This is a genomic window from Arthrobacter sp. GmRoot5-12, from assembly GCF_059739365.1.
In genome coordinates, this window is record NZ_AP046056.1 from 1,872,662 (window position 1) to 1,986,597 (window position 113,936).

At 65.1% G+C, this 113,936-nt stretch carries 109 protein-coding genes, 3 tRNA genes and 1 pseudogene (2 of these 113 running past the window's edge); 61 read left to right on the top strand and 52 right to left on the bottom strand.

What is annotated here, in order from left to right:
* The 3 genes from AC6JAM_RS08530 to AC6JAM_RS08540 all read left to right on the top strand — a co-directional run.
* On the top strand, positions 1-665 hold the 3' portion of the coding sequence (locus AC6JAM_RS08530; RefSeq protein ID WP_026265944.1) for a D-arabinono-1,4-lactone oxidase. It extends 586 nt beyond the left edge of the window; 665 of the gene's 1,251 nt are visible here — the last part of the coding sequence; its start codon lies off the left edge, out of view; it ends in the stop codon at positions 663-665.
* A gap of 22 nt (positions 666-687) precedes the next feature.
* Positions 688-1,032 carry a hypothetical protein gene (locus AC6JAM_RS08535; protein ID WP_018770404.1) on the top strand — a complete coding sequence of 115 codons (345 nt, stop codon included), beginning with the start codon at positions 688-690 and terminating at the stop codon, positions 1,030-1,032.
* Positions 1,033-1,149: 117 nt separating this feature from the next.
* A complete protein-coding gene (locus AC6JAM_RS08540; protein WP_497934485.1) occupies positions 1,150-2,310 on the top strand; it encodes a baeRF2 domain-containing protein in 1,161 nt (386 codons plus the stop codon).
* Positions 2,311-2,429: 119 nt separating this feature from the next.
* Here AC6JAM_RS08540 and AC6JAM_RS08545 read toward each other — a convergent pair whose 3' ends face one another.
* Complete coding sequence (locus AC6JAM_RS08545) at positions 2,430-2,969, bottom strand: MarR family winged helix-turn-helix transcriptional regulator (RefSeq protein ID WP_018770406.1); 540 nt, start codon at positions 2,967-2,969, stop codon at positions 2,430-2,432.
* A gap of 274 nt (positions 2,970-3,243) precedes the next feature.
* Here AC6JAM_RS08545 and AC6JAM_RS08550 point away from each other — a divergent pair, with 274 nt between their 5' ends.
* The 3 genes from AC6JAM_RS08550 to AC6JAM_RS08560 are packed head-to-tail and all read left to right on the top strand — an operon-like array spanning position 3,244 to position 5,230.
* Positions 3,244-4,140: a hypothetical protein gene (locus AC6JAM_RS08550; RefSeq protein WP_497934486.1), complete on the top strand. Its 897-nt coding sequence runs from the start codon at positions 3,244-3,246 to the stop codon at positions 4,138-4,140.
* Entirely contained in the window at positions 4,140-4,571 is a 432-nt protein-coding gene (locus AC6JAM_RS08555; RefSeq protein ID WP_026265945.1) for a phage holin family protein, read from the top strand. The genes AC6JAM_RS08550 and AC6JAM_RS08555 overlap by 1 nt, the downstream gene beginning before the upstream one ends.
* Entirely contained in the window at positions 4,568-5,230 is a 663-nt protein-coding gene (locus AC6JAM_RS08560; RefSeq protein ID WP_497934488.1) for a DUF3618 domain-containing protein, read from the top strand. Before AC6JAM_RS08555 ends, AC6JAM_RS08560 begins: the two co-directional genes overlap by 4 nt.
* Before the next feature lie 84 nt (positions 5,231-5,314).
* Here the strand turns inward: AC6JAM_RS08560 and AC6JAM_RS08565 are convergent, their stop codons facing one another.
* Positions 5,315-6,148, bottom strand: coding sequence for a LysR family substrate-binding domain-containing protein (locus AC6JAM_RS08565; protein ID WP_018769914.1), 834 nt, complete (start codon positions 6,146-6,148; stop codon positions 5,315-5,317).
* Between AC6JAM_RS08565 and AC6JAM_RS08570 the strand changes: the two genes are divergently transcribed.
* Entirely contained in the window at positions 6,111-6,515 is a 405-nt protein-coding gene (locus AC6JAM_RS08570) for a DUF5997 family protein (RefSeq protein WP_026265869.1), read from the top strand. The two genes, AC6JAM_RS08565 and AC6JAM_RS08570, sit on opposite strands and share 38 nt — an antisense overlap.
* Before the next feature lie 3 nt (positions 6,516-6,518).
* On the opposite strand, the gene AC6JAM_RS08575 is transcribed toward AC6JAM_RS08570, so the two are convergent.
* Positions 6,519-6,899, bottom strand: coding sequence for a VOC family protein (locus AC6JAM_RS08575; RefSeq protein WP_056392303.1), 381 nt, complete (start codon positions 6,897-6,899; stop codon positions 6,519-6,521).
* 215 nt (positions 6,900-7,114) lie between these two features.
* Between AC6JAM_RS08575 and AC6JAM_RS08580 the strand changes: the two genes are divergently transcribed.
* Both AC6JAM_RS08580 and AC6JAM_RS08585 read left to right on the top strand, forming a co-directional pair.
* Complete coding sequence (locus AC6JAM_RS08580; RefSeq protein WP_497934489.1) at positions 7,115-7,771, top strand: hypothetical protein; 657 nt, start codon at positions 7,115-7,117, stop codon at positions 7,769-7,771.
* Positions 7,772-7,830: 59 nt separating this feature from the next.
* Entirely contained in the window at positions 7,831-8,439 is a 609-nt protein-coding gene (locus AC6JAM_RS08585; protein ID WP_018769909.1) for a DUF6919 domain-containing protein, read from the top strand.
* Positions 8,440-8,477: 38 nt separating this feature from the next.
* Here the strand turns inward: AC6JAM_RS08585 and AC6JAM_RS08590 are convergent, their stop codons facing one another.
* Together AC6JAM_RS08590 and AC6JAM_RS08595 are read right to left on the bottom strand one after the other, a co-directional pair.
* Positions 8,478-8,960: a pyridoxamine 5'-phosphate oxidase family protein gene (locus tag AC6JAM_RS08590; protein ID WP_018769908.1), complete on the bottom strand. Its 483-nt coding sequence runs from the start codon at positions 8,958-8,960 to the stop codon at positions 8,478-8,480.
* A 66-nt stretch (positions 8,961-9,026) separates the two neighbouring features.
* The gene (locus tag AC6JAM_RS08595) at positions 9,027-10,418 is read right to left on the bottom strand and encodes a flavin monoamine oxidase family protein (RefSeq protein ID WP_488315372.1); all 1,392 of its coding nucleotides are present in this window, start codon (positions 10,416-10,418) and stop codon (positions 9,027-9,029) included.
* Positions 10,419-10,553: 135 nt separating this feature from the next.
* On the opposite strand from AC6JAM_RS08595, the gene AC6JAM_RS08600 reads away from it, so the two are divergent.
* Entirely contained in the window at positions 10,554-11,267 is a 714-nt protein-coding gene (locus tag AC6JAM_RS08600) for a TetR/AcrR family transcriptional regulator (protein WP_497934491.1), read from the top strand.
* Between the two features lie 30 nt (positions 11,268-11,297).
* Here AC6JAM_RS08600 and AC6JAM_RS08605 read toward each other — a convergent pair whose 3' ends face one another.
* Complete coding sequence (locus AC6JAM_RS08605; protein ID WP_043425038.1) at positions 11,298-12,227, bottom strand: NADP-dependent oxidoreductase; 930 nt, start codon at positions 12,225-12,227, stop codon at positions 11,298-11,300.
* Positions 12,228-12,381: 154 nt separating this feature from the next.
* Between AC6JAM_RS08605 and AC6JAM_RS08610 the strand changes: the two genes are divergently transcribed.
* Together AC6JAM_RS08610 and AC6JAM_RS08615 are read left to right on the top strand one after the other, a co-directional pair.
* The gene (locus AC6JAM_RS08610) at positions 12,382-13,509 is read left to right on the top strand and encodes an L-talarate/galactarate dehydratase (RefSeq protein ID WP_018769904.1); all 1,128 of its coding nucleotides are present in this window, start codon (positions 12,382-12,384) and stop codon (positions 13,507-13,509) included.
* Between the two features lie 9 nt (positions 13,510-13,518).
* Positions 13,519-14,253, top strand: coding sequence for a FadR/GntR family transcriptional regulator (locus tag AC6JAM_RS08615; protein ID WP_497934492.1), 735 nt, complete (start codon positions 13,519-13,521; stop codon positions 14,251-14,253).
* Between the two features lie 126 nt (positions 14,254-14,379).
* On the opposite strand, the gene AC6JAM_RS08620 is transcribed toward AC6JAM_RS08615, so the two are convergent.
* Positions 14,380-14,462: transfer RNA gene (locus AC6JAM_RS08620), tRNA-Leu, on the bottom strand.
* Positions 14,463-14,857: 395 nt separating this feature from the next.
* On the opposite strand from AC6JAM_RS08620, the gene AC6JAM_RS08625 reads away from it, so the two are divergent.
* From AC6JAM_RS08625 to pknB, 7 genes are read left to right on the top strand one after another with little or no spacing between them, the layout of a single operon-like run.
* Entirely contained in the window at positions 14,858-15,601 is a 744-nt protein-coding gene (locus AC6JAM_RS08625) for an FHA domain-containing protein (protein WP_018769902.1), read from the top strand.
* Entirely contained in the window at positions 15,598-16,077 is a 480-nt protein-coding gene (locus tag AC6JAM_RS08630) for an FHA domain-containing protein FhaB/FipA (RefSeq protein WP_018769901.1), read from the top strand. The genes AC6JAM_RS08625 and AC6JAM_RS08630 overlap by 4 nt, the downstream gene beginning before the upstream one ends.
* Positions 16,078-16,079: 2 nt before the next feature.
* Positions 16,080-17,810, top strand: coding sequence for a PP2C family protein-serine/threonine phosphatase (locus AC6JAM_RS08635; protein WP_497935944.1), 1,731 nt, complete (start codon positions 16,080-16,082; stop codon positions 17,808-17,810).
* Complete coding sequence (locus tag AC6JAM_RS08640; RefSeq protein ID WP_056392309.1) at positions 17,807-19,195, top strand: FtsW/RodA/SpoVE family cell cycle protein; 1,389 nt, start codon at positions 17,807-17,809, stop codon at positions 19,193-19,195. The genes AC6JAM_RS08635 and AC6JAM_RS08640 overlap by 4 nt, the downstream gene beginning before the upstream one ends.
* Positions 19,192-20,652: a peptidoglycan D,D-transpeptidase FtsI family protein gene (locus AC6JAM_RS08645; protein WP_056392311.1), complete on the top strand. Its 1,461-nt coding sequence runs from the start codon at positions 19,192-19,194 to the stop codon at positions 20,650-20,652. The genes AC6JAM_RS08640 and AC6JAM_RS08645 overlap by 4 nt, the downstream gene beginning before the upstream one ends.
* Positions 20,649-22,376, top strand: coding sequence for a protein kinase domain-containing protein (locus tag AC6JAM_RS08650; RefSeq protein ID WP_056392312.1), 1,728 nt, complete (start codon positions 20,649-20,651; stop codon positions 22,374-22,376). The genes AC6JAM_RS08645 and AC6JAM_RS08650 overlap by 4 nt, the downstream gene beginning before the upstream one ends.
* A gap of 15 nt (positions 22,377-22,391) precedes the next feature.
* Complete coding sequence (gene pknB / locus AC6JAM_RS08655) at positions 22,392-24,386, top strand: Stk1 family PASTA domain-containing Ser/Thr kinase (protein WP_497934494.1); 1,995 nt, start codon at positions 22,392-22,394, stop codon at positions 24,384-24,386.
* A gap of 42 nt (positions 24,387-24,428) precedes the next feature.
* Here pknB and AC6JAM_RS08660 read toward each other — a convergent pair whose 3' ends face one another.
* From AC6JAM_RS08660 to AC6JAM_RS08670, 3 genes are read right to left on the bottom strand one after another with little or no spacing between them, the layout of a single operon-like run.
* Entirely contained in the window at positions 24,429-25,070 is a 642-nt protein-coding gene (locus tag AC6JAM_RS08660) for an aminodeoxychorismate/anthranilate synthase component II (RefSeq protein ID WP_018769895.1), read from the bottom strand.
* Positions 25,067-25,237 (bottom strand): hypothetical protein, encoded by a 171-nt coding sequence (locus AC6JAM_RS08665; protein ID WP_018769894.1) that lies wholly within the window; start codon positions 25,235-25,237, stop codon positions 25,067-25,069. Before AC6JAM_RS08665 ends, AC6JAM_RS08660 begins: the two co-directional genes overlap by 4 nt.
* Positions 25,238-25,239: 2 nt before the next feature.
* Positions 25,240-26,034: a class E sortase gene (locus tag AC6JAM_RS08670; protein WP_018769893.1), complete on the bottom strand. Its 795-nt coding sequence runs from the start codon at positions 26,032-26,034 to the stop codon at positions 25,240-25,242.
* Positions 26,035-26,207: 173 nt separating this feature from the next.
* Here AC6JAM_RS08670 and AC6JAM_RS08675 point away from each other — a divergent pair, with 173 nt between their 5' ends.
* Entirely contained in the window at positions 26,208-26,459 is a 252-nt protein-coding gene (locus tag AC6JAM_RS08675) for a cell division protein CrgA (protein WP_018769892.1), read from the top strand.
* Positions 26,460-26,493: 34 nt separating this feature from the next.
* Positions 26,494-27,099 (top strand): DNA-3-methyladenine glycosylase I, encoded by a 606-nt coding sequence (locus AC6JAM_RS08680; RefSeq protein WP_497934495.1) that lies wholly within the window; start codon positions 26,494-26,496, stop codon positions 27,097-27,099.
* Positions 27,100-27,338: 239 nt separating this feature from the next.
* Here the strand turns inward: AC6JAM_RS08680 and AC6JAM_RS08685 are convergent, their stop codons facing one another.
* From AC6JAM_RS08685 to AC6JAM_RS08695, 3 genes are all read right to left on the bottom strand, one after another.
* A complete protein-coding gene (locus tag AC6JAM_RS08685) occupies positions 27,339-27,806 on the bottom strand; it encodes a carboxymuconolactone decarboxylase family protein (protein ID WP_018769890.1) in 468 nt (155 codons plus the stop codon).
* A gap of 540 nt (positions 27,807-28,346) precedes the next feature.
* Positions 28,347-29,225, bottom strand: coding sequence for a rhomboid family intramembrane serine protease (locus AC6JAM_RS08690; protein ID WP_026265864.1), 879 nt, complete (start codon positions 29,223-29,225; stop codon positions 28,347-28,349).
* Positions 29,226-29,234: 9 nt separating this feature from the next.
* The gene (locus tag AC6JAM_RS08695) at positions 29,235-29,780 is read right to left on the bottom strand and encodes a peptidylprolyl isomerase (RefSeq protein WP_018769888.1); all 546 of its coding nucleotides are present in this window, start codon (positions 29,778-29,780) and stop codon (positions 29,235-29,237) included.
* 155 nt (positions 29,781-29,935) lie between these two features.
* Between AC6JAM_RS08695 and AC6JAM_RS08700 the strand changes: the two genes are divergently transcribed.
* Entirely contained in the window at positions 29,936-30,898 is a 963-nt protein-coding gene (locus AC6JAM_RS08700; protein WP_018769887.1) for a hypothetical protein, read from the top strand.
* A 169-nt stretch (positions 30,899-31,067) separates the two neighbouring features.
* Positions 31,068-31,943 (top strand): glycosyltransferase family 2 protein, encoded by an 876-nt coding sequence (locus AC6JAM_RS08705; protein ID WP_026265863.1) that lies wholly within the window; start codon positions 31,068-31,070, stop codon positions 31,941-31,943.
* A gap of 1 nt (position 31,944) precedes the next feature.
* Here the strand turns inward: AC6JAM_RS08705 and AC6JAM_RS08710 are convergent, their stop codons facing one another.
* The 12 genes from AC6JAM_RS08710 to dnaA all read right to left on the bottom strand — a co-directional run bounded on the left by AC6JAM_RS08710 (position 31,945) and on the right by dnaA (position 45,187).
* Positions 31,945-32,871 (bottom strand): DMT family transporter, encoded by a 927-nt coding sequence (locus AC6JAM_RS08710; protein WP_018769885.1) that lies wholly within the window; start codon positions 32,869-32,871, stop codon positions 31,945-31,947.
* A gap of 82 nt (positions 32,872-32,953) precedes the next feature.
* Positions 32,954-33,029, bottom strand: a tRNA-Ala gene (locus AC6JAM_RS08715).
* A 59-nt stretch (positions 33,030-33,088) separates the two neighbouring features.
* Positions 33,089-33,205 carry a DLW-39 family protein gene (locus tag AC6JAM_RS08720; protein WP_018769884.1) on the bottom strand — a complete coding sequence of 39 codons (117 nt, stop codon included), beginning with the start codon at positions 33,203-33,205 and terminating at the stop codon, positions 33,089-33,091.
* A gap of 71 nt (positions 33,206-33,276) precedes the next feature.
* Positions 33,277-33,350, bottom strand: a tRNA-Ile gene (locus AC6JAM_RS08725).
* A 97-nt stretch (positions 33,351-33,447) separates the two neighbouring features.
* On the bottom strand, positions 33,448-34,119 hold the full coding sequence (locus AC6JAM_RS08730) for a DUF3566 domain-containing protein (RefSeq protein WP_026265862.1): 672 nt from the start codon (positions 34,117-34,119) through the stop codon (positions 33,448-33,450).
* Positions 34,112-36,790: a DNA gyrase subunit A gene (gyrA, locus tag AC6JAM_RS08735; protein WP_018769882.1), complete on the bottom strand. Its 2,679-nt coding sequence runs from the start codon at positions 36,788-36,790 to the stop codon at positions 34,112-34,114. Before gyrA ends, AC6JAM_RS08730 begins: the two co-directional genes overlap by 8 nt.
* Positions 36,791-36,845: 55 nt before the next feature.
* The gene (gene gyrB, locus AC6JAM_RS08740) at positions 36,846-38,930 is read right to left on the bottom strand and encodes a DNA topoisomerase (ATP-hydrolyzing) subunit B (protein ID WP_026265861.1); all 2,085 of its coding nucleotides are present in this window, start codon (positions 38,928-38,930) and stop codon (positions 36,846-36,848) included.
* A gap of 378 nt (positions 38,931-39,308) precedes the next feature.
* Positions 39,309-39,863: a DciA family protein gene (locus AC6JAM_RS08745; protein ID WP_018769880.1), complete on the bottom strand. Its 555-nt coding sequence runs from the start codon at positions 39,861-39,863 to the stop codon at positions 39,309-39,311.
* Positions 39,853-41,058: a DNA replication/repair protein RecF gene (gene recF / locus AC6JAM_RS08750; RefSeq protein ID WP_478222625.1), complete on the bottom strand. Its 1,206-nt coding sequence runs from the start codon at positions 41,056-41,058 to the stop codon at positions 39,853-39,855. Before recF ends, AC6JAM_RS08745 begins: the two co-directional genes overlap by 11 nt.
* Positions 41,059-41,103: 45 nt before the next feature.
* Positions 41,104-41,988: a phosphogluconate dehydrogenase (NAD(+)-dependent, decarboxylating) gene (gene gnd, locus AC6JAM_RS08755; RefSeq protein WP_018769878.1), complete on the bottom strand. Its 885-nt coding sequence runs from the start codon at positions 41,986-41,988 to the stop codon at positions 41,104-41,106.
* Between the two features lie 114 nt (positions 41,989-42,102).
* A complete protein-coding gene (gene dnaN / locus AC6JAM_RS08760; protein ID WP_018769877.1) occupies positions 42,103-43,227 on the bottom strand; it encodes a DNA polymerase III subunit beta in 1,125 nt (374 codons plus the stop codon).
* A 538-nt stretch (positions 43,228-43,765) separates the two neighbouring features.
* On the bottom strand, positions 43,766-45,187 hold the full coding sequence (gene dnaA, locus AC6JAM_RS08765; RefSeq protein ID WP_018769876.1) for a chromosomal replication initiator protein DnaA: 1,422 nt from the start codon (positions 45,185-45,187) through the stop codon (positions 43,766-43,768).
* A 468-nt stretch (positions 45,188-45,655) separates the two neighbouring features.
* Here dnaA and rpmH point away from each other — a divergent pair, with 468 nt between their 5' ends.
* From rpmH to AC6JAM_RS08805, 8 genes are all read left to right on the top strand, one after another.
* Positions 45,656-45,793 (top strand): 50S ribosomal protein L34, encoded by a 138-nt coding sequence (gene rpmH, locus AC6JAM_RS08770; RefSeq protein ID WP_003800212.1) that lies wholly within the window; start codon positions 45,656-45,658, stop codon positions 45,791-45,793.
* 40 nt (positions 45,794-45,833) lie between these two features.
* Positions 45,834-46,244, top strand: a complete 411-nt coding sequence (rnpA, locus tag AC6JAM_RS08775) for a ribonuclease P protein component (protein ID WP_081620205.1) — start codon at positions 45,834-45,836, stop codon at positions 46,242-46,244.
* Positions 46,237-46,629: a membrane protein insertion efficiency factor YidD gene (gene yidD, locus AC6JAM_RS08780; RefSeq protein WP_018769875.1), complete on the top strand. Its 393-nt coding sequence runs from the start codon at positions 46,237-46,239 to the stop codon at positions 46,627-46,629. The genes rnpA and yidD overlap by 8 nt, the downstream gene beginning before the upstream one ends.
* Positions 46,630-46,644: 15 nt before the next feature.
* Positions 46,645-47,616, top strand: a complete 972-nt coding sequence (gene yidC / locus AC6JAM_RS08785; RefSeq protein WP_018769874.1) for a membrane protein insertase YidC — start codon at positions 46,645-46,647, stop codon at positions 47,614-47,616.
* Positions 47,616-48,179, top strand: coding sequence for a Jag family protein (locus tag AC6JAM_RS08790; RefSeq protein ID WP_018769873.1), 564 nt, complete (start codon positions 47,616-47,618; stop codon positions 48,177-48,179). The genes yidC and AC6JAM_RS08790 overlap by 1 nt, the downstream gene beginning before the upstream one ends.
* 20 nt (positions 48,180-48,199) lie before the next feature.
* Complete coding sequence (gene rsmG, locus AC6JAM_RS08795; RefSeq protein ID WP_018769872.1) at positions 48,200-48,850, top strand: 16S rRNA (guanine(527)-N(7))-methyltransferase RsmG; 651 nt, start codon at positions 48,200-48,202, stop codon at positions 48,848-48,850.
* A gap of 89 nt (positions 48,851-48,939) precedes the next feature.
* On the top strand, positions 48,940-50,022 hold the full coding sequence (locus AC6JAM_RS08800; protein WP_269208639.1) for a ParA family protein: 1,083 nt from the start codon (positions 48,940-48,942) through the stop codon (positions 50,020-50,022).
* Positions 50,023-50,088: 66 nt separating this feature from the next.
* On the top strand, positions 50,089-51,393 hold the full coding sequence (locus AC6JAM_RS08805; RefSeq protein WP_223993177.1) for a ParB/RepB/Spo0J family partition protein: 1,305 nt from the start codon (positions 50,089-50,091) through the stop codon (positions 51,391-51,393).
* Positions 51,394-55,345: 3,952 nt separating this feature from the next.
* Here the strand turns inward: AC6JAM_RS08805 and trxA are convergent.
* The 5 genes from trxA to AC6JAM_RS08830 form a co-directional block, all read right to left on the bottom strand.
* Positions 55,346-55,672 carry a thioredoxin gene (gene trxA / locus AC6JAM_RS08810; RefSeq protein ID WP_018769869.1) on the bottom strand — a complete coding sequence of 109 codons (327 nt, stop codon included), beginning with the start codon at positions 55,670-55,672 and terminating at the stop codon, positions 55,346-55,348.
* A gap of 37 nt (positions 55,673-55,709) precedes the next feature.
* The gene (gene trxB, locus AC6JAM_RS08815; protein ID WP_497934496.1) at positions 55,710-56,666 is read right to left on the bottom strand and encodes a thioredoxin-disulfide reductase; all 957 of its coding nucleotides are present in this window, start codon (positions 56,664-56,666) and stop codon (positions 55,710-55,712) included.
* A gap of 223 nt (positions 56,667-56,889) precedes the next feature.
* Positions 56,890-58,539 carry a discoidin domain-containing protein gene (locus AC6JAM_RS08820; protein ID WP_497934497.1) on the bottom strand — a complete coding sequence of 550 codons (1,650 nt, stop codon included), beginning with the start codon at positions 58,537-58,539 and terminating at the stop codon, positions 56,890-56,892.
* A 162-nt stretch (positions 58,540-58,701) separates the two neighbouring features.
* A complete protein-coding gene (gene murJ / locus AC6JAM_RS08825; RefSeq protein WP_223993162.1) occupies positions 58,702-60,843 on the bottom strand; it encodes a murein biosynthesis integral membrane protein MurJ in 2,142 nt (713 codons plus the stop codon).
* A gap of 60 nt (positions 60,844-60,903) precedes the next feature.
* A complete protein-coding gene (locus tag AC6JAM_RS08830) occupies positions 60,904-61,404 on the bottom strand; it encodes an NUDIX hydrolase (RefSeq protein ID WP_018769865.1) in 501 nt (166 codons plus the stop codon).
* Positions 61,405-61,611: 207 nt separating this feature from the next.
* On the opposite strand from AC6JAM_RS08830, the gene AC6JAM_RS08835 reads away from it, so the two are divergent.
* The 15 genes and pseudogenes from AC6JAM_RS08835 (at position 61,612) to AC6JAM_RS08905 (ending at position 79,769) form a co-directional block, all read left to right on the top strand.
* On the top strand, positions 61,612-63,120 hold the full coding sequence (locus tag AC6JAM_RS08835) for a CCA tRNA nucleotidyltransferase (RefSeq protein ID WP_056392343.1): 1,509 nt from the start codon (positions 61,612-61,614) through the stop codon (positions 63,118-63,120).
* On the top strand, positions 63,117-63,701 hold the full coding sequence (locus AC6JAM_RS08840; protein WP_018769863.1) for a histidine phosphatase family protein: 585 nt from the start codon (positions 63,117-63,119) through the stop codon (positions 63,699-63,701). Before AC6JAM_RS08835 ends, AC6JAM_RS08840 begins: the two co-directional genes overlap by 4 nt.
* Positions 63,702-63,856: 155 nt before the next feature.
* Entirely contained in the window at positions 63,857-63,991 is a 135-nt protein-coding gene (locus AC6JAM_RS08845) for a hypothetical protein (RefSeq protein WP_018769862.1), read from the top strand.
* A 361-nt stretch (positions 63,992-64,352) separates the two neighbouring features.
* The gene (locus tag AC6JAM_RS08850; protein ID WP_261377430.1) at positions 64,353-64,484 is read left to right on the top strand and encodes a hypothetical protein; all 132 of its coding nucleotides are present in this window, start codon (positions 64,353-64,355) and stop codon (positions 64,482-64,484) included.
* 50 nt (positions 64,485-64,534) lie between these two features.
* Positions 64,535-65,989, top strand: coding sequence for a glycosyltransferase family 87 protein (locus tag AC6JAM_RS08855; protein WP_223993161.1), 1,455 nt, complete (start codon positions 64,535-64,537; stop codon positions 65,987-65,989).
* On the top strand, positions 65,982-67,424 hold the full coding sequence (locus AC6JAM_RS08860; RefSeq protein ID WP_018769858.1) for a phytoene desaturase family protein: 1,443 nt from the start codon (positions 65,982-65,984) through the stop codon (positions 67,422-67,424). The genes AC6JAM_RS08855 and AC6JAM_RS08860 overlap by 8 nt, the downstream gene beginning before the upstream one ends.
* Before the next feature lie 66 nt (positions 67,425-67,490).
* Positions 67,491-69,479, top strand: coding sequence for a penicillin-binding transpeptidase domain-containing protein (locus tag AC6JAM_RS08865; protein ID WP_497934499.1), 1,989 nt, complete (start codon positions 67,491-67,493; stop codon positions 69,477-69,479).
* A gap of 43 nt (positions 69,480-69,522) precedes the next feature.
* A pseudogene (locus AC6JAM_RS08870) lies at positions 69,523-71,206 on the top strand (ATP-binding cassette domain-containing protein).
* Positions 71,207-71,258: 52 nt separating this feature from the next.
* Positions 71,259-72,032 carry a DeoR/GlpR family DNA-binding transcription regulator gene (locus AC6JAM_RS08875; protein ID WP_018769855.1) on the top strand — a complete coding sequence of 258 codons (774 nt, stop codon included), beginning with the start codon at positions 71,259-71,261 and terminating at the stop codon, positions 72,030-72,032.
* Positions 72,029-73,258, top strand: a complete 1,230-nt coding sequence (locus AC6JAM_RS08880) for an MFS transporter (RefSeq protein ID WP_377204489.1) — start codon at positions 72,029-72,031, stop codon at positions 73,256-73,258. Before AC6JAM_RS08875 ends, AC6JAM_RS08880 begins: the two co-directional genes overlap by 4 nt.
* 21 nt (positions 73,259-73,279) lie before the next feature.
* Positions 73,280-74,776, top strand: coding sequence for a bifunctional phosphatase PAP2/diacylglycerol kinase family protein (locus tag AC6JAM_RS08885; protein ID WP_223993159.1), 1,497 nt, complete (start codon positions 73,280-73,282; stop codon positions 74,774-74,776).
* Between the two features lie 149 nt (positions 74,777-74,925).
* Entirely contained in the window at positions 74,926-75,849 is a 924-nt protein-coding gene (locus AC6JAM_RS08890) for an ABC transporter ATP-binding protein (RefSeq protein ID WP_018769852.1), read from the top strand.
* On the top strand, positions 75,849-76,742 hold the full coding sequence (locus AC6JAM_RS08895; RefSeq protein ID WP_497934500.1) for an ABC transporter permease: 894 nt from the start codon (positions 75,849-75,851) through the stop codon (positions 76,740-76,742). Before AC6JAM_RS08890 ends, AC6JAM_RS08895 begins: the two co-directional genes overlap by 1 nt.
* Positions 76,743-77,017: 275 nt before the next feature.
* Entirely contained in the window at positions 77,018-78,424 is a 1,407-nt protein-coding gene (locus tag AC6JAM_RS08900) for an amino acid permease (RefSeq protein ID WP_497935945.1), read from the top strand.
* 22 nt (positions 78,425-78,446) lie between these two features.
* Entirely contained in the window at positions 78,447-79,769 is a 1,323-nt protein-coding gene (locus AC6JAM_RS08905) for a M18 family aminopeptidase (protein ID WP_056392357.1), read from the top strand.
* Here AC6JAM_RS08905 and AC6JAM_RS08910 read toward each other — a convergent pair.
* Together AC6JAM_RS08910 and AC6JAM_RS08915 are read right to left on the bottom strand one after the other, a co-directional pair.
* Positions 79,766-80,425: a NeuD/PglB/VioB family sugar acetyltransferase gene (locus tag AC6JAM_RS08910; RefSeq protein ID WP_497934501.1), complete on the bottom strand. Its 660-nt coding sequence runs from the start codon at positions 80,423-80,425 to the stop codon at positions 79,766-79,768. The two genes, AC6JAM_RS08905 and AC6JAM_RS08910, sit on opposite strands and share 4 nt — an antisense overlap.
* 188 nt (positions 80,426-80,613) lie before the next feature.
* A complete protein-coding gene (locus AC6JAM_RS08915; RefSeq protein WP_497934502.1) occupies positions 80,614-83,337 on the bottom strand; it encodes a helix-turn-helix transcriptional regulator in 2,724 nt (907 codons plus the stop codon).
* 594 nt (positions 83,338-83,931) lie between these two features.
* On the opposite strand from AC6JAM_RS08915, the gene AC6JAM_RS08920 reads away from it, so the two are divergent.
* Positions 83,932-84,747: a glycosyltransferase family 2 protein gene (locus tag AC6JAM_RS08920; RefSeq protein WP_018769846.1), complete on the top strand. Its 816-nt coding sequence runs from the start codon at positions 83,932-83,934 to the stop codon at positions 84,745-84,747.
* 28 nt (positions 84,748-84,775) lie between these two features.
* Positions 84,776-85,747 carry a glycosyltransferase family 2 protein gene (locus AC6JAM_RS08925; protein WP_018769845.1) on the top strand — a complete coding sequence of 324 codons (972 nt, stop codon included), beginning with the start codon at positions 84,776-84,778 and terminating at the stop codon, positions 85,745-85,747.
* Positions 85,748-85,907: 160 nt separating this feature from the next.
* Here AC6JAM_RS08925 and AC6JAM_RS08930 read toward each other — a convergent pair whose 3' ends face one another.
* The 8 genes from AC6JAM_RS08930 to AC6JAM_RS08965 form a co-directional block, all read right to left on the bottom strand.
* Positions 85,908-86,966, bottom strand: a complete 1,059-nt coding sequence (locus AC6JAM_RS08930; RefSeq protein WP_497934503.1) for a metallophosphoesterase family protein — start codon at positions 86,964-86,966, stop codon at positions 85,908-85,910.
* The gene (locus tag AC6JAM_RS08935; protein ID WP_018769843.1) at positions 86,963-87,205 is read right to left on the bottom strand and encodes a hypothetical protein; all 243 of its coding nucleotides are present in this window, start codon (positions 87,203-87,205) and stop codon (positions 86,963-86,965) included. The genes AC6JAM_RS08930 and AC6JAM_RS08935 overlap by 4 nt, the downstream gene beginning before the upstream one ends.
* Positions 87,202-87,543: a hypothetical protein gene (locus AC6JAM_RS08940; protein WP_018769842.1), complete on the bottom strand. Its 342-nt coding sequence runs from the start codon at positions 87,541-87,543 to the stop codon at positions 87,202-87,204. The genes AC6JAM_RS08935 and AC6JAM_RS08940 overlap by 4 nt, the downstream gene beginning before the upstream one ends.
* Positions 87,540-89,321: a hypothetical protein gene (locus AC6JAM_RS08945; protein WP_018769841.1), complete on the bottom strand. Its 1,782-nt coding sequence runs from the start codon at positions 89,319-89,321 to the stop codon at positions 87,540-87,542. The genes AC6JAM_RS08940 and AC6JAM_RS08945 overlap by 4 nt, the downstream gene beginning before the upstream one ends.
* Complete coding sequence (locus AC6JAM_RS08950; protein WP_018769840.1) at positions 89,318-90,607, bottom strand: lipopolysaccharide biosynthesis protein; 1,290 nt, start codon at positions 90,605-90,607, stop codon at positions 89,318-89,320. The genes AC6JAM_RS08945 and AC6JAM_RS08950 overlap by 4 nt, the downstream gene beginning before the upstream one ends.
* Positions 90,597-91,415, bottom strand: coding sequence for a glycosyltransferase family 2 protein (locus tag AC6JAM_RS08955; protein WP_018769839.1), 819 nt, complete (start codon positions 91,413-91,415; stop codon positions 90,597-90,599). Before AC6JAM_RS08955 ends, AC6JAM_RS08950 begins: the two co-directional genes overlap by 11 nt.
* Before the next feature lie 11 nt (positions 91,416-91,426).
* Complete coding sequence (locus AC6JAM_RS08960) at positions 91,427-92,521, bottom strand: hypothetical protein (RefSeq protein ID WP_018769838.1); 1,095 nt, start codon at positions 92,519-92,521, stop codon at positions 91,427-91,429.
* Positions 92,522-92,794: 273 nt separating this feature from the next.
* Positions 92,795-93,541 carry a glycoside hydrolase family 16 protein gene (locus tag AC6JAM_RS08965; RefSeq protein ID WP_026265856.1) on the bottom strand — a complete coding sequence of 249 codons (747 nt, stop codon included), beginning with the start codon at positions 93,539-93,541 and terminating at the stop codon, positions 92,795-92,797.
* 266 nt (positions 93,542-93,807) lie between these two features.
* Here AC6JAM_RS08965 and rpsF point away from each other — a divergent pair, with 266 nt between their 5' ends.
* The 7 genes from rpsF (at position 93,808) to AC6JAM_RS09000 (ending at position 98,825) form a co-directional block, all read left to right on the top strand.
* Positions 93,808-94,113, top strand: coding sequence for a 30S ribosomal protein S6 (gene rpsF, locus AC6JAM_RS08970; protein ID WP_013602900.1), 306 nt, complete (start codon positions 93,808-93,810; stop codon positions 94,111-94,113).
* A gap of 74 nt (positions 94,114-94,187) precedes the next feature.
* Positions 94,188-94,763: a single-stranded DNA-binding protein gene (locus AC6JAM_RS08975; protein WP_018769835.1), complete on the top strand. Its 576-nt coding sequence runs from the start codon at positions 94,188-94,190 to the stop codon at positions 94,761-94,763.
* 126 nt (positions 94,764-94,889) lie between these two features.
* Positions 94,890-95,129, top strand: a complete 240-nt coding sequence (gene rpsR / locus AC6JAM_RS08980) for a 30S ribosomal protein S18 (RefSeq protein ID WP_003800144.1) — start codon at positions 94,890-94,892, stop codon at positions 95,127-95,129.
* 17 nt (positions 95,130-95,146) lie between these two features.
* The gene (gene rplI / locus AC6JAM_RS08985; protein WP_018769834.1) at positions 95,147-95,599 is read left to right on the top strand and encodes a 50S ribosomal protein L9; all 453 of its coding nucleotides are present in this window, start codon (positions 95,147-95,149) and stop codon (positions 95,597-95,599) included.
* Between the two features lie 79 nt (positions 95,600-95,678).
* Positions 95,679-96,527 (top strand): PhzF family phenazine biosynthesis protein, encoded by an 849-nt coding sequence (locus AC6JAM_RS08990; protein ID WP_134164864.1) that lies wholly within the window; start codon positions 95,679-95,681, stop codon positions 96,525-96,527.
* A 107-nt stretch (positions 96,528-96,634) separates the two neighbouring features.
* Positions 96,635-97,261: an FMN reductase gene (locus tag AC6JAM_RS08995; RefSeq protein WP_018769832.1), complete on the top strand. Its 627-nt coding sequence runs from the start codon at positions 96,635-96,637 to the stop codon at positions 97,259-97,261.
* Positions 97,262-97,523: 262 nt separating this feature from the next.
* Positions 97,524-98,825 carry a hypothetical protein gene (locus AC6JAM_RS09000; RefSeq protein ID WP_018769831.1) on the top strand — a complete coding sequence of 434 codons (1,302 nt, stop codon included), beginning with the start codon at positions 97,524-97,526 and terminating at the stop codon, positions 98,823-98,825.
* 118 nt (positions 98,826-98,943) lie between these two features.
* Here AC6JAM_RS09000 and AC6JAM_RS09005 read toward each other — a convergent pair whose 3' ends face one another.
* Positions 98,944-99,510, bottom strand: a complete 567-nt coding sequence (locus AC6JAM_RS09005; RefSeq protein ID WP_018769830.1) for a hypothetical protein — start codon at positions 99,508-99,510, stop codon at positions 98,944-98,946.
* 14 nt (positions 99,511-99,524) lie between these two features.
* Positions 99,525-99,830: a hypothetical protein gene (locus tag AC6JAM_RS09010; protein ID WP_056392372.1), complete on the bottom strand. Its 306-nt coding sequence runs from the start codon at positions 99,828-99,830 to the stop codon at positions 99,525-99,527.
* A gap of 642 nt (positions 99,831-100,472) precedes the next feature.
* Between AC6JAM_RS09010 and dnaB the strand changes: the two genes are divergently transcribed.
* Positions 100,473-101,855: a replicative DNA helicase gene (gene dnaB, locus AC6JAM_RS09015; RefSeq protein ID WP_134164865.1), complete on the top strand. Its 1,383-nt coding sequence runs from the start codon at positions 100,473-100,475 to the stop codon at positions 101,853-101,855.
* Here dnaB and AC6JAM_RS09020 read toward each other — a convergent pair.
* Positions 101,852-102,862: an acyl-CoA thioesterase gene (locus AC6JAM_RS09020; RefSeq protein ID WP_056392374.1), complete on the bottom strand. Its 1,011-nt coding sequence runs from the start codon at positions 102,860-102,862 to the stop codon at positions 101,852-101,854. The genes dnaB and AC6JAM_RS09020 overlap by 4 nt on opposite strands.
* A gap of 142 nt (positions 102,863-103,004) precedes the next feature.
* Entirely contained in the window at positions 103,005-103,439 is a 435-nt protein-coding gene (locus AC6JAM_RS09025) for a DoxX family protein (RefSeq protein ID WP_026265854.1), read from the bottom strand.
* Positions 103,440-103,548: 109 nt separating this feature from the next.
* On the opposite strand from AC6JAM_RS09025, the gene AC6JAM_RS09030 reads away from it, so the two are divergent.
* The 3 genes from AC6JAM_RS09030 (at position 103,549) to AC6JAM_RS09040 (ending at position 106,020) form a co-directional block, all read left to right on the top strand.
* Positions 103,549-104,907: an MATE family efflux transporter gene (locus tag AC6JAM_RS09030; protein ID WP_497934504.1), complete on the top strand. Its 1,359-nt coding sequence runs from the start codon at positions 103,549-103,551 to the stop codon at positions 104,905-104,907.
* Positions 104,908-104,952: 45 nt separating this feature from the next.
* Positions 104,953-105,543 carry a hypothetical protein gene (locus AC6JAM_RS09035; RefSeq protein WP_018769824.1) on the top strand — a complete coding sequence of 197 codons (591 nt, stop codon included), beginning with the start codon at positions 104,953-104,955 and terminating at the stop codon, positions 105,541-105,543.
* Between the two features lie 99 nt (positions 105,544-105,642).
* Positions 105,643-106,020 carry a hypothetical protein gene (locus AC6JAM_RS09040; protein WP_018769823.1) on the top strand — a complete coding sequence of 126 codons (378 nt, stop codon included), beginning with the start codon at positions 105,643-105,645 and terminating at the stop codon, positions 106,018-106,020.
* A 39-nt stretch (positions 106,021-106,059) separates the two neighbouring features.
* Here the strand turns inward: AC6JAM_RS09040 and AC6JAM_RS09045 are convergent, their stop codons facing one another.
* Complete coding sequence (locus AC6JAM_RS09045) at positions 106,060-106,605, bottom strand: CGNR zinc finger domain-containing protein (RefSeq protein WP_018769822.1); 546 nt, start codon at positions 106,603-106,605, stop codon at positions 106,060-106,062.
* A 71-nt stretch (positions 106,606-106,676) separates the two neighbouring features.
* On the opposite strand from AC6JAM_RS09045, the gene AC6JAM_RS09050 reads away from it, so the two are divergent.
* Positions 106,677-107,723 carry an EamA family transporter gene (locus AC6JAM_RS09050; RefSeq protein WP_497934505.1) on the top strand — a complete coding sequence of 349 codons (1,047 nt, stop codon included), beginning with the start codon at positions 106,677-106,679 and terminating at the stop codon, positions 107,721-107,723.
* A 102-nt stretch (positions 107,724-107,825) separates the two neighbouring features.
* On the opposite strand, the gene AC6JAM_RS09055 is transcribed toward AC6JAM_RS09050, so the two are convergent.
* Positions 107,826-108,089 carry a WXG100 family type VII secretion target gene (locus AC6JAM_RS09055; RefSeq protein ID WP_018769820.1) on the bottom strand — a complete coding sequence of 88 codons (264 nt, stop codon included), beginning with the start codon at positions 108,087-108,089 and terminating at the stop codon, positions 107,826-107,828.
* Positions 108,090-108,299: 210 nt separating this feature from the next.
* Between AC6JAM_RS09055 and AC6JAM_RS09060 the strand changes: the two genes are divergently transcribed.
* A complete protein-coding gene (locus AC6JAM_RS09060; protein WP_018769819.1) occupies positions 108,300-108,572 on the top strand; it encodes a DUF2277 domain-containing protein in 273 nt (90 codons plus the stop codon).
* A 10-nt stretch (positions 108,573-108,582) separates the two neighbouring features.
* Here the strand turns inward: AC6JAM_RS09060 and AC6JAM_RS09065 are convergent, their stop codons facing one another.
* The 6 genes from AC6JAM_RS09065 to AC6JAM_RS09090 all read right to left on the bottom strand — a co-directional run.
* The gene (locus tag AC6JAM_RS09065; RefSeq protein ID WP_497934506.1) at positions 108,583-110,883 is read right to left on the bottom strand and encodes a heavy metal translocating P-type ATPase; all 2,301 of its coding nucleotides are present in this window, start codon (positions 110,881-110,883) and stop codon (positions 108,583-108,585) included.
* A gap of 26 nt (positions 110,884-110,909) precedes the next feature.
* On the bottom strand, positions 110,910-111,149 hold the full coding sequence (locus AC6JAM_RS09070; RefSeq protein ID WP_056392387.1) for a heavy-metal-associated domain-containing protein: 240 nt from the start codon (positions 111,147-111,149) through the stop codon (positions 110,910-110,912).
* Positions 111,150-111,203: 54 nt separating this feature from the next.
* On the bottom strand, positions 111,204-111,587 hold the full coding sequence (locus AC6JAM_RS09075; protein ID WP_018769816.1) for a metal-sensitive transcriptional regulator: 384 nt from the start codon (positions 111,585-111,587) through the stop codon (positions 111,204-111,206).
* Positions 111,588-111,885: 298 nt separating this feature from the next.
* Positions 111,886-112,398 (bottom strand): universal stress protein, encoded by a 513-nt coding sequence (locus AC6JAM_RS09080; RefSeq protein ID WP_026265853.1) that lies wholly within the window; start codon positions 112,396-112,398, stop codon positions 111,886-111,888.
* Between the two features lie 79 nt (positions 112,399-112,477).
* Entirely contained in the window at positions 112,478-113,263 is a 786-nt protein-coding gene (locus tag AC6JAM_RS09085) for a class F sortase (RefSeq protein ID WP_497934507.1), read from the bottom strand.
* Positions 113,264-113,365: 102 nt separating this feature from the next.
* A protein-coding gene (locus AC6JAM_RS09090; RefSeq protein ID WP_497934508.1) for a hypothetical protein crosses the window boundary here: on the bottom strand, positions 113,366-113,936 show its 3' portion. It continues 137 nt past the right edge of the window; the window shows 571 of its 708 coding nt (coding positions 138-708); its start codon lies beyond the right edge, outside the window — the gene reads right to left on this strand; it ends in the stop codon at positions 113,366-113,368.

Sequence of the window (113,936 nt, forward strand, 5' to 3'; positions counted from 1 at the left end):
TCGTCTCCAGCGCCTACAGCGTGAGCCTGTTTACGGACTACGCCGGCGACCGGATCAACCAGGTCTGGCTCAAAGCACTCGACGGGGAGCAACCACCCGCCAACCTGTTTGGTGCCACCGCCGCCCTCCGTCCCCGGCACCCGCTGCCGGACATGTCCGCCGAGAATTGCACTGCACAGCTGGACGAACCCGGGCCTTGGCTGGACCGGCTGCCGCACTTCCGGCACGAGTTCACTCCCAGCAACGGGGACGAACTGCAAAGCGAATTCATCCTTCCCCTGGAGCACGCCCCCGCCGCCCTCCAGGCAGTCCGCGGGCTGGCCGGCCAACTTGCACCCCTGCTCTTCGTCTCGGAGATCCGCACCGGAGCCGCCGACGAGTTCTGGCTCAGCCCTTTCTACCGCCAGCAGAGCGTTGCCCTGCACTTCACCTGGAAACCGCTGCAGCCGGAGGTGGAAGCCTTCCTCCCACTCCTGGAAGACGCCCTCCGGCCCTTCGGGGCGCGCCCGCACTGGGGCAAACTGTTCACCGCGGACGCCCATGACTGGGAAAAGCTGTACCCGCGCTTCGCCGACTTCCGTTCCTTTGCCGCCGGGCACGACCCGGAGGGCAAGTTCCGGAACGGACTCCTGGACAGCATCCTCGGCGTCCCGGCCCGCCGGTAGGCACCGCCGGTACGCTTGAGGGATGACCTTCCGCGCCGCCGTCGTTACTGCCGCCTCCCTGTCCACCGCCCTGTTGCTGCTGACCGGATGTGGCGGGGTGGAGGAGGCTGCGGGCAATGCCGCCAGCGATGCCGCATCCAAAGTTGCCTCCGCCGCCGCACAGGAAGTCAACCGGCAAATCTGCGCGGTGGTGCAGGACGGCCTGGTCAGCGTGGAGGACCGACAGGCGCTGGCCGGGCTCGTCTCGGCGGCACGCACGGCAGGGGTACCGGCGGAAATTACGACGCCGTTGGGCCAGATCGCCGAAGCCGGAGACCAGGTGCCGGCAGACTCAGTCCGGGCCTTGAAGGACGCCTGCCAGGCCTGACGGACGGGCTGACTGTCGGGGGGCCGGAAGACCCTTCAGCCGCCTCTTCCCCGGTGCTAGCGTGAAGTGACGAACCAATAAGCCTGTGACACCACGTCACGCGCGAAGGAGATCGTCATGGCAGAACGCGGCAATACCACCCACGGTTCCGGCCTGAAGGCATACGCGGACCTGTACCGCCTGCCCGGCCCCTGGTGCACAGCCTACGTGGATGCCGGAACCGGAACAGTGGACAGCCTGGAAGCCGGCGACGTCCGGGCCGGAAACACCCGCGCCCAGCTCGAGGCCCAGGGAGCAACGTCCGCTGACATCGACGCCATGGAACAGGCCCTCACGCCCGCAACGGGGATGCCCTCCCCCGTGTCCAGGTTCGTGCTGGTCCACGGCGGGAAAGCCGAACTCAACGAGGTGCTCCCGGGCCGGCTGGTCTTGCCGGAGAGGATGGTCGTCGAGCCCGTCCCGGACCTGCTCCCGCTGCTGAAACACCAGCCCGAAGAGTTTCCGTACGTTGTGGCCGAGGTCAGCCGCGAACATGGGGAAATCCGGTTGTACCGTGCCGGGGCGGGGGCCCCTGCCAGCGTCCGGGAGGTGGAGGGCGAGTCCGAACACATTCACAAATTCCATGGCGGCGGCTGGTCGGAGCTGCGGTTCCAGCACCACACCGAGGACGTGTGGCGCCGGAACGCCGACGAAGTGGCGGGCGAAATAGACAGGGTGGCCAGTGCGGGCGGCGCCCGGCTGATTGTTCTCGCCGGCGATATCCGCGCCCGCGGGCTGGTCAGGGAAAACCTCTCCGAGGCCGGCAGGGCACTGTTGTCGGAGGTCGGTTCCCACACGCACACTGCCGGGGCGGACAGCGCCAACCTGGAGGACCAGGTCAGCCAGCGGGTGGCGGAGGTCTGGGCTGAAGAACAGCAGGCGGTCATGGACAGGCTGGCGGTCCAGGAGGGCCAGGCAAATCCGGAAGCGGCCCACGGGGCGGGAGCTGTGGTCCACGCGCTCCAGCAGGGACAGGTTGAGGTCCTGATCCTTGATGACGCCGCCCTCTCCCGGCGGACCATGCTGGCCTTGGATGCCGAACCGTGGATCGCCACGGCCAAAGAGGAAGCCCTGGCGGCAGGAATACTTGGCGAAGTTCCGGCCCCTGCCGCCCTGTTGCGGGCAGCTGCCCTGACTGACGCCCGCGTTCTCCTGGTCCCTGGACCTGTCCTGCCGGAGGGCGTGGATGTGGCGGCACTGCTCCGCTGGTCCCCGGGCCCGGGCGTCCCGTCGTCGTAATCGGCCTATGCAGCCCACCTGGTGCAAGGGGGACTGCTGGAGGAGGAACGGGAAGCCGAAGGTTGGACAAAAACAGTGGCCGGTCCGAAAGGTCCGGCCACTGCTTTTTAGACTTCCCGTCAATTCTGGCGGGGCTGGTCCCATCCCCGCAGGCCGCCTGCACGCCCGGCCTGCGGCCGGTGACCGTGCGCGGCCCGGTGTTCGGGAGGGGCAAACGGAACCACGCCGGTGTCGTGGCTGAGCGGTGCGGCGCGGACAAACTTTGTCAGCTCCTCGCGGAGCGCCTTCCATGCGATGTCCGGATCGTCAGGATAGGCCTTGACCTCTGCCTCCCGCGCCGCTTCAACGGCGGCAACACCGGCATCGGTGAGTTCCACTTTCAGCTGCCTTCGGTCTGTGGCATGGCGCATCCTGGTGATGAGTCCTGTGGATTCAAGCCGGGTCAGGACCCGGCCCAACGTCTGGCTTTGGACCCTGATCGCGTCGGCAAGCTGTTCCTGGTTCAGTGGGCCCCCCATCAGGCCTTCCAATGCAATAACAGCGGCACGGGTGAGGCCAAGGGGGGCCAGTGCATCGTCCTGCCGCCGCTGGATCAGCCGTGCCGCCAGAGTGATCAGGCGGTAGCTGCTCCGGGCGTCCGGATCGAGATTGCTGGTCATCGGCCGCAGCCTTCCTGTAGGTGGCGAAAGTGCTGGTCACCATGCGTCGCTACACCCCTACAATAAGCATGCTTAGCAACACATTCGCAAGTAGGCTTACTAACCGCCCACCTTCACACCCTTGCATAGGCGCAGCCATTGGAAGCTGAACACCACTACCCCTTGCAATCGAAATGGGAAGTGTGCTTAGTATCTAATTAGTAACCTTGCTTACTAAGTTGCCAGCACTGCTGGTTCTTGTTCGCCAGCTAACCCTTTCTGAAAGAGAGCGATGATGACAGAGAACCAATGGCCCCAGACACCACATACCCCCGCCGCCCCCGGTGTTGCCGATCCGTACGGCGCAATGGAAACAGCGCCCCAGCATGACTCCTACACGGGGGTTTCAACCGATTCCTCCAAGTCGCAGGCAGCCAAGGAAGAGGCTTCCAACGTTGCTGGTGAAGCCGCATCAGCCGCCCAGAATGTAGCGGAGACCGCCAAGGGCGAGGCCGCGAATGTGGCCCACGAGGCCAAGCTCAATGCCCAGGACCTGCTCCACCAGGCCAAGTCGGGCCTGACCACCCAGGCCGGCACGCAGCAGCAGAAGGCCGCCGAGGGCATCCGCAACATTTCCAGCCAGCTGCACAGCATGGCCAGCGCCCCGGACCAGCAGGGCATGGCCAGCGACCTTGTCCGGCAGGCAGCCGAGCGGACCTCCTCCATCGCGTCCTGGCTGGAGAACCGGGAACCCGGTGACCTCCTGACCGAGGTCCAGCGGTTCGCCCGCAACAATCCCGGCACGTTCCTGCTCCTCGCCGCCGGCGCCGGTGTCCTTGCCGGACGCCTCACCCGCGGCCTCACCGCAGGCGCCCCCGACTCGCAGGGGCAGGTCCAGGCTCCGGGCCAGCACCGCGGGGCGCAGACACCCCCGGCAGTGCAGTCACCGGTAGCGCCGCTGCGGCAGGAGACCGTGTACGCCGCGGGTAACGATGACCTCTTCAATGAGCCCACCGTCACAGGCGCAACCCCGGTATCCACCAGCACGCTTCCCTCGGGTACCGCGGAGGAAACCCCGCTCCGGTTCGACGACGACCCCTACCGGGCCGAAAACGGCGTGTACACCGGTGACGAGGCGTTCGGCACCGAGGGAACCTCCGGGACTGGCCGCCGCGGCACGGGTGGCCTGTAATGAGTAGCCAGATTCCGGAAATGCCGCCGAGTGCGGCGCATGTGAAAGCGGACAACGCGTCCCTGGGCGAGCTGCTGGGCGACGTAACCCGGGACCTGTCCACCCTGATGCGCCAGGAAGTGGAACTGGCCAAGGCCGAACTCAAACAATCCACCTCCCGCGCAGGGAAAGGCGCCGGCATGCTCGCCGGCGCCGGCGTCGGCGGACACTTCGTCCTGCTCTTCCTCTCCCTGGCCCTGATGTGGGCCCTGGGCGCCATCATGCCCCTGGGCTGGTCCGCACTGATCGTCGCCGTCATCTGGGCCATCATCGCCGCCGTCCTGGCCTCCATCGGCCGCAAGGAACTCAAGCAGATCAAAGGCCTGCCCCAAACCGGGGAAACCCTCTCAGAAATTCCCCCAACCCTAAAACCAGGTGAGGTAAACCGATGAGCGAAAACCCTGACGTCATCCGCGCAGACATAGAAGCCACCCGGGCACGCCTGGGCACCAACGTGGACGCCGTGGCAGACAAGGTCACCCCGTCCAACATCGTCCACCGCCAAACCGACAAGGTCAAAGACGCCGTCACCGGCGTCAAGGAGAAAATCATGGGCGCCGCAGACAACGCCACCACCAGGGTCCACGACACCACCGCCACCGGCGCCGGGCACACCACCAACGCCATGCACACCGCCGGCGACAGCCTCCACCAGGCAGGCGACACCGTCTCAGCCAAACTCAGCGACGCCGGCCACGCCGTCTCCGCCGCCCCGGACCAGGTCAAAGCCAAAACCGCCGGCAACCCCCTCGCCGCCGGCCTGATCGCCTTCGGCGCCGGACTCCTGGTCTCCTCGCTGATCCCGGCAAGCCAGAAGGAACGCGAAGCCGCGGACCAGCTCAAAACCGCAGCCCAGCCCCTGGCAACCCAGGTCACCGACGCCGCCAAAACCATGGCCCAGGACCTCAAGGAACCAGCCCAGGAAGCCATGGAAAACGTCAAAGCCACCGCCACCGACGCCGCCCAAAACGTCAAACTCGAAGGCCAACAAGCCGCCACCGACGTCAAAGACCGCGCCACCGACGCCAAAGACCACGTCCAAAACACGTAACCCGCGTGGGTATCCACGTACCAAAGCAAAGCCGGCTCCGCATCCCGCGGGCCGGCTTTGTCGTTGCCGGGCCTGGACTCCTGCCTAGCGCTTGCCCTTCTTTCGGGACCCTTTCCCCCGGCCCTTGTCCGGGTTGGGGGCGTATCTCTGGGCTACCTTGGGCGCCTTTTTGGCGCCGGTGCCGCGGCGGTCCGGCTTCGGATCCTTCTTGACCTTGACCGGCTGGGCCGAGGGCTGGCGTGAGCTTTGGGCAGTGCGTCCGCGCACGATGCCGATGAACTCCTCCAGCACCTCATCCGTGGCCTCCGTCGGCCAGGCCAGCGCGATCTCAGTTCCGTCCGCGCCGGTGAGCCTGCGCGCCACCGTGTCCTTGACGTTGAAGTGGCGGGCCACCGACATGGGGAGGACCACCAGGCCGGCGCCAGCGGCAACCACCTGGAGCGCGGCCTCCGGTCCGCCCAGGGCAGCAACATCGAGGAATGACTCCTGCGCCAGGTCGGCCAGGGCCACTTCCTCGAACACTGAAATCTCGTGCCCCTTCGGCGCCACCACCACCGGCTGTTCCTCGTAGAGCGGTATGACGCTGAGCCCTTCCCGCTCGATGGGAAGGCGGACAAAACCCATGTCCGCCGCGCCGTCCCGCAGCTTCCCAAGCTGCGCGCCGTCGTCGACCATGAATGCCTCAAGGGGAATATGCGGCATCCGCTCTTCCCAGCGGCGGATCCATTTGCCCGGCGTCACGCCGGCCACGTATGCGATGCGCAGCACCCGGGGTGCCGCCTGGTCGGCCGGCCCGTCAGGGGCGGATTGGGCATCAGGCGAGGGGGTATTGTCGGAGGGCACGTCTTCACAGTACCCGCCGCCCGGATACCCTTGAAGCATGACCTCTGCAAACTCCCAGTCCATGAAGCCGGCCACCGTTGCCAAGAAACTTGGCATCTACCTCCCGGCCACGCCGCAGGAGTTCCAGGATTCAACCATCACCCGCGAGGAGTTCGCCGAACTGCAGGCCAACCCGCCGGAATGGCTCGCCGAGCTCCGCCGCAACGGCCCGCACCCCCGCCCCGTGGTGGCACAGAAGCTGAACGTGTCCATCAGCGGCCTAACCCGCGGCGGCGTGGAGGAAGCACTGACGACGGCGGAAATCACCGCGCTGCTGCAGGCTCCGCCGCAGTGGCTGGTCACCGAACGTGCCACCCACGCGGCTGTCCGCGCCGAGGCCCAGCGGGTCAAGGAAGAGGCCGCGAAGAAGCAGGCGAAGAAGGACCGCACCCAGGCCCGGTAGCCCTCAGTCCTGGTGGATCTGGATGTAGTTTCCGCAGCCGTCGTCGAACACCGCACTGGTCCCGAACGGATCAGTGGTGGGCGGGGTCTTGAAGCTGACTCCGGCGGCCACCAGCCTGTCGTATTCCGCCTGCACATCGGGAACCCCGAAGACTATTGCGGGTAGGCCCGCCTCGCGCACGGCGTTCATGTAGTTCGCGCCGATTGGGTTGTCGCTGGGCTCGAGGAGGAGTCCTACTGAACTGTCGTCCGCTCCCGGGTCTTTGATGATGTAGAGGTTGTACTCCGGCATGGCCATGAGCGTGTCGAAGCCGAGCGTTCCCGTATAGAAGGCATGGGCGGCGGCGGGGTCCTGGACGTGGATGCTGCACATTTTGAGTCGCATGCCTTCACCGTACCGCTCAGCTCCTGACGGTTTGCAGTGCCTTGGACCAGGAAATGACCTGATCAAGCAGCGGCTGCAGCGCCTCTTCCGCCCCTTCTGACGGTGTGAGGTTGTGGCACGCCTTCTCCGCCATTGACGCTGCGCCCGGGAGACGGTGCAATGGAAGGACCAGCCCGGCCTCTTCCGGCCCGGGGGCTGGGCGCTGGAGGTGCAGGATGTCAGTTGTGGCGGAGTCTCTGATGCAGGGGCTGCTTCAAGGTGCGTGGGCGGTCCTGCTGTGCGGTCCCGTGCTGGTGGCCAGCGTGGCCGCCACGGTCTTTGTTGTCCGACGCCGGGCTTTGGCTTCCGGAGGCAGCGCACCAGCCGGCAACGCACTGGCCGGCAACGCAGCGGAGGCTCCGGATCAGCTGTTTTGGGACCTGTTCCTGGGTGCCTGTGTCGCCCTTCCCGCGTTGATTATCCCCGCCCTGGTCTCGCCGTGGGCTGGACTGCTGTTGGCAGGGGCAGCTGCCGCTGCCGGCATCGCCGCCGACCGTGGCAGCCCCCGGTTCCTGGCCTGGCGCACCGCCCGCCGGGAAGGGCGGCGGCAGCGTTCGGCCCACCAGGCCGCCAGCGCGCATCACGACGAGCTCATGGTCCGGTGGCGGCGCTACGAACTTGATCCGGCGTACAGCATCGACTACCCGGCACTGACTGACGTGCGGCTGCCCGAAACGTCGGCACTGATCAAGGCGATGCGGACGGCGGACCAGTTGCGGACGGCCGCGCACAAGGGTTACCCGGACGCCGTCGGAAAGCTGGCTGCGTCATTGGCAGCGGCGGAACGGGCGGCGGGAATCCCGGCGGCGCTGCCTGCGGAGCAGGCCACCTGAGGTTAACTGCTGTGTCGCCGGCGGTGGATCAGCGGAGAGCCCGGCGGTAGCATCCCAGGATGAAGCCTGAGGAACTGCCTGTCCACGATCAGTATGGCCGCCTGCTGGAGGACCGCGGAGTCTGGCGGCAGGCCACCACACTGGAAGCGGCCGGCGAACTGACTGCCCGGTGGCTGGAGGGCGGGAGTTCTTACCAGCCTGGACACTTTGCGCCGGGCTCCGACGACGAGACCAAACCCATCGCCACAGACTTGGCAGAGCTGAACCGTCACGGGTTGTTCACCAAGGAATCCCAGCCCGGCATCCGTAACGGGGCCGCGGCCCAACGGGAGTACGTCACCGGATTCTGCAGCGCCGCCACCGCCGGTGAACTGCTGGCGCTGTCCACCCGCACCGAACTGGTGACCGTGGCACATGCACCGGGCGAGGCAAGCAGTGCAGCCATCCCGGTAACCCTTGCCGGATCGGAAGTCACCACCGTGCTCGGCTCCAGCGAGAACCCCGTTGAGGAGGAACAGATCCGGGACTGGGCAGAGGAAACCAATGATGCCCTGGCCCTGCTCCTGGCCGACTCCTGGTACGTGGAAATCCTGGATCCGGTCTGGGGAAGGAACGGCGTACTGTTTCCGGCGGTCTTGCAGGCACTGAAAGGGGCGGAGCAGCCCTAGCCGCTCCGCCCCGTTCGCTTACCCGGCGCTCCCGGGAACTACAGCTCCACGGTGCCGCTTTCACCGACACTCATCCGGCTGTTGGTGACCTTTGCCTTCACCCACTGCAGCACCGTGGCGGCCGTGCCGCCGGGGCTGGTCCAGTACTCGGCAGAATCCGAATCGACGCGCAGCAGGCACACCTCGGGGGTATCCGGGCCATCAGGGAACCAGGCTTCAACCGCCTGGTTCCACAGTTCACGGATTTTTGCCCGGTCTGTGACCACTTCGGCGGTCCCGGCCACGGAAACCCATTCGGTCTTCCTGCCAAAGGCGACGTTCACGCGCGGATCAGCCCGGACATGCGCAACCTGGGAAGTGCCAAGGCCGGTGAAGAACCACATGTCGCCGTCGTCCTTTACCTCCTGGACGGCCAGCGGCCGGCTGACGAGGGCGCCTTCTTCGTTGATGGTGGTGACCATCCCGATCCTGGAATCGTTGATGATCTCAGTAACCTTGCTGATGCTCTGGGCGTCAGTCATGCCTCACCTCGTTCGTCGAAAGTCGGGGACGCTCCCCGCCGCCAGCCTATTAGTAAGCATGCTTATTTACCAGCCGGCGGCCACCGGCACCTTTGCCACCTCGGCGATGCGTGCAGCGGTAATCCGGCCCATGCGGACCGCGCCGTCCACGTGCTGGTAGCCCTCGGCAGCGAGGTCGGACGATGACCAGTAGATGGGGCCCACGGGTGCATGCTGGTCCTTGCCGTAACGGTGCAGTCCGCCCAGGTCGTAGCTGGCGGCGTAGGCGCCGCGGGTCCACTCCTCCGAGCCCCAGTCGGACTCGTAGTAGACCTCCGGCGCCAGGGCCTCGTCGCCAAGGTAGCCGGCGATCGATTTCAGGATGGCCTTCCGGCGCTCTTCGGCGCTGAGTTCGAAGACGGCGTCCGCCTTCTCATCCGACACGAAGCCCACCAGGGTGCCGCGCGGATCGCCGTGGTTGGTGTTGTCGTAGACCTCCTGGACCAGGGCGTCCGCCCCGAAGCAGGTGCCGGAGAGTCCCTTGTCCCGCCAGAAGGGCGTGCTGTAGACGGCGTGCACCTTGATCACCAGGCCCAGGGACTGGTGCTGGTGCATCTGGTGCTGGCGGCGCGGCAGCGGCGGGTTGAAGGAGACGCGGGAGTAGAGGTTCGGCGGTACGGCCATGATCACAAACCGGGCGTTGACCGTGGCCCGGTCGGATTCAACGGTGACCCGGTGGCCGCCGTCGGAATCCGGCTCCCAGTTGACGGTGCGCACCGGGGAGTTAAGGATTACGTCGTCACCCAGCTGCTGCGCCTGCAGCAGCGAGACCTGCTGCATTCCGCCCACCACGCGGCGGTCCAGGATGAAATCCTCGTCCGTCAGGTGGGTGAACGAACCTGCGGAGGCTGCCATCAGGACGGCCTGCAGGGCAGAGAAGGCGTGGGCCGGCTTGGTCAGCATGCCGCCGGCGATAAAGAGGCCAATGTTCTTGCACGCTTCCTCGTTGCCCGAGTTCTGCCGGAGCCAGTGATGGAAGGAAATGGTGTCCAGTTCACGCGCCTTGGGATGCGCCCAGGGCTCTGTGGGGCCGATTTCCGCCGCAAGGCCGTCCAGCAGGGCAACCAGACGGTCCATTTCGACGGCGGTGTCCGGATCCACCGGGAACGTGTCACCCGTATAGCGCACGGGTGCGCCGTCCGCGCCGATGTAGATGGACTCCCCTTCGCGGTAGCGCGGGTACGTTTCCAGGTTCAGCTCCTGGAGCAGGTCCAGGAGTACGGTCTGGTCCGGGGAAACCCACTGGCCGCCGATTTCGAGCATGGCACCGTCCACCGTGTCGGTCCAGGTGCGGCCGCCCACGCGGTCACGGGCCTCGAGCACGGCGACCGTGAGGCCGGCCTTTTTCAGTTCGCGGGCGGCGGTGAGTCCGGACGGCCCGGCTCCGACGACCACGACGTCGCGGTTCAGGTTCAGCATGATGTCCTCTCTGGGCCCCTTAGTGACGGGGACCACTAAATGAATGCCATTCATTTATGAGAACTATAGCGGGTGCCTGCCGGGAGGGGAAGTGCCGGGTGGAATAATGCAGGGGACATCGACGAAAGGGCAGCAATGCCGGCAGTATCAGCCGCACAGGGACGCTCCACCAGCAACGGCGGAGCACAAAGGAGGCGGGCAGGCAGGCCGTCTGCGGCCGTGCTGGCCAAGTCCGGAATTACCGAAGCCGCACTGGAACTGATCAGCCGCAAGGGATATGACGGGCTGACCATGGCCGCCCTGGCAAAGGTGCTGGACGTCGCTCCCTCCGCCCTCTACAACCATGTGGCATCAAAGCAGGACGTCCTGCTGCTGGTGGAGGACCATCTGATGTCCCTGGTGGACGTTACGGGTTTCGGCGGCGGGAGCTGGGAGGACGCCGTCCGGACCTGGGCGTGGAGCTACCGGGATGTCTTCGCCGAGCACACACCGCTGATTCCCGTGATCGCCGTCCTGCCCGTGACGGACGCGCCGCAGACCCTTGCCATGTACGAAACCGTGAGCAAGGGGTTCTTCGACGCCGGCTTCCCCCAGGAGCGCATCATCCCCGCCATCGTGGCGCTGGAGTCCTTCATCTTCGGCTCCGCTTACGACGTCACCGCTCCGGAGGACATTTTCGATTCCGGCTCCATGGCCGGCTCCACCCCCAACTTCTCCGCCGCGGTGCGCAGTTCGGCAGCCGGCCGGGAGCGTGGCCGGCCTGCCGACACCGCCTTCAGCCTGGGGCTTGATGCGCTGATCTCCGGGCTGGGGGCTCTGCGGACACAGGACGCCACATCCGGTTCATAGCGCTGGCCGCCGTGCCGCAAAAGCCCTGAATCAGGCTTCTCCGTCCACGGCCACCACGATCTTGCCCCGGGTATGGCCCTCCATGTTCAGGCGGAAAGCCTCCGCGGACTGAGCCAACGGAAGAACCTTGGCAACCTCTACCCTGATGTTGTTCCGGTCCACCAACCCGGCGAGCTCCTGCAGGTCTGCTCCCACCGGACTGACCCACATCCAGGTGCCGCCGTGCTCCTCCACTTCGCTGTCGGCGATGGATGCATGCCTGCCCCCTTCAGCCAGTACGGCCAGCGTCGCCTCAAGATTGCCTCCAGCGAAGTCGGCAACGACCTCCACGCCGGCGGGACGCAATGCACGAACACGCTCCACGAGTCCTTCCCCATAGGCAACCGGCTCGGCCCCCAAGGAGCGGAGGAATTCATGGTTCTTTTCGGAGGCCGTTGCAATGACCTTCGCACCCAGTGCCACCGCAATCTGGATGCCCAGCGACCCCACTCCACCGGCGCCACCGTGGATAAGGACAGTCTCACCGGACGCGAGGCCCAGGCGGTTCAGGACCTGGTAAGCAGTCAGTCCGGCCAGCGGAAGCCCCGCCGATTCGTTCCATCCCAGAGACTCGGGCTTGCGGGCCAGCAGCCGTTCCGGCAATGCGATGTACTCGGCAAAACTTCCGCCATGGACATAGTCTTTCCGGCCGTAGGCAATGACCTCGTCACCGGGCTGGAACGCCCGGGCGTCGATCCCCACCGACTCGACGACCCCCGCCACGTCCCATCCCGGGATCGCGGGAAACTGCAGGTCCATTGCCGCATCCAGGTAACCGGCCATGATCTTCCAGTCCACGGGGTTCACCGAGGCTGCCTTCACTTTGACCAGGACCATCCCCGGCCCCACCTTCGGCATCGGCCTCTCGGTCAATTCAAGGACGTCCGGGCTTCCGTATTCGCTGTAGGTAATTGCCTTCATGCCTGCGACAACGGCGCAGCGGTCCGCCACTATTCCTGCTCCGGCCCGGGAGTGTCGCACCACACCTCCGGCGGATGTACTTGTAATACAAGTCTGATACTTATATCCTAAGCAGGTGGGGCGAAGGAGCCCTATCCCGCCTCCAGGAGAACTTATGAGCACCGTTGATCTGATCCGGCACGTCAAACTGTCCACCGCCCGCCTTCCCCTCGCCGTTCCCATCAGCGACGCCAAGGTCTTCACCGGGCGGCAGAAGCCCATGACCGAGGTGGTCTTCCTGTTCGCGGAGATCACCACGGAGCTGGGCCACTCCGGCATCGGCTTCAGCTACTCCAAGCGCGCGGGCGGCCCGGCGCAGTACGCCCACGCCAAGGAAGTCGCCGAAGGCCTCATCGGCGAGGACCCCAACGACATCGCGAAGATCTACACCAAGCTCCTGTGGGCAGGTGCCTCGGTGGGCCGGTCCGGCGTCGCCACCCAGGCTCTCGCCGCCGTCGACATTGCTTTGTACGACCTCAAGGCCAAGCGCGCAGGCCTGCCGCTGGCGAAGTTCCTGGGCTCATACCGCGACTCCGTCCGGACGTACAACACCTCCGGCGGCTTCCTGAATGCCACCCTGGACGAAGTTAAGGCCCGGGCCACGCAGTCCGTCGAGGAAGGCATCGGTGGCATCAAAATCAAGGTTGGCCTTCCCGACAGCAAGGAAGACCTCCGCCGCGTGGCAGGGATCCGCGAACACATCGGCTGGGACGTGCCGCTCATGGTGGACGCAAACCAGCAATGGGACCGTGCCACCGCCTTGCGGATGGGCCGCCGCCTCGAGGAATTCGACCTGGTCTGGATCGAGGAGCCCTTGGACGCCTACGACTTCGAAGGCCATGCCCATCTGGCACAGGTCCTGGACACGCCCATTGCCACCGGCGAGATGCTGGCGTCCGTGGCCGAGCACAAGGGCTTGATCACCGCCAATGGCTGCGACATCATCCAGCCCGACGCCCCGCGCGTGGGCGGCATCACCCAGTTCCTGCGCCTCGCCGCCCTCGCAGACGAACGCGGGCTGGGCCTGGCACCGCACTTCGCCATGGAAATCCACCTCCACCTCGCGGCGGCCTACCCCCGTGAACCCTGGGTGGAGCACTTCGACTGGCTGGACCCGCTGTTCAATGAACGGCTGGAAACCAAAGACGGCCGCATGATCGTTCCGGACCGCCCGGGCCTTGGCATCACGCTCAGCGATCAGGCCCGTGCCTGGACCACCGAGCGCGTAGAGTTCGGCGCGTAATCTTGAGCCATGAGCCGGAACCTCACCGCGGACCTTGCCGCTGACCTTCGCAACCGCATCGTCGACGGCGTGATCCAGCCGGGCGAGAAGCTGCCCAGCGAGAACACGCTCATCAACGACTTTGGCGTCAGCCGCACGGTCGTCCGTGCCGCCCTCACCCGGCTCCAGGCCGAAGGGCTTGTCGAAACCGAGCGGGGGCGGGGAAGCTTCGCCCTCACTCCCCCCACCGACGTACCCCCGGCAGTGCCGGGTGGCCGCCCGGTGGCCACCACGGAGGACCGGCTGCACCTGCTGGCATTCCGGATGGGAGTGGAGGCCGAAGCCGCCGCACTGGCGGCGCGGAACCGCACGGACCGCCAGTTGCGGGCCGTCAGCGCCGCACTGGAATCCTTCACCGAAAGCGCAGGCCACCCTGCCCACGCCATGAAGTCGGATTTCGAGTTCCACCGCGCTGTGGCGGCGGCATCCGGCAACCCCTATTACTCAGATTGCCTGGCGGCGCTGGGGCAAACCATGATCGCCATGCCGCGAACCCGCCTGATGACCGGCGTCGAACACTACGCCCGGGACCATTTCGACCAGGTGGTGCTGGAGCACCGGTCCATCCGGGACGCCATCGCAGATGGTGACGAGGCTGCGGCCGCGGCAGCCATGCGCTGCCACCTGGCAAACTCACGACGCCGGTTCAAGGCGTCGGCGCGCCCGTCCAGTCAGGAGGACGCAGCCAGGACCACCGGGTCCTAAGCCTGTTCGCGGATCCAGGCCCTCGAGGGCCGGATCTGCGAACAAGCCCCTGACGTTTCCAGACCCCAGCCCGGTGTTAAATAGGTAAGGGCCCCAATCGTGTAATTGGGGCCCTTACCATTTGCGTGCGCGAGGGGGGATTTGAACCCCCACGCCCTTTCGGACACTGGCACCTGAAGCCAGCGCGTCTGCCGTTCCGCCACTCGCGCGCAACTTCTTCCACTCAGCCGGTCCGGTTTCCCGTTTCCGCGCCTCGTAAAAGCAGCGAGATCAAGCATAACGGACAGATGCCGCAAATTACCAATTGGCCGCCGGCACCCCTTCCCCATGCCCTTGAAGGCGGCATAACAGAGGGGCCTCACCGGCCGGAGACGGATGGCCGGAGCCGCCACCGGTTTGCGCGGGTGGGGGCCGGACCAGTCACGGATCTGAACTTTTGCCGGCGCCCGGCCGTTGTGGATTAAGGTCATTCGCAGGGGTGCCCAGTAGTATCGGATGTAGGAGTGGCCGCTGCCGGCGGGCACGCCGCGCAGTGCCGGACCGCCCTGCAGGTGCTGGTCAGCAACAACTACTGCCCCGGAACCGGGGGGAAAGGAGAAGAACCATGGGTCTGCTGGACAAGGTTGAACGTGGCATTGAAAAGGCCGTCCGCGGTGTCTTCTCCACCGGTTCCAAGGCCCAGGTCGAACCTGTGGAGATCGCCAGCAGGCTCCGCCGCGAGGTGGACCATAAAGCGATCACCATTGCGGCCGGACGTACGCTGGTGCCCAACGTCTTCGACGTCCAGCTCAGCGATGAGGACTTCGGACGCGCACAGGAGTGGGGCACGCCGCTGGCCGAAGAACTCTGCGACGTGGTCATCAACCACGTCCGGAGCCAGGGCTACACCCTCCAGGGGCCCGTCCGGATCTCCTTCCGCCGCGAAACGGCACTCCGCCCCGGTGATTTCGAAATTGCCTCCTCCACCGAAAAGTCCCAAGGCTCCGGCGGCGCCACGCCGCCCCGGCCGAACGTGCCGGCAGCTCCCAGCCGGCCGCCCGTGAGGCTGCAGCCTGTGCTGGACATCGAGGGCCAGCGTTATTCGCTGAACGCCCCGTCCATCGTCCTGGGCAGGTCGTCCGAGGCAGACATCCACATTGATGACACAGGCGTATCGCGGCGCCACCTGGAAATCCGAACGGCCAACGGCGCCACCAGCGCCGTGGACCTGGGATCCACCAACGGCAGCTACGTCAACGGGCAGAAGGTCTCCGGAAGCATCGAACTCACAGACGGCTCCACCATCACGATGGGACGGACAAAGATCATCTTCCGCCTGCTTCCTGCCAACCCGGGTGGCCACGCATGAGCGACCTGACCATCACCGCGCTGCGGTTCGGCTTCCTGCTGCTCCTCTGGGTACTCATCTTCAGCATCGTCTCCGCCATGCGCCGGGACCTCATGTTGGGCCGGAAGGCCGCATCCGGCGTGCCCACCGCCCGCCAGGTCCGCCGGAACCCGGAACTTGCCGAGACCCCGCAGCCCGTAAAGCAGCAGGCCCGGCAACTGGTGGTGGTCGAAGGCCCGCTCAAGGGCAGGACCCTGCCCCTGGCGGCCAGCCCCATCCTGCTGGGCCGCGCCCAGGAAGCCACCCTGGTGCTGGAAGATGACTACGCTTCCGGCCGCCACGCCCGGCTCTTCCCGCAGGGCAGCCGTTGGTTCATCGAAGACCTTGGCTCCACCAACGGAACCTACCTGGGAGACCAGCAACTGACCCGTGCCCTGCCCGTGGAGCCAGGGGTCCCCGTGAGAATCGGCAAGACGGTCATTGAATTGAGGCCGTGACCGTGGCCGAGGCTGAAAACCCCGCAACCGGCTCCAGCCCGGCGCAGCGGCCCCTCATCATGCGCTTCGCGGCGCGGTCCGACGTCGGCCGGATCCGTTCGAAGAATGACGATTCCGCCTACGCGGGCCGTCACCTCGCCGTCGTCGCCGACGGCATGGGCGGCCACGCGGGCGGTGACGTTGCCTCAGCCGCGACCGTCCTGGACATGATCCACCTGGACAGCCCCGACCACGGCGATGAGGCCGGGACGATCCTTGCCGACGAAATCCAGACCGCCAACTCACTGCTCTCCGAACTGGTGCACATCAACCCCAAGCTGGCCGGCATGGGCACCACCGTGACGGCCCTCCTGCTGGCAGACGGCAAACTGCACTTCGCGCACATCGGCGACTCCCGGGCCTACCGGCTCCGCGACGGCGAATTCAAGCAGGTCAGCGTGGACCACACCTTCGTCCAGCGGCTCATCGACGAAGGCCGGCTCAGGCCTGAGGAAGCGGAAACGCACCCGCACAAGAATGTCCTCATGCGGGTCCTGGGCGACGTCGATGCCAGCCCCGAACTCGATCTGGACACCCTGGACGCCCGTCCCGGCGACCGGTGGCTGCTGTGCTCCGACGGGCTGAACTACGTCGCCGCGCACGCCGTGGAGCGGACGGTCCGGGAAACCCACAACCTGCACGAATGCGCTGACACCCTCGTTGAACTGACTCTTGAGGCCGGTTCGCCGGATAACGTCACCGTGGTCATGGTGGACATCGTGGAGGAAACGCCCGACGACGTCAGCACGGCCGCCGTCGAAATCGTTCCGCCGGTGCAGGGCGGCAGGTCCGCTGCCGCGGCAGCTGGCGGGCAAGGCGCCACCGCCGCGTCCCCTGTTCCGGCCGGCGGGACGGAACCGGCAAAGTCCGGTTCAGCCACTGACGATGCCGGGCAGGAACGGGCGCCCGAAAAGAAGACGGCCGTCGGCGGCACCAGGGATCCGGAGGCCGGCTCCTCCGAGGCCGGCAGTACAGACCCCCACCTGGGCGAACATCTTTCCGCTGAAGTCCTCCGCGAAGAACTTGCCTCCCGCCCGCATGAACTGGTGGGTGCTGCCGCTGCCGCCGCCGAATCGGGCTCCATCCCCACCGTGGCCGGACGTACCGTGGCACGGCGGGCAGCCACGCTCCTCACCCATAAGGCAGAACCGGCCGTCGATCCCGAGGACACTTTGCCGACGCTGCGTCCGCGCCGCTGGGTGGCCTGGTCCGTTGCAGCCGCCGTGCTGGTTGTCGTTGCCGTCGGCCTGTGGCTGGGGTACGCCTGGACCCAGACCCGCTACTACGTCGGCGAATTCGATTCCCGGGTGGCCATCTACAACGGGGTCTCCCAACGGTTGGGACCTATCCAGCTGTCCTCCCTTGAGGCTGTGACGGATATCCGCATGGACTCGCTCCCGCCGTTCTCGCAGCAACGGGTCCGCCAGACCGTGCCCGCCAATGACCTCTATGACGCGCAGCGGATCGTCAAGAACCTGGAGCTCACGGGAACAACCTCCCCCGAGGAGGAGTGCCCCAGGCCATCTGCCTCCGCCACTGCGCCTGCCCCGTCGGCAAGCACAGGCACGTCGGCAGGTGCAGCGCCGCCCGCCAGCGCAGCCGCCCCGCCGCCCGCACCGGATACCGCCGCGCCCGCACCCTCCGCGGCTTCTCCGTCCCCCACTCCGACTATCACCTGCGAGGCGGCCAAATGAGCCAGGTAAGCACTTTGCCCAAGCCCCGCCGCAACGTTGAACTTGCCCTCCTGCTCCTGGCCCTTGCCGTTGGCATCGGCGCCAACATGATGGTGGGCGTGGACCAGGAGAAGGCCTTCGATTCCGACTTTTGGTTCCAGTCCAGCCTGCTGGCAGCGGCAGCCCTGGCCTTCCACGGTGTCCTGCGCTTCCGCGCAAAGTATGCCGATCCGGTAATACTTCCGATTGTCGTCGCCCTTAACGGCTTGGGTCTTGCGATGATCCACCGCCTGGATGCTCCGGGCGAGGACACGGGAAACAACCAGCTCCGGTGGACCCTCATCGCCATGGCGGTGGCCATCGCCGTCGTGTTCTTCCTGAAGGACCACCGCATCCTGCGCCGGTTCACCTTCATTTCCCTGGCTGCGTCCGCCCTGCTGCTGATCCTGCCCCTGGTCCCGGGAATCAGCGCCGGCGAAATCCTCGGCGCACGGGTGTGGATCAGGTTTGGCCCCATGACGTTCCAGCCGGGCGAAGTAGCCAAGATTACGCTCGCCATATTCTTCGCCGGGTATCTTTCCTCCAACCGTGACCTCATCCTGCTGGCAGGCCGCAAGATCGGCCCCCTGCAGTTTCCCCGGTTCAAGGACATGGGTCCCATGATCACCGCGTGGCTGGTCAGCATCGGTGTCCTGATCTTCCAGCGGGACCTTGGTTCTTCCCTGCTCTTCTTCGGGCTGTTCATCGTCATGATCTACGTGGCAACCAGCCGCATCAGCTGGGTGGTGATTGGACTGGCGCTGATCCTCGGCGGCGGTTTCGTGGCCGCCCAGGTGTTCTCCCACGTCCAGCAGCGCGTCTACGGCTGGCTCAACGCCTTCTCCCCCGATGTCTACGAGAACGGCAGCCGGCAGGTCATCGAGGGCCTGTTCGGCATGGCCAACGGCGGCCTGGTGGGCACCGGCCTTGGCCAGGGCCGCCCGGACCTGGTCCCGTTCGCCAACAGCGACATGATCATCGCCTCCCTGGGCGAGGAACTGGGCCTCATCGGCCTGTTCGCCGTCGTCCTGCTGTACCTGCTGCTGATCACCCGCGGATTCCGCGCCGCCCTGGGCACACGGGACGCGTTCGGAAAGCTGCTCGCCTGCGGCCTTTCCTTCGCGGTGGCGCTTCAGTGCTTCGTGGTCATCGGCGGGGTCACCCGGCTCATTCCACTGACCGGGCTTACCACGCCGTTCCTGGCGGCCGGCGGTTCGTCCCTTCTGGCCAACTGGATCATTGTGGGACTGCTCCTGATGATCTCGCATGCGGCCCGCGGGCCGGTGGACACTACACCGTTGCCGCCGGCCGGGACGGCAGCGGCAACAGGCATTGACACTCCAACCGAGGCGGTGAAGCAGGCATGAACCAGGCAATCCGGCATTCATGGGTAGCCGCAGTGGCCATGTTTGCACTGCTGTTCGGGGCCATCAGCTACGTGCAGGTGGTAGGCGCCGACGACCTCAAGACCAACCCCCTGAACCAGCGTGCCATCCTGCAGAACTACTGCAACGACCGCGGCGCCATCATCGTTGGGGGCACCCCCGTTGCCGAGTCGGTGGAAACCGGTTCGGAGACCTGCAAGTTCCAGCGCACCTACCCGCAGCCGGAACTGTATGCGGGAATCACCGGCTACTTCTCGAAGAACTATGGCGCCACCGGCCTGGAACAGGCCATGGGCGCCGAACTGGCCGGGAACTCGGACCAGCTCTTCCTTGACCGGGTGGGCCAGCTCTTCCTGGGCAACCAGCCCAAGGGCGCGTCCGTGGAACTCACCATCGACCCCCAGATTCAGAAGCTTGCCTACAGCCTGATCCCGGACGGACAGCGCGGCTCGATTGTGGTGACCAACCCCAAGACCGGCGCCATCCTGGCCATGGTGTCCAAGCCGTCCTACAACCCCAACGTGGTGGCCACCCAGGACGCTGCCGCGGAGCGCGCCGGCATGAACGAGCTGGTCAAGGTTCCGGGCATCAACCTGAACCAGAACGTCAGCGGCCCCACCGGGGAGCTGCTCGCACCGGGATCGGTCTTCAAGCTCGTGGACACCGCGGCGGCGCTTGCCTCCGGCAAGTACAACAAGGACAGTGTCCTCCCCAACCCGGCGGAGATGCCCTTTGACGGCATCCAGTACAAACTGCCCAACTACGCGGGCGGCAACTGCTACACCAGGGACACCGCCAGCTTCGCCTTCGCGCTGCAGCAGTCCTGCAATACCCCCTTCGCCAGCATTGCCCTGGATCTTGGCCGCGACGCCATCGCCGACCAGGCCAAGAAGTTCGGCTTCGGCGAGGACGTCGGCGGCCAGCTGAAGCTGGGCCACGCGCTGGGCAATGGTTTCCCCGGAAACCTGGACGCACCCGGCCTTGCCCAGTCGGCAATCGGACAGAAGGATGTCCGCGCCACGCCGCTGCAGATCAACATGATGACCTCCGCCATCGCCAACGGCGGCAAGCAGATGCAGCCCAACCTCATCAAGACCCTGCGCTCCCCGGACCTTCGTGTCATCGACGAACCGCAGCCGCAGCAACTGCGCACCTCCACCACCCCGCAGATCGCCAGCCAGATCACCGAGTGGATGGCAAGCGCAGTCAGCGAGGGCATTGCCAAGGGCGCAGCGGTCCCCGGCGTCCAGGTGGCCGGCAAGACAGGAACCGCAGAGCTCGGGAACGGAACCAATAACTCCTGGTTCACCGGCTTCGCGCCCGCAAACAATCCGCAGGTGAGTGTCACGATCGTCATGGAGGGCGTGAACATCACCACCGGCGCACAGCTGACCAGTCCTAACGCGAAGAAGATTTTTGAGGCGGTGTTGAATAAGTGAGGCCTACAACCGGAATCACCCTCGGCGGCAGATTCCAGCTGACCACGCGGATTGCGATCGGCGGCATGGGGGAAGTCTGGAAAGCCAAAGACCTCGTCCTGGGCCGCATCGTCGCCATCAAGGTGCTGAAGGAGGAGTACACGGGGGACCCCGGATTCCTCCAGCGCTTCCGTGCGGAGGCCCGCCACACTGCCCTGCTGAACCATGTGGGGATCGCCAACGTCTTTGACTACGGCGAAGAAGAAGGCTCGGCCTACCTGGTCATGGAACTGGTCCCGGGCCAGCCCCTGAGCAGCATCATCGAGCACGAACAAGTGCTGTCGCCGGACCGCACGCTGTCCATCATTGCGCAGACCGCCCGCGCCCTGGCCGTCGCCCACGCCCAGGGCCTGGTCCACCGCGACGTCAAGCCCGGCAACCTCCTGATCACCCCGGACGGACGGGTCAAAGTCACGGACTTCGGCATCGCCCGACTCGCCGACCAGGTGCCCCTCACGCAGACCGGCCAGGTCATGGGAACGGCGCAGTACCTGGCACCCGAGCAGGCGACCGGCCAGACCGCCACGGGATCCTCGGACATCTACTCGCTCGGCGTTATCGGCTACGAGTGCCTCAGCGGGCACCGTCCTTTCTCCGGCGAATCGCAGATCGCCATTGCCCTGGCCCAGGTGAACGACGCTCCGCCGCCTCTTTCGGAGACCTTGCCGGCCCCGGTCCGGGCCCTCCTGATGTCAATGCTGGCCAAGGACCCCAAGGACCGTCCCGCCAACGCCATCAAGCTGGCCGAGGCTGCGGAGGCCATCCGCAACGGCGACATCAGCGCAGCACGCGCCGCCGTTCCCGGCATGCTTCTTTTCGACGCCGACACAGGGCCCATCACGGCCCCCGTTGACACTGCCACTGCCCCCACCGGAGTCATTGGCGCCCAGCATGACTCCACTCCGGCTGCCACATCAGCCCTTCCAGTGCTGGGTGCCGGCGCGGCGGGCGCCGCGGCCGGGCTGGCTGCGGGCGCCGCGGGCGCTTCCGCCGACGGGGATGTTCCCAAGGGGCCACTGGCCCGGGCCGATGCGCTGGCTGCCGAGCGGAACTGGGACCAGGAGGAGGAAACGTACGACGACGGTCCCTCCGATGAGCCCCGGCGCAAGGGACGCAGTCCATGGACCTGGCCCCTGGTCGCCCTGATCCTGCTGCTCCTGTTTGCGCTGGTGGGTTTCCTGCTGAACCAAATGGGGCTCTTCTCGCCCTCCGGCAACCCGACATCCGGCATCACCACCAGCAGCGCGCCGCCGTCGTCGGCAACGCCCACGCGGACCACTGCGTCAGCCACGCCGACGCAGACGCGCAGCACACCGACGCCGACGCCTACGTCCGAGCCCACCCAGGACACTGTCAACGTGATCCCGGCCGCCTACCTCGGCAAGGACTACCGCCAGGTCCAGACTGCCCTTGCCAACCTGGGACTCCAGGTGACGGTCCTGCCGCAGGAGAGCCGGACGGCCGCCCCCGGCACCGTCCTGGAGCTCAATCCGACCGGCGTGGTGCCCAAGGGTTCGCTGATTACCGTCATCTACGCGACCGCTCCATCGCCCGCGCCCACGACGGCGGCACCCACGCCTGCTCCCACCACGTCCTCACCCGTGGCGGGCCCCACGCCCCTCTCGCCCCTGCCAACCTGTGCGGCCGGCCAGACGCCCGGAACGCCTGCGACCTGCACGCCGTAAACGTCGGGACCACCAGTGAATGAGTCACCACGCACACCGTTGCACCGGGAGGACAGCCTGCCGGTGGACAACCGGCGTGTCCTGAGCGGCCGCTACGAACTGGGCAGCCTCATTGGCCGGGGCGGCATGGCGGATGTCTACCGGGGAACCGACACCCGCCTGGGCAGGACTGTTGCCATCAAACTGCTCAGGCCGGATATGGCCCGCGACCCGCAGTTCCAGGCACGGTTCAAGCGTGAGGCACAGGCGGTGGCGGCCCTGAACCACCCCTCGATCGTGGCCATCTTCGATACCGGTGAACACCTGGTCCACGACGGCACCGGCGAGGACGTCCGCGTGCCCTATATCGTGATGGAGTACGTCGAGGGAAAGACCCTGCGCGATCTGATCCGCGCCCATGAGGTCAGCATCGACCAGGCCATCGAGTACTGCCTGGGGGTCCTGGGCGCCCTGGAATACAGCCACAAAACCGGAATCGTGCACCGGGACATCAAGCCCGCCAATGTGATGTATTGCCCGGGCAGCAATTCCGTCAAGGTGATGGACTTCGGCATTGCCCGCGCGATTGCCGATTCCTCCGCCACCATGACCCAGACCCAGGCAGTGGTGGGAACAGCGCAGTACCTGTCACCGGAACAGGCCCGGGGCGAAACCGTCGACGCCCGCAGTGACCTTTATTCCGCCGCATGCCTGCTCTACGAAATGCTGACCTCGCGCCCTCCGTTCGTCGGGGACAGCCCGGTGTCCGTGGCTTACCAGCACGTGCGGGAAATTCCGGAGCCCGCCAGCAGCCTGAATCCGGATGTGTCACCGGCCCTGGACACCGTACTGGCCAAGGCCCTGCAAAAGAACCGGGCCGACAGGTTCCAGGATGCCGCAGCCTTCCGGCGCGCCCTGAGGGCGGCAAAGGCCGGGGTCCCTGTCCCTGCCGTGCCTGTGTCCGAGGCGCCCACCGATCCCAACGACCACGTTCCCGAAGCGTCCCCGCCAACGGAGGCGTTCGCCGCATCGGGGACCAACTTCCTTGATGACGCGCCCACCGGCCGCCTGGCAGCCCCCTCCCTCCATGACGACGGAGCAGCAGGTCCGCTGGAACTTGCGGATGAGCAGGAGATGGACGGGTACAGGCCGGGCGGATACAGGGCAGACGATTACGGGTCGGCTGCGCCGCTCCCGCTTGGCTTCCCTCCGGAACGTGAGCGGACCACCCGGCAAAAGTCCCGCCGTCGTGCGTGGATCGCCACCCTGGTGATCTTCACCCTGCTGGTACTGGCAGGCGGTGGCCTGTGGCTCTACCAAACGGTCAACCGCCCAGCCCCCGCTGCACCCAAAGTGTCAATCCCCTCGGTGGCGTCGATGACGGAGACCGCGGCGCTTCAGGCACTGTACAACGCCGGCCTGCGCCCCAGGATCGCGCGGGCGGTGAATGACACAGTGCCCAAGGGAACCGCCATTGGGACTGATCCCGCGGCGGGCGGGTCACTGGAGCCGGGGGCGGAGGTCATCCTCAACATCTCCGAGGGCCCCAGTTCGGTTAAGGTCCCGGACAGCATCCCCGGCAAGACCGAGGCAGCCGCCCGGGATATCCTGCGGCAGGTGGGACTGGTGGGCGCGCCGTCAACCAGCACGGCCAACAGCGCCACCGTTCCGGCAGGAATAGTGATCACCTCCAATCCGGCGCCCGGGCAAAGCGTTGGCGTCGGCACCAGCGTGGAACTCATCGTTTCCACGGGCAAGGTGGTTGTCCCCGAACTGCGCGGCCTGGCCCGTGATGAGGCCGAGGCGGCCCTGAAGGGGCTTGGCCTGGTGCCGTCGGTGATGGAGGCGGAGAATTCCCAGGTAGAGCCGGGCAAGGTGACGGACCAGAGCGACCCCGCCAACGCCGCCGTCGACCAGGGAAAGACCATCGGCATCGTTGTGGCCAAGGCTCCGCCCCCACCGGCTCCGACCGAAACGGCGACGCCGACGCCCACTCCCACTCCCACGCCGAAGCCCACCAGGAAGGGCTGACGTCCTCCCTGGACCTGTTTTCGGTTGGTGGAGGGCGCCGGCCTAGTGCTGGATGAGGGGGCTCAGTTTCGCCGCCCGCGCGGCTGCGCCTTTCATGCCCAGGGACTCCAGCCAGTTGCCGAGCATCTGGTAGCCGCCTTCGGTAAGGACCGATTCGGGATGGAACTGCACACCGCAGAGCGGCGCGGTCCGGTGCTGCAGCCCCATGACCACGCCGGATGCGGTCTGCGCGGTGACTTCCAGGACGTCAGGAATGGACTCCCGGACCGCGGCCAGGGAATGGTAGCGGGTGGCCGTGATGGGGGAGGGGAGCCCGGCGAAAACGCTGGTGCCGATGTGCTCCACCTGGGACGTCTTGCCGTGCATGAGTTCCGGGGCGTGCGTCACCTTGCCGCCGAAGGCCTCGGCCAGTGCCTGGTGGCCCAGGCATACGCCGAACATGGGGACGCTGTTTTCGCCACACCACTTGATCAGCTCGATGCAGATGCCCGCTTCAGCAGGATTACCCGGACCCGGGGAGATGAGGACGCCGTCGCGGGTGCTGGCAAGCTCAATCGCCTCCGCCAGCGTCACGTCGTCATTCCGGACAACTGTGGTCTCGGCGCCCAGCTCCTGGAGGTAGCCCACCAGGGTGTAGACAAAGCTGTCGTAGTTATCCACTACAAGGATCTTGGTTGTGGTCATGGCTGGTCTGTGGAACCAATCGTCGAGTCGGTGAATTGGGTGAAATGGGACATCCAGGGAAACAGGAACTGGACCATCAATACCAGGGCAATGAAGATCAGAACCAGCGAGATGAAGATCCGGAGCCAGAGCGGTCCGGGCAGGTGGCGGAAAATCCAGGCGTACACAGTCAGTTCCTTCCGGTGGCTGCCGCAACCTGCGCCGCGATTTCGGCCGGCGGGCCCGCTGCAGCCGGACGCCAGCTGTCCAGGAGGGCGTAGGCGATGATGCGTTCTTCCGCCCCGAAGCGGGGGTTGCAGCTGGTCATGGTGAGGTAGCTTTCGGTGGGCGTGGCGCCGGGCTGGGTGGGTACCGGTTCCAGGACGTCCGTGCGCGAAGGCATCACAATCTGGTTGTTCCGGAAGACGTAGACGTAATAACCGTCCTTGGTCTGGACGTAGATCTTGTCGCCGGGCACCAGGGTGTGGATGTTATCCAGCACTGCACCGTGCGTCTGGCGGTGCCCAGCCACCGCAAAGTTGCCTACCGCACCGGGCATGGCCGTGTTGCCGTAGTGCCCAAGGCCCAGGGTGTCCAGGACATCCTGGCTGGTCCCCTCGACAATGGGGCGGGTGTAGCCGGGGCCGAACCGGGGGATGTACATGATGCCGATCGTTCCCGCGTGGCCGGGGGCGGTACCCACCACGGGCTTGCCAAAATCCTCACCGGCGGCGGGTGCCGCGGCGGGCGCAGTTGGTGCGGGAGCGGGGGCGGCAGTGCCCAGGTCCTGGGCGAATTCCTTGATGACCTGGCTCTGCCTGGCATCGGACTCGACGTTGGTCCACCACAGCTGCCATGCCACAAAAAGTAGGAGGATGACGCCGGCGGTTATCAACAGCTCGCCCAGAACCTGGATGGTGCCGCGCAGCAGGGCACGACGGGGGGCGGGCGCAGTGGCGGGCCCCGCCTTCTCCTGCAATACCACGCGTTCTCCTCCGGGCGTTTACCCTGGGCACCGGCTGCCCATCAACTGCGGCTAGAATTGGCTGCTAGTAAGAATCCAGATTTGACCAAGATCGCGCAGACCGCTGGAAATTTCCTTCTTGCAGGATACCAAGCCCGGGGCGCCGGTCTTGCCCAGCCCGCCAAGGAGAGCCAGTGCCCGAGTCAAAGCCTCGCAAGAAGACCGCCAGCACCGCCCAGCCGGCTTCCCCCCAGGCTTACAAGCCCAATCCCGTCTGGTTCAAGCCGGTCATGTTTGGACTCATGATTATTGGCCTCTTCTGGATCATCACGTTCTACATCAGCGAGGGACGCTTCCCTGTGCAGGCCTGGCAGTCGTGGAACATCGTTGCCGGCTTTGGCATTGCCATCGTCGGCTTCCTGATGACTACCCGCTGGCGCTCCTGAGCGGCGTCCCGCGACTGTTCCGGGGAGGACTGCCGTGGCTCCCGAATCCGCCGGCGTAGTTATCGGCGAGGATGGCCTCGCGCGGCCGGCGTGGGCCGCGACGGACCCGCTCATGCGGAACTACTACGACCAGGAATGGGGCATGCCCGTCACCGACGAGCAGGGCCTGTATGAACGCATCTGCCTGGAGGGCTTCCAGGCCGGGCTTTCATGGGCCACCATCCTGCGCAAACGCCCCGCGTTCCGCGCCGCCTTTGCCGGCTTCGATCCGGACGCTGTGGCCCTGTTCAGCAACGCGGACGTGGAGCGGCTGTTGCAGGATCCGGGCATCATCAGAAACAGGCTGAAGATCCTTGCCACGGTTAAGAACGCACAGGCAACCCTGGAGCTTCGGAACGACGGCGGCCTGGTGGACTTTGTCTGGGGCTTCCGGCCGGACAGCACCCCGGAGCCCCGGGTTGCCGCGGAGATTCCCACCCAGTCTGCAGAGTCCATTGCCTTGTCCAAGGCACTTAGGAAGCGCGGCTTTTCCTTCGTGGGACCCACCACCATGTTCGCCCTGATGGAGGCGGTGGGAATCGTGGACACCCACCTCCTGGCGAGCCATCGGCGGGGATCTTCCGGCGTCTGGCAGGTGTGAGGCCGGTCGGGGCAGAACCGGTCCGTGGCACACCGTTATCCCCAACTGTTGGGAAAGTTATCCACAGTGTGGAAAAGCCTCCCTGGCAGCTCCAGATGTGGCGGCCGGCCCCCGGGGCCGTGCTGATAAGGCTAAGTCTGCCGGGCAGATGCGGTTATTAACAGTGTGGAATACCTGTGGATAATCCCTACGTGCCCGGTGGATACCCGCGGGGTCCGGGGGTCCGGGGGTCCGGGAGGCTACAGGCGGTCCCGCTTGACGGGATGGTGGCTGGTAATGGAAACCCGGTTGAACGCGTTCATCGTCACCGCAACCCAGCTCACGGCCGAAAATTCCTCTGCCGTGAGGCATTCGCGGGCGGCCGCCTCCGCATGCTCCTGCGTCCGCTGGTCCGGGAGTTCAGTGATGCTCTCCACCAACGCCAGGGCCGCCCGCTCCTTGCCGGTGAACAAGGCCGTGTCACGCCACGCGGGCAATACTGCCAGCCGCTGCGGGGTTTCCCCTGCCTCGCCCGCCTTTCGCACGTGAAGGTCCAGGCAGTAGGCGCATCCGTTGATCTGGGAGATCCGGACGTTGAGGAGTTCCAGCAGGCCGCGCCCGATTCCAGCCTCCTCTGCTGCTTCCTGCACCCTGAGGCCCAGGCCGCTGATTGACTTCCAGAGAGCGGGGTGCTGTTTGTCCAGGTATAGATGCTCGGTGACGCTCACGGGGGTCCTTGTCGATAGAACGGCTTGGCAGGCAACCATCATAGGCAGGACGCGGAGAGCCCGCCGGGGATGTTATCCACTTACCAACAGCGCAATACCCACAAGTTATCCACAACTGTGGGTAAGCCCGTGGAAATCCTCCCGCCGCCGGGCGCTGCGCCTACTCCCGCGGGTTTTCCAACGCGGAAACTACACCTCTGTCAGTTATTAACACTGTGTATAAGGGTGTCGATAACGCCCCTCCGGGGTGGTGCACTGGGCCAACATGACGCTGCCGGTGCGTAGTTGTCCACAAAATCCCGTGGAATCCCCTGCTTATCCACTTACACACAGCAATATCCCCACAGGTTATCCACAGATGTGGAGAAAGCGGCGCAGCCTTCCAGGCCATCCCCGGACGCAGGCCCTAAACGGGAGGATGCGCATATGAACTACAGCTGTGTAAGTTACCAACATTGTGGATAAGCCCTGTGGAAAACAACTCTGCCCCCGACACCATTGGTGGCGGGGGCAGAGTGCCGTTGCGGTTTGGGCGGGATCCTAGAGAGTTACCCGCACCCAGCTCACAGCGATGAGCAGGGCCAGCACGGCCGCCAGCCCCAAGGCCTGGATGACACCCTGGCGGCGTCCGCGCGGAGTGTAGGCGAGGACGGCAGCACACAGTCCGCCCGTAATGAGGCCGCCAAGGTGGGCCTGCCAGGCGATGTGGGGGATCAGGAAGCCAATGACGCCGTTAATGGCAATCAGGACCCACAGCTGGCGGGTGTCGCCGCCGCGCTGCCGTTGAACCAACAGCATGGCGCCGAAAAGGCCGAAGATGGCTCCGGAAGCACCTACCAGCCCCACGAGCCCTTGGCCGGGCACCAACACGGGATTGAGCAGCAGGTAGCCGACTGAACCACCAACCGCTGAAATCAGGTACAGCGCCAGGAACCGGACGCGGCCCAGAACGGGTTCGAGGGCCTGGCCGAAAATCCAGAGCGTATACATGTTCAGGAGGATGTGCAGCAGCGAATCCGGGGAATGGAGGAAGGCTGATGTCAGCATCCGCCAAGGCTCGAAAGCACCGTACTGCGGGGCAACAAAAATGTTGTTATAGGCGAACTGCTTGTATACGAAGTCGCCCGGGATGAGCATCTGCAGTGCGTAAACAACAACGCAGGCCGCGATGATGCCGAACGTCGCCAATGGCTTGCCGGTGGCAACGGCGCCGCCATAGACGGTCCGCACTTCCGGCGTCGAACGTCCTGTTTCGTTGACGCAGTCAACGCATTGGAATCCGACGGCGGCCGCCCGCTGGCAGTCAGGGCATGCCGGGCGCCCGCAGCGCTGGCAGCGCACGTAGGACGGCCGGTCCGGGTGCCGGGGACAGACCGGGACCTGGGCGGACGGCTCGGCCGACGGAATTCCGTAACTCATGCTGGGGTGTTACAGCTGCTCGATGTCGATGCTGTTGATGGTGACGTCTTCAACCGGGCGGTCGCCCATGCCGGTGCGGACACCCTCAATGGCGTCGACGACCTTCCTGGATTCCTCGTCAGCCACTTCACCGAAGATGGTGTGCTTGCCCTGGAGCCAGTCAGTGGGAATGGTGGTGATGAAGAACTGTGAACCGTTGGTGCCCTTGCCCATCTGGATTCCCGCGTTGGCCATGGCGAGCTTGTAGGGCTGGTTGAAGCTCAGCTCCGGGTGGATTTCGTCGTCGAAGCGGTAGCCGGGGCCACCGGTTCCACGGCCCAGGGGGTCGCCCGCCTGGATCATGAAGTCCTTGATGATGCGGTGGAAGATGGTTCCGTTGTAGAGCGGGGTGCCGGTCTTGTCCTCGCCGGTTTCCGGGTGGGTCCATGCCTGTTCACCCGTGGCAAGGCCAACGAAGTTCTTGACAGTCTTGGGCGCGTGGTTGCCGAAGAGGTTAACCACGATGTCGCCGAGGCTGGTGTGGATGGTTGCTTTTGCAGTTGCGATGGCAGTCATAGGCCCCATTCTCCCATGTCGGTTATTTGCGGCCACGGCTGCGGGGGCAGTTCCGCGCTGGGTGAAATCCCCCTAAAATCCGCAGAGTGAATAGCCCGGGGTGATCTGGGCACGTAGGCTAGCGACAGAACCGTCACATTAATCGGGAGGTAGTTGTGAAGAAATCGGATCGTATTACCCGTGACCTTGAGCAGTCGGTCACCAGTGCGGTGGAAAATGCCAAGGATTGGGCGGCACCGCGGGTGGAAGCTGCAGTGGACTGGGCTGTTCCCCGTCTCCAGCACGGCCTGGATACCGCTTCTCCCAAGATCCAGGAAGGTCTGAAGACGGCCGCGCACTCCCTGGCCGACGGTGTTGCCACCGTGACTCCCCGGATCCAGGACGGTCTGGCCCAGCTGGCCCCCAAGATCAATGACGTCGTCGAAGGCGCGTCACCCAGGCTGCACGAGGCTTTGGACAAAGCCACGCCCGTTGTCCTGAATGCGCGCGACCGGGTGGTGGTGGAATACCTGCCCAAGCTTTCGGACCAGATCGGCGTGGCATCCGGTGCAGTCCACCGCACCCTGGAAAACACTCCGGCACGGGTGGATGCCGTCGCACAGAAGCTGGGCGATGTGGGAATCATCCACGCCCTCCAGGAACAGGCCCAGGCAACCGGTGCACAGCTGAAGGCAGCCGCAGCAGGTGCCGGCCGTGCCGCTGAACTCCAGCTGGCCCAGCCCGAAAAGCCCAAGAAGCGCGGCTGGCTGGTCTTCGGAGTTGTTGCTGCTGCCGTTGCCGCCGGTGTCGCCGCGTGGAAGGCATCCAAGCCTGTGGAGGACCCCTGGAAGACTCCTTCACCGGTCACGCCGACTCCTGCCCCGGTGCCCGCCACCACTGTCAGTGATGTCAAGGAAAACACGGCAAACGCTGCCGGCGGCGCTGCCTCTGCTGCCGGATCTGCCTCAGCCGCCGCAGCGGAGAAGGCAGGTGAGGCAGCGGATACGGCCACTGAAAAGTCCGCAGACGCCGCTGACAAGGCCAAGCACGTGGCCGCCGACACCTCGGAGGCTGCCAAGAGCACAGCCGATGACGCAAAACCGGCCACGGAGACTGACAAGGGCAGCAGCCAGGCCTAGTTTTCCCGCAACGCACCAAGGGGCTCCGTTTCACCGCGGGGCCCCTTTTGCGTACCAGAGCCATTCCTCCCGCCGATTTTGCTGACTGCCCTCCACAGACTCCCGGGCCGCCGCAGAAGCGCGGCCACCGCATAAGGCAGGCGGTGGCCCGGGTGCTAGATTTGTAGTGATGCCAGCCAATCGACCCTCTGGGGATGCCTTGAACGACGCAGCCGAACAGCTCCGCGTGTCCATCGTCATCCCGGCTTACAACGAGGAAAGCGTGATCAGGCAGTGCCTCATCGCTGCCATCTACCAGTCCGTTCCCGCCCACGAGATCATCGTGGTGGACAACCTCTCCAAAGACCGCACTGCCGACATTGTCCGCCAGATGCAGCTTGAGTACCCGGAAAGTCCCATCATCCTGCTGAGCCAGGACCGGGAGCAGGGACTGATCCCCACCCGGAACTTCGGTCTGGACAGCGCCACCGGGGACATCCTGGGTCGCATTGACGCGGACTCCATCGTGGAACCGGACTGGGTTGAGCAGGTCCAGAAGGCTTTCGCTGACTGGTCCGTCCAGGCTGCCACGGGCCCTGTGGTGTACTACGACATGCCGATGCGCCGCTTTGGGCTCAAGGCCGACGACAAAATGCGCCAGCTGATGCTCAAGCTGGCCAAGCACCAGTACCATTTCCTGTTCGGCTCCAATATGGCCCTGCGGGCCAGTGCCTGGGAGACCATCCGCTCCGAGACCTGCCGCGACGAAAAGGACGAAATGCACGAGGACATCGATTTGTCCCTGCACCTGGCCGATCATGAGCTTCCGGTACGGTACTGGCCACAAATGGTGTCCGGGATGTCGGCACGCCGGCTGGAGGATTCCCCGCGCGACTACCGCTACTACGTCACCCGTTTTGACCGGACCTATAAAGCCCACAATGTCAGGAAGATGGCGTTGAAGGCCCCCATGGTGGTCTTCTTCTCGGTATATTTCCCGGCCAAGCTCCTCCGGGCCATCCACACGGTCAACACAGCCCAGCCCGTGCGCCGCGGCGGGCAGTAGCTCAGTCCGTCCCCAACTCCGCGAGCCGGTCCGGTGGCGGGGCCGTTCCGCGCCGCGTTGCCATTGCGGCCCTCTGGCCCAGGACCACGACGGCGAGTCCAGCCAGGATCAGGCCGAGTCCGGCGTACGTGCCGGCCGGCAGGGTCTCGTGCAGGAACACGGCAGCCAGCAGCGCTGCGCCGGGGATCTCCAGGAGGATGATCATGGAGACGATGAGCGGGCTCATGGTGGCCAGCAGGTGGTTGAATGCGGTGTGGCCCACCAGCTGCGCACAGACGGTGATGGCTGCGATTCCCAGCCAGCCTGCGGGCTCGAACCCGGCCAGGGGTTGGCCGGCGAACAGCGCCAGTACTGCCACGAGGGCGGCGCACATCCCGTAGCAAAGCGTGGTGTAGGTTCCGGTGGTCATGCTTTGCCGCGCCTTGCCCCCGGCCAGGGTGTAGAGGCCTGCCAGTGCGCCACCGGCCACCGCCAGCAGGTCTCCCGTGAGTGCCTGCGGTGAGGTTCCGAGGTCGAAGCCGGTGATGGCAACGACCCCGCCGAAGGCGATGCCCAGACCGGCCAGGACCTGCCAGCGGTGCCGGGTGCCGCGGAAGAGCTGGAAGACCGCAATCCAGGCCGACTGCAGGCAGACCAGGGCTGTTGCGGCGGCTACGGAGGTGAGCTGCAGGGAAGTGATGAAGCAGGCAAAGTGCAGTGCGAGGGCGACCGCGGCCAGGGACGACCAGCCGAACTCGCGGCGGGAAATCATGCCGAACTGGCGGGGCTCCCGGACCAGGGTGGGCGTGGCCATGACGGCCGCTCCGATGGCGTTCCGCCAAAAGGCAATGGCCAGGGCGCTGACGCTGGTTGCGCCAAGTGTGGCCGCTATCAGGGGGCCCGATGAGGCGACGCCGAGAACGCCGAGGGCCGCGATGATCAGATTCACGGCAACCCCCTGAAGCTCGTCCCTGACAGAGATGGAAAGCGAAAAGTCCCGGCCAGCGTTTCCGCTGACCGGGACTTCCTTATGGTGGAGGCACGGGGACTCGAACCCCGAACCCCCTGCTTGCAAAGCAGGTGCGCTACCAATTGCGCCATGCCCCCATAAGAAGCAACCCGTCAATCATACCCTAGAACCGTGGAGCCCCTGACAGGCTCCCGGGCTAGTCCACCGTATCGGTTGACTTGCTCCAGACTGTTTTCCGGGCTTCGGATTCCTGTGCTTTCCGGTAGACCAGGATGCCTGCGATTGCCGCTGCCAGTACAAGCAACTTCTTCACATGCTCCCCGTTCCAGCCAGGTAATGGATGAATCCATCCCTGACCCTTGTTTGAAACCTGCACAGGTTCCGTGGGCGTACCAGGACTTGAACCTGGGACCTCTTCGTTATCAGCGAAGCGCTCTAACCGCCTGAGCTATACGCCCCGATCCCTCATCGGGCCGAGACATGACTTTACAGCACACCCCGGCCCGATCTCAAATCGGGCCTTTCCGCCGGTTTTGGGCCGGCGGAAATGGCTTCCTAGTCGTCGGTGAGGGTAACGCCAATGCCGCCCACCAGGGTGGCAGAAATGTTGTAGAGGACAGCTGACAGCATGGACAGCGCCGTCAACAGGACGACGTTGACCACGGCAATGATGGTGGCGAACGAGGCGACCTGTCCCAGTGAGGCCACCTTCTTCAGTTCGAAGCCGCCGCTTTCAGAACCTGCGAGCGTACCGAGCAGGCTGTCCACCTGGTCGAAGATCCCGGTCAGGTCCAGAACAGTCCAGAGGACAATGGCGGCCACCACGGTAACGATTCCCAGTGCCACGGAGAGCAGGAACGCCATCTTCAGGACGGACCACGGGTCCACCTTGCTGATCAGAAGACGGGCCCGGCGGACCTTGGCCTTCGGCGCCGGCTTGACCAGGCCGGGCGTCCCCTGGCCCGGGGCCCCTTGGGCGGGACGCTGCCCCGCCGGTGCCGGGCGCTGCCCCTGAGGGCCCTGGAAGGGGCGCTGGCCGGGCTGCGCGGGACGGTCTCCCTGCTGCGGCCGCTGGCCCGGGACAGCAGGTCGCTGGCCGGGAGCGCCGGCAGGGGCTGCCGGCCGCTGCTGCGGACGTACGGGGGCGTTCACGCGGGGAGCCCCTGCAGGCCGGTTCCCGTCGGGAACAGTACTGTTCGGCTTGGGAAATGAGTCGGAATTACTCACTCGTTACCTCCGTGTTGTCTTCGTTCGGCTCAGCGTCGCCCGAGGCGTCCTCTGACTCAACGGCCGGTGATTCTTCTGCCACTGCTGGCTCGGCGGATTCCCCAGCGGTCCCGCCATCTTCAGCCAACGTTACGTCATCCCCCGAGGATTCCTCGTCCTCAAGACCGCGTTCGCTGTTGCGTGCCACCTCAATGATCCGGTCGTTCTTGTCCGGCTTGGCGAAGATGACGCCCATGGTGTCACGGCCCTTGGCCGGGACACCGGCAACGGAGGAGCGGACAACCTTGCCGCCCTCCATGACCACCAGGACTTCATCCTCCTCCTGGACAATGAGCGCCCCCACGAGGTGCCCGCGCTCTTCCTGGTACTTGCCCACCTTGATGCCCAGGCCGCCGCGGCCCTGGAGGCGGTATTCCTCCACGGCCGTACGCTTGGCGTAGCCGCCCTCAGTTACGACGAACACGAATGAGCCGTCGGTGACCACGTCGGCAGCCAGGAGTTCATCGTCCTCACGGAACTTCATGCCGGTCACACCCGAGGTGGCACGTCCCATGGGGCGCAGCGCGTCGTCCGTAGCGGTGAAGCGGATGGACTGGCCCTTGCGGGACACCAGGAAGAGGTCGTCGGTTTCCGACACAAGCTGGGCGGAGACCAGTTCATCGCCGTCGCGCAGGTTGATGGCGATTACGCCTGCGGAACGGTTGGTGTCATAGTCCTCCAGCCTGGTCTTCTTCACCAGGCCCCTCTTGGTGGCCAGGACCAGGTACGGCGCCTGCTGGTAGTCCTTCAGGTCAAGGACCTGCGCAATGTGCTCATCCGGCTGGAATGCCAGCAGGTTGGCCACGTGCTGGCCCTTGGCGTCCCGGCCCGCTTCCATCAACTCGTACGCCTTGGCACGGTAGACCCGGCCCAGGTTGGTGAAGAACAACAGCCAGTGGTGGGTGGTGGTCACGAAGAAGTGCTCCACTACATCGTCACCCCGAAGCTGGGCACCCTTGATACCCTTGCCACCGCGCTGCTGCGACCGGTAGTTGTCGCTGCGGGTGCGCTTGACGTAGCCGCCGCGGGTGATGGTGACCACCATCTCCTCTTCGGGGATGAGGTCCTCCATGGACATGTCGCCATCAAAGCCCATCAGGATCTTGGTCCGGCGGTCGTCACCGTGCTTGTCAACGATTTCGCCCAGTTCGACGCTGATGATCTCGCGCTGGCGCTGCTCGGAGCCCAGGATCGCGTTGTACTCCTCGATCAGGGCTTCAAGTTCGGCGTGCCGGTCCTGGATCTTTTGGCGTTCCAGGGCGGCCAGGCGCCGCAGCTGCATGTCCAGGATGGCCCGGGCCTGCAGCTCGTCGATATCCAGCAGTTCCATCAATCCGTCGCGTGCGGCTTCGGTGGTGTTGGAAGCACGGATCAGGGCAATGACCTCGTCCAGCATGTCCAGTGCCTTAAGGAGGGCACGGAGGATGTGGGCTTCCTCTTCCGCCTTGCGCAGGCGGTAACGGGTACGGCGCGCAATGACGTCCATCTGGTGGGTTACCCAGTGCCGGATGAACGCATCGAGGCTGAGTGTCCGCGGAACGCCGTCCACGATGGCGAGCATGTTGGCGGAGAAGTTGCTCTGCAGCTCTGTGTGTTTGTAAAGGTTGTTGAGCACCACCTTGGGCACTGCATCGCGCTTGAGGACGATCACCAGGCGCTGGCCGGTGCGGCCGGAGGTTTCGTCCCGGAGGTCGGCGATGCCTGAGATCTTGCCGTCCTTGACCAGTTCGGCGATCTTGATGGCCAGGTTGTCAGGGTTGGCCTGGTACGGGAGCTCCGTGACCACCAGGCAGGTGCGGCCCTGCAGTTCCTCAACCGCAACCACTGCGCGCATGGTGACCGAACCGCGGCCGGTCCGGTAGGCGTCCTCGATGCCCTTGTGGCCCAGGATGGTGGCGCCGGTTGGGAAGTCGGGGCCCTTGACCCGCACCAGCAGTTCCTCGAGCAGTTCTTCCCGGGTGGCGCCGGGGTTGGCCAGGTACCACTGCACGCCGTCGGCAACTTCCCGGAGGTTGTGCGGCGGGATGTTGGTGGCCATGCCAACGGCAATGCCCGAGGAGCCATTCACCAGCAGGTTGGGGAACCTTGCCGGCAGGATGGTGGGTTCCTGGTTCTTGCCGTCGTAGTTGTCCTGGAAATCGACGGTTTCCTCGTCGATATCCCGGACCATTTCCATGGCGAGCGGTGCCATCTTGGTTTCGGTGTACCGGGGTGCCGCTGCGCCGTCGTTGCCGGGCGAACCGAAGTTGCCCTGGCCAAGGGCCAGCGGGTAGCGCATGGTCCAGTCCTGGATGAGGCGGACCAGGGCGTCGTAGATGGCGGTGTCGCCATGCGGGTGGTACTGGCCCATGACCTCGCCCACCACGCGGGCGCACTTGTTGAAGGACCGGTCGGGGCGGTAGCCGCCGTCGAACATCGCGTACAGGACTCGGCGGTGCACGGGCTTGAGGCCGTCGCGGACGTCCGGAAGGGCACGGCCCACGATGACGGCCATGGCGTAGTCCAGGTAGGAACGCTGCATTTCGGTCTGCAGGTCCACTTGTTCCACACGGTCGATCAGCACGTCGCCTTCAAGAACGGTGTCCGGAGTCCCGGCCTCGGGGGCGGGAATCTCGGGGGTTTCGTCGCTCATTCTTTATTTTCCGTTTCAGGTATATGTCTGGTTCCGAATACTTTGGAGCGGGTCCTTAGATGTCCAGGAACCTGACATCCTTGGCGTTCTGCTGGATGAAGTTGCGGCGTGATTCCACGTCTTCGCCCATGAGGACGGAGAAGATCTGGTCGGCGGCAAGGGCATCGTCCATGGTCACCTGCAGCAGCGTGCGGTGGTCGGGATCCATGGTGGTGTCCCACAGCTCGGTGTAGTCCATCTCGCCCAGGCCCTTGTAGCGCTGGATGCCGTTATCCTTGGGGATGCGGCGACCGGCGGCCTGTCCCGCCACCAGCTTGGCGTCGCGTTCGCGGTCGCTGTAGACGTAGTCATGCGGCGCGTTGGACCATTTGATCCGGTACAGCGGCGGCTGCGCCAGGTACACGTAGCCGTTCTCGATCAGGGGACGCATGTAGCGGAACAGCAGGGTCATCAGCAGGGTGGTGATGTGCTGGCCATCCACGTCGGCATCTGCCATGAGCACAATCTTGTGGTACCGCAGCTTGGCGAGGTCGAAGTCCTCACCGATGCCGGTTCCGAAGGCGGTGATCATGGACTGGACCTCCGCGTTGCCCAGGGCCTTGTCCAGGCGCGCGCGTTCCACGTTCAGGATCTTGCCGCGCAGCGGCAGGATGGCCTGTGTCTCGGGGTTGCGGCCGCGCTTGGCGGAACCACCGGCGGAGTCACCCTCCACGATGTAGACCTCGCACTTTTCCGGATCCTTGGAGGAGCAGTCGGAAAGCTTGCCAGGCATGCCAAAGGACTCCAGCGGGCTCTTGCGCCGGGCATTGTCCCGGGCCTTGCGCGCTGCCATCCTTGCCTGGGCGGCGGAGATCGCCTTGCGGATGACGTCGCGGGCGGGGCCTGGGTTGCGCTCCAGCCAGTCGCCCAGGCCGTCGGTGACAACGCGCTGGACGAAGCCCTTGACCTCGGAGTTGCCCAGCTTGGTTTTGGTCTGGCCTTCGAACTGGGGTTCAGCCAGTTTGACGGAGATGACGGCGGTGAGGCCCTCACGGATGTCGTCACCCGTGAGGTTGTCTTCCTTCTCCTTGATGATGCCCTTCTCCCGGGCGTACCGGTTGATGAGGGATGTCAGGGCAGCGCGGAAACCTTCTTCGTGGGTGCCGCCCTCGTGGGTGTTGATGGTGTTGGCGTAGGTGTGCACGCTCTCGGAGTACGCGCTGGTCCACTGCATGGCCATTTCCAGGGCGATGCGGCGTTCCGTGTCCTCGGTTTCGAAGGCGATGACGTCTTCGTGGACAACCTCCACCTTCTTGCCCGAGTTCAGGTGCTTGACGTAGTCCAGCAGGCCTTCGTCGTACTGGTACACCACTGTGCGGTGCTCTGCGCTGACCTCACCCTCGGTGCTGAGGTCGTCGAGGTCCAGGTCGCCGTCCGAGTCGTCGGCTGCCGTGCGCTCGTCCGTCAAGGTGATACGCAGGCCCTTGTTCAGGAAGGCCATCTGCTGGAAACGGGCGCGGAGCGTCTCGAAATCGAACTCGGTGGATTCAAAGATCGCAGGATCGGGGTAGAAGGTCTGGGTGGTGCCGGTGGCGTCCGTCTCCTCGCCCTTAACCAGGCTGCCCTGGGGCTTGCCGCCGTCGGCAAACGACATCCGCCATACGTGCCCCTGGCGCCGCACTTCGGTGTCCACGCGGCTGGAGAGGGCGTTGACCACGGAAATGCCGACACCGTGCAGGCCACCGGAGACGGCATAACCGCCGCCGCCGAACTTGCCGCCGGCGTGCAGGATGGTCATGACCACCTCGACGGTGGGCTTATGTTCAGTGGGGTGCATGTCCACGGGAATGCCGCGGCCGTCGTCCACCACCTTCACGCCGCCGTCGGCCTGAAGGACCACCTCGATATGGCTGCAGTAGCCGGCCAGCGCCTCATCCACTGAGTTGTCCACCACTTCATAGACCAGGTGGTGCAGGCCGCGGGGCCCTGTGGAGCCGATGTACATGCCGGGACGCTTGCGGACAGCTTCCAGGCCTTCAAGCACAGTGATATCGCTGGCGCCGTATTCCCTTTGGGTGCTGGGCGCAGCCGGGGTATCAGGGGTGCGGCCATCCTCGACTGCTGTATCTGCTGCCAGAATATCTGTATTGTCGTTAGCCACAGGCGCTGCGACTCCTCTGTTCTCGATGATGGCCGGCCGGTTTCTTTTCCCAAGGAAAAGCCACCCGCCAACAGGCACAAACTTATGGCGCCGGTGACTTGCTGACGGTTGGTGCTCCACGCTCCGCACGCGGATAGCGCGCGGAGAACGGACTGGTGTCAACGTTTCATCCGCGCCCAGTTATCTGCATCGATTCTACCGCGAACAGGTCCAGATCCCTGCATTCGGAGGGCCTTCGCCGCCAGTGAACATGGCCCTCCGAGGCTCTGGGTCCCGCCTAGGGCGGCCCCGCGGTACGCCCTCCGGGTGCCTATACACGCTGCGGTCCTTACAGCGCCCTACACGCCCTCGGGCGCAGTTTCAAGAGCTGGGTGCCGGCTATCCGTACGTGTCCCGCGGCCCACGGCCGTTGACGCTGCGTCCACCCTTGCGCCAGCTGGGTGCCGAGGGGCCGAGTACCTGGATGCTGGTCACCACGCCGTCGCCCAGTTCCCGGCGGAATTTATCGAGGAGGCTGCTGCTCAAAAGCCGCAGCTGCGTGGCCCAGGCAGTGGAATCACACCGCACGTGGAGTGTGGTGTCGGTAAAGCTTTCGGGAGTGCAGTGGGCCGAGATTTCCGGCCCCACCAGTGTGGCCCACTCCGCCATGACGGAACCGACGGCCACCGGTGACGTCCAGCCGCGCTCTGCCACCAGCCGGCCAACAACTTTTCCCAGGCCCAGGGGGTCGCGGCCCGTGGAGTGGAACTGGCTGAAGCCGCGCGTGTCACGGATACCGCCCTTGGCCTTCTGCGAACCAGGCCGGGCCACCCTGCGCCGGACTTCACCGCGCGCGGCCGCGGCTTCGCGCATCCGGTTCAGCGCAGCCTGCGGGGCATCGATGTTGTCAGGCTCGCGGCCGGGCTGCGGCCCCCCGCCCTGCTCAGTGCTCATCGATACCTCCCGGGATGACCTTCACCCGCCGCCCGGACAGCTCTTCCGGAATATCGGCGTCGACGGCGGCGGTCACCAGGACCTGTTCCGCGCCGGAGACTATTGCCGCCAGTTTACGCCGCCGCTGGACATCAAGTTCGGCAAACACATCGTCCAGGATGAGGATGGGCGCCGAGCCTCCGGTCCGGGCATCGTCCAGCATCACGTAGTACGAGGCCAGCCGGAGCGACAGGCACATGGACCATGTTTCCCCATGCGAGGCATACCCCTTGGCCGGCGCCTGGCCCAGCATCAGCTCCAGTTCGTCACGGTGCGGCCCAACCAGCGATATGCCCCGTTCCAGTTCCTTCTTCCGCGACTCCGCAAAGGCCTGGACATACCGTTCCGTGAGTTGTTCCACCGAGAGAAGTCGCAGGTCATCCTGCCCGTCCGAAGTACCCCCGGCAGCGGCGCGCTGCACGCCGCCGGCCGGGACGCCGTCGTCGTCCATTTGGTTCTGGAGCGTTGAACGGTAGGTGGCGTCGGCGGGCTTGGTGGCGTCCGTGAGCTCAGCATAGGCGCGGGCCAGGTGCGGGCGGAGCCGTTCCACCAGCTCCAGCCGGGCGTGCAACAGTTCCGCGCCGGCGCGGGCCATGTGCTGGTCCCATACGTCGAGGGTGGATTCATGCGCTGCGGTGAATTTTCCGGCGCGGGCCGATTTCAGCAGGGCATTGCGCTGTTTCAGGACACGGTCGTAGTCACTGCGGGTGGCGGCATGATGCGGAATAAGGCTGGCCAGCAGCTCATCAAGGAAGCGGCGGCGGTTGGACGGATCGCCCTTGACCAATGCCAGGTCTTCCGGCGCGAACAGGACGGTCTGGCAGATGCCGAGAAGATCGCGGGCACGGACCGGGTTGCTGCGGTTGATGCGGCCACGGTTGGCGCGGCCGGCATTGATTTCCAGCTCTAGGACCGTGACCTGGGTTCCGCGGACCAGCCGGGCACGCACCAGGGCACGCTCCGTGCCGAACCGCAGCAGCGGCGCATCGGAACCCACCCGGTGCGAGCTGAGCGTGGCCAGGTAGCCGATGGCCTCCATGAGGTTGGTCTTGCCGATGCCGTTGTATCCCACCAGGACGGTGACGCCCGGGCCCAGGGCAAGGTCAACCTGGGCGTAACTGCGGAAGTCGGTCAGTGAAAGGTGTTCCAGGTACACGCGGTTTTCGGCAATTCTGGGAACGCTGCTGGTTCCCGGTGGGTGCTACTTGGCGGGACGGGTTGCGTGGCCGCCAAACTGGTGGCGGAGCGCGGAAACCATCTTCATGGCAGGAGAGGTGTCTTCGCGCGATGCGAACCGGGCGAACAGCGCGGCGGTGATGGCCGGAGCGGGCACTGCGTTGGCAATGGCCTCTTCCACGGTCCAGCGGCCCTCGCCCGAGTCCTCTACGTAGTCGTCGATCGAGGACAGTCCCGGGTCCTCGTCAAGTGCCTTGACCATGAGGTCCAGCAGCCACGAGCGGACCACCGTTCCCTTCTGCCATGCCCGGAAGGTGCCGGGCAGGTCGGTGACGATGTCCTTGGCCGCGAGCAGTTCGTAGCCTTCGGCATATGCCTGCATCAGGCCGTACTCGATTCCGTTGTGGACCATCTTGGCGTAATGGCCGGCACCGATGCCGCCCACGTGGACGAAACTGTCCGCCCGTTCGCCCTCGGGGCGCAGGGCGTCAAAGACGGGCAGTGCGCGTTCGATGTCGGCGGCGTCACCGCCGGCCATCAGTCCATAGCCGTTCTGCAGGCCCCAGACTCCGCCCGAGACGCCGCAGTCCGCAAAGCGGATCCCCTTGGCGGCAAGCAGTTCGCCGTGTTTCTGGTCTTCGGTGAACCGGGAGTTCCCGCCGTCGATGACCAGGTCGCCCTGTTCCAGTTTTTCACTGAGTTCGCTGATTACCGCGTCCGTGATGGCCCCCGACGGCACCATCACCCAAATAATCCTGGGCACCGGGACGGCAGCGATCAGGTCATCGACGCTGGCGGCATCAGTGACGTCCGGGTTCCGGTCATAGCCGGTGACCTCCACGCCACCTTTGCGCAGCCGCTCGCGCATGTTGAATCCCATTTTGCCAAGGCCAATCAGTCCAATGTGCATTATGCGGGTTCTCTTTCTGCATGGCGGGAGCCTATGAGGCGAGGGTGGCGGTGGTTGGGGCCCCATCGGCGAGGGACCCGGCCTGAGCGTGCGAAGGCTGGGAGCCGATGGGGACTAGTTGGGAAGGCGGACCGGCATCACCAAGTAGCGGTAGTCATCCTGGTCCTCGCCGTCGGCGTCTGCCTGGGCCGTGATCATAGCCGGCTTGGGCGCCGTGGTGAAGGAGAAACGGACGAACTTGGTCTCAATGACGCTGAGGCCTTCAATCAGGTAATGCGGGTTGAAGGCAACCGTGATGTCGTCACCGGAAAGCTGGGCCTCCAGCTCCTCGGAGGCTTGGGCGTCCTCACCGGTGCCTGCGTCCAGGTTCAGCAGGCCTGAGGTGAAAGCAAGCCGGACCGGGGTGTTGCGTTCGGCCACGAGCGAGACGCGCCGGACGGCCTCCACCAGTTCCTGCGTCTGGACGGTGGCGTGGATGGGCGTGGACTCCGGGAACAGCGAACGGATTTTCGGGTAGTCACCGTCCACCAGCAGTGACGTTGTGGTGCGGCCGCCGCTTTCGAAGCCGATAAGCCGGCTGTCGTCGTCGGACAGGGCCAGGTTGATGTCACCGCTGTTGCCCAGCGTCTTGGCCACCTCGTTGAGGGTCTTGGCCTTGACCAGGGCACTGGTGGAGATGCCCGGGGTAACCGGCTTCCACGGTACTTCGCGCATGGCGAGCCGGTACCGGTCCGTTGCCAGAAGCGTTATCAGGTCGTCTTCGATCTCCATCCGCACGCCGGTGAGGATGGGGAGGGTGTCGTCCTTGCTCGCAGCGATGATGACCTGGGAAACGGCCTGGGCAAAGGCGTCGCCCGGAACGGTTCCACTGATGGCCGGCAGAGCAGGCAGCGGGGGGTACTCGGCTTCGGGCATGGTGGCCAGGTGGAAGCTGCTTCGGCGGCAGGTGAGCGTGACTTTGTTGCCATCCGTTTCGACATCCACCGGAGCGGAAGGCAGGCTGCGGCAGATGTCGGCGAGCAGGCGGCCCGACACGAGGATGGTTCCTTCGTCCCTGATGTCCGCCGTGATTTCAAGCCGTGCCGAGGTCTCGTAGTCGAAGCTGGAGAGGCTGACCGTTCCCGCTTCAGCCTTCAACAGCAGGCCGGAGAGGACAGGCACCGGCGGCCGCGGAGACAACGAGCGGGCTGTCCAGGTGACGGCTTCTGCCAGGACGTCCCGATCGACTCTGAACTTCACGGAAGGGTGCCGCCTTTCATTGCTGCTGCCAGGTAAACCCGGGAATTTCGCAGGGAAACTCCGGAAGAAGTGGGGCGCACCCTGGCTGGTGCATGGTTCGTCGAGCTCGCAACCACGCAGAAACCCAGGGATGGGAGCGCTGCTGACAGCTTAGCCGGAAGATCCTCGATTAACCCATCCCCCGGTGTACAGCCCGGCCCGCTTTGGGGCCGGCAGGCCCCCTCGCCGGGTGTTCGGATCGATCTTGTTGTTTGAGGGAATTCAATTTTTTGGGATTCGTAGTGTTAATAACTGCTGTGGAAACTGTGGATAACCCTGTCCTGCCCCACCGTTCCGCGGTTAAGGCCTGTTCACGGACTGTGCGTTAACTGGGTTTTAAACAGGGTGTGGATGGGGACAACGTGAAAGCCGGTTTTTAACGATCCACAGACGGCTTAAGGGTTTTAAGCCCATTAACCGCGCTTGTCCCCTTAACTATCCACAGGCTTATCCACATGCCCCTGTTAATAAGGTATGGAGTGCCGGGGGCGGTGTGGATTCAGGAGTCGCGCTGTTGCTGTTTGATCCGGTTGGTCAGCTCTGTCACCTGGTTGTAAATCACACGGCGTTCGGCCATCAGTTCGCGGATCTTCCGGTCGGCGTGGATGACCGTCGTATGATCGCGGCCGCCAAGTTCCTGCCCGATCTTGGGAAGCGACATGTCAGTCAGCTCCCGGCAGAGGTACATGGCGATCTGCCGGGCGGTGACCAGCGTCCGGGTCCGGGACTTGCTGCACAGTTCTTCCATGCTGAGCTTGAAGTAGTCCGCCGTCTGTTGGAGGATCTGGGCGGACGTGATCTCCTGCGCGCCGTCGTCGGTAATCAGGTCCTTCAGGACCATTTCGGCAAGTGCCACGTCCACGGGCTGGCGGTTCAGGCTTGCGAAGGCCGTTACCCGGATCAGGGCACCTTCAAGCTCGCGGATATTGCTGGAAATCTTGGAAGCGATGTACTCCAGGGCATCATCCGGTGCCGACAATCCCTCGCTCAGTGCCTTCTTGCGGAGGATGGCGATACGGGTTTCGAGTTCCGGCGGCTGGATGTCCGTCAGCAGGCCCCACTCGAACCGGGACTTCATGCGGTCCTCGAACCCTGCCAGCAGCTTGGGCGGCTGGTCCGAGGTGATGACTACCTGCTTGTTGTTGTTGTGGAGCGAGTTGAACGTGTGGAAGAACTCCTCCAGCGTCCGGTCCTTGCCCGCCAGGAACTGGATGTCGTCGATGAGCAGCACGTCCACGTTCCGGTACGTGGTCTTGAAGCTGGCGCCCTCGTCGTCACGGATGGAGTTGATGAAGTCGTTGGTGAACTCTTCGGAGTTGACGTAGCGGACACGGATCCCGCTGTAGAGCCGCCGGGCGTAGTGGCCGATTGCGTGCAGGAGGTGGGTCTTGCCCAGTCCGGAGTCACCGTAGATGAAGAGCGGGTTGTACGCCTTGGCAGGAGCTTCGGCGACAGCGACGGCGGCTGCGTGGGCAAAGCGGTTCGAGGAACCGATCACGAAGGTGTCGAAGACGTACTTGGGGTTCAACCGGCCGAATTCATGCGACGTGCTGGGCAGCATGGGCTGCGGCTTCTGCTCGATGAGCTGGTCAGGTGCGTAGGCGGGCTCGACGACGGGCTCAGGCTCCTCATGGATGGGAACCAGATCCGTGTCGACGTCGATGGCGCAGCGGATGTCCTCGGAGAAGACGTTGTGCAGGGCATCGTCCAGGGCGTCCTTGACCTGGGTCTGGAGCACTTCCCGGGTGAGTTCATTGGGCACGGCCACCAGGAGGGTGGAACCGATGAGCCCCTGCGCCTGGGCAAGGATGACAAAGCCCCTCTGGCGGGGTGATACGCGGTGGTCCTGTTCCAGCAGGCTGACAACCCGGCGCCAGGAACTTCCGACAGTATTGGCGTGGTTGGCTTCGTCTACTGTCATCAATCGGTTCCCTCAAAACTTGCTTTGCCTGCATTGCCTGCAGCCCAAGTCCGGAACCAGGGTGCTGGCCCCACTTAATCCACAGGGTTATGCACAGTCCGTGGATAATCGGCTACTGGGACACTCTAGGGGATGAAAAGCCTAGAAGATAGCTGGCTATCCGGCTGTGGATAATTACACTGTTGTGGTTCCCGGAACGCCCCTGTGAGCCACTTCATCCACAGGCTGTTGGGGATACTTAGGCACAGCTGGGGACAGCCGCCAAGGCGCCTTCCGGTTTGACTCCGGCCTGCAGATTGCCCTAACGTTGTGAAGTCCTTTGTGTCCGCTTTTTGGCCCCATCTGAACTCTCCAGGCGCAGTGCGTCCGGACAGCCGGGGGAAGCGTGCATATACAAAACTTAGCGTCGGCCAGTTCTTCCCCATACTGATCGGGTGGGCGCACCTTTGATCCACTGGAGTAACTAACGTGAGCAAGCGGACTTTTCAGCCGAATAACCGCCGTCGAGCCAAGAAGCACGGCTTCCGCCTTCGTATGCGTACCCGTGCCGGCCGTGCCATCCTGGCAGCCCGTCGTGGCAAGGGCCGCACCGAACTGTCGGCCTAGATAACTGGCTTGTCGGTAGACATCCCTTTGCGAGTTTAAGGTGCTGGCCGCCCGCAACCGCTTGAGGACCTCAACCGATTTTTCAACAACCGTACGTTCCGGTGTCCGCAATGGGCGCCGGAACGTAGTGTTATATGCGGCAGCCATTGCTGCCGACGAACCCAGCCGGATCGGGTTCATTGTTTCCAAGGGTGTAGGGAACGCTGTGGTCAGGAACCTCGTTAAGAGGAGACTGAGAGAAGCAGCTGCTGCCTCGTTGCGAGAGCACGGTACAGGACTGGCTATTGTGGTGCGGGCGCTTCCGGCGTCCGCGTCCGCCAGTTGGGACCAGCTGCTGTCGGACTACAACGCTGCATTGGAATCCACGCTGAACCGGCTGGCTGGCCGCCCTCCACGGGCTGCCGCGACAGGTTCGGCCGGTACAACACAGGAGGGGACAACGCGTGTCTAACGCCACCGCCGTCGTCGCCCGTTTCCGCAACGTGCCTGCCGCCGTCGGCAAGTTCCTCTGGAACCTGCCCCGCAACGTCCTCATTCTTCTGCTGATGGCCTACCGCAAGGTGGTTTCTCCCTTGTACGGGCCGGTCTGCCGATTCTTCCCTTCCTGCTCGGCCTACGCCCTTGAAGCGGTCACTGTCCATGGCGCCGTCAAGGGGAGCTGGCTCGCGGTCCGGCGCCTTGGCCACTGCCATCCATGGAATGCCGGCGGAGTGGACCACGTCCCCGCCGGCCACAGGGAATGGCCCGCAGGCCAGACCCCCACAATTGTTGTGCTGAACAATCCGGACAGGTACCTGGTTGCTCGGACTGATGAAGAAGGCCGCAGTGCGGCCTGACGAATAGGGATAAGTATGGACTTCTTTGGAACAATCATGGCCCCGTTCAAGTGGCTGGTTTCCATCATCATGATCGGATTCCACGATGGCTTGAGCGCCATCGGGATGCCTGCTGCGAACGGCTGGACCTGGACTTTGTCCATCATCGGACTCGTGCTGGTGATCCGTGCCGCCCTGATCCCGGTATTCGTCAAGCAGATCAAGGCCCAGCGCGGCATGCAGCTGCTGCAGCCCGACCTGAAGAAGCTCCAGGACAAGTACAAGGGCAAGACCGACCAGCTGTCCCGCCAGGCCATGGCCCAGGAACAGATGGCCATGTACAAGAAGCATGGGACCAACCCGTTCTCGGCCTGCCTGCCCATGCTGATCCAGATGCCGTTCTTCTTTGCACTGTTCCAGGTGCTCTCCGGTATCTCCGCCGCAAAGGACCAGGGCGCCGGCATCGGTGCCATGAGCCATGAGCAGGTTGTGGAATTCGACGCGTCGAGCATTTTTGGTGCTCCGCTGTCTGCCTCCCTGCTGCATGGCGGGGGTGGCGGCAACCAGGTTGCTGTGTGGATCCTTTCCATCGTGATGATCCTGGCCATGACGGCCTCGCAGTTCATCACCCAGAAGCAGATCATGGCCAAGAACATGTCCGAAGAGGCCATGGCCAGCCCGTTCATGCGGCAGCAGAAGATGATGCTTTACATCCTGCCCATCGTCTTCGGTGTGGGCGGCATCAACTTCCCCATCGGTGTGCTCATCTACTGGACCACCACCAACCTGTGGACCATGGGCCAGCAGTTCTTCGTCATCCGCCGCATGCCGACGCCGGGATCCCCCGCAGCCAAGGCCCTCGCCGAACGCCGTGCCGCCAAGGGCCTCCCCGCCCTTTCCGTCCTCACCGGCAAGCGGGATGAAGAAACCGACGCCGCCGCGGCCGCCGCACTTGAGACCAAGGGACAGCGCGTCCAGCCCCAGCGCAAGAACAGGAAGAAGAAGTAATGTCAGCCGAGAGCACCGAACACGCCCTTTCTGAAGAGATTGAAGATCAGGACGAGCCCGTGAACCAGGATGCTTCGTCCGCCAAGGTCTCCGCCGCCAGCCGCCTCGAGGAAGAGGGTGACGTGGCTGCCGACTACCTTGAGGAACTGCTGGACATCGCCGACATCGACGGCGACATTGACATCGAGGTCCGCAACGGCCGGACGTACATTTCCATCGTTGCCGACGAGGAAGCCGATGGGCTGGAGAGCCTTGTCGGCGAGGACGGCGAGGTCCTCGAGGCCCTCCAGGAGCTCACCCGGCTGGCGGTCCTGTCCGCCACGGAAAACCGCTCCCGGCTTGTCCTGGACATCAACGGCTACCGGCAGGAACGCACCGGCCATCTGCAGAAGATCGCCGAAGACGCAGCGGCTTCCGTGAAGGAGACCGGCAAGTCCGTCGCCCTGGAACCGATGAGCGCCTACGAACGCAAGATCGTGCACGACGCCGTGGCCGACCTCGGCCTGGTCAGCGAGTCCGAGGGCGAAGGCTCCGGACGCCACATTGTTGTTTCCGCAGACTAGAGAATGCTGACCCGATAACCATGGTTGACATCACGGCAGCAGAGCTTCGCGCTGCTGAGAAGATCTTCGGCGACCGCCTGGACCTGGCAAAGCGCTACGTGGAGCATCTGGCAACGTCCGGCACCGAGCGGGGCCTGATCGGGCCGCGCGAGGTTCCCCGGCTGTGGAGCCGGCACGTGCTCAATTGTGCCGTCATCGAAAGCGAGATCGCCCAGGGAAGCCACGTTGCCGACGTCGGAAGCGGCGCCGGACTGCCCGGCCTGTGCCTTGCCATTGCGCGCCCCGACCTTGAGCTCACGCTCATTGAACCCCTGGAGCGTCGCGTGATCTGGCTCCAGGAAGTGGTTGATGACCTGGGCCTGGACAATGTCACGGTGATGCGCGCCCGCGCCGAGCTCGCCGTGGGGCAGGTGGAGGCTGACGTGGTGACAGCCCGTGCGGTATCGGCGTTGACCAACCTCGCCGGCCTGACCATCCCGCTGCTGGGTGGCCACGGTGAAGTGGTGGCCATCAAGGGCCGCAGCGCCGGCGAGGAGATCGAGAAGGCTGCCAAGACCATCCGCAAGTTGGGTGGTATTGAGACTTCCGTGCTGACGGTGGGCGACAACCTCCTTGAGGAACCCACCACGGTGGTCCGCATCGTTGTAAACAAGCCCCAAAAGAAGTCCTAATGCGGGCCCGCTGACGGCTGTCAGCGGGTCGGAGCAGTTAGGCTAGACAACGGCAGCAAAATTGGCTGAACGAGAGTGAGTGTGCCCCAGTGACCAGTAGTGAAGCCTCCGCACAACGGATCCCGCCGTTTGTGTCCTTGGGGTCGGCACGTTCTGTCGCTGGGTCCGGGCTTGCCGGTATAGCAATGGCACCCGGAAGAGGTGGTAATCACCCTAAAACGGTTGGTGCTGCGTCCGCCAGCAGTGCGGTTTCACGTGAAACAACCTCCTCAGGTCGTTCGAACGTCATTGACGCCATCGATGATTCAAGTCCCATCGCCCGCGAGCTTGCCCACGAGACGAAGCGCCGTGAGCGCCTGATGGGACGTCAGCTCCCGCGTCCTGACAAGACCCGCATCTTCACGGTTTCCAACCAGAAGGGCGGGGTGGGCAAGACCACCACCACCGTGAATATTGCCGCGGCCCTGGCGGCTGCCGGACTGAACGTCCTGGTCATCGATATCGACCCCCAGGGCAACGCTTCCACCGCACTGGGAATTGAGCACCATGCCGACGTGGACAGCATCTATGACGTCCTGATCAATGACGTCCCGCTGGCGGATGTGGTTGCCCCGTGCCCGGACATTGGAAAGCTCATCTGTGCCCCGGCCACCATCCATCTTGCGGGTGCCGAGATTGAACTGGTTTCGCTTGTTGCCCGCGAACAGCGGTTGCGGCGTGCCATCGATGTCTACGCGAAGACCCGCGAGAAGAACGGTGAAGAACGCCTGGACTACGTGTTCATTGACTGCCCGCCCAGCCTGGGCCTGCTGACGGTCAACGCCTTTTGCGCCGCCAGCGAGGTTCTTATCCCCATCCAGTGCGAATACTACGCGCTGGAGGGCCTGAGCCAGCTCCTCAAGAACATCGAGATGATCCAGAAGCACCTCAACGCAGACCTCGTTGTTTCAACCATCCTCCTGACGATGTACGACGGCCGCACCAACCTCGCTGCCCAGGTGGCCGCAGAGGTACGCCAGCATTTCCCGGACCAGGTGCTCGCGGCGGTGGTTCCACGGTCCGTGCGGATTTCCGAAGCTCCCAGCTACCAGCAGACAGTCATGACGTATGATCCGTCCTCAAGTGGCGCACTGTCCTACCTGGAAGCCGCCGCTGAAATAGCCGAACGCTAAAATCTTCAATACCGCAACGCACGGAGCCAGGCTGGTCCGGGGCTCTACCACTGGAGGGATTTACCCATGAGCGAGAAGCGACGGGGCCTAGGCCGCGGTCTTGGCGCGCTGATTCCGAGTTCCGCCGCAACCAATGGGTCGGGCAACGGTGGGACGGTATCCCGGCCTGTGGATCTGTTCTTTCCCGAAGGACGGAAGAAAACTGAGCCGGTAGAACAACCCGCAGCCGAAGCCCCCGCGAAAACGCAGGACAAGGAAGCCACGGCTCGCGGCCAGCGCACCGCGGCAGGCAACGCAGCGGCTGCCACGACGGCGCCGGACAAAGACGGCGCCGGCAGGAAGTCTGCTTCCTCAAGTCCGGAAGTTCCGGCGAAAAAGACGGCTGCCAGGAAGACTTCCGCGGCCAGCTCCAATGAGTCCCCGGAATCCTCCCCCGCCGCTGAAACCCCGGCAGTCCCCGAGGTTGTGGACAGCCCTGCCGAAGACGGTCCAGTGCCGGCCGAGACCGCCGGTGCAGACTTCCGGGAGGAATCCGGTGTTGAGCTGGTGGAAGTTCCCGGTGCCCGTTTTGCGGAAATCCCGGTGTCCGACATCCATCCGAACCGCAAGCAGCCCCGAAATGTCTTCGATGAGGATGACATGGCTGAGCTGGTGCACTCGGTGCGCGAAATCGGTGTCCTCCAGCCAATTGTGGTCCGCACCTCAACCGAATCCGGTAGCGAGCCCTATGAACTGGTCATGGGTGAGCGCCGCTGGCGCGCCGTACAGGCAGCGGGCCTGGAAACCATCCCCGCCATCATCCGTGACACAACGGACGATGACCTGCTCCGGGATGCGCTGCTTGAAAACCTGCACCGCAGCCAGCTGAACCCCCTCGAAGAAGCGGCGGCCTACCAGCAGCTCCTCGAAGACTTCGGCACCACCCACGAGCAGCTGGCGGATCGCATCGGCCGCTCCCGGCCCCAGGTATCCAACACGCTCCGCCTGTTGAAGCTGCCCCCGCTGGTTCAGCGGCGTGTTGCGGCGGGTGTGCTGTCTGCCGGCCATGCCAGGGCGCTTCTCTCCCTTCCCGATGCTGCAGCCATGGAACGGCTTGCGCAGAAAATTGTCGCAGAGGGAATGTCTGTCCGCGCTACTGAAGAAGCGGTTACCCTCTACCAGGATCCGGCCAAGCCCGCCAAGAACAATATCCCGCGTCCCGGAGCACGGCACGAACGCCTGGACTACCTGGCATCCTCGCTGTCGGACCGCCTTGATACCAACGTCAAAATCTCCCTTGGTGTCAGGAAGGGTAAGGTCAGTATCGAGTTCGCCAGCGTAGAAGACCTGAACAGGATCATGGATGTCTTGGCTCCAGGTTCAACCAACTGATTCAAAGTTAGAAGGCCCGGTTCGTTGCGAATCGGGCCTTTTTGTTTTGGTGATCATTGCCCGTGGTTCCCATGGTTGGTTGATGAGGCTGTTTTCAGGCCGTTGTGTCGTTCAACCGTCCCCCAGCTAGTCCCCGAACCCTGCCTATTCCTGGTTGTTCCTGGCTGGCTTCCGCGGGGTTGCCGGCGTACATGGTGCGGCTGCACTTGTTCTGTCAGATTGGTGGCGTGCACGGGGCCGATTTAGTGCCGCCGGGAGGCCGGACAGCAGCCCCAACTCCATCTATGTACGTGCGCAGCGGTAAGTTGCAGATCCGCCATACTGGGCCCACGCTAGACGCGGGCGTCGGTGCCGGTGTCACAGAACGGTGTTCCTGACCTTTATGCGCCGGCCAGTTGTGGTGTGGTCTTTGGTGGGCCAAGGACTCATGGGCTGGTTACCCTCGTTCTTGTTTCACGTGAAACAAGGGTGAGCCCCGCCGCCTTCTGCGGTGGAATTGCTCCGCAAATCACCCCGCAAGGCCGCTTAGTGCGATGCTGCGGTGATCTGTGGCTTGCCGCCAAAGTCCGGTAACTGCACGCTCGGCCACACTCCACCCTTCTGCTGGACGCTCGCGTGGAGGACTTGCCAGATCTTGGTGAATGTAGCGCCATTGCTGGAGCGTTTTGCTCTGCATGGGGTTTCCGTCTGGGTTGAAATATTCGGCAAACGCGGCTGGTAACCGAGAATCCGGGCGCTTCGATGGACGCCCCGATTCGCGGAAGACCCAGGTTCTTGACGTTTCGCGCTTCAGCGGCACATCGGCGTCAGGTTCGGTAATTGCGGGAACATGCCCAGTGCCATATTGAGTGCGTCCGGTCCTGACACCTCGTGTGCGCAGAGAATCTCGTAGACGTCCTCGACGTGGACGACCTGGGCCGACTGTCATAGCACTATAGCCATGGAACTTCTTCAATCCTGGTGATACCCCGGAGCCATGGCGCAGGCAAAAGTTCACTATGCAAGGGTCCCCCGTATCTAGGAATGCGTTCGCGTCCACGTGCGCGGGGTTACCGTCACGCGGCTGCTCGCGGGTGTCAGTCAAGCATGACATTTCACGTGAAACAGCCAGCTGCCATGGGGTTCGGCTGCCCGCTGAGCCAGTGGACCACGACGTGGATCCTTGATACCGATGATGCTGGACCCTTGCGGGAAGGCTACGCTCCGCGTTTCACGTGAAACATGTGCGCTTGCTATGGGTACCAGGCTCGACTGGAAGGCGTCATCCGTCAGCCCAGCAGTAATGCCGGCCCCACCAGAGTAGAGCGGACTCTATGGCCTTCGCCTCGCGTGCTCGCTCCCACACCGCTGTTCGATGCCTGCTTGGCCTCCGGCCTTATCTGGGGCGCCATAATTGTTTCCTGGCCACTGGTCGTCTCTTCGTGACGAGTCCGCCTTATTTGGTAGCGGAGCCATATGTGGTGCTGTTCTCTGGAACGTGTCGCCGTCGCTGAGTGGGTGGGCGCCGATCACTGAGTGCGGGGCTGGGATTCACCTGGATGTTGATGGCTCGCGGATTGCAGATGCGTGACCTCGTAATGGAAGGGGCACAGTCGTGGCCACGTACCGGCAATGTCCTACTGGTATGCGCGCTACTTTGCACCAGCCACTGTACCGGGAGGCGCGGCCGAAAGGGTGGTCTGCTTCGAAGCTCTTGAGGACCAGGAGAGGGGCTGGATAGGGTCATCACGGTACTGGCTTCTTGCGCTTCCAGAGGTGACTAACCAAAAGCCCCATCGCGGGTGGCACATATCCCTGTCCTGTTGGCCGGCAGGAGGTCCCATGGCTCCCTTGGCGCAGTTGCCGGCGGAGCAGAGATGCCACGGGCTTGTGTGACCAATTTCATCGGTGGATATCCCTGTGGATAACGGTGTGGATAACTCTGGCGGCAGGTGTGGGTAAGACTCCATGTGCTAAACCGTCAGTCGGGGGTCCAAGACGACCGTTCCCGCCGCGCGCGCCATCCGGCTCGGAGCGTGGGTATGCGTTTCACGTGAAACGATCCTCAATGTCGTCTGCAGCACCCGCGTACGCTGAGAGATAGCACCCGACTGGTTGATTGGTGGCTTTCGTGGACGCACCTCCCCATCTCGGAACCGTTCGGCCTGCATTTGCACACGGATAACCGCTCGGACAACTCCTGATATGCCAGCAGTAAAGTCTGCCATGTGATGGGGATCAGATCTGCGGAAGCTGCAGCGGCTGTGGATAAGTATGTGGATACTGACGCGATTGGCATGTGGAAAACTTTGTGTACAACTCTGCGCGCACGGTGGGGGTGACGGGTCGCAGGGCGGCTAAGCCGCAGGCGCGAATGCGTGGAGCTTCCGACCGGGACAGGGACATGCCCCTGCTCCAATTCACAGTGGATATCGTTTCGTGGGGCGCTGAACGGGGGGCTCCGATCCACATGTCCACGCTGGGCCATCAGCCTGGCGGTCTAGCTGCTGCTGCATTGGTTTGTGCCGTCGGCTGGAGCCCCCAGGCCGTGGTGTCGAAACGCACACACAGTGTGAATGCGTCGTGAACCAGGTGAGATTGCCGCGCTTGGCCCTTAGTACGATCCTTGTTGCCTTTGCCGACCGCGAGGTGGGGCGGACGGTCGCATCGATCAGTGCGCGACCGTCCAGTAAGTGATAGCGGCATCTCGGTAACCGAGGTCGGATAAGCGCTTGGATAAACGAAGCAAGGGGGTCCTACGTACCGATACTCATACCGCGTTGCGCCGTAGGGTTTCCGTTACTCCTTCAGTGGTGCGGGGCTACCCTTACTGCCCGTCCCCGGTCTGAATCGCGGGCCGAGAGTGGAGATGTTTCACGTGAAACGCCGCGCACTCCCCTGTGCTTGTCATGTTTCACGTGAAACACTTCTGCGCTCCGGCGGAGCCCTGGATGCCTCTAATATGGCTAACGCCCTGCCATAGAATTTCCAAGTGTTCCGGAGTACGTGAGACCTCTACGGCCCACCGCAGGACCAGGGTGCACCGACTGTAGCCCGGACATGGGCGACAACAGATGCAGCGGCCTCGCTGGGCCAGCATCTCTAAACGTCAGATTCCGTACATGCCCACAATTGCACCTCACATCATGCCCGACTTTCTGTGTTCGGGCCAGGATCGGCTGTGCCTATAGTTTGGGAGCGGGGAACTATCACCGTTCTCCTTCACCCCGCGTCAAGATGGTGAATTCCTGGCCGTACTGTGCCGGTTTCGGTCCGGTTGCAACTTCGTCCCCTCGTGACGCTCCAAAGCGACCTGGAAGTGCTGGGAGGACCGCAGCTCCACCCTCCCCGCGCGTCAGGGTCTCCGGCTGCACGTAATGAATTCTCTGGTCGAACAAGCTTCGCGGCCTTGGGAATAGTTCGATAGTTGTGCTCTGCCTGACATACAGGAGGTCGGAACCAGAAATAGCCCACCGGATCGCGGCGAGCGTGATTCATCGCTGCTCACCGAATTGGGGGCAGCTAAAGCTCCACACCGCCATCCCATTTCTCGGGTGGTCAAGCGAGGCGAACACGGCTCGCACGCTCTCAAGAAGGGGGGACGCACAAATTCATTGCCACGCTAGTTACGGTCGCCTAGTCCTGCTTACCCCAGGGCGGCATGACTCAAGTTCGGCACCCAGTCCACCCAGACGGATGTTTCACGTGAAACGCGACCTACTAGTAGCTGGAGGCAGTAACCCGTTGTGCGGCCCGAATGGTTGGTCCACAGTCCCGTACGAAGTACGTCGCCAGCGAAAAGGCCCTGGTAGTGCAGACTAAGCGTTTCATGCCCTCTCGAACGAATGTTTCACGTGAAACCCTGTCTTACCCGTCCCATCTCAATGGTCGCAGACAAAAAATTGGCCACCGCCCCGGGGCGATGGCCAACTTTGTGCAGATCCCACTTCCTGCCTACCGCAGGGAGGGGTGCTCAGGAGAGAACGTCTGCGAATTCCTTTTCGAAGAACTGCTTTGGCTTGGCACCGATAACTGTGCTCTTCACTTCGCCACCCTGGAAAAGGTAAACGGCAGGAATGGAAGTGATTCCATACTCAGCGGCGATGGCAGGGTTGTCGTCTACGTTGACCTTGACGACGTCAACCTTTTCACCATACTCCACGGAAATCTCATCCAGGATAGGTCCGAGCTTGCGGCAGGGCCCGCACCATTCGGCCCAGAAGTCCACGATTACCGGCTTTTCGGCGGACAGAACGTCGGAGCCGAAACTTGCGTCAGTTACATCTTTAGCGTTGCTCATAACCTTATCTTTCTCTTCGGATAACAGTGGGGGCAGATTATGCCGGCAGGTCGGCCAGGTAGTGCTCGACGTCTATTGCCGCGACACAGCCGGAACCGGAGGCGGTGATGGCCTGGCGGTAGGTAGGGTCAACAACGTCTCCGGCAGCGAAGACGCCGGGAAGGCTGGTACGGGAGCTGCGACCCTCCACGGCGATGGTTCCCTCAGGCGTCAGCGCGAGGACATCCTTTACGAGGTCCGTACGGGGATCGTTGCCGACAGCGACGAAGACACCTGTCACTGCGAGGTCTGACAAAGATCCGTCCAACAGGTTCTTCAACCGAATACCCGTCACTTTGTCCGTTCCCAGGACATCGTCCACGGTGCTGTTCCACACAAAGTTGATCTTGTCGTGTGCCAGTGCCCGGTCCGCCATGATCTTTGAGGCTTTCAGCGAATCGCGGCGGTGAACAACCGTTACCGATTTCGCAAACTTGGTGAGGAACAGGGCCTCCTCCATGGCGGAATCGCCACCGCCGATTACGGCGATGTCTTGATCCTTGAAAAAGAAACCGTCACAGGTTGCGCACCAGCTGACACCGTGCCCGGACAGGCGCTTCTCGTTAGGCAGGCCAAGTTCCCTGTATGCGGAACCAGTGGAGAGAATGACCGCCTTCGCCTTGAAGGTCTCCCCCGTGGCGATGGTCACCGTCTTGATGGCGCCCTCAAGTTCGAGCGTGGTTACATCCTCGAACTGGATCTCGGTACCAAAGCGTGCCGCCTGCTTCTCGAAGTTCTCCATGAGGTCCGGCCCCATGATCCCTTCCGGAAAGCCGGGGTAGTTTTCAACGTCGGTGGTGTTCATCAACTCCCCGCCGGCGGTCACTGACCCCGCCAGCAGCAGAGGCTTGAGGTTCGCCCTGGCTGTGTAGACGGCGGCCGTGTAGCCCGCCGGGCCGGAGCCCACAATGATGACGTCGCGAACGCCGGACGCCGTCTTCTCTTCGATGGTCACTGGACCGTGAACCTCTTCCTTGTTCGACTCGCCTCCCCGTGGAGGCCGGCCACATGGCACAACTGTGTCCGCGTGCTGAATATTCCAGCGCCCGGGCAAGGTGAACCATCGGGGAAGTCAGAGGACCAGCCGTCGCAGGGCGCTCTTTCCAGACTACATTCCCGCTGCGGGTGCCGGTGGGCGGCAGTAACAGCGCCGGTAACACCCGCAGGCGGAAAGACGCCTACTGGACCTTGATTTCAGCCAGCCGGAGACCGTAGCCGTAGCGGGTCTTGGGAGCCGCCAGCTTGGGAAGGGAATTGATGGAGACAATCACGTACTGTGCCTGCACCGGTTCCGGAAGGGGCATGTTCAGGTCTGTGGACGTGAAGCTGTTGGTTCCTACTGCCTTTGCTCCGTCCATGGTGGGCCGGTCATTGGTGTAGACCGTGATGTTGCCCCCCGATCCCCCGAGCTGGGAGAGCGTGATGGAGGAGACAGTGGCCGCGCTCTTCAGCTTCACAACGAGGGGGACGCCCTGCGGGGCCAGGCCACCCCAGTTTTCCGTGGCGAATTCCATATCGGACCAGTAGCTGGCGGCATTGCCGTCGTAGGCCTTGACCAGATCGCCATCGAAGGTGGCGGCGAAGTCGAAGTTCCCCTGCCGGCTGACGCTCTCGATGGCCGGCGGAACGGCGGGCGGCGCCGACGGTGCTGCCTGAGTGGCAGGCGCTGATGCCTGGGAGTTGGTGGTTGCGGGGCCAGCTGTCGGCTTGGCCTGAGGCCCCGGCGTAAAGAGGCTGCCCAGGTTGGTCACGGCGAAGATCAGGCCGGCGATCAGCACAACGGCCAGGAGCCCGCCCACCAGCCAGCGCATGGATCGGGGCTGGTTTTCGGACTCATCACGATCGTCGTCGTCATCCTCGGCACGGTCCGCGAAGGCGACGCCGGCGGTAGCGGGCGCAGCCGCACGTGCAAAGAGGGCTGCCTTCCCCTTGACTGGATGCGATTCCTGCGGGGATTCGTGGGTCTCCTCGTAGTGGTCCTGATCCCCTGACTGCGCATAGTCGTCGTCGGACCACAGGGAAACCTTGGGCGTCCGGTCCTCAGCGGTTGGCTGGACCTGCTGCCGTGGGGTGCTTGCGGCAGCGGTATCGTTGGGTCCTGTGTCCGCCTCCGCAGCGCTGGCGCGTCCGGACTGGGACTGGGCATTGGTTGCCACCGGCTGCGCTGCGGTGGCATCCGGATCCATCCGGGAGGACCCGTTTCCCTTGTTCGAAGCAGCACCTGCAGCCCCACCGGCCGCTGCAGCAGCAGCCGCTGCGGCCGCACCAGCGCCCGGAGCGGCCCCGGCAGCGCGCACTGGTGCGGCGGGCTGCTGGGCAGCGGGACGAACGGACGGCCTGGGCGGTACGGCCGGCGCTGAACGGTATGGATCAACCTGGCTGGGGTGCGAATCGGCGTAGTTGATGTATCCGGCGTCGACGTGGTCTTCCTCGTCGTACGGCTCCGGCTCGTGCGACCGCGGCTGGCCGAAGATTTCACTGCCCAGCGTGTCCGTGAAGAATGGCTCCACGTACGGCGGATTGGGCGCAACCACCAAGTCCAGCAGGTCGGCGGCGGATGTGTGGTTGGTGATGAGGTAGGTGGCGTCCTCGGTGACGCCAAGGTCCAGGACCTGAACGGTGCCGGGACGTTCGCCGGTGGCGACTTCGCGGGCGCTCTGCGCAACCTGTTCGGTGTTCTCCGGGCCGGCAACCAGGATGCTGACCGGGCGGTTGAGGACCTGGTCCACACCGTCCAGCACCAGATCGTGGTCGTGCGAGGCCAACACTGTGGCGGTGACCTTGTAGCGGCCGCCCAGTACTGATCCGACGTCGATCGGGTTGGACACGTGTTCCTCCTAGACTGTCCGGGATTGCCGGTCTGATGACGCAACCGCCGTTCGGGTGCCGCGCACGGCAAACCCGTAATGCAACTACCCCTGTACCTGTTCGATCCTAGCCGATCCGCCCCAAACGGCTGCGGAGAAGACGTGCGCCAGACCGGACGGAATTTACTTTTTCCGCTTGCGCCTGGTCTTGAAATACGGGTTCTCGCCGGGCTTCCCCTGGTAGGTGCGGCGGCCGGGAAGCGGGATCTGTTCCCTGAGCAGGCCGCCGCGGGCGGTGCCGGGCTGGTCCTCCCCCGGCAGGTAGGCGTCCCCGGCACCCTGGGCCGTGCCGCCGTCGTACATCTGCGGACGGTGCGTCCCACGCTGCGGGTCCGGGCCGGCGCGGAAGGAGACGGCGTCGAATTCACCGGAGATACGGGGGATAAGGCCGGTATCAACGGACGTGGTGGCCCGCTCCGGGCGGTGGCCGCGCTCCCCGTCCACAGCTTCAGCGGGAGGGGACGACGGCGCGTCCCCGGCGTCCGGAGCAGGGGCCTGGCTGCCGCGGCCAAACCTGCCCAGCAGGGGCCGGAGCATGTCGGTGAGCTCTGAGACCCGGAACAGCTTGAGAAGGACGAAGTACACCACCAGCATGACGGGTCCCACCACAATGACGGTGACCAGGGCAGTGATCCGGTTCTGCCATGCGAAACCGTCCGGGTTGTAGCTGCCCATGAGCCACAGGGCGCCCGCACCGGCGATTGCCGAACCGAGGGCCGCGTACCCCATGCGGATGTAGGAGTTGGCGATCCGTGGGCCGTCGAGGTGGCCCAGCATGCGCCGCAGGAAGAACGCGCTGATGACCACCGAGAGGATGTTGCCCACCATGTAGAGGACGGCAATGGCGTAGATGATCTGGCCCACCGGCAGGAACTGGATGGCAAACGCCCCCGCCACGTACACCACGGCGAGCAGCAGCTGGACATAGAACGGCGTGCGGGCGTCCTCGTTGGCGTAGAACACGCGGGACATCATGAAGTTGGCACTCATGAACGGAGTGCTGAGGGCCAGGATGGTGAGCGTCTGGGCCAGCATGACGCCGTCCTGCCGCAGTCCGCCGGAGAAGAACATGCCCAGCGGACCGGCCAGGGCAAACAGTGCCAGCGCCCCGAACACAGTGGCCACGGCCATGGTCCGCAGGCCGTGGGAGAGGGCATCGCGCAGTTCAGCCCGGTTGCCGTCCTGCGATGCCCGCGTCATCCGGTTGAAGAGCACGGTGGCCAGCGACAGGGCAATGATCGAGTGCGGCAGCAGGTACAGCTGGCTGGCCACTTCAAGGACCGCGTTGCCGGGCAGCGTGTATGCCGACGGGTCCCCCGCCTGCTGCAGGCGGATGCGTTCGGCGCCGGGAATGGTGGCGATGCGCATAACGTACAGGAAGGCGAGCTGCCCGACGGCGGCCGTCAGGAGCGTCCATACGCTCAGCCTGGCTGCGTGGCCCAGCCCCACGCCGCGCCAGCCAAACCGTGGCCGGAGGCCGAGCTTCAGCCGGAAGACCGGGACCAGCAGGATGGCTGTCTGGGACAGCACGCCGATGGTGGAGAATCCTGCCACCAGGAGCGTTTGCGTTGATCCCCAGTTGTCCAGGTTGTGCGGGTTGACCTCGTTGCTGCCGAAAATCCAGATGAACATGCCCAGGCCGGCGATGGCCACCAGGTTGTTCATGATGGGCGCCCACATGGCAGGGCCAAAGGCGCCGTTGGCGTTCAGGACCTGGGTGAGCAGGGCGTAAAGGCCGTAGAAGAAGATCTGCGGCAGGCACCAGAACGCGAAGGTGACCGCCAGGGCCTTTTGCTGGGGTGAATAGCCCTGGGTGGTCAGTTCGATCACGCCGGGAGCTGCCAGGGTGACCAGGGCCGTCAGGCCGAACAGGAGCAGGACAGCCAGCGTCAGCAGCCGGCTGATGTAGTCCGCTCCCCTGTCCGGAGCCTTGCTGGCCTTGATGATCTGTGGGACCAGGACCGCGTTGAACACGCCGCCGGCCACCAGGAGGAAGATCAGGTTGGGCAGGTTGTTGGCGTTGATGAACGTGTCATTGACCGTTGAGCCCAGGCCCAGGGCGGTACCGAGCATCCAGGTCTTGCCGAAGCCCAGGAAACGCGAAACCAGCGTTCCGGCGGCCATGATGGCGCTGGAACGGGTTTCGCTGGGGCCAGCGGCCACGGGCTGGGCCAGGTCCGGAGCGGCCGGCTCCGGGGGCACGCCGTCGGGTGCCGCGTCATCGGGCCGGCCGGACCGGTCGGAAGGAAAGTTGGTAGCTGACATCGACTTCATCGTCTCACCCACCGGCACTTAACACCGCAATGGCGACGGCGGCGTCCGGGCTTAGAGGTGTCCGGGCAGGACGTCACGGGCGAGGTCGGCGATGCGGCGTTCGTTGGGGAATGACAGCTTCCGGGCAAGTTCCTGGATGGGGACCCACGCCACGTCCACGGCTTCCTGGTCGGGATCGTTCTCGATGGTGAGTTCGCCGCCGGTGGCCCGCAGGAGGTAGTGGTGCACGGTCTTGTGGACCCGGTGGCCGCTGACGGTGAACCAGTAGTCGATGCTGCCAAGCGGCGCCAGGATGGTGCCCTCGATGCCGGTTTCCTCGGCAATCTCACGGACCGCGGCCTCTTCGTTGTTTTCCTTGCCCTCCGGATGGCCCTTGGGCAGGCACCACTCGAGGCGGCCACCCCTATTAAGGCGGGCGATGATCGCAACCCTCAACCCGGCGTCGGACGTATCCACCACGACACCGCCGGCCGAGACTTCCTCGACCGTAGGCAGCGACGCCGGTGCCGATTGCTGGGCAGGGGCAACGTGCGCCCCGATTGCCGACGGCAATGGTGCGTTCGTCCTCCTGCCTGGAGCGCTCGGTACTGGATGGGCCATGGAGTCCACTCTAACGACTGTTGCCCTTCCGTGATGACCGGAACATGACACCAACATGGACAGGATATGACGCACTTTCCGGCGGCGAAGGTCAATTGGCCCGGATCGTGACGCTTTTTGGACTGCCGCGGCGCTGGTTTCTGCCAAGCTTAAGGAACTATGTCGCACGCACATCACAAGATTGATTCCCACACTGTCGACTTCAAAGTGGACCCGGTGGTCCTGGAGCTCGGCCGGCGCTTCGTGGACGCCGGCCACGAGCTGTCCCTGGTGGGCGGTCCGGTGCGTGACCTGTTCCTTGGGCGGACCTCCCCCGACCTTGACTTCACCACCGACGCCACGCCGGACCAGACCGTGGCCCTGATCAAAAAGTGGGCGGACAACTTCTGGGAAATCGGGCGCGCCTTCGGCACCATTGGCATGCGCAAGGCCGGCTTCCAGATTGAGATCACCACGTACCGGGCCGAGGCGTACGATCCCGATTCGCGCAAGCCCGTGGTGGCGTTCGGTTCCTCGCTGACTGATGACCTGCTGCGCCGCGACTTCACCATTAACGCCATGGCGTTGAAGCTGCCCTCCATGGAGCTGGTGGACCCCTTCGGCGGCGTCCGCGACCTCCACGCCTCCGTGCTGGCCACCCCCGGCGCGCCGGAAGCGTCCTTCTCCGACGATCCCCTGCGGATGATGCGGGCCGCCAGGTTCGCCGCGCAGCTGGGCGTCTCGGTCCACGATGACGTGCGGGACGCAATGACAGGCATGGCGGACCGGATCAAAATCATCTCCGCCGAGCGCGTGCGGGATGAACTGGTCAAGCTGATTTGCGGTGCCCGGCCACGGACGGGCATCGACCTCCTGGTGGAAACCGGGCTGGCCGAGCATGTACTGCCCGAGGTTTCCGCCCTCCGCCTCGAATCCGACGAGCACCACCGGCATAAGGACGTCTACCAGCACTCGCTCCAGGTCCTGGAGCAGGCAGCCGAGCTCGAAACCGACGCGGAGGGTCCGGTGCCCGGACCGGACTTCGTGCTGCGCTTCGCTGCATTGATGCACGACGTCGGGAAGCCGGCTACGCGCCGCTTCGAACCGGGCGGCGCGGTGAGCTTCCGGCACCACGACATGGTGGGTGCCAAGCTCACCTCCAAGAGGATGAAGGCGCTGCGGTTCGACAATGACACCATCAAGGCCGTGGCACGCCTGGTGGAGCTCCACATGCGCTTCTACGGCTACGGCGACGCCGGCTGGAGCGACTCGGCCGTCCGCCGGTACGTGACCGATGCTGGTCCGCTGCTGGAGCGCCTGCACCGCCTGACCCGCTCCGACGTCACCACCCGGAACCAGCGCAAGGCCGAGCGCCTGGCCTTCGCCTACGACGACCTCGAAGCCCGCATCGCCGCACTCCGGGAACAGGAGTCCCTGGACGCAGTTCGCCCGGACCTGGACGGGGCCAGGATCATGGCCGTGCTGGGACTCAAACCGGGGCCTGTGGTGGGCCGCGCCTACAAGTTCCTCCTGAATGAACGGATGGAACACGGACCACTGCCCACCGCGGAAGCTGAGGCGCGCCTGCTCCGGTGGTGGGCCGAACAGCCTGAATCAGCACCTGCCGGACCCGGCCCTGGAGTCTCTTCCGCCGCCGTCGAACCTTCACCCGTTGAGGAGTCCAAGTGACCAACCCCGCCTTTGCCCCGCGCCCCCAGCTCTGGATCCTCCGCCACGGCGAAACCGAATGGTCAAAGAGCGGGCAGTACACCGGCCTCACCGATCTCCCCCTCACGGTGGAAGGCGAGCAGCAGGCCGTGGAGGCCCGCAAGGTGCTGGACGGCGTCGACTTCGACCTGGTGCTCACGTCCCCGCTGCGGCGGGCACGGCGGACAGCCGAACTCGCCGGCTTCCCCGATGCCCGGCATGAACCGCTCGCGGTCGAATGGAACTATGGCGACTACGAGGGCATCAGTTCGGACCTGATCCGCAAGGACAACCCCGACTACCTGATCTGGACCCACGGCGTGCCCAACGGGGAGACACTCGACGAGGTTGCCGCCAGGGCGGACAAGATCATCGGCCGGATCCTGGAATCCGGGATGGACAATGTGCTGATCGTGGCGCACGGGCACTTCTCCCGGATCCTCACCGCGCGCTGGCTGGAATTGCCGCCCACGGAAGGCCGGCATTTCATCCTGGGCACGGCGAAGGTCTGCACGCTTGGATGGGATAAGAAGACCCCCGCCATTGTCCGCTGGGGCCTCTAAATACCCCTATTCAAAAGTTTTCTTCTTTTCTCCGGAAATTGCTGGTCTTCCGCGAATTCCTGGGGTACCTTTATTCCTGACCCCACGGCAATCTGCCGGGGTCAAAGACCGCATTGCAATCCACGCAGCGGACAGTAGAAAAGGAGGTTGGGATAATGATGACTTTGACTGGCGAATGGAATGCCTCCATCAATGCATTCCCGGCCTTTGCTGATCCTGTGCGCGTGGCTTCGGTCAACTCGGGTTACCGCCGGCCGGCGGACCTCCCGGGCCTGCTGCGACGCCGCTAGGCGCCAGCCACCTGGCCGCGGGCCACGGTGCCAGTACCGTCAAGGCCCAGGCGGGACTCCATGTCCAAGACGGGCCGTCCAGGTCGGACCACCGTGCTTCTCCGCTGACTTCCGGGAACTGCTGCTGCCCAGGCCTCCCCTTCGCGCCGCATAGTCCCGCATTTGCCACAGCTCTCCCACCGGCATTGCGGTTCACTCCCGGCTCCCGGTAGTCCGCGCTGCCACTGCGCTCCTGCGCAATTCCACTAATTCCCTCGGTAAATTCCTTGCGCCCAAATTTCCGCGCTTTTGCGCACTGAAAAGGGGTGCTAATTCGCCATGCACTTTTGTGCCTTATAACCGAAGAAAGGAGGTGGCTACCTTGATGCAAAAAATCATGGGACTCCTGTCCCGGCCCCTGCAGCGCCGCAGTTCCTTTAACAGCGCCCTGCTGGAGCAGCACCGGAACGACGTTTTCGTGCTCATGCACCAGCAAATAGGTGGCCTGCGCTGAAGGGCCGGCCCCCAAACCCCCGGCAGGGGGCCGGCTGTAAGCTCGAAGCCATGCACGAGACCCAGTCGCCGGACAGCGGACGACGGCCCCGAATCGTAGTGCCCAGCCGCAGCGATGCCCTGCTGCGGAATTTCACCGAGGTGATCGGCGGCCCGCTGGGATCCAGGACAGATCCCGGCGTGGTCTCCCCCGGTATCTACTCGGTGGAACGGGTGCTCATTGTCCTCACGGCCCTGGCAGCCCTGGTGGGGGTCCTGCTGAAGGGCTATTGCAGGGCCAACGGCTGGGAGACGCCCACGCAGTTCTATGCCACGTGTTACTCGGATTTCCCCGAATTGTTCCGCAACCGCGGCATGGCCGCGGGAATCTTTCCCATCCTGGGCAGCGGCAGCCAGTTCGAATACCCGGTGCTCCTTGGGCTGATCGCGGGTGTGACGGCCTGGCTGGTACCCGGCGGAGAGGCCGGTGCCCGCGCCCTGGCCTACTTTGACATCAACGCGGTGCTGCTGGCGGCGGTGGCCATGGCCACCGTGCTGGTGACAGCACGCATGCCCGGCCGCCGTCCGTGGGATGCGGCCATGGTGGCGGTGGCCCCGGGGATCGTGCTGGCCGGAACCATCAACTGGGACCTTTGGGCCGCATGCCTGCTTGCCCTGGGGATGTACTTCTTTGCCCGGCAACGGCTTGTGCCCGCCGGGGTCATGATTGGCCTCGCCACGGCCACCAAGCTGTATCCGCTGCTGGTGCTGGGCGCCATCCTGCTGCTTGCAGTACGCACGGGAAGATGGCGCCCGCTGCTGGTGGCCGGCGGCAGCGCGGCCGCCGCCTGGCTGGCAGTGAACCTGCCGTTCGCGGCTGCCAACCCTTCCGGGTGGGCCTTCTTCTTCCAGTACAGCGCTGAGCGGGGCGCCGGGTACAGCTCAGCCTGGTTTGCCTACAACCTGGTGGCGGACAGGCTGGGCTGGTCCGGGCTTGGCGCCGGTGCCGTCAGCATGTTTTCCACCGGGTTCTTTGCCGTGGCCTGTGCAGGCATTGCCGCTGTTGCGTTGACGGCCCCCCGCCGTCCCCGCATGGCGCAGCTCGCCTTCCTGATCGTGGCGGCCTTCATCCTTACCAGCAAGGTGTATTCGCCCCAATACGTGGTGTGGCTCATTCCGCTGCTGGCCCTGGCCCGGCCGCGGTGGCGCGACTTCCTGGTCTGGCAGGGCATCGAAGCCCTGCATTGGGCTGCGATATGGATGTACCTTGGACAGGTGACCAGCGCAGGTTCCTCCCAGCACAACCTGGACATGCCCTACTACGTCCTGGCGGTGGCCGCGCATATGGCCGCGGTGGCCTATCTCATGGCACGCGTCGTCTGGGATATTTACGATCCCGCCTATGATCCCATCCGCCGCCACCACCTGGACGACCCCCACGGCGGCCCCTTCTCCAACGCGCCGGACCGGATCCGGCTCAAGCTGCCGGCTTCATTCCGCGCGGCGAAGGCGGGGTCCCGTGCCTGATGTGGCAGTAGTAGGGTCCGGCCCCAACGGACTCTCCGCGGCCGCGGTGATGGCGCGGGCCGGCCTGTCAGTGGAGGTCTTCGAGGCCGCAGCGACGATTGGCGGCGGAACCCGGACCACGGAGTTGATGCAGCCCGGGCACTTCCATGATGTCTGCTCCGCCGTGCACCCAATGGCTGTGGCGTCCCCTTTCTTCCGCGCTTTCGAGTTGCCCCGAAGGGTGGACCTCATCACCCCGGACGTGTCCTTCGGTTCCCCGCTGGAAGGTGGCCGGGCAGCCCTGGCCTATCAATCGATGGACAGGACCGTTGAAGGACTGGGCCGGGACGGACCCGCGTACCGCCGGCTCATGGAGCCACTGGTCCGCCACATTGACGACGTCATGGACTTCACCCAAAACCAACTCCTCCGGATCCCCCGGAACCCCCTGGTGGCCGGCGTCTACGGCCTGCGGACCCTGGAACAAGGGACCGGGCTGTGGAACCTTCGGTTCCGGGAGGAACTGGCGCCGGCCCTCCTCAGCGGTGTGGCCGCCCATGCCATCTCCCACCTGCCCTCCCTCGCCGCCTCCGGAGCCGGGCTGATGCTTGGTGCCCTGGGACACGCCGTGGGATGGCCCATCCCCCGCGGCGGTTCCGCATCCATCGCGGCAGCCCTCGCGGACGACATCCGCGCCCACGGAGGAGTCATCCACACCGGAACCCCGATTGACCGGTTGGAACAGCTTCCTGCCACCCGCGCCACGCTGCTGGACGTGGCACCCCGGGGGTTGCTGGACATGGCAGGGGAATCACTTCCCGGACATTACCGGCGGGCCCTGGAACGCTTCCGTTACGGCAATGGCTCGTGCAAGGTGGACTTCATCCTGTCCGGGCCGGTGCCGTGGCAGGCCAGCGGACTTTCCGACGCCGGCACCGTGCACGTGGGCGGCACGCGGGCCGAGCTGGCACGCTCGGAAAACGAAGTCAGTGCCGGACGCCATCCTGAACGGCCATATGTGCTCGTGGCCCAGCCGTCCCGCTTCGACGCAGGCCGCGCCCCTGCAGGCCGGCACACACTGTGGACGTACTGCCATGTTCCCTCCGGCTCGACGAAGGACATGACCAGCCAGGTTGCCGCGCAGCTGGAACGGTTCGCCCCGGGATTCCGCGATCTTGTGGTGGAATCACACGTCATCACCGCAGCGGAGTTGGCTGAATACAACCGGAACTACATTGGGGGCGATTTCAGCGCCGGCATCATGGACGTCCGGGGTCTGGTCCAGAAGCCGGTGGTGTCCCCCATCCCGTGGCGGACGCCGCTGCTGGGCGTCTACCTGTGTTCGTCGTCGACACCGCCGGGTCCCGGGGTGACGGGCATGCCCGGGCTGCATGCCGCAACGTCCGCCCTGAAGGACGTCTTCAAACTGCCGGTGCCAGACCTGGGGCTCTCATAACGCTCCATGACCCGGGACTGAACACGCGTGGCGTTGATGTCAGCCGGCCCGGGGGATAATGGCGCGATGGGGAAAACAACAAAACTTTCGCTTGCCATAACTGCGCTCATTATCGGAACCTCGCTGGTGGCCTGCGATGACGGAAAGTCCGGCGCGGAAGCCGCGGCACGGCAGCTGGCCGGCGCAGTCTCGGCGCTCGATGTAGGGTCCGTGGCTTTCGACGGCAAGGACGCCGCCGCAGCGAACGACCAGCTGCACCAGGTCTTCGCGGCCCTGGACCCGCAAAAGCCCGAGGTCCAGGCAGGCGGACTCACGCTGGACGGGGACAAGGCCTCCGCACCCCTGAACTACACCTGGAAGTTCGGCGACGCGGAATGGAAGTACACCATCGCAGCGAACTTCAGGAAGTCCGGCGATAAATGGCTCACCGTCTGGGATCCGGCCATCCTGGCACCGGGCCTCGGGGACAGCGAAATCGTGACCAAAGGATCCCAGACCCCCCAGCGCGCAGACATCCTGGGCGCCGGAGACGTCCCGCTGGTGACCTACCGCCCCGTGGTGAATGTGGGCATCGACAAGCCCCAGTTGGGCAGCGCAGACCCCGCCGATTCCGCCGGCAAACTGGCTGCCCTGGTGGGAGTGGACCCTGCCGCCTACGTGCAGCAGGTCAAGGCAGCAGGGGCCCAGGCCTTTGTTTCCGCCATCACCCTCCGCGAAGAGGGCCGGACCATCACCGATGCACAGATCCAGGCCATTCCCGGCGCCCGCGGCATCCCGGCATCCATCCCCCTGGCCCCGAGCAGGACGTTTGCCCGGGCCGTGCTCGGGTCGGTAGGGGAAGCGACGGCGGAACAAATCGAGGCGTCCGATGGCGCCCTGGCCCCCGGGGACGTCACGGGCATCGGAGGGCTCCAGCAGCAGTATGACGAACAGCTCCGCGGATCGGACGCCGTCGTCATCCGCGCGCAACGGGCCGACCTCACGCGCGAACAGATCCAATCCGCCGGCACCGACCCCCGCCGCGTCCTCTTCCAGGTGGAGCCCAAGCCCGGGACGCCGCTGAAGACCACCCTCGATCCGCGGCTGCAGACGCTGGCTGAGGGCATCCTGGAGCCGGTGGGTCCGGCGTCAGCCATCGTGGCCCTCCGACCCTCCACCGGAGCCGTGCTGGCAGCGGCTTCCGGGCCCGGCAGCAACGGCTACAACACGGCAATGCTGGGACAGTACGCCCCGGGATCGATCTTCAAGATGGTGGATTCCCTGGCCATGTTCCGGAACGGGATGACGCCCGACTCCACCATCCAGTGCACCCCCACGCTCACGGTGGACGGGCGGACCTTCAAAAACTCGGAAGGCTACCCCGAGACCTCTTTGGGCGCGGTGACCCTGCGGGACGCCTTTGCCCACTCCTGCAACACTGCCTTCATCTCCCAGCGCGACTCGGTGTCGCAGGGCCAGCTTGAAGCCGCTGCCACGTCCATGGGAGTGGCGGTGGAGGCGCCGAAACTTGGCGCCGAAGCCTTCCTGGGCTCCGTTCCAGGGCAGGCGCAGGGCACCGAACACGCAGCGTCCATGATTGGCCAGGGCAAGGTATTGCTCTCCCCGTTGGCCGCAGCAATCATGGCCGGCTCCGTGGCCAAGGGCGCCCCCGTCGCCGCGCAGCTGGTCCTCAACCCCGACGCCGGTGCGCCCGCTGCCGGAACAACGGCAGGTTCCACTGCCCCCGCGGCCGACCGGTCCGCAACCGCCGCTGCCGAGGCACCCTCCACCGCCTCGGACAAGCCGATCACGGCTGCGGAGGCGGCGTCGCTGGCAGACATGATGCGCGCCGTCGTCACGTCCGGCCACGCAGGGTTCCTGTCCAGCGTCCCCGGGGCACCGGTAGGGGCGAAGACCGGAACCGCCGAATTCGGCACCGAGACTCCGCCAAAGACGCACGCCTGGATCGTGGCCGTCCACGGGGACCTGACCGTAGCCGTCTTCGTGGAGGACGGCGGCCTGGGCGCCACCACCTCCGGCCCGCTGCTGAAGCAGTTCCTCACCGCCGCCGGCTAGGGGACCCCGCCAGGCAAGGGACCGGCGTGGGAGGATTGACGGTGTGGCCCATATTGACGTTTCCGGCATCGACTACTTCCTCTCCGACGGCACCCAGCTCCTGAACGGAGTGACCTTCAAGGTCCCTGACGGCACCAAGACCGCCCTCATCGGGCCCAACGGCACTGGGAAGACCACGCTGTTCCGGATCATCGCCGGAGACCTGGTCCCGGACGAGGGCGTCATTGGGCGGTCCGGAAACATGGGCATCATGCGCCAGTTCGTGGGGCAGGTGCGGGACGGCTCCACCGTCCGGGACCTCCTGGTGTCCGCCGCTCCCCCGGCCCTGGCAGCCGCTGCCCGCGAGGTGGATGACGCCGAGCTGGCCATGATGGAGGACGACGACGAGCCCACCCAGATGCGGTACGCCCAGGCCATCGTGGACTGGGGGGACGCCGGCGGCTACGACGTCGAGACCGTCTGGGACGAGGTCTGCATGGCCGCGCTGGGACTGCCCTTTGACCGCGCACAGCACCGCCCGGCGTCGACCCTTTCCGGCGGCGAGCAGAAGCGCCTGGTGCTGGAAGCACTGTTCGCCGGCCCGGACGATCTCCTCCTTTTGGACGAGCCGGACAACTACCTTGACGTGCCGGGCAAGCGCTGGCTCGAGGAGAAGCTCAATGACTCCAGGAAAACCGTCTTCTTCATCAGCCACGACCGCGAGCTGCTGAACAACGCCGCCGGGCGCATTGTCACCCTTGAGCCGGGGATCAACGGGGCCGCCGCGTGGATCCACGGCGGCGGATTCGAATCGTACGTGGAGGCCCGGGCGGACCGGAACGCCCGGTTCGAGGAATTGCGCAAGCGCTGGGACGAGGAGCACATCAAGCTCAAGGAACTCGTCAACATGTACAAGAACAAGGCCGCGTTCCGCTCCGACATGGCCAACCGCTACCATTCCGCCCAGACCCGGCTGGCAAAGTTCCTTGAAGTGGGGCCGCCCGAGGCGCTGCCCATCGAGCAGAACGTGCAAATGAGGCTCAAGGGCGGACGGACCGCCAAGCGCGCCATCGTGGCGGAGAAGCTGGAACTCACCGGGCTCATGAAGCCCTTTTCCACGGAAGTGTGGTTCGGCGACCGCGTGGGCGTGCTGGGCTCCAATGGTTCCGGCAAGTCGCACTTCCTGCGGCTGCTGGCCACTGGCGGCACTGACCCCGAACGCGAACACCTGCCCGTGTCCGATGTTGACATCGCCGAGGTACCGCACGAAGGCACCGTCAAGCTCGGTGCCAGGATCCGGCCGGGATTCTTTGTCCAGACCCATGTCCGTCCCGACCTGCTGGGAAAGACCCTGCTGGAAATCCTGCACCGCGGCGATGAACACCGTTCCGGGCTGGGCCGGGAGGCCGCCGCGGGTGCCCTGGACGGCTACGGCCTGGCGGGACAGTCGGAACAGAAGTATGAGTCACTCTCCGGCGGCCAGCAGGCGCGGTTCCAGATCCTCCTGCTTCAGCTCAGTGGTGCCACCCTGCTGCTGCTGGACGAGCCCACGGACAACCTGGACCTGCACTCCGCTGAGGCGCTGGAGCGGGCCATTGACCACTTCGAGGGAACTGTCCTGGCGGTCACCCACGACCGCTGGTTTGCCCGGACCTTCGACCGGTTCCTGGTATTCGGCTCCGACGGGAAGGTGTACGAGTCGGCGGAGCCGGTTGTGGGATGAACAGAGGGTGGCGCGCAGCCGCTGAGCTGTCCCGGCCACCACATGAGCAAATGATCATGAGTTGATATCATTTGCTCATGAAAACGGACGAGCGGCACAGGACCATTGCCGAAATCCTCCGGCGGCAGCCGGAGGTGAGCGTCGAGGACCTGATGCAGGCCTGCGCCGCCTCCGGCGCAACCATCCGCCGGGACCTTGAAGTACTGGCCGGCCACGGTGTGCTCCGCAGGGTCCACGGCGGCGCCAGGAGCCTGATAGGCCACGGCCGCAACCCGGGCTACGGACAGCGGGAGCTGGAGGACCGGGATGCCAAGAAGCGCATCGCAGCTGCCGTGGCCGGCCTGCTGGCCGACGGCGAACACGTCTGGCTGGACAGCGGCAGCACGGCAACCGAAGTGGCGCGGGCAGCGGCCGGCCGGCAGGTGACCCTGATGCCCATGTCCCTGCAGGCCCTCAATGCGGCTGCAGGCGGTGACGGTGCCGCAGGCTCCCGCCCCGCCCTGCTGCTGCCGGGTGGAAGCGTGGTGCCCGGTGAACTCTGTTTCCGCGGACCGCTGGCCGAGTCCAACATCAGGTCCCTGCGTTTTGACACCGCGGTGGTCACGCCCTGCGCAGTGGACTTCCGCGACGGCCTGCTGGCCCACGACCTCGACGATGCCGCGGTGAAGAAGGCCGGCCTGGAAGCTGCGGCACGAGTGGTGGTGGCCGCCTCCGCGGGAAAGTGGCAGGCCAGCGCCCGGGTGCTCGTCGCCGGCCTGGAAAAAGTGGATGTCATCGTGACGGACCGGCAATTCAGCGCCCAGGACCATGCCGACCTTAAAAAATACTCTGTGGAAGTAGTGTACGTATGAGCTCCAGTACAGGTAAGGAACAGCAGGCAGGCTTGAGAGCCGCCGCCGCAGCCACGTTCGTGGTCTTCGGGATCAACGGACTCGTGTTCGCAAGCTGGGCGGCCAGGATCCCTGCCGTTACGCAGACGCTGCACATCACGTCGGGGCAAATGGGCACGCTGCTGCTGTGCACGGCCGTAGGCTCACTGCTGGCACTTCCCACCGCCGGCCTGGTGGTCGGCAGGATTGGCACCGCCAAAACGGTCCGCTTTGCGGGCTTGCTGGCGGCGGCCGCAGGTGTGGGAATCGCCCTGTCGCTTTCGGCCACGTCCATTCCCGGAACAGCGGTTTCGCTGTTCTTCTTTGGCATTGGCATTGGCCTTTGGGATGTGGCACAGAACATCGAAGGGGCCGACGTGGAGCACAAGCTCCGTCGCACCATCATGCCCCAGTTCCACGCGGCCTTCAGCGGCGGCGCATTCGTTGGCGCCCTGGTGGGTGCAGGGCTTTCCACCCTGGGTGTGGACCTGCCGCTGCATCTCATGGCGATTGCAGCCGTGGTGGTGCTGGTGGCATTGACCGTGCCACGCTACTTCCTTCCCCACATCTCCACCGCCCCCGTGGAGGGGGAGCCGAAACCCGCCAAGGGACCGTCCGCGTGGCGGGACAGCAGGACACTGCTCATCGGCGTCGTGGTCCTGGGCGCCACCCTCACCGAGGGAGCGGGCAACGACTGGATCGCCAAGGCCTCAGTGGACGGGCTCGCGGCCTCCGAATCCACCGGCGCCCTCATGTTCGCCCTCTTCGTCCTGGCCATGACCGCCATGCGGTTCCTGGGCGGCCGAGTCATTGACGCATACGGACGGGTGGCAGTCCTGCGGGCCAGCATGGCCGCAGCGGCCGCGGGCCTGGGCCTTTTTGTGCTGGCGCCCAATATCTGGCTGGCCGGCATCGGTGCAGCCCTGTGGGGCGTCGGCGCCGCCCTGGCTTTCCCCATGGGCATGTCCGCTGCGTCCGATGACCCACGGCACTCAGCCGCACGCGTTTCCGTTGTATCCACTTTGGGGTATATATCATTCCTTGCTGGACCACCGCTGCTGGGCTACCTCGGTGACCTCACCGGTATCCACACCGCGCTGCTGGCCATCATGGCACCCATCCTGGTGGCGCTGCTTCTTGCCGGTGCCGCGAGGCCCCTTAACGCGGTCGAGGAAGCCGCCGGGCAGGAAGCCGCCAAGCGGGACTAGACCTTGGGTTAGGGTGATCACATGCAAAGCGCCAGGCCGCGGGGGAGAAGCTGGATCAGCCGCCTCGATAGATACCTTCTCAAGCATGTATCCAACCTGCCCGGCGGCAACCACGATGTGTTCTTCCGCCGGCTTTCCGCCTCGGCCAACCACGGAAAGCTCTGGATGGGAGCGGCGGCCGTCCTGGCGTTGTTTCCCGGCAAGACGCGGAGGGCAGCACTGCATGGGCTGATCGCCCAGGGGGTGGCCTCCGCCGTGACCAACGTGGTGTTCAAGACGCTGCTCCCCCGGACCCGCCCGCTCCCCGAACATCTTCCGGTATTCCGCTTCGTGCATCCACAGCCCACCAGTTCCTCCATGCCATCGGGGCATTCGGCGTCTGCGATAGCGTTCGCAGTCGGGGCAGGCCTGGTCCGCCCGGCCGTAGGTGCTGCCCTGGCTCCCGCAGCCGTGGGAGTCGCCTATTCGCGGGTTCACACCGGCGCCCACTGGCCGTCGGACGTCCTCTTCGGTTCGGCCCTTGGTGCCGGTGCTGCGCTGGTGACCCGCCATTGGTGGCCGGTTCGTCCGCCGATTCCGCAGACGACCAGGGCATGGACCAGTGCGCCTGAGTTGCCGGGCGGCGAGGGTCTGAGCATTGTGGTCAACACCTTGGGCGGATCCTTCAAGGAGGAGACGGCGTCAGCACTCAAGGAAGTATTTCCCAAAGCGCATATAAATACCGTGCAGCCGGACGAGGACCTGGTGCAACGGATCGCCGCCACCGCCGACTTCCCTGGCACCCGCGCCCTGGGCGTGTGGGGCGGTGACGGAACGGTCGGCGCAGCTGCCGCCGCCGCCGTCGCACGTTCGATTCCCCTGCTGGTCCTGCCCGGCGGCACCCTGAACCACTTTGCGCGCGACGCGGGGACAGGGAGCCTGAAGGATGCAGTGGATGCGGCCAGCAAAGGTGAAGCGGCCCTGGCGGACATCGGGGTGGTGACGGCGGAACGGGGCCTGGCGGGAAGCCCGGAGGTCTCCGAAATGGTCATGCTGAACACCTCCAGCGTCGGCCTTTATCCGAACTTTGTCCGCCGCCGGGAACACCTGCAACCGGCGCTCGGGAAGCCGCTGGCAGGGGTGGTGGCCATGTTCAGGACCTTTGCGGCGGGCACCCCAACCACCCTGTCCGTGGACGGCGTTGTGCGCAAGGTGTGGATTGCCTATCTGGGCAGGGGGCGTTATTACCCCCGGGACCATGCGCCCTTGTTCCGGCCGGTGATGGATGACGGCGTGCTGGACGTCCGGATGATCACGGCTGACGAGTCCTTTGCCCGGCTGCGGCTGCTGTGGTCCGTGCTGACGGGAACAGTGGCAAGCTCCCGCATCACCCACCTGCGGGAGGCCACCGAGGTAAGGATCGACGCCGGAGGCGCACCCATGGCGCTGGCGGTGGATGGCGAAGCGCTGGCCGGCGTGCGCAGAGTCGCGTACCGGATCCAGCCGAAGGCACTGACGTATTACTCCCCGCGCCGCTGACCACGTGGACGTGGGGGAAGTAACTACCCTGATTCTCCCCTGAATCAACCCTGATTCCGGGAAAAAGCTGCCCGGGCATCGGTAGCGTAAGGCATGAACACCCACCGAAAGTCGTCTGCAGCCGCGCGCTGCCGTGCAAAGGATTCTTCATGATCGAGGCAAACGGGCTGACCAAGGTCTACGGCGCCAAAACCGCCGTGGCCGGCGTCAGCTTTACCGTCAGGGCAGGGCAAGTGACCGGCTTCCTGGGCCCCAACGGGGCAGGAAAATCCACCACCATGCGGATGATCATGGGACTGGACCGGCCGACGTCGGGCTCGGTCACCGTGAACGGCCTGCCGTACGTCCGGCACAAGGCACCCCTGCGCGAAGTGGGTGCCCTTCTCGATGCCAAGGCGGTCCACACCAGCCGTAGTGCCTACAACCACCTGCTGGCCATGGCGGCCACGCACAGCATCCCCAAATCCCGGGTGCACGAGGTGATTGAAATGACGGGGCTGGAGGCCGTGGCACGCAAGAAGGCCGGCGGCTTCTCCCTGGGGATGGGCCAGCGGCTGGGCATAGCGGCAGCCTTGCTGGGGGACCCGCAGACCCTCATCCTGGATGAACCCGTCAACGGCCTGGACCCGGAAGGTGTGGTCTGGGTGCGGAACCTGGTCCGCTACCTCGCAGGGCAGGGACGCACGGTGTTCCTTTCCAGCCACCTGATGAGCGAGATGGCCCAGACCGCCGACCACCTGATCGTCATTGGGCGCGGCCGCGTGATTGCCGACGCACCCATCCGTGACATCATCACCGGCAAGGGGCAGGCACGGGTCCGGGTGCGTACCGACGAACCCGACCGTCTCTACCAGCTGCTCGCCGGACGGGGCGCGTCCATCGACGTCCCGGAGCGGGAACTGCTCGAAGTAACGGGCCTGGAGCCCAGGACCATCGCGGCGGCCGCCCTGGAAAACCACGTCATGGTCTACGAACTGACGCCGCTCGTCGCCAGCCTCGAGGAGGCGTACATGGAACTGACCAAGGACGACGTCGAATACCACTCCCTGCCCGCCGCGGAGGTAAGCAAGTAATGAGCGTAACCACCACCGAACCCACGTCTTCGCCTGACCCCGCATCCTCCGCCGGGGGCCGCAGCCCCCGTGCCGGTGGACGGGCCCTGCCCGGCCCCACGTTCTTCCGGGTGCTCAACTCGGAAGTCATCAAGTTCCGCAGCCTCCTTTCCACGCTGATCCTGCTCGCTTCCACGGCGGTGGTCATGGTCGGGTTCGGCGCGCTGTCCGCGTGGGGGACGGGCCAGTTCGCCGGCGCGGCCACAAGGGATCCGCAGGCCGCGGCGCGGATGGCATCGCAGGGCGGCGATCTTGCCGTCAGCGTGCCCACCTCCGGCATCGCCTTCGCCCAGCTGATCCTGGGGTCCCTTGGTGTGCTCCTGATGAGTTCGGAATTCACCACCGGGATGGCCCGGTCCACCTTCGCGGCCGTGCCCAGGCGGCTTCCCGCGTTCGCTGCAAAGCTCGTGGTGGTCATGGTGACGTCCTTCGTGGTTACCGCCGTCTCCACCTGGGTGGCAGGACTGGTGGCCGTGCCCATCCTGGACAACTATGGCCTCACGCTGGACCTTGGCAGTTCCCAGTCGGTGAAGCTCCTTCTGGTCAACAGCATCTATGTGGCCGCCGTCGCCGCCATCGGCATGGCCCTGGGCACTCTCATCAGGAATTCCGCCGGCGGCATCATGAGCCTGGTGGGCATCTTCTTCGTGGCACCCATCGCCTTCCAGCTCATTCCCGGGGACTTCTTCAAGGAGGCCCGCAAGTACCTGCCAGGCAATACCGTTGATCCGCTGACGGCGGCCCAGCATGTTCCGGACACCCTGGAAGCCTGGCAGGCGGCCCTCGTCCTTGGCGCCTGGGTCATTATCCCCGTCCTGCTTGCGGCAGTCCTGTTGAAGCGGCGGGACGTTTAGCGGCCAACCACTGCTGACGCCCCCGGCGAGAGGGACGGCGCGTGGTTTCCGGCACATTACAAAAGTGCATGGCGGGAAACTTTCTTTGCCCGTGGTGGTTCCTGCTTGGAGGCACGTCCTGTTGGGAGCAACCAGGTCTGTTGGAGTGCACAAAGCAAGGTGCATAATGGCCGACCTAGGGTGAAACGACGATGTGGTGCATCACACGGTCCCCCGGTGGTCCACCAAGGCACGTCGCTCAACCCATGCTATTTTCCCAACAGGACGGCGCTTCCATGCATGCTGACCAGCAACTCTCAAAGTCCCTGAAACCCAGGCACCTGTCCATGATCGCCATCGCCGGCGTCATTGGTGCAGGCCTCTTTGTCGGCTCGGGTGCCGCCATCCAGCAGGCCGGCCCGGGTATCCTCGTCGCCTATGCTGCCGCGGGCCTGGTGGTCATCCTGGTCATGCGCATGCTGGGGGAGATGGCCGCGGCAAACCCGGAAACGGGCTCATTCTCGACCTATGCGGACAAGGCACTGGGCCGTTGGGCAGGGTTCAGCATCGGCTGGCTCTACGCGTGGTTCTGGATCATCGTCCTGGGCATCGAGGCCACTGCAGGCGCAGCCATCATGCACCGGTGGGTGCCGGGCATTGACCAGTGGGTCTGGGCCCTTGTCCTCATGGTGCTGCTGACGCTCACCAACCTCGGCTCGGTGAAGTCCTACGGCGAGTTCGAGTTCTGGTTCGCGTCCATCAAGGTGGCGGCGATCGTCCTCTTCCTGGTCTTCGGTGCCGCCGCCATCCTGGGGCTCATCCCCGGTGTCCCAGCCCCCGGCCTGAGCAACCTGATCAACAACGGCGGCTTCATGCCCAACGGTCCGGGCGCTGTCCTGGCCGGAATCCTCGTGGTGGTCTTCTCCTTCTTCGGCGCCGAAATCGCCACCATCGCCGCCGGCGAATCAGAAAACCCCGTGGATGCCGTGAAGAAGGCCGTGAAGTCCACCGTATGGCGCATCCTGGTCTTCTACATCGGCTCCATCGCCGTGGTGGTCACCCTGCTTCCGTGGAACTCGGCCTCGGTGGCCAAGAGCCCCTACGTAGCGGTCATCGAACTGTTCGGCATCCCGGGCGCCGGAACCATCATGGACGTGGTGGTGCTGACCTCTGTGCTGTCCTGCCTGAACTCCGGCCTCTACACCGCCAGCCGCATGCTGTTCTCACTCTCCACCCGCGGTGACGCACCGCGGGCATGGACCCGCATCTCCCGCCGCGGCGTACCCGCTGCCGCGGTCCTCGCCTCCACCGTGGTCGGCTTCGTCACGGTGGGCCTGAACTACATTGCCCCGGACACGGTGTTCCTCTTCCTGGTCAACACCTCCGGAGCCATCGCATTGTTCGTCTGGCTGGTCATCTCCGCCTCGCAGCTGGTCCTCCGCAAGCGCATGGGAGCCGCAGCAAAGGACCTGCAGCTGAAGATGTGGCTTTTCCCCTACCTCACGTGGGCAGCGATCATCAGCATCGTGGCCCTGCTGATCGGCATGGTGATCGTGGAGTCCACCCGGGAGTCCCTGCTGCTTTCGATTGCACTGGCAGCCGTTGTGGTGGCGGTGGGCGTGCTGCGCTACCGGCGGAAGGGCGTGGCCGCCGCGGGCCGGCCGGACGTGGCAACCGAGGCTGCGCCGGCACCTGTCGAGTAGGCGCGGCGCTAGACTCGGGACCATGCCTTTGCCTCCCTCTGCTGCAGACCACATCCAGGACCTTGGCGCCTATGTCAGCGCATCGCCGTCGAGCTTCCACGCTGCGCATGAGGGGGGCCGGCGCCTGGAGGAAGCCGGGTTCACCCGCCTGGATGAGCTGCAGCCGTGGGAGGCCGGGCCCGGTTCCTTCTTCATCATCCGCGACGGCGCCCTGATCGCCTGGGTGGTCCCCGAAGACGCGGGACCCGCCACGGGTTTCAACATCCTGGGCGCGCACACCGATTCGCCGTCGTTCAAGCTCAAGCCCAAGCCCACCACGGGTGCGCACGGCTGGCTCCAGGCCGGGGTGGAAATCTACGGCGGCCCCCTGCTGAATTCCTGGCTGGACCGGGAGCTGCGGCTGGCGGGCCGGCTGGTGATGCTTGATGGCACCGAGCACCTCACGGCCACCGGGCCGCTGCTCCGCTTCCCGCAGCTGGCCATCCACCTGGACCGGGCCGTGAACGATGGCCTCACCCTGGACAAACAGCGCCACATGAACCCCGTCTGGGGGCTGGGAAGTCCTTCAGACTCCGACCTGCTGGGCGTGCTGGCGGCGTCGGTTGCCGGCGCATCCGTCGATCCGGGGCAGATTGGCGGGTACGACGTCGTCATTGCGGACACGCAGGCGCCTGCGGTTTTCGGGGGCAAGGGGGAGTTCTTCGCATCAGGGCGGCTGGACAACCTTTCCGCCACGCATGCCGGACTGGCAGCGCTGACCGCCCATGCGGAGTCCGCAGCCGCCGGCGGCCCGATTGCGGTCCTTGCCGCCTTCGACCACGAGGAAATCGGCTCCAACTCCCGCTCAGGGGCCTGCGGGCCCATCCTCGAGGACGTGCTGGTGCGCATCTCCGACGGCCTGGGCGCGACGGTGAGCCAACGCCGGCAGGCCTTGTCGGCGTCGTTCTGCCTCTCTGCCGATGCCGGCCACGCCGTGCACCCCAACTATCCCGAGCGGCACGACCCCGCCAACCATCCCGTGCTGAACGGCGGGCCGCTGCTGAAGATCAATGCCAACCAGCGCTACGCCACGGACGCGTTCGGCGCCGCATTCTGGGCGCGGCTCTGCGGCGAAGCAGGCGTTCCCTACCAGGAATTCGTGTCCAACAACGTGGTGCCCTGCGGTTCCACCATCGGGCCGCTCACCGCGACCCGGCTGGGCATCCGGACCGTGGACGTGGGCGTTCCCCTGCTGTCCATGCACTCGGCCCGGGAGCTGTGCGGGATTGAGGATCCACACCGCCTGGCCGCGGTGACGGAGCTGTTCTTCCGGACGGCGGCCTTGCCGGCGGGGGCACACCCCTAACGGATCCAGCCGTAGTTGAACCCACCATGGTCAATTTGGTGGGCAGGCACCCCTACCCACGTTTCGCCGTCGGGAACATTGCTGAGAACGGCCGCGCCCATGCCGATGGTCGCGTAGTCTCCCACGGATGTCCTCTCCCGGACGCTCGAATTCAATCCGAGGTAGGCGCCCTTGCCTATCCTGGCGCCGCCGCCCAGTGAGACGCCCGCGGCGAAGGTCGCAAAGTCGGAGACATCGTCGTCGTACGAGAACGTGACTGAGGGCATGGCAACCACGTGGGATCCCAGGCTCACGGCGGCAGTGAGGGTTACGTTGCGCAGCAGGATGCAGCCGCGGCCCACACGGCAGCCTTCCGGGTACTGGACGGAAGGATCCACGGCACTGGCGTACCTCGACTCGCCGATCCCCAGGGTGCCCAGATGCGACACCACCGCTTCGCGTTCCCTGCTGGACGCAATGCACACCAGGAGGAAGGCGTGCATGTAGTTGACTGCATCATCAATGCTGCCAAGGACGGGGGCACCATCGACGGTGACGCCGGCCATCTCCCTGTCATCATCGAGCAGCCCAACCACGTCATACTGGCCGCTGCCGCGGACCATGGCCAGGACTTCACGCGCCAGGCCGCTGGCACCTATCAGGATCAGTTCGCTCACGTGACGGCGCCGGCAGCAGCCTGCCGGGGTGTCGTTACTGGAATCCGGTCCATGCTGTACCTTTCCCGGCGCGTGACGTCCTCTGAACGTGGGACAAGGCTATTCGCCAGGGGCACACTTTCCGCCTCGACACCGAAGGCTATGTGGTTCGGAACAGGGACTATGTGGAAACTGCGGGGACCTGTGGATCACAGGACGGGCAGGACGTACGGCTCCGCAGCCGGAGTTGCCTTGCCGGCGGCCAGGGCAGTCAGCTGTGCGCGGGACTCAACGCCGAGCTTGCGGTAGATGGCCGTGAGGCGTACTTCGACGGTGCGGACCGAAACATACAATGTGCCGGCTATTTCCTTGTTGCGCATCCCCCGGGCCACCATCATCGCCAGCGCCCTCTCATGGTCCGTGAGCAAGAGCATTGACGGGTTGCCCTGCGGGCGGGCGGCCTCCCACCGTTCGTCCAGCAGGAGGGCGTCCACGTGCTGCGTCCAGGCATCAGCCCCGGCCTCGTCAAACATCACCTTGGCCCGGAGCAAGGCCTCCCGCGCGTGGCGCAGCCTGCCGAAGCCATGCAAACGTTCCGCATAGCACATCAGGGTCCTGCCCCGCTCAAGCCTGTGACCGTTCCTGTCTTCAAGCGCCTGCTTGAAGAGCTGCAGGGACTGCTCGCCGTCCGCAAGCATGGCGCGGCTCCGGGCAACCACCATGACCAGCCACGGAGAGCGCAACCCCGCCGAACGGCTTTCCAGGCGTTGAAGAGCCTGGGTGGCTTCACGGTGCCGGCCAAGACGGACCAGTACCTCCACCAGGTCGGCCTCACAGCGCAGCAGGGTGGGGTTGCCCAGCCCCAGACCGATTTCCGCGGCCCTGGACAGCTGGACAACGGACTCCGCCAGGTCACCCCGCAGGAGTGCGAAGTGGCCATGGCAGGCCGCCAGCTGTGCCGTGAGCCCAGGGTGGTTTCCCGATCGCAGATAGTCCAGGGCATTGGCGGCCTGGTTACGCGCGAGTTCGTCATCGCCCAACGAGTAGGCACGCCAAACCCGGAACAGGTGCCGGGCTCCCCGGTGGTACTCCAGGTCAGGTTGGCAGAGCTCGAGTTCGTCGATCAGCCTGACCGCCGCTGCCACATTCCCGGCGCGGATCTCATTGTCTACTGCCATGAGGGCTGCTGTTTCCCGCCAATTGGCGTGGTCCGGTTCTGTGGAGCTGCGGAGCATCGCGAAGGCTTCACGGGCGCTTTCGTACTGTTCCGCATAGGTGAGCGCCCGGCCGCGCAGCAGGAGGCGGGCCGGCCGGGCGCTGCGGACCTGCCCGGGGCGGCGGGAGGGGTTTGCCCTTCCGCCGCTGATCGATTCGACCAGCAGTTCGGCATGGTCGGCGATGGCCAGGCACTGCAAGGACGCGGAGCCGCGGAACGCGCCGCCCTGGCGCAGCAGCTCAACTGCCTCTTTCAGTTCCCACCGCTCGGCATAATAGACGGCGGCGATGGCCAGCAGGCCAGCGGAATACCCCGGATCGTGCTGGCCAAACTCCTTTACCAGCCGCTGCAGCATGCTGCAGCGCACCGCAAAGCCCTGGACGAAATCGATCTCGAAGGAGAGGCCGGTCAACCGCAGAATCAAGTTGGGGTCGCGGGTGACCCCTTGCGCCCACTCCAGGTACCGGCGCGCATGCACCAGATCACCGCGGGTGAAGAGCAGCTCGGCCAGCCCGGTGAGGCGTGCCGCCGTTTCCGCTTCGCCCGGGTTGATGGCGAGGGCCCGCTCGATGCATTCCACCGCGAAGGACACCTCGCCCCTCCGGACCAGGTGCACCGCGTGACGGAGAAGGTGGAAGGGAGTTTCGTGCTCCAAGACCACCGCGAAGCTCAAGTGCCAGCTGCGGGCATGTCGATCGGTACCCCGTGCTGCTTCAGCCAGGGCGCGGTGGGTTGCGGTGCGGACGTCAGGTGGCATGGCCGCGTGCACATGGCCCCGCAGCATCTGGTCCGCTATCCACAGGTGTTGTCCGGATCGCTGCACCAGTCCGGCAGCCACCAATTCATCTGCGTGAAGCCACGCTTCATGGTCGATTTTCCCGATAGTGGTGATGTCACTGCGGAACGAGAGCGCAAGCAGGTCCAGGACCATGCTCGCGCCGGGAGTCAGAGCGGCCACCGCTGATGTGTGTCCAGCGTCAAGGCTGCTCGTGGAGGACAGCGGGATGGGCAGTGCGCACTTGCCGCCGGCGTGCCTCTCCACCAGCCCGCTGTACAGTTCGACGGCGGCAAGCGGGTTGCCGCCGGTGGCTGCGGCAACCGCGTGGGCCACCGCCGTCGTGGTCTGTTTGGTTGGCATGCTTTCCAGCATCCGCACGGTGTCACCCTGGCTCAGCGCACCCAGGCGCAGGGCGGGGAGGCCGGTGAAGGGGCTTCCCGGGACCTCGTCCCGCATGCCCGCAAACAGGACAATTTCCGTGCCGGCCAGTCGCCGTGCCAGGAATCCAATGACTGATTGACTGGCCGGATCCAGGCTGTCGGCGTCGTCAATCGCAATGATGGTCCGCGTTGACGACCGGCGCTGCAGTCCGCTGAGCAGCATGCCGGACACAGCGGGAACGGTCAGGGCACCGGCGTTGCCACCCCCGAGGGCGTCGACGGACCCGTTCAGGACCGGGTCATCCATCTCATTCAGCAGCGCGGTCAGCCCGGAAAAGGGCCAGCCCGATTCAGCGGCGCTGGCGGCCAGGAACACGGACCGGTATTCGCAGAGAGAGGAAATTTCGGACAACAGGGCTGACTTGCCTATGCCCCGGCCGCCGACGATGGCCAAGGCTGTTTCCTTGGGGCCACGGATCGCAGAAAGAATCCGGTCAATTTCTTTGTTTCGGCCCACAAGCGGCATGGGGTCCCCAATCATCGAAGAAGGAGACCGCATTTTGTACTGCCGGTTCAAATGGTGGCCGCGCTCCCCAACGCGTAGGCCGCTACAAGCGAATATAACGCGCCACTAAACATGGCACCATACAAATTTGCGCTGGATTGCATCAAGATTAGATCCACAATTGCTCAAGGTCCCGGCCGCGTGGCTGAAGGCCGGCCCGGCGAACGCTGGGGCCTTGCAGGGCCTGGCGATTGCAGTATTGGCGGCAGTACCGGCGCCACCCCATCGCATGAACCACGAAGGGCGGCATGATAACCCCCGTACTTAAAAACGCGCGGCAGACAATAACCCCTATACCTAATATCACCCTGCACCCGTAATCCCCGTACTTGCCTTATCGCAGTAAATATGACTGCAGAAACTGAGTACTCGCTACTGGTGACACTCGAAAGGGGTGGAAATAGGCTTTCTCCACGGCCAGAGTCAAAGGCTAACGAGAGCTGGGGCCCGAGACCAGACCCATGACCGGATAAAGCGTCAAAGACGCGCTCGGCTTCCAAGCGGGCGGGTTCGTTGTTAACTATCCGCAAACGTCATGAAGTGGTGAGGTATTTGTCCATTTCCATCCAGCTCCCAATTACTCTTGCGATGCAGGGCACGGAGCCCGGTAAGGCCTCCGTCAGCGTCGTCATTCCAACACTGAACGAAGCCAGGAACATTCCGTGGGTCCTGCGCAGGATGCCGTCCTACGTTGATGAGGTCATCATCGTGGACGGCCGGTCCACCGACAACACTGTGGGAGTAGCCCAGGCGGTCCGCGACAATCTCGTCATCGTCAATGAGCCCCGCAAGGGGAAAGGTGTGGCCCTACGCTCAGGGTTCGCTGCCGCCTCAGGCGACATTATTGTCATGCTTGACGCGGACGGCAGCATGGACCCGCAGGAGATCGGGTGGTTCGTTTCCCCGCTGCAACATGACTACGACTTCGTCAAGGGCTCGCGGCATGTCACCGGTGGGGGCTCCGAGGACCTCACGCGCCTGCGGAAAGCCGGCAACCAGGCGCTGACCAAGTTGGCCAACGCGGTGCTGCACAGCAATTACTCCGATCTTTGCTACGGATATATTGCGTTTCGGCGTGAATGCCTTGAGATCCTGCAACTCGAATCAGATGGATTCGAAATCGAAACTGAACTGATCGTCCGGGCAGCACGGGCCGGCCTCCGGATTGCGGAAGTCCCCAGCATTGAGCTTGACCGGATTTCGGGAGCCTCCAACCTGCAGACCTTCCGTGATGGGTGGCGGGTCCTGAGGAAGCTGGCCCACGAATGCACCATGTGGGAGGCACCCACGGCCGGCGCCCGGCCCGAAGCCCTGCGCCGGGTCAAGTACGCCTACGCCAACGTCAGCGTTCCGCGGACGCCAACCGACCCGCAGAGCATCCTTGCATTGGTTCAGGGGGCTTAGCATGCTGGATCGAATTGTCCGTCCAAGTGTGTCGATCGTGATTTGTGCCTACACCGAACGCCGTTGGGAGCTTTTGCTGGACGTGATCGAGTCCGTCCGCGCCCAAACTGTCGCCCCCCAGGAGATCCTGGTGGTCGTGGACCATAACGAGGACCTCTACGGTCGGCTCCTCGAAATTGTCGACGACGTGACAGTGGTGGAGAGCGAAGGCCCTCCGGGGCTTTCAGGGGCACGCAACACGGGCGTCGGACTCGCAGAGGGGGACATCGTGGCCTTCCTGGATGATGATGCGGTGGCGACGCCAAACTGGCTGGAACGGCTGCTTGTCCTCTACGACGATCCCGACGTGCTGGCCGTTGGCGGCCGCGTCGAACCTGTATGGGACCAGGGCCGCCCAGGCTACTTCGGTGAAGAACTCGACTGGATCGTTGGATGCAGCCACCGCGGAATGCCGACGGTTGCCTCCGAAGTCCGGAACCTCATTGGGGCAAACATGTCCTTCAGGCTCGACGTCCTCCGACAGGTTGGTGGCTTCAACATCGCGCTGGGCAGGCAAGGCAATTTGCCGCTTGGCTGCGAGGAGACCGAGATCTGCATCCGCTCCACCATGGGCGCACCCGGTTCCCGGATCGTTTACGAACCTGCTGCCTTGGTCCGGCATCACGTCCCGCAGGAACGTGGGACTGTGCGCTACATGCTTTCCAGGTCCTGGTCGGAGGGCCTCTCCAAGGCACAGGTCAGCCACGTCGTGGGGCACAAACGGGCCCTCGGTCCCGAACGGCGGTATGTCCGCAGCACACTGCCGCGCGCCGTGTTCTCGGGAATCCGCGATTGGAGCCGGGGCGACAATCCCATGGGACTGGGACGGGCAGGATCCGTCCTTGCGGTATTGGCCTTCACCTCCGCCGGCTACCTCCGCGGCCGCCGGCTGGCGCACAGCTCCACAACCCAGTTGGGCAGTGAAATTCCCCAAGGCGCAGTCTGGCGGGAAGTCCAGTGAGGGTGAACACCTAGCCAGGACGCTGCCCGTCCCGTCCATGGGAAAGACCTCTTAACGTTGGTGGCAACCAAACAGAGCCAACGACTAAGAGGTCTTTCCCAATGTGGAGGTTGAATCAAACCCGGCACAAGCGCTGCGTTCAGGGGCTGCGGCAGTGGGGTCAGCCGGCGTCCGGGTGCCAGTACCGCAATCCGCCGCTGGTACCCCCGTCGTCGGCGACATCGATCAGCGCGTAGGGAAAGACCTGGCGGTCCAACTGATCCGGACCTTGGCCGCGGACGTCCGACGACCAGGTGCCGGTGTTGATGTACCGGGTTGGAGAACCTTCCAGCCGTGATTCAAGGGCGCGGTGCGTGTGGGCCGAGATGTACCAGGCCACTTCGGAACCGTGTGCTTCAAGAATGCCCGCCACCCGGGCTGCCGCCGCAGGAGCTTGCCCGCCACTGACATTGCGTCCAGTGGCAGCAAGCACCATGCGGGTCGCGGTAAGGGGAAGCGCTGACACCGTCCGGAACCGGGACAGGCGTGCAAGTTCCCGCACTGCCGTCCCGTTGAGCGCGAGCCGCTGCGACTCGGTCTGGAGCAGCTCGTCATAGGCCGGGCCGCGGACGCGCCGTTCCGCCCGTTCCGAGGCCAAACAGGCCTGGGCAACAGCTCCGGCACGACTGAGGCGCGACCGCGTGGGATGGGCATGCCAGGCGGCGAGGGGCGGCAGATCCAGCCCGTCAGTGCCGTTGACGGCGGTGCGCAGCACCTCGGGTATCCGGTGCAGCGCGTGATGCAGGTGTCCATGCTCGGCCATCAGCACGGAGGGGACATAGAGGAACCACGGGTGCACCCGGACCCGCGTGGGATCATCGGGTGCCAGCAGCGCCGCCAGCCGTGCGGCCACCGATGGGCGGGCCAACTCCACATCATGGTTCCCGCATACGAAGTGCAGCTGCACCCCGCGCGCCACGCACGCCTCCAGGGCCCGGAGAGTGGCCGGGTGCCGTTCGAAGATGGAGTCAAGCCGGGCCAGGCTCTCGTTCTCGGACAGGCCTGTGAGTTCAAAAGTGTCACCAACGAAGACAAGGTGTTGCTGTATGCCCCGGGCGGCGGGCACCTCGCGGTGGAGGAACCCCGGCAGTACCCTGCCGGGGTTCCGGGGATCGTCGTCAGTGACGTCCAGATGGAGGTCGCTGACGAGCAACCATCGCGCCCCGCGCCCCAGGTTCACGTAAGCAGTCCAAGGACGCGGGGGAAGAGAAGGAGCAGGAAGGCTGCCCACATGACGCCGACGACGATCCTGCTGTTCCTGGACTGGCTGTGGGGAACCGGCGCTGCTGCCGGTTGCCCAGTGCTTGATCCAGTGCTTGGTGCGGTGGTTGACCTGCCGGGCCCAAGCCGCCGGACCTCGAGGGTTACCAGGGTGATGAGCAGCACGGCAGCTGCCAGCACTCCTGCCAGATCCATCATGATGCGACCTCCTGACGTGCCCGCGCCAAGCATGCGAGGACAGTAATGACGGCCATTGTCACGACGCATGCCTGCCACGACCACAGCGTGAGGTAGAACATGGCCGTGGACACTGCGGTGAGTGTGGCCAGGCCCAGTCCCAGGACGAGCAGCACGCCAAGCGGGACGTCGGTAATCGGGATAAGCCGGGCCAGTGCCTGGCCCGGGAGCAGGATAAGGATGGCTATGGCGGCGACCGTCTGCAGCGGTGTCGGCAACCCGACCAGCGTGACCAGGGCCAGTACCACCGCGGCAACCCCCAGCGCCAGGGTGGGCCGGCTCACTCCGCGGCCGGTCATGGCCCCACCCGGTATACGCGTGCGTCGGCATTGCTGTACGCGAGCTCCACGCCGACCTGCGTATCAAGCCAGTCCTCGAGCTCCCCGAGGCCCGTGGCGGTGGTCTGGCCCTGGATGATCAGGCTCGACTCCGATGAGCGCAGGAGCAGCAGGTAGGCGCCGGCGGCATTGTGCCTGGCGTAACCGTAGATGAGGGGGCCGCAGGTTTCGGCCGACAGGTCGGCGGGACAGAGGTCCTCAATGGTCCGGTATCGGTGCTCCAGGTAGTCCTGGTTGCGCCACGGTGTGGGATGGTCAGCCGAGATAATCGAAGAGCCGGGCGGCGCCATGTGGTCCACGGCGGCGATGGCGGCCATCTCGTCATCGGTAAAGACGTCATATTGCGCGTTGCCAAAACGGCCTGTCACGGTCATGACGGCGAACAGGATGCAGGTGAGGACAAGGGCTCCCGCAGCACGGAAGGAAGGCCGGTATCCCACGTTTCCGGGAAGCAGGACCGATGACGCCTGCATCGCAACGAAGGGGAGCGCGAACAGTGATACGCGGATGAGCATTTCCCCGCCGTAGGACTGCGCGGGAAAGAGCAGGAACGGGGCGACGGCCAGGAGGAGCACGCGGATGTCAAGGCGCCCCCTGCGCCAGTCGCGGAACGTTCCAACGGCGGCGAGGGCCCAGAGCAGGAGGGTGAGGCCCATTCGGACCTGCACCACGAGCAGATGTCCAGGGGTCCCGTTGGTGCGGTCGACGACATTTGCTTCGATGGCGGTCTGCAGGCCCGCGTCCGCCAGCGGCGGATGGCCTGCGAGGTACGTGCTTGCAGGAAAAACAAGCCAGAGCACCAGTACGACGCCGGCGATCAGGGGCAGCCTGCTGGGCCAGAGACGTCCGCTCAGGGTAAGGGCGGTGAGCGCGATCAGCACCATGAACGGCGTGAGCTGGTGGCTCGCGCAAATGACCACGATCAGCAGGAGGGTTACCGCCAGGGCGCCAATCCGGCGCCCCGGCTGGGGTTCGGCCGGGGACCGGCCCCGCCACCATGCTGCCAGGTCGGCGCGCCGGAACCCGCGGAAGTGGGAAGGCTCCGTTGCCAGCGGCCCCAGTGCCAGGGCCACCACAACCAGGTAGAGGAAGAAGCCGAAGGCCTGGGGGGAGAGGTAGTCCTGGTCCTGCCAGTTGCCGAGGCAGAAGAGCCAGAGCACCAGCCAGCGCCGGCGCGGATCGCTGATCAGGTACCGTGTCACCACGGCCACGGCGACGAGCCACAGGCCCACGTTGAACACCGGTGCCCACAGGGCAACGCTCACGGGGTCGAGGCCGGCCGTTCCGAGCACGGTCGCCAGGAGGGCAAAGAATCCCGGCCAGTTGAAGTACGCATCGATGTTGGGATCGATGGCCACATTGCGCGACATCGCGTCGGCGATGCCCAGGTGGCGGAACGCCACTTCACCGCGCGGTACGTCCGTCACGAAGACAGCGGCGCCGAAGAGTATGAGCACCAGTACCACGAGGAGCCACAGCATCACCGGGCTGCGTGCAGGGCCTGCGGCATCCCCCCGCAGTGCCACGACGAAGGCGATGTTGAGAATCAGGACCCCCACCCAGAACGGGTAGGGCAGCACACCGACCAGTCCAAGGTCGCTGTTCACAGGAAGTGCCACGGTGGAGGCGGCCCACGCTGCAAGTGCGAGCGACACCGCCCCCGCTGCGGCGCACCAGACATCCCTGGTTTTCCAGCGCGCCTGGGGACGGTGGATGGCCTCCTTGAGCGTGCTGGTCATGATGCCTCCTTTTTGGTGCGGTGGAGAATTGCGATGAGCCGCAGTCCGATGACCAGGGCCCCGGCGGAGAGCACTACCAGCCACGCAAGGGCCATGGCGCTGGAGCCACTGTCGGCGCCCAGGAGCGCCGAGACGCAGAGCGCGGCGCCAAGTGTCACCCCGACGATGATCGACTCTGTATAGCGGCCGAGCACCCGGCAGACGGAGTTGTAGGCCTGCAGCACTGCGTAGGCCACCACTCCCGCGGCCAACAACCGCAGGGTGCCGGTGGATGCATTGGCGTACCTGTCGCCGAGCAGATGGAGCAGCGGGTGGGCAAAGACGATGAGGACCATCGCAGCGAGGCCACCGACTATGAGGGACCAGCGGAAACTTGCCCAGGTGGTGGCCGCCAGGCGGCCCGGTTCACGGACTCCCTCGGAGAATTGGACAATGCCTATAAGCATCGGAGCTGTGTAGGCAGCCCAGGCCATCATCCATGCGGGATACCAGTAGGCCGCCACCTCCGGCGATACCAAGTGCGCAAGCAGGAGCGGCAGCACCAGTCCCGGGGCGCGTTCGGTGAGGGTGAGGAGCTGGTTTGGAATGCCCATTTTCAGCAATGAACGTCCGCGCCCGGGATGCAGGGACGGCCGTGGCCGATAGCCCACCAATCTCCGCAGCTGGACGCCACCGATGATGCACGAGACGGCCGAACCGAGGGTCCAGCAGGCCATCAGCACATCGGCCGTAGCCGCGTGGGCCGCCTGCAACGCCACCAACGCCGTGGCCCCAAGGGAGACCATGCCGCCCAGTGTGTACCTCAGTGTTGCGCTGCTGCCGCGTCCCAACGCGACGAGCGCCTGGTCCAGCACCGTGCACATGGTTCCCGTGACGGCAGCCACCACGAACGTCAACCAGAAGAGAACCGACATCGGGGCCGTGTTCGGCGCCACGAACAACTCCAGCACGAGGTAGCCCAGGGCCAGCACGGTCCCTGCCACCCCCACGATGCCAAACGCCGCGTCCAGCACCCGGGCCGGCGGCTCCCCCCGCCCCACCGAGACGATGACGGCCGAACCGGTGCCCAGCACCGCAAGCTGGGTGCAGATCATCACCGCCGAAACCGCAGCAGTGGTCAACCCAACCTCACGGTCTATCGCCGCGTGCGCGGCGACGACCCAGAATGCGAAACCCGTGCCCGTCTGCGCAGCCTTGGCCAGGACGAGTCCAAGCGAGCTGCGCAGGGGGGAATGCCGGACGACGGGTGGGGCCTCCGTTGGAGCGATCTCCCGTTCAGCCGTCACGACCTAAACCCCTCGCCATACCCGCGTAGTTGTACCAGCAGAAGGCGATGTAATAGCGAAGCCATTTAGGCTGGCCGGAGGCGAGGCTCAAAGCGCTTCCCCGAACGGCGGCGGCGGCGGGCAGGAGCGCCAATCGTGCGCCGCCCCAGCCGTGCTTCCGGACCATCCGGCCCAGTCCCGTACCATCCATGAGGAACTGGTCAAGCGCGAAGTCGAAGTCGTCGGCGGCAAACCGGTGTTCGACCATGACCCGCTGCGACACCCCGGTCTTCATCCCTGACTGCCGCATCCGCCACCGCAGTTCGATGTCCTCGCCCGACTTGAATGCGTCGTCGAAACCGAGGCCCAACATCAGGTCCCGGTCTACGAGCGTGGCGACGAGTCCGAACCAGTTGCGGCTGCGCCCGGTGCGATGGTGATGTGCCAGCGCCTGGCCCCAGTAGCCGGGTCCTGCGACGCTTTCAAGGCCTGCCTGGAGGGCGTCATATCCGTCCTCCACCAACTCAATGAGCAGGTCTGCGACGCCGGTGGCTCCGAACACGACGTCGGCATCCACCAGCAGGACCCACCGGGTGGTGCTGTTCTGGACGCCAAGCGTGCGGGCCCAGGGCAGGCCGCGGCCCTCGTCACTAAGGATCCGGGCGCCGGCAGCGCGGGCAATTTCGACCGTGCGGTCGGTGGACAACCCGTCCACCACGATGATTTCCGCGACACCGGACTGACGCAAGGCTTCCAGACAGCGCGGAAGCAGCTGCTCCGCGTTGCGGGCCGGAACGACCGCGGTGACGTCTGCTGTGCTGTAGCCCACCGTGATCCCCCTTAGGCCTGCTCGTCGAGGATCGACGGCAGCAGCTCGTCCAGGTGCCGGACAATATCGTCCGATGCCTCGTCCGCGGAGTAGGCGGCCGGGACTTGGAACAGGTGGCAGGGGCGTCCGTCCAGGGCTTTGCTGAGAACGAGTCCTTTCGCCGCGAAGTGTTCGCGCCACGGGACCACGGAGCTTGCTGCGAGGCCGGTAACGACCCGCTGCGAGAAGCTCGCCATCTCGATATGGAAGTTGCCGATCATGCGGTCCACCATCCAGTCGGTGGTCCGTTCAACAACCCGTGACCGTGCGCCCTCGTAGCGCTCCACATATATGGCGGCCGCAAGCGGTGCTGAGGTGGTCACCTTCCGACCGGGAAACGCTGCCTCCGGGGTGACCATGCGGTGCTCCGGCGACCACCGTCGGGAGAAGTCGGCCAGGCGTGGATAACGGATAACGAACGGGTGCACCACAGTGGTGAGGCGTCCGATGCTCCCGGAGAACCGGGAGGGGACGAGGGGCTTGCGCGCACCTTCAAACAGGTGCGGGTAGATTGCGCGGTGATGCGGCTTAATGAACATGGGCTTCGCGTATCCAAGCAGCGTTGCGTCCTCGGCGAGGAATGCCCAGTCGTCACCCATGAACGACCAGCCCTCACGCCGCATCAGCTTGGCGGCGGTGCTGGTCTTACCGGTCCCGCCAGCCGCGGGCAGCGCGATGGCGTGGCCCCGGTAGGCCATCGTTGCCGCGTGGATCATGGCCGCCCCGCGGGAGATCATGGCGGCATCGAGAACCGGTACCACGGAGGTCAAGAGCTCTCCGGGTCCGTGAATACGCCATTGCTCTGCACCCCTGACAACTTGGACCCGGTCAGCCTGGAAGCGCACACTGTTGTCCGTGTACGCCAGCTCATGCTCGACGAAGCCGGCATTCGGCATAGGCTCGGGGCGGTCATCAACAATAATGTCGGGCTGCCGATCCTCCGTGTCGGAGGCGAAACACGCCAACATGCTTTGAAGCTGCCTTGCCGTGGGGGCCATTGCGTCGACGCTGATCGTGACGCGGCCGTGAATGTCGAAGTGCAGTGCCTTCGCCCGCCTGGTGCTCATAGTCCTCCCCTGTCTGATTGGTGTCGGCCGAATACAGCTCCGGCCCGGGCCAATCCACCCAGTGCCCGTAGACGGATTCGAAACCCCCGGCCGTAAAACTCCGCCGGCAGAATCGAGCGTAGGGTAGGCCGCCCGGGTAAACACCGGTAGTGAGTACTCGCCTTTTGCATCGCCTGCTACGTGGGGAATGGCGCGCTTTTCGCAGGGCTGGGGGTGGAGGGGCACGTCCGGGCGTGGCGTTAAGTACGTTGGGGGTTTGTCCCGTTCGGTGCGTCAGGTAGAGGGGGTACCTTGGGCGTAGACGCGAACCCAGTCCACCCGCATCTCGCCGTGACCGTTGGGAGTGCCGTCCGGAAACCAGTCCAGCTGCAACGTCTGGTGCATCGACCCCGGCGGCTGATGCGTGGGGTCGCTGTCCTCAAACCACTTCACGCCATCGACGTAGCCGATGATGCCGCCGGGGGACCAGTCAACTGCGTAGTTGTGGAACTGCGTGACGTCCAGGGGCTTGGAAACAGAGGTCTTAGAGTTCGAGCATCCGAAGTGGTGGAAGAAATTGGTGCGGTTCCAGTCACCAGTGGTCTCCGCATAGTCCACTTCACCGTCACAGGGCCAGTGCCCGCTGTCCGGCCACAGGATCGACACCATATGGTATTCATCGTCCCCGGAGCCCGCTGCCCGGACTTCCCAGCGGCCATACCTCTGGAGGCCAAACTTGGCACTCATTCCCGCAGTCGTGCCATCCGAGGTTCCGGTAATGACCATCCTGGAACCATCCACCGTGACCTGCCGGGGACTGCGTATGCCGTTCCCTGCGTGCCCGTCACTGTCGTACACGGACCACTTCGCGGCGTCCGGTGCCCCGGCGTAATTGAACTCGTCGCCGGCGATCGGCGTGCCCCAGCCCAGCCTTGCCGCGGCAGAGCTCATGGCAGAGTCCGTCATGGGTTGGGCTGAGCTGGCCGAGCAGCCGGACAGGAACAGTGCCGCCATCCCCAGGGCCATCGCGGGTCGACGCATGTGTCAGATAATAGGGGCTTCAGCGGCGGGGTGGATAGCAGCCCCGGTTTTTCCACATAGCGTGCCGCGCCGCTGCCTGGGCTGCGCACCACGGCACTAGCCTTGAGTCAAGCGCGAATCGCCTATCGGGTCCAAATGCACTAGGATATTGAAGTCTGTGCTGCGTCCTGCCTCCGTTCCGGGGCAAGGCATTGCACGGAATCGCAAATGAACCTCCTGTTACGGAAATGCCGTAACCGCTTAGCCCAAAGGAGGTGGGTTCACATATGCGTCCTTACGAATTGATGGTAATCATCGACCCCGAGGTCGAAGAGCGTACCGTTGAGCCGTCGCTTCAGAAGTTCCTGAACGTCATCACCAACGATGGTGGAACCATCGAAAAGGTTGACATCTGGGGCCGTCGCCGTCTGGCTTACGAAATCAAGAAGAAGTCCGAAGGTATCTACGCCGTGGTGAACTTCACCGCCAAGCCGGAAACCGCCAAGGAACTTGACCGCCAGCTGTCTCTTAACGAGACCATCATGCGCACCAAGATCACCCGCCCCGAAGAGCAGAAGGTTGTTGCTGAGTAATTCAGCACCACGTCTTCATTCTTTACCCCGCAGGACACGCACTCTTCACCCAGGATCGAACAAGGAGGCAGTAGATGGCAGGCGAGACCACCATTACGGTCATCGGTAATCTCACCAATGACCCGGAATTGCGGTTCACACCGTCCGGTTCGGCAGTAGCGAACTTCACCATCGCTTCCACCCCCCGCACCTTTGATCGCCAGTCCAACGAGTGGAAGGACGGGGAAACCCTGTTCCTCCGCGCCGCTGTCTGGCGTGAAGCAGCCGAGAACGTTGCCGAATCCCTGACCAAGGGGATGCGCGTCATCGTGACCGGCCGCCTGAAGAGCCGTTCCTACGAAACAAAAGAAGGCGAAAAGCGCACCGTTATCGAGCTTGAGGTCGACGAGATCGGCCCGAGCCTGCGCTACGCCAACGCCAAGGTTAACCGTACCCAGCGCTCCGGCGGACAGGGTGGCGGCGGCTTTGGCGGCGGCAACAGCGGCGGTGGCTTCGGCGGCGGCAACTCTGGTGGAAGCCAGGGCGCCAACGCCGGCGGAGGCTGGGGCGGCGGCAACCAGCAGGCTGCACAGGACGATCCCTGGGCTACGCCCGGCGTGTCCAACGCAGGCGGCTGGGGCAACGGCCCCGATTCCGAACCTCCCTTCTAAAACCCAAACAACGGTCCGGCGCGGGGCCTCCCAGGGAGCCGAAAGGCACCCAGGGAACTGCCGCCGTCGGACCACCACCATCCCGTGGATCAATATCCACGGGCTCCCTAGAATAGGAGCTCCACGATGGCTAAGGCTGAACTCCGTAAGCCCAAACCAAAGTCCAACCCCTTGAAGGCCGCTGACATCACTGTCATCGACTACAAGGACGTAGCATTGCTGCGCAAGTTCATCTCCGACCGCGGAAAGATCCGCGCCCGTCGCGTCACTGGCGTTACGGTGCAGGAACAGCGCAAGATCGCCCAGGCAATCAAGAACGCCCGCGAAGTTGCTCTGCTGCCTTACTCCGGCGCTGGCCGCGGCTAAGGAAGGGATTAACTAACATGGCAAAGCTCATTCTGACCCACGAAGTAACCGGTCTCGGTGCTGCTGGCGATGTTGTCGAGGTCAAGGACGGTTACGCACGTAACTACCTCCTGCCCCGCAACTTTGCCCTGACCTGGTCGAAGGGTGGCGAGAAGCAGGTTGAGTCCATCAAGGCTGCCCGCGCTGCCCGCGAGCACGCTTCCCTGGAAGATGCTCAGAAGCAGGCCGCTGCACTGTCCGCGAAGCCGGTCAAGCTGGTCGTCAAGGCCGGCGAGTCCGGCCGCCTGTTCGGCACCGTCAAGCAGGGCGACGTCGCCGACGCTGTTGAGGCCGCCGGCCTCGGCAAGATCGACAAGCGCAAGGTTGAACTGCCTGCCCACATCAAGTCGGTTGGTTCCTACCAGGCCAACGTCCGCCTCCACGCTGACGTTGCTGCTGTGATCGAACTCGACGTGGTTGCAGGAAAGTAGTCCTCAACTGCATCGGAAGACCCCCGTCGCCGGACTCCGGCGGCGGGGGTCTTTCGTTTTCCGGTGGTAGCCTGCTCCGGTGAACCCGACACCACGCAGCCGCCCCTTCCATCAGGTGGATGTTTTCGCCAGCCAGGCCTACCGCGGCAACCCGCTCGCCGTCGTACTTGATGCCCAAGGGCTGGACACGGCAACAATGCAGCACTTCGCCAACTGGACCAATCTCTCGGAAACCACGTTTCTCCTGCCTCCCGAAGATCCCCGCGCCGATTACCGGGTCCGGATCTTTACCGGCAGCGAAGAGTTTCCGTTCGCAGGCCACCCGACCCTTGGCTCGGCCCATACGTGGCTGCAGGCCGGGGGAGTGCCGCGGTCTGACGGCCACGTGGTGCAGGAGTGCGCTGCGGGGCTGGTCCGGATAAAGCGCGACGGCGGGAGGCTGGCTTTCGCGGCACCGCCGCTGACACGCTTCGGGCCTGTGGATGCGGGTATCCGCCGTCAACTGGCCGCGGCGTTGCGGGTGTCCGCTGCCGACATCGTTGACGCGTCCTGGCTGGTGAATGGTCCGGAATGGATCGGTGTCCTGCTGCCTTCTGCGGCCCAGGTGCTGGCCCTGAATCCGGACCAGGCGGCGATGGGCGACCTGAAGATCGGCGTTATCGGGCCGCACGAGCCGGGTGCAGACGCCGACTTTGAGGTCCGCACATTCCTGCCCGGCGACGCCATGGCCGAAGACCCGGTCACCGGCAGCTTCAATGCAGGCGCCGCCCAATGGCTCATTGGAAGCGGCAGGGCGCCGGAGGAATATGTGGCCTCGCAGGGGACCGTCCTGGGGCGCGCCGGACGCATCCACATCACTGCCGATGCCGGGGACATCTGGGTGGGCGGGGACTCCGCCACCTGCATCCAGGGAAGCGTCCTGCTCTGACGCAGCGGCCCGGGTTCACGTCCGGGAATACTTCGCTGCCGGCGGCAGTTCACAGGTATAGATGCAAACGCATGTATGCTGAAGTGAACGATTACCAGGAGAATGCCATGGAAACCCGCCGTATCACCGTCCTTTCCGCAGGGCTTGGCGTACCTTCGTCCAGCCGGCTGCTGGCTGACCAGCTGGCTGCTGCCGCCGAGCGCCAGCTCAGGGCCGGCGGCTACGAGGTGGAGGTGGACGTCGTCGAACTCCGCGACCTTGCCGTGGACATCGCCAACAACTTCGTCACCGGCTATGCCGCACCACGCCTGGCCGAGGTCATAGCCGGGGTGGAGGCCTCGGACGGCATCATCGCCGTGACACCGGTCTTCAGCGCCTCCTTCAGCGGCCTTTTCAAATCCTTTATCGATGTTCTCGACCCGAAGTCGCTGGACGGCAAGGCGGTCCTGCTGGGCGCCACCGGCGGCACGGACCGGCACCAGATGGTCCTGGACTACGCGCTGCGGCCACTGTTCAGCTACCTCCGCACGCGCATGGCTGCAACCGGCGTCTTTGCCGGACCCCAGGACTGGGGAACAGCTGAAGAGGGCGGGGGGTCACTGGCGGACCGCATCGACCGCGCAGCCGGTGAATTCACCACTCTGCTGCAGGGGCCCCAACCGGGCCGGAAGCCCGCCCCGCTGGAGTCCCTTCCCTTCGAGCAGCTGCTGGCCGGGATTTCCGGGAACCGCTGACACACGGGCGGCCGCCCCCGGTGCCGGACCCCGTGGTTTCGGGGTTAGGGGACCCGGGCCGCGGGTTTTAGGGGGCGGTCCGGGGATTGCTATTGATCCTTCCACCGCCAACACTGAGCAATCTGGGGGTTGACTGATAATTCAACACCGGGGAGTGAAGTTGAGAGACCATCCAATATCCAACGTGGACGAGCATGATCGGGGTGCCGGGGCTTCCCGGCCCTTTCTTAGATGGGGACCTGCCGGTCCCGAGGGCCGCCGCATGCGTCAACGCCGACTGGCGTTTCCCGCACTGCTGACGGCGCTGCTGCTTGTGCTTGGTGGTCTGGTGGCGCCGTTGGCCGCCTCCGCCGCTACCGGTGATGTAGGCGTCCAGGGCCCGTCCCACTCCGGGACGGCAACGCCCACCGGGACCAAGCGGCAGACGAATTCGCTGTGGTTCAACGACGGGACCTGGTGGGGGAACCTTTGGGACGCCGGCAGTTCCACTTTCCGCATCTTCCGGTTCAATGCCTCGACAAGTTCGTGGACGAGTACAGGTGTGGTGACGGAGTCCCGGGCGAACACCCACCATGACGTGTTGTGGGACGGGAAGACCCTGTATGTCGCGAGCTTCCGGTTCGTCAATGACGGCCTGCCGTCCGAACCGAACTTCCCCACGACTATGCGGCGGTACAGCTACAACTCGAGCACCAAGTCGTACACGAGCCTGGGATCCAGCCAAATCAACAACCAAAAAACTGAAACCATCTCCATTGATAAGGACTCAACCGGCCGGGTGTGGGCCACGTGGCAGCAGGGCAATCGGATCTATATGAACGTCACCGGCACGGACGGCGCCACGTGGGGCACCCCGTTTGCCCATCCGGCGTCGTTGAGCAATGTGTCCGTGGACGATAACTCGGCGGTCATCGCGTTCAGCGGGAACAAGATCGGTGTGATGTGGAGCAGGCAGGTGGGGGACTCCACTGACGGCATGTACTGGAGCTACCACGTCGACGGAGCGTCGAAGACCACCTGGACCACTCCTGTGGCGGCGGTGAAGGGGCAGCGGAGCGGCGACGACCACATGAACCTGAAGTGGCTGGATGCCTCAACAGACAAGGTTTTTGCCGCAATCAAAACCTCGTACACCTCGGCGTCCCAGCCGCTGATCCAGTTGCTGGCACTGAATACGTCTACGTCGACATGGTCTGCACACACGATTGCGACAGTGTCTGAGTGCCCGAACAGGGTGATCGTCATGATCGACGAGGCAGCGCGCAAGCTGCGTACCTTCGCTACCTATCCGAAGCCGGGTGGCACAACGAATGCCGGGGTATGCACGAGTTCCGGCGGGGCCATCTACGAGAAATCCACGTCCCTGGACAACATCAGCTTCAGCACCACCAAGACGGCCCGCATCGTTGACGCCGACCAGTACGTCCATAACGTCACGTCGACCAAGCAGAACGTCAACAGTGTTGCGCGGGGCACGGCCAACAGCGGCCTGCTGGTGCTCGCTGACGTGAATGCCACAAGCCGGTACTGGCACTACTACGATTCCACCGGCGGTGCCGGGTAGGCGGGCGGCAGCCAGCCCATCTTCATCCTGAGCCAGGCAAGGCATACAGGACAAGTACGGCCGGGACCCATTCGCAGGAATGGGAGCCCGGCCGTACAGCCGTTTCAATTGGCAGGTGTCAGTCGTCCAGCAGCGCAATGAACTCGCGGGCCTGCTTCATGGAGATATCAGAATGCTTGGACAGTGCAGTGGCTGCCGCTTCGGTGTCGCCACTGCGGGCAAGGGTGCGGATCCTGCCATAGATCTCGTCGTTGAGCATGTTGCTGCTCACTTCGCGGGTGACGTCGCCCTTGCTGGCGATCGCCCGGTAGCGGTAAGGAAACCGCTGGGGCTCGTCGTCGTCGGCCTCGGGTGCCTGCGCCGACTCGGGGCTCCGGTAGGGCTGGGGATGGGCCGCCAGGGCCCCGACGGCGTCACGGGAGGCCCGAAGCCCGTCGCCCGTGATTTCGTAGTAGAGCTTGATGGCAGCCATGGCCTGGCCCTGGGCAATCAGGGCATAAAGCCGCCGGTGTTCGTCTTCCGACAGCCGGTCTGCCGCAGCCCGGGCCAGCTCCTGTGGGGTGGCAGCGGGCTGGGACTGGGAGGCGGTATGTGCGGCCCTCCGCCTGGTGGCCGCGCGGTAGGCCACGGTGACTCCCGCAACCACGGCGAGCAGGATAAGGACCGGGACCACAAGCGATTCCATTTTCACGAGCCGTTCTATGTACTTCCTGGCCCTCGCCAGGTGCGATTGCTTTGCTGGTCATCCGCCCAGCCGTGTTCCTGCTGTTGGATGCGCTGCTGCCTGTTTTGGCTTGGGTGGGTAGCCGCCTCCAGCCGGGCGCGGGCGGCGGTGGCCGCCTCGACCTGGGCTGCGTAATGCCGGGCAGACCGCTCGGCAAGTTCGTGCTGGTATTTTTCGGCTTCAGAGGTGCCCGCACCACGCGGCCGCAGGGCTGTGGCAATGCCCCAGATGAGCGCCACCAAAACTATCGCCGGCAACAGCACCAGCAGTAGATCGCCCATACCTAGAGCTTAATCCAGATCGTGGTTATCCACAGCATATTCACTGCTTCGCATACAGCGCCCCGCTGGTGTGGGTCAAACTCCCTGACGAGAATATGAGTAGTGCCACAGCGCCGATCGAAGTGCTCCCGGCCCGGCCTTACCTCCGCTTTCCGCGAGTGGTGCCAGCAATGGCCTGTGGATGAAATTCCTTGGAAGAAATATTTACTCCACATGCTGTCCCAAGTGTTTCCGCAGGTCAGAGGCGGAAGCGGCGACAAAAAACTTTGATATCCACAGTGTTCCCCACAGACTGTGCACAAGGTATGCCCCGTACTGCACAGGTTATCCACAGCCACTGCGGCATGCTGGCTTTGCGGCAGGCGCCAGGGCGGTTAGCGTAGCGGGGTACCTGTTCTCCGCGGTCAAAACAGGGTATGCCTGCACCGGTTTTCAGCCCGGCGCACGGCCTCCTGCAGGTCTCTGTGGAAAAGCTGTGGATAGTGGGGATAACTCCCGCGGAGCCGGGCATCCGGAGCCGCCGGCGCTTGATTGTCAGGGCCAGCGGGTAGACCTGGGCAGGTGGCGGAGCCGGTTACCGGGTGCCGCGAACAGGATGGATCGCCGGGCCGCCAGGCCGGGCATAAATTGAGGACGGCAGCTTTGTCAATCGCGCATCTGGACCCTGTCGAGACAACCCGTGGATCGGACGCCAGCCGGAAACCTCCCCAGGACATCGCGGCCGAACAGTCGGTCCTGGGCGGCATGATGCTGTCCAAGGATGCCATCGCGGATGTCGTTGAGATCCTCCGCGGGCAGGATTTCTACCGTCCCGCGCACGAGACCATCTACGAGGCCATCATTGACCTCTACGGCCGGGGGGAGCCCGCCGATGCCGTCACCGTCTCCGATGAGCTGACCAAGCGCGCCGAGATCAACAGGATCGGCGGCCCTGCCTACCTGCACGAACTGATCCAGACCGTTCCCACGGCAGCCAACGCGGGCTACTACGCCGAGATCGTGGCCGAACGGGCAGTGCTCCGCCGGCTGGTGAACGCCGGAACCAAGATCGTCCAGCTGGGGTACGGGTCGGACGGCGAGGTGGAGGACCTGGTCAACCAGGCGCAGGCGGAGGTTTACGCGGTAGCGGAGCGCCGCACCGCGGAGGACTACGTGGTACTGAAGGACGTGATGGAGTCCACGGTGGACGAAATCGAGGCGTCCGGCCACCGTGGAGAGGGCATGACGGGTGTGCCCACCGGCTTCTATGAGCTCGACGAGCTGACCCACGGGCTCCACCCGGGGCAGATGATCGTCATCGCCGCCCGCCCGGCCGTCGGTAAGTCGACCTTCGCACTGGACTTCGCCCGTTCCGCAGCCATCAAGAACAACCTCGCCACCGTCATGTTTTCGCTGGAAATGGGCCGGAATGAGATCGCCATGCGCCTGCTGTCTGCCGAGGCCACCATTGGTCTCCAGGACCTCCGCAAGGGCACCATCAAGGACGAACAGTGGTCCAAGATCGCCACCACCATGGGCCGGATGAATGATGCACCGCTGTTCATTGATGACAGCCCCAACATGTCCCTGATGGAAATCCGGGCCAAATGCCGCCGCCTGAAGCAGCAGCACGACCTCAAGCTGGTCATCCTGGACTACCTGCAGCTCATGAGCTCGGGAAAGAAGGTGGAGTCCCGCCAGCAGGAAGTCTCCGAGTTTTCGCGTGCGCTCAAGCTCCTGGCCAAGGAACTCCAGGTCCCCGTGATCGCGCTGTCCCAGCTGAACCGTGGATCGGAACAGCGGCAGGACAAGCGGCCCATGGTGTCCGACCTCCGCGAGTCCGGCTCCATCGAGCAGGACGCGGACATGGTGATCCTGCTTCACCGCGAGGACGTCTACGACAAGGAATCACCCCGTGCCGGAGAAGCGGACATCCTGGTGGCCAAACACCGTAACGGTCCCACCAAGGACATTGTGGTGGCCTTCCAGGGCCACTACTCCCGCTTCGCCAACATGGCCGGCGATACCGGCGGCGGCGGCTTCTAAGTATCCCGGCGGGCGCTGGTTCCCCCGCCGGCAGGCCCTGCGGCGGCCAGCAGGTGGTTCGGCAGGCGGTTGCCGGGCGCTGTTCCCCGGATCTCCAGGAGTTCGCGGGCGTGGGCGTGGAGCCGCTTGTCCTCCTCGCTGACCGGCACCCAGGCGGGGACGGGCACGGAGTTGCCCTCGTCGTCGCGCGCCACCATCACGGTGAGGCAGTATGTGGTGAGGGCCAGTTCACGGCCTTTCGGATCGCCCGAACGGACATGAACGGCGATGTGCATTCCCTTGGTCCCGGTGTAAACCAGCCGGGCCTCAACCTCCACAACATGGCCAATCAGCAGCGGCCGGTAGAAGCGCACGCCGCCGGAGAAGACAGCCACGGTATCCCTGCCGCAGTAACGGGAAGCGCACACGTAAGCGGCCTCGTCGATCCACTTCATGACAATGCCGCCGTGGACCTTGCCGCCCCAGTTCACGTCCGTGGGGGCGGCCATGAACCGCAGCGTCACCCGCTCGGCCGTACCGGCGTCGGTATATTCCTGCCGGTTCATGGCTTCCACGATCTGCTCGCGGACCTTGATCCTGGCCAGCGCGTGGTCCCGTTGCTCGATCTCGGCCGGGGTTTGGGGTTCGAACTGCTGCACCGGGATGGGCCTGCCGTCCGGGCCGACCGCAACGAAGATCACCATGCACTGGCTGCGCATGGTGGCAGGGCCGCCTTTGGGGTCACCCGAGGAAACCACGGTATGGATGTGCATTGAGGACCGGCCGGTGTAGACGATGGTCGCTTCCACCTCCACCATGTCGCCGCTGTTGACGGGATCGGCGAAGTGGATGTTTCCCACGTACGCGGTGACGCAGTAGGACTTGGCCCATCCCACTGCCGCGGCATAGGCGGCTTTGTCCACCCACTCAAGCACCGTGCCTGCGTCCACGGAGCCGCTGTGCCCCACGTCGGTGGGGGCAGCGAGGAAGCGGAGGGTCACGGAGTTGGCGCGGCCGGTCTCAGTCATGCTGCGATCTTACTGAGGGCCACGGTTACCGGCCGGTTGGGCCCGAAACAAACTTCCCGGCGGGAGTGCCGCGATTAAAGCCCGACGGCGGCCGGCCACCTTGGGTGACCTGCCGCCGTCGCACCCGGTGGGACAAGTGATCCTAGGCGAGGGCGGCCAGCCGCGAGTTGCTGCGCCCGAAGAGCGCGCGGTCCAGGGAAAGCCGGCCGGCGCCCGTGAGCGCCAGCGCGAATGCCGCGGCGGCCAGGAGCAGGACGAGTTCGTAGCCGCCGTTTGCGGCAAAGATGCCGGCGGGAGCGTGCACCAGGAAAAGGGCGCCCAGCATGTCCAGGGCGAGGAGGGCGGCCACCACTCGGGTGAGGATCCCCAGGATCAGGGCAACGCCGCCCGCCAGTTCCAGGACGGCGACGGCGGGTGCCACGAGCCCGGCTGCCGGAACCCCCATTTTGGCGAAGGATGCCTGGGTGCCGGCGATGGTCCATTCGTTGAACTTCTGCCATCCGTGGGCTGCGAAGAGGAAGCCAAGGACGATGCGCAGGGCGGTGAGGGCGGTGGTGGTGAGTCGTAACTGGTTCATGGATACCACTCTTGCCGACCAATGGTTGAAGTGTCAACTATTCTTTGGGGGACTGTGGGCTTTCTCATCTCCGGAACGTGTTGTCGGCGGCCGCGGTTAAGCTGGCAGCGTGCCCCAACAACCCGCCCCCGCCCCCTCCGCCGTGGCCGGCCGCCAAGGCCATGCCCGGGAGATACTCCGCCTTGCTGTCCCTGCCTTTGGCGCGCTGGTGGCTGAGCCCCTCTTCCTGCTGGCGGACTCCGCCATTGTGGGACATCTTGGTGTTGCGCAGCTCGCGGGAGTGGGGCTGGCATCTGCGGTGCTCCAGACCGCCGTCGGACTCATGGTTTTCCTGGCCTACTCCACCACGCCCGCCGTGGCCCGCGCCATTGGTGACGGGCAGTTGGGCAAGGCCCTTGCGGCAGGGCGCGACGGCGTGTGGCTGGCATTGCTCCTCGGCGTGGTCCTCGCCGTGGCAGGCTTCGCGGCGGCCGAACCGCTGATTGACCTGATGGGGGCCCAGGGCAGCGTCCGGACCTTTGCGGTCGATTACTTCCGCTGGTCCATGCCGGGCCTGGTGGCAATGCTCTTGATCTTCGCCGGCACCGGTGTTCTCCGCGGACTGCAGGACACCCGCACCCCGCTGGTGGTGGCCACGGCCGGTTTCGGGGTCAATATTGTCCTGAACCTGTGGCTTGTGTACGGGCTGGGCATGTCTGTGGCTGGTTCCGCGGTGGGCACCAGCCTGGCCCAGTGGGCCATGGCGGCTGTCTATGTGGTGATGGTGCGGCGCAGCGCAGTGCGGCAGGGCGTGAGCCTGCTCCCCAGCTGGCGCGGCATCCGCAGCATGACGCGGGTTGGATCCTGGCTGATGCTGCGCACGCTCAGCCTCCGGGCCGCAATCCTGGCCACGGTGCTGGTGGTGACGGCGCAGGGGGAGGTCAACCTTGCCGCCCACCAGCTGGCCATGACCATTTTTTCCTTCCTGGCGTTCGCGCTGGATGCCCTGGCGATCGCGGCGCAGGCGCTCATTGGCAAGGAGCTCGGCGCGTCCCATGCCGCCAGGGCCCGGCTGCTGACCGGAACGATGATCCGCTGGGGCGCGGGGTTCGGCGTGGTGACGGGCCTGCTGCTGGCAGCGGCAGCCCCCTGGGCCGGGGCTCTGTTCACCACGGACCCCCAAGTGCAGCAGGCACTCACCGCTGCCCTCTGGATCCTGGCGGCCGGGCAGCCGATCGCCGGCTATGTCTTTGTCCTGGACGGTGTGCTGATCGGCGCAGGGGACGCGCGGTACCTCGCGCTGGCGGGGCTGGTGAACCTTGCCGTCTACGTGCCGCTGCTGGCAGCGGTTGCCTGGTCCGGTGCCACCGGCACCACCGGGCTCGCATGGCTTTGGGTTGCCTTCGCGCTGGGGTATATGGCGGCGCGCGCCGTGACGCTGGGCCTGCGTGCCCGGTCCGACCGCTGGATGGTGCTGGGCTCTGCCTGACGCGGCCCGGTCAGACCTTCCAGCTGCCCCCACTAAACTGGACCGGTGACACAACCATCCACCCCCGCCGGTGCTGCTCCCGGAACCACCGCCCGCCACGACCTCTGGAAGCCGGTCCTGCTCCGTGCGGCCGCTGCCCTGGTGTTTGGCGCCGTGACGGTCTTCTGGACGTCACCGTCTGTGGAGGTCATGGGCTGGGCCGGGGGACTCTACCTCCTGGCCGCCGGTGTGGTTTCCCTACGGACCGTCCCCGCAGCCGGATTCGCGCAGAACTCGGCGGCCGGCAAGCTGCTGTCCGCCGCCGGCGCGGTCCTGGCCGGCGCAGGCTTTGCCGTACTCCTCCTGCACAGTGACCTGTTGTTCGGGGTGATCGCAGCCCTGGGCCTGGGCGCAGCCGGCATCCTGGAGCTTGCCTGCGGCCTGCAGCACAGGGGCCGCCATGTTCTTGCCCGCGACTGGATTGCTTCCGGCGTCATCGGGATTGGAACCGCGGTGCTCCTGCCGTTCTTCATCAGTCTCGGTGCCCATGCCCTGCTGGGCGTGGCCGGTGGAGGCGCCATTATTTCCGGCGTCCTGTGGGTGCTTTCCGGCCTGACGCTGCGGCACGATGCCCGTGCCGGCGCAGGGAAGCCGTAAACTAGGGGGAGCGCCCTTCTACTTTCTGTAGAAAATTCGGTGCGACACCGCAATTCGTAAACCGGGCCGGCCGTGCGCCGCCCGCAGGGAGGAACCACCGTGGCTGACCAGCATCAAGGAAAACCGCGCAAGCTGCGGACCTCGGTGAAGGGGCCGCTGATGTTTTCGGCATTCTGGGCCGTCGTCGCCTTCGTGGCAGTGTTGATCTTCGCCTCCGGTGGAAGCGCACGTGCACCCCGGTTCGACCTCGCGTTCACCGCAGCCGGCATCGCCTTCATCGCCACCCTGGTGATCGCCGCAATGCTGTCCATGAGCTACAAGGAGAACGCCGAACACCTGGGCAAGGGATCAGGGGTGAACCTGAGTTCGGCGCCCAAAGGATCCCCGCACGCAGGGCCAAGCCATGGCTTCGGAGCTCCCGGCAACCAGAACCCGCCGGCATCCGGCGATGGCACTGACGAAACTCCCCAGCGCTAGCCGTTACCGGCGGCAGCCGGACAAAGCGCGGGAAAATCCCTACCCCGCAGCAGCCTGGCGGGCCCGGTAGGCAGCAACATGCGCACGGTTGGCACAGTTGCCGGTATCGCAGTACCTCTTGGACCGGTTGCGGCTCAGGTCCAGCACGGCGGCATCGCAGTCCTCTGACTCACACATCCGCAGCCTGTCCATCTCCTTGCTGCGGATCACATCAGCCAGGGCCATGGCCGCTTCGGTGCTCATCCGGTCGGCAAGGGGTGCCTCGGGCGCCGTGGCATGAAGGTGCCAGTCCCATCCGTCGTGCTTCATCAGCTGCGGCAGCGCGTTGGCGTCCCGCAGCAGCCGGTTGACGGTTTCCACGGCGGCGTCCTCACCGGCCGTCCATACCGCGGACAGTTCACGGCGCAACTGCCGCACGCTTTCCAATTCCGCAGCGTCCCGGTTCCGGGAGCCGGAAAAACCCTCCGCGGCCAGGAAGCTGTCCAGGTCCGCAACGGAGGCCAGGCCTTCCCTGCCATTCGCGGCCGTGTTGATGAGGTTCACCACCGTCCGCAGCGCCACTTCAGTGTCAGGGGCGAAAACCATGTTGACTCCTTACAGCGCCTGAGCGTAGTGTCATGAGCATTACCCCACTTTACTCCTGACAGGAGGCAACGGTGCCTGCCGCCCAAAACCACACCCCCACCCCGGAACTGTCCACCAGGCGTCCCGGCTTCCAAGCCTCCGGGCTCGGCGTCGCGCTGTTCTCCTCCGCCGTCTTTGGCCTGTCCGGATCCTTCGCCAAGTCGCTGCTGGAAACCGGCTGGTCCCCGGGGGCGGCCGTGACTGCCCGCCTGACGGGAGCTGCCCTGATCCTTGCCCTACCCGCGGCGTGGGCGCTTAGGGGCCGCTGGAGCCAGTTGAAGGACAACTGGCTCACCATCATGCTGTTCGGACTCATCGGGGTGGCGGCATGCCAGTTGTTCTACTTCAACGCAGTGGCCCTGCTCTCCGTGGGCGTCGCGCTCCTGCTGGAGTACCTGGCCCCGGTGATCATCGTCCTGTGGCTCTGGGCCGCCAGCCGACGCCGCCCGCGCGTCCTCACGGCCGGCGGGACGCTGCTGTCGCTGGCCGGGCTGGTACTGGTCCTTGACCTCACCGGAGCCGTGAAGGTTGACCTGGTGGGGGTGCTGTGGGGCATGGCTGCCGCGGTCTGCCTGGCCATCTACTTCTTCATCACGGCAAAGGAAAATGACACGCTGCCGCCCATCGTGCTGGCTTCCGGCGGCCTGCTGGTGGGTGCGGCCGCCATGTGGCTCGCTGCCGCCACGGGCCTGCTGCCCATGGCCTTCAGCACTGCGGACACCACCCTGGGCCCATGGCTTACGCCGTGGTGGGTGCCGCTTGCCGGGCTGGTGGTGCTGGCCACCGTGCTGGCGTACGTCTCGGGCGTCATGGCGGCCCGGGCCCTCGGTTCCAAGGTGGCGTCCTTCGTGTCGCTCACCGAGGTCCTCTTCGCCGTGGTCTGGGCGTGGCTGCTGCTTGGGGAACTGCCGGGCACCATCCAACTCCTGGGTGGGGTGCTGATCGTCGGCGGGGTCATCCTGGTAAGGCTCGACGAGCTGCGTTCCCCCGCCACCATTGCTCCTTACGACGGCGGAAAGGGCACCCAGGTGCTGGCGTCACCGCTGGAGCACGCGAACGACGTCGAGCCTGTCCCTTAGGAGCGCAGGTCCCGTAAGCCGGGCACCGGCGTCGCACGCCAACACAAAGGGGCAGGGACACCACCTGGTGTCCCTGCCCCTTGCCGGAATGCGGCGATAAGCCTAGTTCGATGCCTGGCTCTGCTGCTCGGCGTTGCGCTTGGCCTGCGCGCCGGCTTCCTTCAGCGCCTCGGCAACCTTGGTAAGCATGGTGGTGTGGGTTCCGGACCACTCCTGGCGGAACTTATCAGCGTCCGGGCCCTTCCAGTCAGTGCCGCTCAGGACCTTGGTGAGAGTGGACTTCTGCGTCTCGATCTCGGACGCCCCTGCCTGAAGCTTGCTGCCGAGCTGGCGAAGCTGCTCAACGTCTGCACCCCAAATAGCCATCAGTTTCTCCTTGTTAGGTCGTGGATCCGAACCAGATCGGCTCCCCAGTGGCCCCCCGGCTCATCCGGAAGATCCATTGCCTCAAACCTATCCCGGCCCCCAAAACAGTGTCGATGGGCAGCCCTGCCCATGCCGGGCTCCCCATGGACGCCGGGTAGGGACCATGAAAAGGGGTCGATCCCAGGCGTTGGAAGAGCCTAGCATGGCGGTATGTGCCGGAATATCCGAACCCTTCACAACTTTGAGCCGCACGCCACCTCCGAGGAAGTGCACGCGGCGGCGCTGCAGTATGTCCGCAAAGTCAGCGGCAGCACCAAACCGTCCAAGGCCAACCAGGAGGCCTTTGATGAGGCCGTGCACCAGATAGCCCACATCACGCAGCACCTGCTGGATTCCCTGGTGACGCAGGCGCCGCCGAAGGACCGGGAGGCCGAAGCGGCCAAGGCCAGGGCGCGCGCCGCGGTCCGTTACGGCGCGGCCTGAGCCCGCGCTGCTACGTGCCGAAGCTGCGCAGCCGCAGAGAGTTGGCCACCACCAGCACCGAGCTGGCAGCCATGGCAGCTCCTGCGATCATCGGGTTGAGCAGCCCCAGGGCGGCCACCGGGATCCCCACGGCGTTGTAGAAGAATGCCCAGAACAGGTTGGTCTTGATGGTGCCCAGGGTCTTCCGGGACAGCTCGATGGCCTGGGCCACCTGGGCGAGGTCGTTCCCCATCACCGTCAGGTCCGCGGCTTCGATGGCCACATCGGTCCCGGAGCCCATCGCAATCCCGAGATCCGCCTGCGCAAGCGCCGCGGCATCATTGACGCCGTCCCCGGCCATGGCCACCGTGGCCCCGTCCGCCTGGAGCTTCCGGACTGCTGCCACCTTCCCTTCCGGCAGGACGCCTGCATGGACGTCATCCGCGGCGATGCCGACGGCGGCAGCCACCTGGGCGGCGACGGCGGCATTGTCGCCGGTCAGCAGGATGGGCCGCAGGCCCAGCGCCTTAAGCCGGGCGACCGCTGCGGCGGACCCTTCCTTGACGCTGTCCCTGAGGCTGATTATGCCGGCGGGCGTGCCATCCACTGCCACGCAGATGGCCGTGGCGCCGCCTTCCTCTGCAGCAGCCAACTGCGCCTGCTGGCCGCCGTCCAGGGCAATGCCGTTCTGCTCCAGCCAGCTGCCCCGCCCGGCCATCACGTGGCTGCCTTCGGCGGTGCCCGACACCCCGCCACCCGGGGCGGAACTGAACCCCTGGACTGGCGGCAGGTGCACTGAAGGCGAGGTGCCGCCGTCGTCCCCTGCGGGCGCCAGGCGTGCGGCGGAAACTGCTGCTGCCGCAATGGCGTGCGCAACCGGGTGCTCGCTGGCGGCCTCAACGGCTCCGGCCAGCCGGAGGACATCCCGGTCCTGGAAGCCGGGGAACGCGGCCGTGGCATCCACGGCCAGGGCGCCGGTGGTGACCGTCCCCGTCTTGTCCAGCAGGATGGTGTCCACGGTGCGGGTGTCCTCCAGGACCTGGGGGCCCTTGATCAGGATGCCCAGCTGTGCGCCGCGTCCGGTTCCGGTCAGCAGGCCCACCGGAGTGGCCAGGCCCAGCGCGCAGGGGCAGGCGATCACCAGCACTGCGACGGCGGCCGTGAACGCCTGCCGCAGGTGGCTGCCGTCGGCGCCCGGGCCTGCGACGAGGAGCCAGAGCACGAACGTCAGGGCGGCGAGGGCCAGGACCACCGGTACGAAGACGGCGCTGATGCGGTCGGCGAGCCGCGCGATGGGGGCCTTGCCGGTCTGGGCCTGCGACACCAGGCGCGCCATCTGGGCCAGTGTGGTTTCGGAGCCGACCCGGGTTGCCCTGACCAGCAGGCGGCCGGAGGTGTTGATGGTGGCACCCGTAACGCGGCTGTCCGGCCCCACCTCGACGGGGACGGACTCACCCGTGACCAGGGAGGCGTCCACCGCGGAGGCGCCGTCCACCACCACACCGTCGGTGGCGATCTTTTCACCCGGCCTTACCACCAGGACGTCGCCCACCTGCAGACCGTCCACGGGAATTTTCTCTTCCCGGCCGCCGCGCAGGACGGTGGCGTCCTTGGCGCCCAGGTTCAGCAGGGCCTGGAGGGCGTCGCCGGCCTTTTGCTTGGCATTGGCCTCCAGGTACCGGCCCAGGAGAAGGAAGGTGGTGACCACCGCGGCCACCTCGAAGTACAGGCCGCCGGACATGCCTTCCATGCCGGGATGCTCCGTCATGCGCGGGTCCGCCAGCAGCTGCCAGGCGGAGAAGGAGTAGGCGGCGGCCACGCCGAGCGACACCAGGGTGTCCATGGTGGAGGCGAGATGGCGGGCATTGACTGCTGCGGCCCGGTGGAAGGGCCACGCCGCCCACGTGACCACCGGCAGCGCCAGGACCGCCGCCACCCAGCCCCAGTGCGGGAACTGGAACGCCGGAACCATGCTGACCAAAAACACCGGGACTGTCAGCACCGCAGCGGCGGCCAGGCGCGGGCGGAGACTCGAAGCGTGGACCTCAGTAGACGGGTCCACCGGCCGCGCCCCCGCACCAGTAGTGCTGTGGTGGCGGACCCTCGCCTTGTACCCGGCTGCCTCGACCGTTGACGTGAGCTGTTCGTCGGTGATGCCCTCGGGGACCGTCACGTAGGCCGACTCCAGCGGCAGGTTGACGGTGGCCGCCACACCGTCGAGCTTGCCGAGCTTCTTCTCCACCCGGTTGACGCAGGACGCGCAGGTCATCCCCTCGATGTCCAGTTCGACGATCCGGGTACCCGGTGGGTGGAGCAGTTCCTGGTGGCTCATGTCAGCTTTCCGCGGTGTAGGGGGTTCTAGGCCTCGTTGGCAACCACCAGGTAGCCCGCCTCAGCGACGGCCTCCCCGATGTCGGAGGGTGGGAGTTCCTTGCTTGAGGTGATGGTCACGGTGGAGACCCCGCCGGCATTCAGGTCGACGCTGACCTCTTCAACGCCTTCGAGGGCTTCAAGTTCTTCACTGACGGCCGACACGCAGTGCCCGCAGGTCATGCCGGAGACGCTGATGGTCGTGGTGGTGGGGGAGGTGGTGCTCATGGCTTGCTCCTTCAGTTGGGACGGCGGTGGCCGGGATCCGGGTGTTGGTGGGTGTCAGCGAAGCAGCCGGCCGATGGCGTCGGCGGCCTCCTTGACTTTGGCATCTATGGCTTCAGCGCGTGCTGCCGGGTCCGGTTCGGAGGCTGCACCCACCACGCAGTGGCCGATGTGTTCCTCGACCAGCCCCAGGCTGACGGCGTGCAGGGCCTTGGTGACGGCGGCAACCTGCGTGAGGATATCGATGCAGTACTTGTCCTCATCCACCATCCGGGCAATGCCCCGGACCTGCCCCTCAATGCGCTTCAGGCGGCGAAGGTACGCGTCCTTGTTTTCCGTATAACCGTGCTGGGCTGCGTAACCGTGTTGGGCTGCAACGCCGGACTCCGCGGCCGGTGGTGCGGCTGCTACCGCCGCGACGGCTTCTTCGATAGCGTTCATGAAGCCAACCTATACCCCTTGGGGGTATGAGCGCAAGTACCCCCTAGGGGTATCCGGGAACTCTTCCCACCCGTCCGTGGGACAGTATCCGGGCACAAAAAAAGCTCCGGAGTGCGTTATTGGGGGATACGCACTCCGGAGCAGCTTTTGGGCAAATCCGGCTTCCACTCGTGTGGATCGGCCTTGCTTGAATCAGCTTACTGGCAGGTACGGGCAGCGCGCCAGCACCACGAATAAGTACTTTCGCTTTACTTTAAGCCCGCCTTTTCCAGGCGTATTTTCCCCGGGTATCCGCCGCTCAGGGCCTGTCCTCATGGGCCGGCATCCGGTATGGAACCACAAGCACGGGGCGGCTTTGGTGGTGGCTTAGCCACTGCCCGACCGATCCGTTGAGTGCCTCCGAGAGCCGGTGCGTGAAGCCGCGCTCGGAGGTGCCCACGATGATGACCGGGGCATCCAGTTCGGCGGCCAGTTGCGCCAGCGCCCGTGCGGGATCGCCTGAAAGGGTGCGGAAGGACCACTGCAGGGGCCCGCCGTCGGAAGGCACCTTGTCCGCCGCAGCCTGGACCTGTGCCTTCAACTCCGTTGTCAGCGCCAGCATGTCGTCATCTGCGTCCGGGTGCAGGGAAAGCCGGTGGGCGGAGCGGGCCGGGTCCCATTCCACCAGGTAGCTGGCTTCGTCCACGTACGCGCAGACCAATGGCGCCGACAACCGGGCTGCCAGGGAGGCTGCGGTCTGGAGAACCTCCGGGTGCTGTTTGGGCATGATTCCCGTCAGCAGCGGAGCGCCGTCGAAGTTTTCCCATGTCATGCTGCAATTGTCCGCCCGCACCGGCTGCATGAACAGGTTCGTTCGGCCCGTCAAACTTCCGGAGCGCGGGTCCGGAGGCCTAGGGAAGGCTGGGATATGCCGTGACCACCACGTTCTTGCCCCACGGATCCTCGGTGTAGCAGCTGATGAGGACCAGCCGGTTGGGGACCATGTCCCAGACGGGGCTGTCCTTGAGGCTGGACTTCAGGTAGGTCGTGACGCTGTCCACCCGGTAGCTGATGGTTCCCGCCACTGTTTCCACCTCCAGGCGGTCGCCAACGGCCGCCGCCGAACTGAGGTGGTTGAAGGGAGCATCCGCGCCGTCCCAACTGTGGCCAATCACGTAGGTGGTGTTGCCGGAGCCCTTGCCCGGAACCCCGAAGGGCGTGAGCCAGTAGCCGTCCTTGGTGGCGGGAGGTTCAATGGTCCGGCTGTATTGGGCCCCACTGTCCAGGTCCAGCGGGTGGACGGGCACATCGAAGGCGGCCGACGGGTAGCGGATGCGGACCGGCTGGGACGCCGCCGGAAGCTCCGGTCCCGCAGGCGCTTCCGTTGCTGTTTCGCCAGGAGCCTGGGCTGCCGCTGCCTGGTCGGGTGCCGCTGCGGCGTCCTGCAGGCCGGTCTCCGCAATGGGAGCCGCCCCAGCGGCGGATGGAATGCCGCCACGAACGAGGGCAACCGAAGCGGGGGCATTTCCGATTGCCAGTGGCGGTGCCGGGTGGAACAGGGGAGCGCCGAGGGTGAATGACACGAAGGCGAGGACGCCACAGCACAGGATTGCCAGGTCACCGGCGTTCCACCGGCGCCATATGCGCCGCCACATCCCGCGGCTGGGGGCTGCGTGCCGGCTTCGATCCTGCCGCATGGCGCTCCTCACGGGTTGGCGGGGGTGGAAGGAAGGCGTCCTGCCGGGCACTGGCAGGACGCCTTCCTTGTCAGGGGGCCACTGGTGGTGGCGGTGTTCCGGCTAGCCGGCAGTGTGCAGCGGACGCGACTGGCGCCGTACTGCCACCACGGTCCCCGCGGCAGCAAGCGCTCCCAGGCCTACCAGCCAGCCCGGCAAGCCATCGGGTGCTCCCACCGCCGTCTGTGCGTTGTAGCCCTGGTTGGTTCCGACGCTGACGGGTGCCGCGGCAGGGGCGGCCTTGGGTGTGGCCTTCGGTACGGCAGCGGCCTGCTTGGCAGGTGCTGGCTGTACGGCCGCGGGTGCCACTGCGGCCGGGGCTTCCGCTGCCGGCTGTACCACCACAGGATTGTCGACGACAACGGGCGCCTGCTCCACAGGAGGAGTCACCACGGGTTGCTCCACCACGGGATCGACGACGACGGGCGGCGTCACCACGGGATCGACGACGACGGGCGGCTGCTCTGCGGGAGGCGTCACCACCGGATCGATCACCTCACCCGGCGGCAGCGCTGCGCCGCACTCGTTGACGTACATGATCTTTCCCGCGTTGGTCCAGTTCAGCCCGCCGGGCAGTTTGGGCGTCGGAGGAATGATGTCCTCAGTGTGCTGGGCGTGTCCGCCGATGCCGTTG

Excerpts from the sequence above, each read along its gene's own strand:
- AC6JAM_RS09055 (WP_018769820.1), bottom strand. The coding sequence starts at position 108,089 with ATGGCTATTTGGGGTGCAGACGTTGAGCAGCTTCGCCAGCTCGGCAGC.
- AC6JAM_RS08905 (WP_056392357.1), top strand. The coding sequence starts at position 78,447 with ATGCCTTTGCCTCCCTCTGCTGCAGACCACATCCAGGACCTTGGCGCC.
- AC6JAM_RS08535 (WP_018770404.1), top strand. The coding sequence starts at position 688 with ATGACCTTCCGCGCCGCCGTCGTTACTGCCGCCTCCCTGTCCACCGCC.
- trxA (WP_018769869.1), bottom strand. The coding sequence starts at position 55,672 with ATGAGCAACGCTAAAGATGTAACTGACGCAAGTTTCGGCTCCGACGTT.
- murJ (WP_223993162.1), bottom strand. The coding sequence starts at position 60,843 with ATGTCAGCTACCAACTTTCCTTCCGACCGGTCCGGCCGGCCCGATGAC.
- AC6JAM_RS08885 (WP_223993159.1), top strand. The coding sequence starts at position 73,280 with ATGCAAAGCGCCAGGCCGCGGGGGAGAAGCTGGATCAGCCGCCTCGAT.
- AC6JAM_RS08540 (WP_497934485.1), top strand. The coding sequence starts at position 1,150 with ATGGCAGAACGCGGCAATACCACCCACGGTTCCGGCCTGAAGGCATAC.
- AC6JAM_RS08585 (WP_018769909.1), top strand. The coding sequence starts at position 7,831 with ATGAAGCCTGAGGAACTGCCTGTCCACGATCAGTATGGCCGCCTGCTG.
- AC6JAM_RS08575 (WP_056392303.1), bottom strand. The coding sequence starts at position 6,899 with ATGCGACTCAAAATGTGCAGCATCCACGTCCAGGACCCCGCCGCCGCC.
- AC6JAM_RS08845 (WP_018769862.1), top strand. The coding sequence starts at position 63,857 with ATGATGACTTTGACTGGCGAATGGAATGCCTCCATCAATGCATTCCCG.
- AC6JAM_RS08660 (WP_018769895.1), bottom strand. The coding sequence starts at position 25,070 with ATGACCACAACCAAGATCCTTGTAGTGGATAACTACGACAGCTTTGTC.
- AC6JAM_RS08835 (WP_056392343.1), top strand. The coding sequence starts at position 61,612 with ATGTCGCACGCACATCACAAGATTGATTCCCACACTGTCGACTTCAAA.
- rpsR (WP_003800144.1), top strand. The coding sequence starts at position 94,890 with ATGGCTAAGGCTGAACTCCGTAAGCCCAAACCAAAGTCCAACCCCTTG.
- AC6JAM_RS08895 (WP_497934500.1), top strand. The coding sequence starts at position 75,849 with ATGAGCGTAACCACCACCGAACCCACGTCTTCGCCTGACCCCGCATCC.
- AC6JAM_RS08610 (WP_018769904.1), top strand. The coding sequence starts at position 12,382 with ATGAGCACCGTTGATCTGATCCGGCACGTCAAACTGTCCACCGCCCGC.
- AC6JAM_RS08630 (WP_018769901.1), top strand. The coding sequence starts at position 15,598 with ATGAGCGACCTGACCATCACCGCGCTGCGGTTCGGCTTCCTGCTGCTC.
- AC6JAM_RS08695 (WP_018769888.1), bottom strand. The coding sequence starts at position 29,780 with ATGACTGCCATCGCAACTGCAAAAGCAACCATCCACACCAGCCTCGGC.
- AC6JAM_RS08555 (WP_026265945.1), top strand. The coding sequence starts at position 4,140 with ATGAGTAGCCAGATTCCGGAAATGCCGCCGAGTGCGGCGCATGTGAAA.
- rpsF (WP_013602900.1), top strand. The coding sequence starts at position 93,808 with ATGCGTCCTTACGAATTGATGGTAATCATCGACCCCGAGGTCGAAGAG.
- AC6JAM_RS08890 (WP_018769852.1), top strand. The coding sequence starts at position 74,926 with ATGATCGAGGCAAACGGGCTGACCAAGGTCTACGGCGCCAAAACCGCC.
- AC6JAM_RS09045 (WP_018769822.1), bottom strand. The coding sequence starts at position 106,605 with ATGGTTTTCGCCCCTGACACTGAAGTGGCGCTGCGGACGGTGGTGAAC.
- AC6JAM_RS09000 (WP_018769831.1), top strand. The coding sequence starts at position 97,524 with ATGCGTCAACGCCGACTGGCGTTTCCCGCACTGCTGACGGCGCTGCTG.
- gnd (WP_018769878.1), bottom strand. The coding sequence starts at position 41,988 with ATGCACATTGGACTGATTGGCCTTGGCAAAATGGGATTCAACATGCGC.
- AC6JAM_RS08690 (WP_026265864.1), bottom strand. The coding sequence starts at position 29,225 with ATGAGTTACGGAATTCCGTCGGCCGAGCCGTCCGCCCAGGTCCCGGTC.
- AC6JAM_RS08570 (WP_026265869.1), top strand. The coding sequence starts at position 6,111 with ATGACCTCTGCAAACTCCCAGTCCATGAAGCCGGCCACCGTTGCCAAG.
- yidC (WP_018769874.1), top strand. The coding sequence starts at position 46,645 with ATGGACTTCTTTGGAACAATCATGGCCCCGTTCAAGTGGCTGGTTTCC.
- AC6JAM_RS08940 (WP_018769842.1), bottom strand. The coding sequence starts at position 87,543 with ATGACCGGCCGCGGAGTGAGCCGGCCCACCCTGGCGCTGGGGGTTGCC.
- AC6JAM_RS08975 (WP_018769835.1), top strand. The coding sequence starts at position 94,188 with ATGGCAGGCGAGACCACCATTACGGTCATCGGTAATCTCACCAATGAC.
- AC6JAM_RS08600 (WP_497934491.1), top strand. The coding sequence starts at position 10,554 with ATGCCGGCAGTATCAGCCGCACAGGGACGCTCCACCAGCAACGGCGGA.
- AC6JAM_RS08915 (WP_497934502.1), bottom strand. The coding sequence starts at position 83,337 with ATGCGGTCTCCTTCTTCGATGATTGGGGACCCCATGCCGCTTGTGGGC.
- AC6JAM_RS08805 (WP_223993177.1), top strand. The coding sequence starts at position 50,089 with ATGAGCGAGAAGCGACGGGGCCTAGGCCGCGGTCTTGGCGCGCTGATT.
- rsmG (WP_018769872.1), top strand. The coding sequence starts at position 48,200 with ATGGTTGACATCACGGCAGCAGAGCTTCGCGCTGCTGAGAAGATCTTC.
- AC6JAM_RS08550 (WP_497934486.1), top strand. The coding sequence starts at position 3,244 with ATGACAGAGAACCAATGGCCCCAGACACCACATACCCCCGCCGCCCCC.
- AC6JAM_RS08560 (WP_497934488.1), top strand. The coding sequence starts at position 4,568 with ATGAGCGAAAACCCTGACGTCATCCGCGCAGACATAGAAGCCACCCGG.
- gyrA (WP_018769882.1), bottom strand. The coding sequence starts at position 36,790 with ATGAGCGACGAAACCCCCGAGATTCCCGCCCCCGAGGCCGGGACTCCG.
- AC6JAM_RS08645 (WP_056392311.1), top strand. The coding sequence starts at position 19,192 with ATGAACCAGGCAATCCGGCATTCATGGGTAGCCGCAGTGGCCATGTTT.
- AC6JAM_RS09010 (WP_056392372.1), bottom strand. The coding sequence starts at position 99,830 with ATGGGCGATCTACTGCTGGTGCTGTTGCCGGCGATAGTTTTGGTGGCG.
- AC6JAM_RS09060 (WP_018769819.1), top strand. The coding sequence starts at position 108,300 with ATGTGCCGGAATATCCGAACCCTTCACAACTTTGAGCCGCACGCCACC.
- AC6JAM_RS08705 (WP_026265863.1), top strand. The coding sequence starts at position 31,068 with ATGCCAGCCAATCGACCCTCTGGGGATGCCTTGAACGACGCAGCCGAA.
- AC6JAM_RS08965 (WP_026265856.1), bottom strand. The coding sequence starts at position 93,541 with ATGCGTCGACCCGCGATGGCCCTGGGGATGGCGGCACTGTTCCTGTCC.
- AC6JAM_RS08920 (WP_018769846.1), top strand. The coding sequence starts at position 83,932 with ATGCAGGGCACGGAGCCCGGTAAGGCCTCCGTCAGCGTCGTCATTCCA.
- AC6JAM_RS08640 (WP_056392309.1), top strand. The coding sequence starts at position 17,807 with ATGAGCCAGGTAAGCACTTTGCCCAAGCCCCGCCGCAACGTTGAACTT.
- AC6JAM_RS08745 (WP_018769880.1), bottom strand. The coding sequence starts at position 39,863 with ATGAGCACTGAGCAGGGCGGGGGGCCGCAGCCCGGCCGCGAGCCTGAC.
- AC6JAM_RS08625 (WP_018769902.1), top strand. The coding sequence starts at position 14,858 with ATGGGTCTGCTGGACAAGGTTGAACGTGGCATTGAAAAGGCCGTCCGC.
- AC6JAM_RS09005 (WP_018769830.1), bottom strand. The coding sequence starts at position 99,510 with ATGGAATCGCTTGTGGTCCCGGTCCTTATCCTGCTCGCCGTGGTTGCG.
- AC6JAM_RS09085 (WP_497934507.1), bottom strand. The coding sequence starts at position 113,263 with ATGCGGCAGGATCGAAGCCGGCACGCAGCCCCCAGCCGCGGGATGTGG.
- AC6JAM_RS08865 (WP_497934499.1), top strand. The coding sequence starts at position 67,491 with ATGGGGAAAACAACAAAACTTTCGCTTGCCATAACTGCGCTCATTATC.
- AC6JAM_RS09080 (WP_026265853.1), bottom strand. The coding sequence starts at position 112,398 with ATGACATGGGAAAACTTCGACGGCGCTCCGCTGCTGACGGGAATCATG.
- AC6JAM_RS08595 (WP_488315372.1), bottom strand. The coding sequence starts at position 10,418 with ATGCTGAACCTGAACCGCGACGTCGTGGTCGTCGGAGCCGGGCCGTCC.
- AC6JAM_RS08605 (WP_043425038.1), bottom strand. The coding sequence starts at position 12,227 with ATGAAGGCAATTACCTACAGCGAATACGGAAGCCCGGACGTCCTTGAA.
- AC6JAM_RS08855 (WP_223993161.1), top strand. The coding sequence starts at position 64,535 with ATGCACGAGACCCAGTCGCCGGACAGCGGACGACGGCCCCGAATCGTA.
- AC6JAM_RS09065 (WP_497934506.1), bottom strand. The coding sequence starts at position 110,883 with ATGAGCCACCAGGAACTGCTCCACCCACCGGGTACCCGGATCGTCGAA.
- AC6JAM_RS08590 (WP_018769908.1), bottom strand. The coding sequence starts at position 8,960 with ATGACTGACGCCCAGAGCATCAGCAAGGTTACTGAGATCATCAACGAT.
- AC6JAM_RS08545 (WP_018770406.1), bottom strand. The coding sequence starts at position 2,969 with ATGACCAGCAATCTCGATCCGGACGCCCGGAGCAGCTACCGCCTGATC.
- rplI (WP_018769834.1), top strand. The coding sequence starts at position 95,147 with ATGGCAAAGCTCATTCTGACCCACGAAGTAACCGGTCTCGGTGCTGCT.
- AC6JAM_RS08790 (WP_018769873.1), top strand. The coding sequence starts at position 47,616 with ATGTCAGCCGAGAGCACCGAACACGCCCTTTCTGAAGAGATTGAAGAT.
- AC6JAM_RS08935 (WP_018769843.1), bottom strand. The coding sequence starts at position 87,205 with ATGATGGATCTGGCAGGAGTGCTGGCAGCTGCCGTGCTGCTCATCACC.
- AC6JAM_RS09020 (WP_056392374.1), bottom strand. The coding sequence starts at position 102,862 with ATGACTGAGACCGGCCGCGCCAACTCCGTGACCCTCCGCTTCCTCGCT.
- AC6JAM_RS08945 (WP_018769841.1), bottom strand. The coding sequence starts at position 89,321 with ATGACCAGCACGCTCAAGGAGGCCATCCACCGTCCCCAGGCGCGCTGG.
- dnaA (WP_018769876.1), bottom strand. The coding sequence starts at position 45,187 with ATGACAGTAGACGAAGCCAACCACGCCAATACTGTCGGAAGTTCCTGG.
- AC6JAM_RS08880 (WP_377204489.1), top strand. The coding sequence starts at position 72,029 with ATGAGCTCCAGTACAGGTAAGGAACAGCAGGCAGGCTTGAGAGCCGCC.
- AC6JAM_RS09025 (WP_026265854.1), bottom strand. The coding sequence starts at position 103,439 with ATGAACCAGTTACGACTCACCACCACCGCCCTCACCGCCCTGCGCATC.
- AC6JAM_RS08900 (WP_497935945.1), top strand. The coding sequence starts at position 77,018 with ATGCATGCTGACCAGCAACTCTCAAAGTCCCTGAAACCCAGGCACCTG.
- AC6JAM_RS09075 (WP_018769816.1), bottom strand. The coding sequence starts at position 111,587 with ATGAACGCTATCGAAGAAGCCGTCGCGGCGGTAGCAGCCGCACCACCG.
- AC6JAM_RS08995 (WP_018769832.1), top strand. The coding sequence starts at position 96,635 with ATGGAAACCCGCCGTATCACCGTCCTTTCCGCAGGGCTTGGCGTACCT.
- AC6JAM_RS08580 (WP_497934489.1), top strand. The coding sequence starts at position 7,115 with ATGTCAGTTGTGGCGGAGTCTCTGATGCAGGGGCTGCTTCAAGGTGCG.
- AC6JAM_RS09070 (WP_056392387.1), bottom strand. The coding sequence starts at position 111,149 with ATGAGCACCACCTCCCCCACCACCACGACCATCAGCGTCTCCGGCATG.
- AC6JAM_RS08875 (WP_018769855.1), top strand. The coding sequence starts at position 71,259 with ATGAAAACGGACGAGCGGCACAGGACCATTGCCGAAATCCTCCGGCGG.
- AC6JAM_RS08960 (WP_018769838.1), bottom strand. The coding sequence starts at position 92,521 with ATGAGCACCAGGCGGGCGAAGGCACTGCACTTCGACATTCACGGCCGC.
- AC6JAM_RS08615 (WP_497934492.1), top strand. The coding sequence starts at position 13,519 with ATGAGCCGGAACCTCACCGCGGACCTTGCCGCTGACCTTCGCAACCGC.